A 112,168-nucleotide genomic window follows, 5' to 3' on the forward strand; every position below is an offset into this window, starting at 1 on the left:
AATTGGCCGATCTGATGCGTACTGATGCAAACGGGCAGGGGATGGTGAACATCCTGGCCTCGGATAAGCTAATGGGGTCGCCGCGTCTCTATGCGACTTTCCTGTTGTGGCTGTTGAGTGAGCTGTTCGAGGAATTGCCCGAGGTCGGCGACCCCGACAAACCCAAGTTGGTGTTCTTCTTTGATGAGGCCCATTTGTTGTTCGAAGATGCGCCCAAGGTTTTGGTAGACAAAGTAGAGCAGGTCGCACGGCTGATCCGTTCCAAGGGTGTCGGCGTCTATTTCATTTCTCAAAACCCGGCGGATATTCCCGAAGATATTCTGGGGCAACTCGGCAACCGGGTGCAGCACGCGCTGCGTGCCTTTACCGCGCGGGATCGCAAGAACCTGCGTTTGGCGGCCGAAACCTATCGCGAAAACCCGGCCTTTGACACCGAAACCGCAATCCGAGAGGTTGGCGTGGGTGAGGCAGTCACGTCGATGCTGCAAAAGAAGGGCGTGCCAGGTATTGTTGAGCGGACGCTGATCCGTCCACCGGGAACACAACTTGGGCCAATCACCGCGTCCGAGCGTCAGGCGATCATGACAGCGTCACCGATGCAGGCCAAGTATGGTACATTGAAGGATCGGAAATCGGCCTTTGAAATTCTGCAGGCACGCGCCGATCAGGCCGCGCAGGCTGCTGCAAAAGCAGAAGAACAAGAAGAGACACAATCTGTTGCTGAACGCGAGTTCGCCACGGCCAGGCGCTATTCCGGTGGCCGGGTCGGGCGATCTTCCTCTCGCGTTAAACGGCAGAAAGATACCTTTGCTACAGCAATGAGCGAGGCCGTCATCAAAGAGCTAAAAGGTACAACCGGGCGCCGCATTGTTCGTGGAATTCTGGGCGGGTTGTTCCGCGCTAGGTAAGCCCAAGGCGCCGCACAGCGGTTTCGTTGCGCGGCGCTATTTAGGTTACTTCAGACGACGCTGACCTTCCTGCCGGCAGTAGCCGTCAGCCTCGGCCACAGACATCTTGGTCGCGGGGTAGTCGATGGCACGATCCCAGATGACGCGATCCGGGCGGTACAACTGGCACGTCACCACACCCTTTGAGGTCTGGACCTGAACTGGATCGGTTTCCAGATCTTCGGGTGACGGGATACATGCGGCCAGGCTGGCAACAACTGTCAGCATTAGGATTTTTGGGATAAACGAAGTTTTCATGTGTCGTCTTCTTACTCTCGAGAGGTGACCTGTAGTATCAGCGTCAACTGATTAATTAACCGTGAAGGCGATCTGGCGCAGGTCCGGAAACTGCCCAACGATAATTCGGTCTATTAAGGTTCGGTTCATGAATCAAGAAACCGCGCCGATTTTGAGGCGCGGTTCCGAATATTCCCCTGAAAGTGATCTATTTCTCGGGGATCAAGCCCCTTGGACTGAATCTGAGAACAATCAGTAGGATCAACCCCATGGTCAGCAGGCGCATATGCGCGGCGCTTTCGATCAGATGTGCCTTAAGCGCGCTGCCATCAGGCAATCCAGCGGTGATCAGGTTCATCAGCCACAGCCCGATAGGTTCGACCTGAACCCACAGGAACCAGATCACGAACGCGCCCAGTACCGCACCAAAATTGTTACCTGATCCACCGACGATCACCATTACCCAGACCAGGAATGTAAACCGCAATGGCTGATACGCGCTGGGGGTCAACTGGCCGTCCAGCGTTGTCATCATAGCACCTGCAATTCCGCAGATGGCCGAGCCCAGCACAAAGATCTGCAAATGGCGGCGGGTCACGTCCTTGCCCATCGCCTCGGCCGCGACCTCGTTGTCACGAATGGCGCGCATCATGCGGCCCCACGGGCTGTTCAGCGCCTTTTGCGCCATCCAGAGCAGGACCAGCAGAACGATCAGGAACAGAAACGAATAGCCCAGTTTAACCGCCAGCGTCGAAGCCGTGACTGTATCCAGCCCCAACCATTCGGCGCGAGCGACAAAGCCAGGGTCACTCTGCAGATCGACCTCGTACCCAACGACCGGCGCAGGGCGCGGGATGCCGTAGACGTTTTTGACGCCCCGGGCCAACCAGTCCTCGTTTTTCAAGATCGCGATGATGATCTCGGCAATCCCCAGCGTTGCAATCGCCAAATAGTCCGAGCGCAGGCCCAGAGCAGTTTTACCAATCAGCCACGCTGCACCAGCCGCCAGCAGTCCACCTGCGGGCCAGGCCAGCAGAACAGGCAGATTCAGACCGCCGAGGTTGCCCGCAACAGCCGGTTCAATGGCCTCGACCGCCGCGGTGTTGGGGTCGAGAACAGCGCGGTAAACAAAGAAGCCGATGATGAGAATGGCAATGATCGACAAAGTCCGAACCCGACCTTTGGGCATCTTCTGCGCCACCAGAACTGTGGCCACAACGGTTGCAGCGCCCAGCAGCAGGGCCAGTACAATACCGAAACCTCCGGCAGACCAGGCGCCAGGTGTTGTCGGGGTCGAGACCAGCACAACGGCAAGCCCGCCCAACGCAACAAAGCCCATGACCCCGACGTTGAACAAACCGGCGAAACCCCATTGCAGGTTCACCCCAAGCGCCATGATGGCCGAGATCAGTCCCATGTTCAGGATCAATATCGCGGCGTTCCAGCTTTGCGTGAATCCGGTCAGCAGGATCAGGCCACCAACAACAGCGAAAAGCAGCGTATTTTTGACAGGCTCGGTCATACCGCTTTCCCTTTAAACAGACCCGTAGGTTTGAACAGAAGCACGATCAGCAAAATGACAAAACTTACGGCGAATTTGTAATCGGTGGACAGGAATTGCACCAATCCCGACGGCTCCAGGTTTTCCGGGGCAAGATAGGTCAGCACCTTTTTCCAGGCGTAAGTGATCGTGACTTCGGAAAAGGCGATGATGAACCCGCCGGCAATGGCACCCACAGGGCTGCCTAACCCGCCGACGATGGCCGAGGCGAAAATCGGCAGAAGCAGCTGGAAATAAACGAAAGGTTTAAAGCTCTTGTCCAGCCCGTACAGGACCCCGGCCGTGGTCGCGAGCGCCGCCACGATGATCCATGTAATCATCACCACCCGCTCGGGGTTGATACCGGACAGCAGGGCGAGATCTTCGTTATCCGAATACGCACGCATCGATTTGCCAGTGCGGGTTTTGTTGAGGAACCAGAACAACAGCACAACGGCAACAACTGCAACGATGACGGTAATGCCCTGAGATGTCTTGATCGCCAGCCCCTCATTCAGCCCGGTCATGGCCTTGAATTCACGTGCGGAGATCACAAACCGCTGACCGTCCGAAAACCTCTGATCGTCCGGGCCGATGATGAACCGCACCAGACCGTTCATGATGAACATCACGCCCATCGACACAATAACCAGAATGACCGGCTTGGCCTTTTGCTCGCGATAAAATCGATAGACCATTCGGTCGGTGATCAGCACCAGAACGATACAGCCCAATATGGCAAAGGGCAGGGCCAAAAGGGCGGTCGGCAGCGGACCAAAACTGACCCCAACGGCCTGCAGCCCCCAGGTGACCAGAACGGCGATCATCGCGCCAAAGGCCATCGTGTCGCCATGGGCAAAGTTGGAAAACCGCAGGATACCGTAGATCAGCGTGACCCCCAGCGCCCCCAGTGCCAGCTGGCTGCCATAAGCAATTGCAGGCACCAACACAAAATTCGCAAGCGCGACAAGCGCGTTCAGTATGTCCATCTCACCTTCTCATTCCGCCGGGTGCGGCCTTATGGCATACCCGCGCGCAAAGACACAATATTTCAACGGTTATGGACGGTCGAATTCCGAAGAAAAACTGCATATGGGCAGCGTTCCTTTCGGGCAATCAAGGCGCGCCTGACAGGATCATGTCCGTCAGACGCGTCGCTGGTTCAGCTTTGCTGTTCTTGCGATAGTAAATGTGGTCAATTTTTGAGCGTACAGACCCCGCGTTCGTTGCGCTGTTGCCCGCCAGAGGCGCGAACTTCAAGGTGGCCGGTCTCTGATGCAACCGTGTATCCCACACTTCCGTTGCTTAGAATTTGTAGAAATTCCTGCGCGCCGAGGCCGGGGATCACAAGGACTTCATGCTCTTGACCCTCGGCCAGCAGCAAGCCCTTGGATTGCCCTTCGATCTGTTTCAGCACGACCTGGTGGGCTGGTTCAATTGGATTGCACCCACCGGGGTTGCAGGTTTCGGTAATCTGGCACTCGTAAACAAATTCACCTTGCGCGGGGGCTTGCGACACGGCCTGCGCGGTCGCAGGCAGAACGATGGCGGCAAGCGCAGCCAGATATTTCATAATATGTCTCCTGAAGGGGGCAATTGCCCGAAATATTTGAGAATCCAATCAGGATTCCCGCTGTTCGCGCGTTCGTGATTAGGGGCGGATCGTGGCGGAAATTGAGCCGAGACAGGGCGGAATTCTGAAGGGATTAATTTTAACAATTCTTAGGGGAGTGGGGTAACCATCCGGGAATAAACCGTTTTATTGGAGGTTGTTTATCCGACCAGTGGCGCAAAGCTGCAAACGCCATCTTCTCGCCACGATTGGTTGCATGAAAGCACGCGTTTTAACCGTGTCAAAGAGGCGTTGACACGCGAACACAGCCTTTCACCTGGGATCAACTGAAAGTGAGGACCGTCGTGCAGCCCGTTGAAGTTATTGATCTAAATGATGATCTTGCCCTGTGCTCGAGGGCGCTGACTAATGGGAGGTACATCATGAAAATCTGTGCAGTAGTGATATTGAGCGCGGCTTTGCCAGCAATGGCGCTAGCCGCAACAAGCGACCCTCTGGACGGGGCGGATTTCGTTGTTAATTGCGTATCGGACAATACTGGCGGCGCGGTGACATTGGCGAGGTCCGGAACCACGGATAAGGGATTTATCGTCACTGATGACATCCGCGGAGAGGCCACGATCATTGCCGGTCTGAACTCGCTGACCTTTCTGCACATCATGGACAAGGACGTCGTGACCTTTGTCGTGGATTTTGAGGATCTGAACTACGACATGTCGATTAAAGGACCGCATGCCGCGCAGGATTTCGGGTCGTGTGGTGATCCGATCGGGTGAATGAGGCTGAATGTATTGGTGGTGAAGGTAGTACTAATGAGAATAAGTCCTATTTACCCCACCTCAGCTATTTATCGTAAAGTTACCGAAGCAATTTCAATACGACCAAATTTGATTAGCCAATTTATACGACTGCAGAAACAAGGACGAAGTTGGAGAGCGCTACAAAGACGTCCATTAGTTGTTTTCTCCGCAGTGGCCATGAAGTACCGACACGTCGACCATCCAACCTCTGGTTTGTGTTGTGATAGTGACGTCAGTTGGTTGACTCTTGTCCAACTCGATCTGCATGATCGCCATTTCTCTGTCGTCGGTGCGGCGTGCGACAAGTCGGCCATTTTTCGAAAGTTCCGGTTCGAACTCAAAGCCAGCTAACGGAAATTTGGAGTCCTTATCTGGCCCGACGGCAAAAGTGTTCAGTTGGTTGCCGATAGAAGAAAGTTCCATAGTAAAGCCGCCTTCTAGACACTCGACGGCATCACAGTCGTTCGAGATGCAATGCGCACGAACTTCACACATTTTTACCTGACAGTAAGTTTGGGGAACGATTTCGGCATATCCTACACCAGTTGCACCGAACCCAGCGACAGTTAAGAAAAGAAAGTGTTTCAGTCCTCGCTGAGGAAACACAGCACTCATCCCCCCAAGAAGCTCTTGCGAACTTCGGGATCGGCCAGCAATTCTTTACCCGTGCCACTATACGCATTCCGCCCCTGCACCAGGACATATCCCTTGTCCGCAATCTCCAAAGCCTGACGGGCGTTCTGTTCCACCATCAGGATTGGCAGGCCGGTGCGTGAGACCTCAATGATCCGGTCGAACAGTTCATCCATCACGATGGGTGAGACACCGGCAGTGGGTTCGTCCAACATCAGCACCTTGGGCTGGGTCATCAGCGCTCGGCCCACGGCAACCTGCTGGCGTTGACCGCCCGACAGCTCTCCGGCCGCCTGGTTGCGTTTGTCGCGCAGGATCGGGAAGAGGTCATAGACCTGCTCCATCGTCTGACTGATATCGTCGCGCCGGATGAAGGCACCCATTTCTAGGTTTTCCTCGACCGTCATGGACGTGAAGATATTCGAGGTCTGCGGCACAAAGCCCATCCCCCTGATCACCCGATCCTGTGGCGACAGTTTGGTGATGTCCTCGCCATCCAGCCGCACCGACCCGGCACGGACATCCAGCATTCCGAACACGGCCTTCATCGCGGTGGACTTACCGGCACCGTTGGGACCAACGATGACGGCGATTTCACCCTTATCCACGGCGATGGTACAGTCGTGCAGAATGTCGGGACCCTTGCCGTAGCCACCGGTCATGGTATCTCCGATCAGGAAGGGGCCGCCGCTGACCTTGTAGGTTTCTCCGCTGGTTGGATGCGCGGGGGTCATTGTGCCAATGCCCTTGGTATTGGCAATTGTTGCGTCCTTGTTGCCGTGATCGTCCTGATAGGGGTTGTCGCTTGCGCCCGCAGTCATGTCTGGGCCTCCAGCTTGTCTTTGTTCTTCAGGCCGGTGCCCAGATAAGCCTCGATCACGTGTTCGTTGGCCTTGATCTCGTCCAGAGTGCCCTCGGCCAGCACTTTGCCCTCGGCCATGCAGATCACCGGGTCGCAAATTTTGCCGATGAAATCCATGTCATGCTCGATGACGACAAAGGTATAGCCGCGCTCCTTGTTCAGACGCAGAATGGTGTCGGCTATGGTCATCAGCAAGGTGCGGTTCACACCCGCGCCAACCTCGTCCAGAAACACGATCTTGGCGTCGACCATCATGGTGCGACCAAGTTCCAGCAGTTTCTTTTGCCCGCCCGAAACCTGACCTGCCTTGTGGTCGGCCAGGTGTTCGATGGTCAGGAACTCCAACACCTCGTCCGCCTTGGCGCGCAGGGCGCGTTCCTCGTCGGCGATGCGTTTGCGGCCAAACCAAGTGTTCCACAGTGATTCACCCGATTGCGCGCCGGGCACCATCATCAGGTTCTCGCGGCAACTCATTGACGAAAACTCATGCGCGATCTGGAACGTGCGCAGCAGCCCTTTGTGAAACAGCTTATGCGGAGGCAGGCCAGTGATATCTTCGCCATCCATGAAAACCTTGCCGCTGGTCGGCGGCAACACACCCGCGATCACGTTGAACAGGGTTGTCTTGCCCGCACCGTTCGGTCCGATCAGGCCGGTGATCGAGCCCTTTTGGATTTCCAGCGAAGCACCGTCCACCGCGTGGAACCCGCTAAAATGCTTATGCACGTCCTCAACGACGATCATGGTTTTCCCTTGCCTTTTCCCCGAAAACAGAGGTGCAGCCTTTTGTCACTGAAACAGCCCGGACACAAGGCCCGGGCTGTTCGGTTTTGCTCTGTCAGATGAGGATTTAACGGTAGTTAACCGTCTTCATCTCACCATCGATGACTTCGATTTCGCGGTATGCACCGGCGCTTTCGCCGGGGCCGATCAGCTCAACGCCCGAGGCGCCGACATAGTCGATGTCTTGGCCCGCTGCGAGGAGCTCCAGACCCTTGGCCAGCTCACCCGGATAGATCTTTTCACCCGGTTCGTTGGCAACATCCATGATCTTGCCGCCATAGTCCGCCGGGTTGCTGGAACCCGCCGCCTGCATGGCCAGCAGGAACAGCGCCGCTGCGTCATAGGACTCGGGCACGAAGATGGACGAGCCGTCAAAACCCTCGGCTTCGGCCATGGCAAAGAACGAATCCGCAGCTTCGCTTTTCGATCCTGGGGCCTGACCATACGAGCCGTTCAGATCCGGACCGACGTTTTCAGGCAGCGAGTCACCGATCATGCCACCCGGCAGACCAAAGGTGTCAAATGCGCCGCTGTCCAGCGAGGACTGAATGATGCCCAGACCGCCCTGATCCAGATAGCCCGCAACGACCAGAATGTCGCCACCTGCCGATGCCAGCGCGCCGACTTCGGCCGAATAGTCGGCTTTGCCGTCTTCGTGCGCGGCAACGATGGTTACCTCACCGCCCAGCGCCTCGAACGAGGATTTGATCGCCTCGGACAGGCCCTTGCCGTAGTCGTTGTTGGTATAGGTCAGAGCGATCGAGTTGACGCCGCGCTCTTTCAGGATGTCGGCCATGATTTCGCCTTCGCGCGCATCCGATGGGGACGTGCGGAAGAACAGGCCGTTATCTTCCATAACTGACAGGCCCGGAGAGGTGGCCGAAGGTGAGATCATGACCATACCGTTCGGCACGGCGACGTTTTGCAGAATGGCACCGGTTACGCCCGAACAGTCTCCGCCAACAAGGCCGTTGATGCCTTCGGCAACCAGACGTTCCGCATTAGCGGTGGCCAGAGCATTGTCAGCGCAGCCCGTATCAGCACGTACGGGCGTTACGGTGGACCCGTCCAGCAGTTTGCCGGATTCCGAAACCTCTTTCATCGCCAGCTCAGCGCCGGACGCCATTGCTGGCGAAAGCGATTCAATCGGGCCGGTGAAACCGAACATAATGCCCAGTTTAACGTCTTCGGCCATGGCGGTGCCGGCCAACAGTGCGGTTGCTGCGGTTGCAGTAAGCAGCTTTTTCATGTGGTTACTCCCAAATTGGAACGTGTTCGTTCTGGGCACGACCCTAGGCAAGCTGTTCGGAAAAGAAAAGTCCTCACGCAATTGTGTGGTTGCCACCTGAAGTTCTGATTGTTTTGTTGGGTTTGTCCCGTTTCTGGCGGCTGGCATGCTGCAGGTGGAGAGCTGAATGTTGAGAGTTTTCACGATTCTGTTTCTTGTCTTTAAGGCGGCGCTGCTCAGTGCCGACGTACTGCAAACTTCTTCCGGCCCTGTGCGAGTGACGCCGATGGTCGAAGGATTGGATGCCCCGTGGGCAATTGGTATTTTGCCGAACCAGGGGGTTTTGATCACCGAACGGGATGGCAAACTGCTTTATGTTGCGGATGGGAAAGCCAAATCCGTCAAAGGTGTGCCCGACGTTTTGGCCAAAGGGCAGGGCGGTTTGTTGGACGTGACGGTCGCCCGTGATTTTAGCCAAACACGCGAGATATTCCTTACCTTTTCCAAACCACAGCGCGGCGGCGCCGGAACGGCCCTTGCGGTGGCCCGATTGTCTGAAGGCGGTGATCGGCTGACCAACCTGCGTGTGATCTTCGAGGCTGTCCCGGGTGGTTCATCAGGGCGTCACTACGGTTCCCGCGTGGTGGAAGCTAAGGACGGAACTTTGTTCGTCACAATCGGCGACAGGGGGGAACGCCCCAAGGCGCAAGACAGGTCCAATCATAATGGCACGGTGATCCGCGTGAACCGTGACGGATCGGTTCCCGGTGACAATCCCTTTGTTCAGGCAAGCGGTGTGCGGCCTGAGATCTGGTCCTATGGCCATCGCAATCCGCAAGGGGCCGGTTTGGACGCAAGGGGCCGCCTTTGGATATCGGAACACGGGGCAAAAGGTGGGGATGAGGTCAATCTGGTTCAGCCAGGGTCGAACTACGGTTGGCCAGTCATCTCCTATGGCGTGCATTATTCCGGCGACAAAATAGGAGAAGGCACCGCGAAGCCGGGTATGGAACAACCAGAGCATTATTGGGACCCTTCCATCGCCCCTTCGGGTCTGATGGTTTATTCCGGCAAGCATTGGTCGGACTGGAAAGGGGATATCTTCGTTGGGTCGCTCAAATTCGACTATATCGCGCGGCTGGCGGGATCGCCGCTGCGCGAGGTTGAACAGATCAAGGGCCCTGAAACGAATCGGGTGCGCGACATAGTCGAGGCCCCTGACGGGTCAATCTGGTTCATTTCCGTGGGTGAAGGGGCCGTCTATCGTATGACCCCTGAGTAACTTACACCGACAACCGGTCGCCCTGCGCTCCACGCTCGCGATAAGGCGTGGTATTGTAATGCGCCCGGTAGCATTTTGAGAAATGGCTGGGCGAGGCAAACCCGCAGGCCAGCGCCACATTGATCACACTCATATCGGTTTGCATCAACAAGTTGCGCGCTTTGTGCAGGCGCAGCTCCATGTAATACCGTTTAGGCGAACGGCTCAGGTAGCGGCGGAACAGACGTTCCAACTGCCGCGTCGACATGCCGACATCCTTGGCCAGAATCGAGGGTGAGATCGGTTCCTCGATGTTCTTTTCCATCATCAGGATGACCTGGCTCAGTTTCGGGTGGCGCACGCCAATCCGAGTTGGTGTCGATAGACGCTGGGTGTCTTGGTCGGTGCGGATCGAGGAATAGATCATCTGATCCGCAACGGCATTCGCCAAATCCTCGCCGAAGTCGTCAGCAATGATTTTAAGCAGCAGGTCGATGGAAGACGTGCCACCTGCAGTCGTCATCCGGTTGCCGTCGACGATAAAGACGGACTTGGTCAGTTCAACCTCGTCGAATTCCTCGACAAAGCTGTCGGAGTTTTCCCAGTGAATGGTTGCGCGTTTGCCATCCAACAGCCCGGCCTTGGCCAAAGTATATGCCGCTGTACATAGGCCACCGATGCGCAAGCCGCGCCTTGCCTCGCGGCGCACCCAGTTCAACACCTTCTTGGTGGTCGCCGCCTGAACGTCGACCCCACCGCAGATCATGACAACATCGTCGCGCTGCAGCTCAACCAGGTCTGAATCCAGCGCAAAGGTAGTTCCGGCCGAACAGCTGACTGTTTCGCCACCTTCACCCATCAATGTCCACGTATACAGCGTTTTGTCCGCCATACGGTTGGCTATACGCAGGCTGTCCAGTGCCGAAGCAAACGACAGCAGAGAAAATTTGTCCAAAAGGACAAATACGAAATTGCGGGAGTTGGCCGCAGTGTCTTCCACCGTGACAACTTGGCGTTGCTCTTGCATGGCGAGGTGTCCTTGATTCGGCGCCCGGCGACTTTTTGTCCGACGTCAGATTTGGCAGCCACCTTGATCAAAGCTTGTTTGCTGCGTCAAGAGGGCCAAATCGTATATGGTCAGTCTTCAATGCATTTTGTATAGAAGCAACCTGAATACTTCAGCGGAGATCAAAGCTATGACTGAATGGCAAAAAACGAACTGGCGCAACAAGCCCCGGGTTCAAATGCCAGACTATACCGACGCGGCCGCGCTGGCCAAGGTCGAGGCGCAGCTTTCACAGTATCCCCCGCTGGTCTTTGCGGGCGAAGCACGGCGTCTAAAGCAACATTTGGGTGCCGCCGGTCGCGGCGAGGCCTTCCTGCTACAGGGCGGGGATTGTGCAGAAAGCTTTGAACAATTCAGCGCGGATGCGATCCGTGATACGTTCAAGGTGATGCTGCAGATGGCAATGGTTCTGACCTATGGCGCCAAGGTGCCGGTGGTTAAAGTGGGCCGCATGGCCGGCCAATTCGCCAAACCGCGCAGCGCCCCGACCGAGGTGGTGGATGGCGTTGAGCTGCCCAGCTACCGTGGTGACATCATCAACGAACTGGCCTTCACACCCGAAGCACGGATTCCGAATCCGGGTAAGATGCTGCAGGCCTACACTCAGGCGGCTGCGACCCTGAACCTTTTGCGCGCTTTCTCGACCGGTGGTTTCGCCGATATGAGCATGGTGCATTCCTGGACTTTGGGCTTCACCGATGTACAGGACGTGCAGAAATACTCGGAAATCGCCGACCGTATTCAGGACACTATCGACTTCATGGGCGCGGCGGGGATCACGGCGGACACCACGCATGAGTTCTCGACCGTTGAGTTCTACACCAGCCATGAAAGCCTGCTGCTGGAATATGAAGAGGCGCTGACCCGTCTTGATTCCACCTCTGGCAACTGGCTGGCCGGTTCGGGCCATATGATCTGGATCGGTGACCGCACCCGTCAGCCGGACGGGGCGCATGTAGAATTCTGCCGCGGCGTCCTGAACCCGATTGGTCTGAAATGTGGTCCCTCGACCACGGCAGAAGACCTCAAGGTTCTGATGTCCAAGTTGAACCCGGAAAACGAGGAAGGTCGCTTGACCCTGATCGCGCGCTTTGGTGCGGGCAAGGCGGGTGAGCATCTGCCGCGTCTGGTCAAGGCCGTCAAGGAAGAGGGCGCCAAGGTCACATGGGTCTGCGACCCGATGCACGGCAACACGATCAAATCGGCGACGGGCTACAAAACCCGTCCGTTTGATTCAGTCCTGCGCGAGGTGCGCGACTTCTTTGGTGTGCATCAGGCCGAAGGCACCATCCCTGGGGGCGTGCATTTTGAGATGACCGGTTTGGACGTGACCGAATGCACCGGTGGGGTGCGTGCCGTGACCGAGGAGGACCTCTCGGATCGTTACCACACTGCGTGCGACCCGCGACTGAACGCAACGCAATCGCTGGAACTGGCCTTTTTGGTTGCGGAAGAACTGACCAACCTGCGCCGCGATCGCAACAAACGTGAAGCCAGCTAAGACTTGCTGTCTTTAAGGTTAAAAGGCGGGCTGCACTGGCCCGCCTTTTTTGTCAGTCGTCCCGTGACGCAACCAGTCGTAGATGTGATCCGGGTTTCTTGAATTCTGCTTGCTCTTCCGCAAACCCGGCCGAGATTTGCTGCGCCGGTTGTTGCGGTGCCTGAACGTCTGAAACAGCCCGCACTCTGGTGTCGGGGATTGAGAAACGGCGAGGCGTCGCGCCAATTGCACCGTCGGACATCATGACACCCAACACGCGGCTGACATCGCCAAGATCGCTTTTCAGGGGCAACAGGATCATACGTGCCTGCAACTGGCTGCGGCCCAGTTTACCGGCGGCGACCAATCCAAGCTCGGCAATTGCCGGCTGGGCAAAGACCTGCTCTAATACGTCCGATATCTGGCCACGAGCGCTGGGTTCGAAAAACGCGGTTAACGGCATGCCGCGCACTTCCATGCCTGCCAGCTGTGTTAGATGGCTTCCAGCCAGGCGAAACCGGGCCAGACCGGGCGCGATACGTTCCAGAATGAAAGTGTATTCCAGAACGTTCTCAAGCCCGCGCGGATCGATCTGCGCACGTTTGGGGACACCGTCGCCGGTTAACAGCGCGGTCCAGTATGCCTCGACCTGTCGGATGGGCGAGAGGCTGCGCCCGCTGTCAAAACGATCCATTGCGACGATCTTTCCAGAGTTCGATCTGAACCTGTTACCGAAAAACGTTTTCATTTACATCACCCTAGTGTCAATCGCCCGTCATTTATCTAAAATTCCAGATATCGGGACCCTTCAGGTCCGATCATCCCTGACCAAAGCCAAATTGACACGAGTTGAGTCAATTTTGGAGGAATTCTTTAACGAATGGTTAACTTCTAGACGAAGGCCGAAAACCAGCAAACTCTTGCCCTGCGCCCGCCGATGGCATTAGGTGCGACAACCGAGCAGACAAGGACAGCCAACATGATCAGATCCATGACCGGATTCGCCGCAGGCAAAGGGGCGTATGGACCGCATAGCTGGACGTGGGACCTGCGCAGCGTGAACGGCAAGGGTCTGGACATACGGTTGCGCATGCCCGAGTGGCTGACCGGGCTTGAAACTGCCTTGCGCGGCCAGCTGTCCAAATCACTGAGCCGGGGAAATGTCACCTTGTCCTTACGGTTAAGCCGCGAAGAAACTGCCCCTGATCTGGTTCTGAATGAAGACGCCATGGGCGCGGCACTTGCTGCGCTGGCCCGTACGCAGGAAATGGCGGCAGAAAGCGGCGTCGCGCTGGCACCTTCGACCGCGGCGGACCTGATAGGGCTGAGAGGAATGTTGGAGGCTGGCAGTGAAGTGGACGACCCCGCGCCTCTGGTCAAGGATTTGACGAACGAATTTGCCGACCTGTTGGCAGCTTTCGTCGGCATGCGCCAGACAGAAGGCAAGGCTCTGGCAGACATTCTGGACGGGCAGCTTGCTCAGGTCGCCGACTTAACGGCGCAAGCGGCCGAGCTTGCAGAACAACGCAAGGACAAGACCGCCGAGGCATTGCGCGAAAATCTGGCCCGTGTGCTGGACAATGCGCAAGGGGCTGACCCGGACCGGGTCGCGCAGGAATTGGCGCTGATCGCGGTCAAATCCGATATCACCGAAGAAATTGACCGCCTGAAAACGCATGTGAACGCCGCACGCGATCTGCTGTCGCAGGATGGGGCCGTGGGGCGCAAGCTGGATTTCCTGATGCAGGAGTTTAATCGTGAGGCCAACACGCTGTGTTCAAAGGCGCAAAGCGCCGAGCTGACCTCGGTTGGGCTTGAGCTGAAGGCGGTAATAGATCAGATGCGCGAGCAGGTGCAAAATGTTGAATAACGATGGGAACAACTGACATGGCAGATCGCCGCGGCCTACTTATCATCCTGTCTTCGCCTTCCGGGGCGGGGAAATCCACTTTGGCCCGCAGGCTTATGGCTTGGGATGAAGGTCTGGAGTTCTCGGTGTCGGCCACAACCCGCGCACCTCGTCCGGGCGAAGAACACGGACGGGAATATTACTTTCTGTCAGAGGATGAATTCAGACAGCAGGTTGCCAAGGGTCAGATGCTGGAACATGCGCACGTGTTTGGGAATTTCTATGGCTCTCCGGCAGGCCCGGTGCAGGACTCGATAAATGCGGGCCGCGATGTTCTTTTTGACGTGGATTGGCAGGGTGAGGTTCAGATCCGCAATTCGGATCTGGGTAAGCACGCATTGTCGATTTTCATCCTGCCACCCTCGATCCCCGAATTGCGCCGCCGCCTGGAAACCCGCGGGCAGGACAGCGAGGACGTGATCGCCAAGCGGATGCTCAAAAGCTGGGATGAAATCAGCCACTGGGGCTATTACGACTATGTGCTGGTCAACGATGACCTGGATACAACCGAGGAAAAGCTGAAAACCATCGTCAGCGCAGAGCGTATGCGCCGTATCCAACAACCAAGACTGCAAGACCACGTACGTACCTTACAGAACGAATTTGAAGGTTTGTCATGACCATCTATGCCTTGGGCGAACACGCACCACAGATCCACGACGATACTTGGGTTGCACCCGATGCCAACTTGATTGGCAAAGTAGTGCTGGAAGAAGGGGCCTCGGTTTGGTTCGGCTGCACCATCCGCGCTGATCATGAAGAGATTCGCGTGGGCGAAGGCAGCAATGTGCAGGAAGATTGCATCATGCATATCGACGCCGGTTATCCTCTGACCATCGGTAAGAATTGTACCATCGGCCACAAGGTGATGCTGCATGGGTGTACGATCGGGGAAAACACGCTGATCGGCATGGGAGCCATCGTGTTGAACGGGGCAAAGATTGGTAAGAATTGTCTGATCGGGGCAGGGGCCTTGATCACTGAAGGCAAGGAAATCCCCGACAACTCGCTGGTCATGGGAACGCCGGGCAAGGTCGTGCGGGAACTGGACGAAGCCGCGGCGCAGAAAATCAACCTCAGCGCGTTACATTATCAACAGAATATGCGCCGGTTCCGTGACGAGATGAAGCCTGTGTCCTAACTTGCCGGGAAGGGTCTGAAGAATGTCAGACGACCTGCTTGCCGAATTTGTCTCGGCCATTCCGATGCCGGCTTTGATGGTCGACCAGACCGAACGGATCATTGCCGCCAATGACGATGCCAAAACCCTGCTGACGCAGAATATCGTCGGTCGGCATTTCGCGACGATTTTGCGGCAACCTGGGGTGATTGACGCAATTGAACAGTGCCTGCATACCAATGGTCCGGCAAAGGCGCGCCACCTGTCCAATGACGGAGCGCAGGACACCACGTTCGAGGTCGAATGCCGTTATCTGAACGGTGTAGGGGCGGTGTCCGGCGGTGCCATGCTGGCGACTTTCCAAGATGTCTCGCATGTCGAGCAGGCCAGCCAGATGCGGCGGGATTTCGTGGCGAATGTCAGTCATGAGTTGCGCACACCGCTGACAGCGTTGATGGGCTTCATCGAAACGTTGCGTGGTTCGGCGCGTGATGACGCCACCGCGCGCGCGCGGTTTCTTGAGATCATGGCCGACGAAGCCAATCGTATGAACCGATTGGTGGGGGATCTGCTGTCACTGAACCGTGTCGAAGGCGAAGAACGTGTGCGGCCCAAAGATCAGCTTGAATTGACGGGGCTGTTGCAATCAACGCTGAACTCACTGCGCCCGCTGGCCGAGAGTGCCAACGTCAAGGTGAGCTTGAACGCGCCAGAAGGGCCTGTCTCGCTGATCGGGGATGGCGACCAGCTGCGTCAGGTCTTCACCAACCTGATCGAGAACGCCATCAAATACGGTGGCAGTGGTGGCAGCGTCGACATTCGGGTGGAATCATCCGAACGCGATTCCGTCATGCGTGGCCCGGCTGTCAGGGTATTGGTCAGTGACAAGGGGCCCGGCATTGACGCGATACACCTGCCCCGCCTAACCGAGCGATTCTACCGCGCCGACAGCCACAGATCGCGACAACTGGGCGGAACTGGGCTGGGCCTTGCGATTGTAAAACACATAATCAACCGCCATCGCGGGCGTTTGCGGATGCAAAGTGAAGTTGGAAAGGGTTCAACCTTTACCGTAATATTGCCGCGATAGCAAAAGCTTGCCAGCCGTGGTCTGCCTGCCATGTAAAAAGCGCATTGCAGCTTTGCGTTCCAACGGCCTGTTTTCATGCGATCTGTCATAAAGCTGTTACATACCTGTCACAAAAGGCTTACGCGCGACTTTTAGACGTTGGCGCAAGATCATCATGGGGATGATCACAAACTGATATGATCAAGGAGACTGGAATGTCCTTTGTAAAACTGTCGGCTTCGGCGCTTGCTATCGCTGCCGTATCGGCCACCGCTGCTGCTGCGCGTGACCAGGTTCAGGTTGCGGGTTCTTCGACCGTGCTGCCCTATGCTTCGATCGTTGCAGAAGCCTTCGGTGAAAACTTTGACTTCCCGACACCAGTAGTCGAGTCGGGTGGTTCGTCTGCGGGCCTCAAGCGGTTCTGCGAAGGTGTTGGCGAAAACACCATCGACGTGGCAAACGCATCGCGCGCGATCCGTGAAAAAGAGATCAAAGCCTGTGCCGAAAACGGTGTGACCGACATCATCGAAGTGCAGATCGGTTATGATGGCATCGTGTTCGCCTCGGACATTAACGGCAACACGTTCGAGTTCACGCCGGAAGATTGGTACAAAGCCCTGTCCGCGCAGATCGTTGTGGACGGCGAGCTGGTCGACAACCCGAACAAAACCTGGGCCGACGTGAACCCGGATTTCCCGGCGCAACCCATCGCAGCCTTCATCCCGGGCACCAAGCACGGCACTCGTGAAGTGTTCGAAGATAAGGTGATCCTGGCCGGTTGTGAGCATCTGGGCGACTTTGACGTCTACAAAGCGGCCAACGGCGACGACAAAAAGGCGGCTGAGAAAGCCTGTATCGCTCTGCGCACCGACGGCGTTTCGGTCGACATCGACGGCGACTATACCGAGACCCTGGCGCGCATCGATAGCAATAAGGACGGCATCGGCGTCTTTGGTCTGGCGTTCTACGAAAACAACACTGACAAGCTGCAGGTTGCGACCATGTCAGACGTTGTTCCGTCGACCGAATCCATCGCATCGGGCGAATACCCGGTGTCGCGCCCGCTGTTCTTCTACGTGAAGAAAGCGCATATCGGCGTGGTTCCCGGCCTGAAAGAATATGCTGAGTTCTTTGTCGCGGATGAGATTGCAGGCCCCGATGGCCCGCTGGCCGAGTACGGCCTGGTCTCTGACCCGGAGCTGGGCAAGGTTCAGGAAACTGTTGCAAACGAAGCCGTTCTGGGCGGTGGTTCCTAATCCATATCGAAAACCGAACCGGGGCGTTTTCTTCACGCCCCGGTTCTTTTTGACTCCACTCACTGCCATCCTCACGGAGTTCTCATGGCGTTATCCTGGCTGTTGCTAATCCTGCTTGCGCTGGCAGTGATCGGATATTTCACGGGCCGTTCCCGAGCCCTGGCTAGCGCGGGGGGTAACGCCCGCGAACTGCATTCGTTGCCGTCTTATTACGGCTACAATGTTGCCTTTACGGCGCTTGTGCCGGCCTTGGGCGTACTGATCATCTGGCTTTTGGTGCAGCCAATGATCATCGACAACGCAATATCCGGTTTGATCCCTGACAACGCGATCGCCGAAGGGTCGGATCGCGGCCTTGTTATGAGCGAGGTGCGCCGCGTGGCTGACGGCCTGAACGGTGCTGTTGCCGCTGGCACGATGACCGAGGCACAAGCGCAGAACGCGAATGCGGATATTGATACACTGACCGCGGCCCTGAAGGACGCGGGCCAGGTTCTGACGCAAGATATCACCCAGCCAATCTTGATGGCCGCTCAGAAATACCGCAGCATGACCAGCAGCGGGTCTGTGGCGATGCAGGTCGTAGTGCTGGCGCTGGCCTTGTTGGGTGCGGCCTTTGCTTATGTTCGCACGAATAAGGAATTCCGCGCGCGCAACGTGGTCGAGCAAGGTGTTCTGGCCTTGCTGCTACTGGCTGCGTCGATTGCTATTCTGACCACCGTAGGCATCGTCTTGTCGATGTTCTTCGAGACGCTGAACTTCTTCCAACTACACTCGTGGAAAGACTTTTTCTTCGGCAGCACCTGGGCCCCGAATTTCCGCGGTGGGAGTGAGTTGTCGATCCTGCCGCTTTTGTGGGGTACGCTCTATATCTCGGTGATTGCGCTGTTGGTGGCGGTGCCGATTGGCCTGTTTGCGGCTGTGTATCTGTCAGAATACGCCTCGACCGTGACGCGGTCGGTCGCGAAACCTTTGCTGGAAATCCTCGCGGGTATTCCAACTATCGTTTACGGCCTGTTTGCCTTGCTGACCGTGGGGCCTGCGCTGGTGTCCCTGTTCGGAAATGGCGGCGCGTTGGGGCTGGGGTGGATGGCAAGTTCCAATGCCGTTCTGACCGCTGGTTTGGTGATGGGCATCATGCTGATCCCGTTTGTCTCATCGCTGTCTGATGACATCATCAACGCGGTGCCACAGTCGATCCGGGATGGCTCGCTTGGACTGGGCGCGACGAAATCTGAAACCGTGCGTCAGGTGGTTCTGCCCGCCGCGCTGCCGGGGATCGTGGGCGCGATCCTGTTGGCCGCCAGCCGCGCCATTGGTGAGACGATGATCGTGGTGATGGCCGCCGGTGCAATCGCCAAATTCTCGGGCAACCCGTTCGAGGCAATGACCACCATTACAACCCGGATCGTCAGCCAGCTGACCGGCGACACCGACTTTGCCAGCCCCGAGACTCTGGTGGCCTTCGCACTGGGTCTGACACTGTTCATCATTACGCTGGGGCTGAACATCTTTGCCCTCTACATCGTACGCAAATACCGGGAGCAGTACGAATGACCGATATTTCCCAAACACCTGGCGCTGCTCCTGCGGCGAAACCCAAGGGCGGTTCGCTGTTTGAAAAGGACGCGCGCACCAAGCGGCGCAATGCGGCTGAAAGTCGGTTCAAGATGTACGGTGTCGCCGCAATCGGTATCGGGTTGCTGATGCTGGTCGTGTTGGTCACGAATATTGTGACCGCTGGGACAGGGGCCTTCCAGCAGACCTATCTTGAACTGAATGTCGAGCTAAAGGCCGACAAGCTTGATAAGAAGGGCAACCGCAATATTGAGGACATCAAGAAGGTTTCGACCTTCGGTTACGCGCCCCTTATTGCATCGGCTCTGGAAGCCGAAGTTCAAGAGCTGGGCATTCAGACCGATCTGAAACCCAAGGCAATGGGTAAAATCCTGTCCAAGGCAGCGCAAGCCGAGCTGCGCAATTACGTCATCGCCAACCCAGATGAGATCGGCAAAACGGTCAGCTTCCGCTTTTTGACCAACAGCCGCGTCGATGGCTATTTGAAGGGCCGCGTCACACGTGAGTCGATTGCCAACGATAAGAGCATCACGGTCGAACAACTTGATTTCGTTGACCAGTTGCGGGATGCGGGCGTGCTGTACAAAGCCTTCAACCCTGATTTCATCTTTGGCTCGGACGCATCTGATCAGCGGCCCGAGGCTGCGGGGATTGGTGTATCCATGCTGGGCTCGCTGTTCATGATGTTCGTGGTGCTGGCTCTGGCGCTGCCGATCGGCGTCGCTGCCTCAATCTACCTTGAGGAATTCGCGCCGCAGAACCGATTGACGGATATCATCGAGGTCAACATTTCGAACCTGGCCGCCGTTCCGTCAATCGTATTCGGTATTCTGGGTCTGGCCGTGTTCATCAACTATATGCACCTGCCGACATCCGCTCCGCTGGTGGGTGGTCTGGTGCTGACGCTGATGACTTTACCAACAATTATCATATCGACCCGCGCGTCGTTGAAGGCGGTTCCGCCATCGATCCGTGATGCAGCGTTGGGGGTAGGGGCCTCGAAAATGCAGGCGGTGTTCCATCACGTTCTGCCTCTGGCCGCGCCCGGCATCTTGACTGGCACGATCATCGGCCTGGCGCAGGCGCTGGGGGAAACTGCACCGCTGCTGCTGATCGGAATGGTAGGCTTTATTGCCTCGAACCCGCCGGATGGCATCGTCGCTGGCTTCCTGTCGCCAAACTCGGCCATGCCGGCGCAGATCTATGAATGGTCCAAGCGCGCCGACCCGGCCTTTTATGAACGCGCATGGGGGGGCATTATCATTCTGTTGATCTTCCTTGTGACAATGAACACCATCGCGGTACTTCTGCGCCGCCGCTTTGAACGCCGCTGGTAAAAGGGGCCCAAGATGAACCAGATGACAAGTGTGGAGAGAAACGTGGACTCCAAAAACATCAAGATCGCCGCGAATAACGTTCAGGTCCATTACGGCGATACGCACGCCATCAAAGACGTGAATGTTGAGATCGAGGACAAAACCGTCACGGCATTCATCGGGCCGTCGGGCTGCGGCAAGTCCACTTTTCTGCGGTGCTTGAACCGGATGAACGACACGATCGACATTTGCCGGGTGCAGGGCGATATCCTGCTGGATGGCGAGGATATCTATGACAAGCGCGTCGACCCAGTACAACTGCGTGCAAAAGTGGGCATGGTGTTTCAGAAACCCAATCCGTTCCCCAAGTCGATCTATGACAATGTGGCCTACGGTCCGCGCATTCACGGTCTTGCGAAAAACAAGGCGGAACTGGATGAAATCGTGGAAAAATCCCTGCGCCGCGGTGCGATCTGGGACGAGGTCAAGGACCGCCTGGACGCCCCTGGCACCGGTCTGTCCGGCGGTCAGCAACAGCGCCTGTGCATCGCCCGCGCTGTGGCGACGGAGCCCGAGGTTCTTCTGATGGATGAGCCATGCTCGGCCCTGGACCCGATTGCAACAGCACAGGTCGAAGAACTGATCGACGACCTGCGCGCGCGCTATTCTGTGGTGATCGTGACACACTCGATGCAGCAGGCCGCGCGGGTCAGCCAGAAGACCGCATTCTTCCATCTGGGCAATCTGGTGGAATTTGGGGAAACCGGGCAAATCTTTACCAATCCCGTCGATCCCCGCACGGAAAGCTACATCACCGGCCGGATCGGCTGAACACAGGTATTCAGATATGAGCGAACAACATATTGCATCCGCCTTCGACCGCGACCTAGAAGCCATTCAGGCCCATATCATGAAGATGGGCGGTCTGGTCGAAGCCGCCATCATGAACTCGGCCCGGTCCCTTGAAACACGCGACGAGGAACTGGCTCAGCAAGTTCGTCAAGGTGACAAGGCCATCGACGCTCTGGAAGAGTTGATCAACGAAGAAACCGCCCGCCTGATCGCGCTGCGTGCGCCGACCGCCAGCGATTTACGTCTGGTGCTGTCAGTTCTGAAGGTATCTGCCAACCTGGAACGCATCGGCGACTATTCCAAAAACATCGCCAAGCGCACCACGGTTCTGGCCAGTGGGGGGGATATCAACGGCAGCGCGGCTGCCTTGCGTCGTATGGCACGCGAGGTTGAACGCATGCTGCGCGACGCACTGGACGCATATATTCAGCGTGATGCCGAACTGGCCGCCGAGGTGATCGACCGCGATGAAGAGGTCGACCAGATGTATAACGGTCTGTTCCGCGAATTGCTGACCTTCATGGCCGAGGATCCGCGCAATATCTCGTCCTGTATGCACCTGCATTTCATCGCCAAGAACATCGAGCGTATGGGTGACCACGTCACCGCGATTGCCGAACAGGTCGTGTATTTCGTCACCGGCGAGCGCCCGACCGAGGCGCGCCCGAAAGCCGATATAACCTCTCAATCCGCCTAGGAGTTCAGACGAATGTCCGCTGATCAACCAACCGTTCTGGTGGTCGAGGATGAACCGGCCCAGCGTGAAGTGCTGGCCTATAACCTCGAAGCTGAAGGGTTCCGCGTATCCAAGGCCGCCAATGGCGACGAAGCCATGCTGTTGGTCGATGAGGAACAGCCTGACATCATCGTATTGGATTGGATGATGCCGAATCTCAGCGGGATTGAGGTCTGTCGCCGTCTTAAAATGCGCCCTGATACACGCGCAATTCCGATCATCATGCTGTCGGCGCGTACGGAAGAGATCGACAAGGTGCGCGGTCTGGAAACCGGCGCAGATGATTACGTGGTCAAACCGTATTCGGTGGTAGAACTAATGGCGCGGGTGCGCACGCAACTGCGCCGGGTCCGCCCGGCAACTGTTGGTATACGTCTTGAATTTGACGACATCATTCTGGACGCGGAAACGCACAAGGTGAGCCGTAACAGCAAACCATTAAAGCTTGGCCCAACCGAGTTTCGCCTGCTGAGCACATTCATGGAAAAACCCGGCCGCGTCTGGAGCCGCGAGCAACTGCTTGACCGGGTTTGGGGCCGCGATATCTATGTCGATACGCGCACCGTAGACGTCCATATCGGTCGGTTGCGAAAAGCACTGACGCAGCATGGCGGTAAGGACCCGGTTCGAACCGTTCGCGGCGCCGGTTACGCTCTGGGTTGAAGATCGGGGCAGGGGTATGAGTTTTGCTCATAGTCAGATGCCAAACTCTTACTGTCTTTTGCTGAAAGGCCGGGTTAGTTTGCCGCGAAGCTGATTGAGCGGAGAAGCACCATGAACGCCCCTGACACCAAGCCAACTCTGCGCGCCAAAGATGCGCCTGATATGGGTAAATTCACATGGGATGATCCTTTTCGTTTGTCCGATCAACTGACGGAAGACGAACGTATGATCGCCGCCAGCGCCAACGCTTATGCGCAGGAAAAGCTGCAACCAAGGGTGACCAAGGCCTATCAGAACGAAGAAACCGACCCCGAGATTTTCCGCGAAATGGGTGAAATGGGCCTGCTGGGCACCACGATCCCCGAGGAATACGGCGGACTGGGGGCAGGGTACGTGTCCTACGGTCTGGTCGCGCGCGAAGTCGAGCGTGTAGATTCGGGCTATCGCTCGATGATGTCGGTGCAAAGCTCATTGGTGATGTACCCAATTTATGCCTATGGCAGCGAAGAACAGCGCCGGAAATACCTGCCGAAACTGGCCAGCGGTGAATGGATCGGGTGTTTCGGTCTGACCGAGGCTGATGCAGGATCGGATCCGGCCGGTATGAAAACCCGGGCCGAGAAAATAGACGGCGGATACCGTTTGACCGGCAGCAAGATGTGGATCTCGAACTCTCCGATTGCGGATGTGTTTGTGATTTGGGCCAAGTCAGACGCCCATGACGGAAAGATCCGTGGCTTTGTCTTGGACAAAGGTCTTAAGGGACTGAGCGCTCCGAAAATTCAGAACAAGCTGAGCCTACGGGCGTCGATCACCGGCGAAATCGTTTTAAACGGCGTCGAGGTCGACGAAAACGCGCTGTTGCCGCATGTACAGGGGCTGAAAGGTCCGTTTGGTTGTTTGAATCGTGCACGCTATGGCATCAGCTGGGGCGTAATGGGGGCGGCTGAAAACTGCTGGCACGCCGCGCGCGAATACGGGTTGGATCGAAAACAATTCAATCGTCCGCTGGCGCAGACGCAGCTGTTTCAACGCAAGCTGGCAGACATGCAGACCGAAATCTCATTGGGCTTGCAGGCAAGCCTGCGCGTTGGCCGTCTGATGGACGAAGCGAATGCCGCACCCGAGATGATTTCGATCGTCAAGCGCAACAACTGCGGCAAAGCGCTGGATATCGCGCGGATGTCGCGGGATATGCACGGCGGTAACGGTATCTCGCTGGAGTTCCATGTCATTCGCCACATGGTCAATCTTGAGACTGTGAATACCTATGAAGGGACCCATGATGTGCATGCGCTGATCCTGGGGCGGGCTCAAACCGGGTTGCAGGCATTCTATTAAGGTTAGCGTGTAATTGGTATTATGGTAAAAAGATGATATGCCTGATATGCAAATTACACCATTTTAACAATGGATTACGACGGTTCACTGAACCGTCGTTTGAATAAGCTGAATGGAACTGCGCGGAAAAACTGTGGTTGTCACCGGTGCCGCTCAGGGTATTGGCAAAGGTCTGGCTGAGCGGTTCGCCAAAGACGGTGCCACTGTTGTCTGTTCAGATATCGACCAGCGCGGCGCAAAATCCGTGGCCTCACAAATCGGAGGTCACGGACTGGCATGCGATGTGTCGAGCGAAGACGATATCAAAACTCTGATCAACACTGTTGAAAACGAAATTGGACCCATTGATCTTTTCTGTGCCAATGCCGGTATTCTGACACTTGGCGGTCTGGATGTTCATGACCAGGATTGGGATCGCATCTGGAAGATCAATGTCATGTCCCACGTCTGGACCGCGCGCCATATGGTGCCGCGTATGGTTGCGCGTGGCGGTGGTTATATCATGATCACGGCGTCTGCGGCTGGATTGCTAAATCAACCCGGCGCTGCACCGTATGCCGTCACAAAGCATGCGGCAGTCGGATTTGCCGAGTGGCTGTCAATTACATACGGCCAGAAAGGTTTGCGTGTGTCCGTTCTATGCCCACAGGCGGTTCGCTCCGAAATGACGCGCGGGCATGAAACTTCGGTCGCTGCAATAGACGGCATGTTAGAGCCTGAAGAAGTGGCTGATGCCTGTCTTTCAGCTATTCAGTCCGAGCAATTTCTGGTCCTGCCGCATCCCGAAGTTCGGGATTACATGCAACTTAAAGCTGGTGACTACGATCGCTGGCTGTCCGGAATGCAAAAGCTAAATCAGCGGTTTATCAAAGACACCTAAGGTTTGTGCCGCGCCTTGCGCATCAGACCTTCCTGCGCCACCGAAGCGACCAGTGTGCCATCTTGGGCATAAATGGACCCACGATTGAAATTGCGCCCCTGCCCGCTCCAGGGAGAATCCATTGCGTATAGATGCCAGTTTTCGAAATGTATCGGCGCGTGGAACCACAAAGCGTGATCCAGGCTTGCTCCGTTGACGTCTCCGGCAAACCAACTAAGCCCATGCGGGCGCAGGCCGGACGTCATCAGGTACATGTCAGACGCATAAGCCAGAATCAGATGTTGCGTCACCGGATCAGTTCCGGCGGCAGCTTTCATGCGAAACCAGATCTGGTTTCGGTCGTCTGATTTTTCGGGGGAAAATAGATTTTGGTGATCCACTTCGCGCACCTCGATTGGACGTTCTCGCAGCAGTTCGTCGCGTAATTTTTCGGGAACCTGGTCCACGTATCTTTGGCGCAATTCCTCGCGGGCCGGATAAGCTTCGGGTGCTTTGGTCTGCGGCATGGCGTGCTGGTGATCCCATCCTTCGTCCTGAACATGAAACGAGGCTGACATGTTGAGGATTTGCTTGCCATGCTGGATCGCAACGACGCGACGTGTGGTCATGGAGCCTCCATCTCGTGCTCTATCGACTTGATATATTACAGGAATTGACGGATCGCCGGCACGGATGAAATAGGCATGCAGCGAATGGCACAGTCGATCTTCGACGGTTCGATAGGCCGCTGCCAGAGCCTGCGCAATTACCTGTCCACCGAATATGCGGGTTGGTGTTTCACCACCCGATCCGGTGCCACGAAACAGGTCGACCTCAAGCCTTTCGATGTCCAAAAGGTCAAGAAGAATACGTTCTGCTTCGGTCATGTTGCGGTCTCCGGGTGTTTTAAGTCTTGGGTATCAGCGGTCAGAACGTCATTCAATCAATGCCCCGAGGACAAGCGCCTTTAGCTCTGCCCGCGATGGGTATGAACTGGAGGGTGACAACTGGGTGAAGAAGACTGTGGTCAGGTCGTTGACCCGGTCGATCCAAAAGTATGTCGACGCCATTCCGCCCCAGCCAAAATCCCCCAATGAGCCTGGCACACGGGTTCGACCGGGGTTTATCACCACAGCACCGCCCAAGCCGAATCCGGTACCCTCCATTGGCTGTTCTGCGAAACTTTGCGGACCCATCGCGGCGATGTCGCCTGGCAAATGGTTGCGCATCATGTAGTCCACAGTTTTGGGACCTAAAATGCGGTGTCCCGCGCCCTGCCCGCGATTTCGCAACATCTCCGCAAACCGTGAATAGTCGTCGATCGTGCCAACCAAGCCGCCGCCACCCGAAAACGTCGTAGCGTTTTCGAACGGAGACCCTTTGGCCTGATCAACCAGCCGCAGGGTCTCGGCACCGGTTTGTGCCGAATTCAAGGCCATCGCGTCCCCGGCCAACGGAGTGTACAGCGACGCAAACCGATCCCCTGCCCCTTTTGGCACTGAAAATCCGGTGTCCTTCATTTCAAGCGGTTCAAGAACTTCCGTCGCGAAAAACTGATCCAGGGTTTGGCCCGAAACAACCTCGATCACGCGGCCAATAACGTCGATGCCCACGGAGTATTCCCAGCGAGCCCCCGGTTGGAACGCCAGAGGCAGAGCAGCGAGGTCGCAAACGCGGTCGGCCAAAAGACCCTGATCTGGTTTGAACATAAGGTCCTGTTCATCCATCGCTTGTGGCAGCACTCCGGGGTTGAAGGGATAGCTGAACCCACTTGTATGCGTCAGGAGTTGATGCAGCGTCGGCGTAGGTGCGTCTTCGGTTTGATCTAGCCGCGCGGCCCCCGGAATCAGTGCCTGCATTTTGGAAAATTCTGGCAGAAATTCTGATAGTTGCGCATCGAGGTGAAACAAACCCCGCTCGGCCAGCATCATCAGAGCGACAGTGGTGATCGGTTTGGTCATTGAATAAATGCGCACAACTGTATCGCGCTGAAAATCCAGATCATCTTCAACGCTTCTTTTGCCGCAGGCGTTGAAAAACACCTCGGAGCCCTTGTGTTTCACCAACAGGGAACTGCCCGCGTATTTTCGCTCTTCGACATAACGCTGCATCCAGTCGGCAATGCGGCTCAGGCGGTTCGTGTCGAAGTTTGTCATTGATGAATAACCCTTTGGTACATGGGTGCGATCTTGCGGGCTTACGTGCTGAATTGACAGGGAAATCGACCACACGGACTGCAAGCCTGTTACACTAAGGTCGTAGCGGATTCGCTTGTCACGAGTTGGTTCATTTCCAGTGTTCAAATTCTCGGAGGAGCAACATGGCGCAACATATAGATTTCGTTTATGATTTTTGCAGTCCCAACGCATTTTTGGCGTTTAAGACCTTGCCGGACTTGGCAGGCGAACACGGTGTGCAGGTGAACAATGTGCCGGTCCTGCTGTCGACGGTTTTCAAGGTGACCAACAACCAAAGCCCGTTTCAGGCCTTTTCGGAAAACCGTCAGAAATCGGCCTATCTGACTCATGATCTGCATCGATTTGCTCGCACGCGGGGCCTGAGCTTTCACATGAGTCCTCATTTTCCGATTAACACCAAATTTGCCATGCGTGGGGCTGTGTTTGCGTCCGGAAAACCCTGGGAAGACAAATATATGAACGCTGTTTTCGATGCGATTTGGGTGCATGGTCAGAAGGTCGATGAACTGGGTGTTCTGTCGGAAATCATGCAAGAGAACGATCTGCCAGCGCGTAAAATACGCGAGGCGATGACCAGCGTCGACATCAAGCAACAATTGAAAGACCAGACCAAGGCTGCCGTAAAACGCGGTGTGTTCGGCGTTCCCAGCATGTTTGCGGGGTCCGAGATGTTCTTTGGCAAAAATAGCCTTGGAAATCTTGGGTTGGAGCTGTCAAAGACGCCTTAACCTTCTATCGCGACCAGCCCGTGGCGTGCGAACATCGGAACATACGACCCAAGGATCGTCGCCCGTTTCGGATCGGATGCATTCCCGTCCTGCGCGCGTTTGAAGACCCCCTGCAAAATCGCGGCCATACGAAAGAAGTTGAAGGCCAGATAAAACCCGAAATTGTCGATCCCGGAAAGGCCACGACGCTGGCAATACTGATCGATAAATGCCTGATCTGAGGGCAGGCCTAGACTTGCCCGATCAATTCCTGCCAGACCCCTGCCCTCGGCACCCGGCGGCATCTGCCACTGCATGATCACTGCCGCCAAATCTGCATACGGATGCCCGATCGTCGACAATTCCCAATCCAGAACCCCGATGCACTGTGTGCCGTCTTTCTCAAACATCAGATTGTCGATACGGTAATCACCATGCACAAGCGTTCTTTGGCCGTCATCTGCGGGTATCGAACCTTCAAGGGCGGTCATCAGCGCATCTATCTCGGGGATATTTGCGGTCTCAGAGGCGCGATACTGTTTGATCCAGCGCGCAATCTGGCGTTCAAAGTAGTTTCCGGGCGGGCCATAGTCAGATAGTCCGGCGGCATCGATATCCACCTCGTGGAGGGCGGCCAGTACACGGTTCATTTCATCCAGCACGGCGCTGCGAGTGGCATCGGTTTCCCCGCTCAATGTAGGTTCTAGAAATACGCGCCCTTCCAGATGCTCCATAACATAAAAATCCGACCCGATGACATCGCCATCCTCGCACAGCAGGTACATTTTCGGGACCGGTACGGCACTGTTGGCCAACGCGCTTTGAACACGGAATTCCCTATCCACCGCATGGGCAGATTTCAATAACGCACCCGGAGGCTTGCGACGCAGAACATAAGACTGATCGGGGGTCTTCAGCAAAAAGGTCGGGTTGGATTGTCCTATCGCAAACTTTCTCGCCTGCAACGGCCCACAAAAGCCCGGAAGATGCGACTTGAGGTACGCATCCACAGCCGTCAGATCCAAACTCGTACTGTCCATCTACGCCTGAATCCTCACAAAGCTTCGGCAAATATGTTCCCGGCCGTCTCGACGTTGATCCCACCGGACACCGGGATCACTGCACCGGTGACATAGCTGCCGCCACGACCGCATAGGAATAGCATACAGCCGGCAATATCCTCATCACGCCCAACCCGACCCAAAGGAACCGAGTTACCAACCCTTTCGCGTGTCTCTTCATCGGCCGTGGCAAAGGCAGTCATCTTCGAGACGAACGGCCCCGGTGCCAGCGCGTTGACCGTGATGTGGTAGGGCGAAAACTCCTTGGCCATGATCTTGGTCAGGTGCAGCACTGCCGCTTTCGAAGCCGAGTAGCTATAGGCCCCATCGCCCATCGGCACCTCACCCATGACCGAACCGACATTGACCACTCGCGCCGGGTCGTCAACTAAGCCAGACTGCATCAGCATCGGCAACAGTTTTTGGGTCAGCTCGAACAAGCCCGCGACATTGACCGACATAACTTTATCCCAGGCCTCATGTGGGAATTGTCCCATCGGCGCACCCCAGGTTACGCCTGCATTATTCATCAGGATATCAAGGCGATCTGTTCGCTTGTTAACCTCGGATACAAGCGCCGCGATTCCATCTTTGGTTGCAACATCACCGCCGAACCCTTCGGCATGACCGGGCGCATCCAAAGCGTTCAGCTCAGCCGCAACGGCTTCGCAGGCGTCTGCCTTGCGGGATGCGATCAGAACACGCGCCCCTGCCCGCACCAAAGCCTCGGCCGCCATTCGCCCGATGCCTGTTGCGCCGCCGGTGACAAGCGCGGTTTTGCCTAGCAATGAGAATAGCGTGTCAGGGGTCATGGTCTGCTCCTCAGTACAGTAGTTGTCGACACGTTGGAGAAATGGTTGATTTCTTGACAACTCATTGGTCCGCGCCAAAGCTCCTCATATCCGAATAACAGGGATAACGGGATTAATATGCAAGCTTTACTCAGCGTCGCGCCGGGCGGGCCAGATACACTAGAGCTGACCAGCCTGCCTGATCCGGTACCGGGTAAAGGCGAATTGCTGATCGGGGTTAGGGCCGCAGGCGTTAATTTCCCCGACACACTGATCATTCAGGACCTCTATCAGATCAAGCCACCCCGCCCCTTTGCGCCGGGCGGTGAAATCGCCGGGGACGTTCTGGCCATTGGCGAAGGTGTGACCGGGTTCAACGTTGGAGACCGTGTTCTGGCGCTGACCGGGCATGGCGGGTTTTCAACACATCTAACAATCCCCGCTGCAACCGCCATTAAATTCCCAGGCTCGATGCCATACGAGGATGCGGCCTGCTTTGTCTTTACCTACGGCACGTCTTATCACGCGTTGAAAGACCGCGCTGCCCTGCAGCCCGGGGAAACCCTGTTGGTGCTGGGCGCTGCCGGGGGGGTCGGGTCTGCTGCGATCGAGTTGGGCAAGGCCATGGGCGCACGTGTGATCGCCGCAGTCTCCTCGTCCGACAAAGCGGATTTTTGCCGAGATTTGGGGGCGGATGAAACGCTTATCTATTCCCTTGAGATGAACAAAGAGGCACAAAAAGAATTCTCATCGGGAATCAAAGATTTGGCAGGGCCGTTAGGTGTAAATGTCGTTTATGATGCTGTGGGTGGAGATTATGCGGAACCTGCGCTGCGTAGTATGGCCTGGGCCGGGCGATATCTTGTGATCGGTTTCCCGGCGGGCATTCCCAAAATACCTCTGAACCTGCCATTGCTGAAAAGCTGCCAAATTGTAGGGGTTTTTTGGGGCGCATCGGTGCTGCGCGATCCTGTAGGCCATTCAAAAAATGTGAGTGATTTGTTCAAGTTATACGTCGATGCTCGTATAAAACCGCGGATCAGCGCCAAGTATCCGTTCGACCTTGCCTCCAAAGCTCTGACTCATCTGGCCAACCGTTCTGCCCTTGGTAAAATCGTGGTGACAATGCCTGCAAGGGCTGAACATGATTGACGGTTTCTTTAATCGCTCGCCCTATACGCGCGTTGGCCGGTGGACATTCCCACCTGTTCGCGTTTAAGAAACTGGTATGGGAACAGTGAAATAATGCACAAAGCTCTGATTTTGAATGGCCCGAACCTGAACCTTTTGGGCACCCGACAACCCGAGGTTTATGGAAGCACCACGCTGGAGATGGTTGAGAATCTGTGCGTAAGCCACGGATCTTCCATCGGTCTGGACGTGTCGTGCTTTCAGTCAAACCACGAAGGTGCCCTGATTGATGCCATCCACGCGGCCAAGGGGGATCAGGACGGCATTGTTCTGAATGCAGGTGCTTATACGCATACCTCAATCGCCCTGATGGATGCGATTGCGTCCGTTGAACTTCCAATGATCGAGGTCCACCTGTCCAACATCCATGCCCGCGAAGAATTCCGGCACGTGTCCTATATCTCGAAGGTGGCGATCGGCCAGATTTGTGGCTTTGGCCCGCAAGGCTATGTGATGGCTCTGGACGGATTGGCGGCGCATCTGAAAGGCGGGTCGACTGCATGAAGCTGAGCGAATACCTGCACTTTCTCAGCTATACCAAAACTTTGGAAGAGCTTTGGGACGCCCATTGCCGTCAGATGGCCGAATACGGGTTTGATCGGCTGATCTATGGCTACACCCAATACCGCACCGAGACATCGCTGGGTGATCCAGAGGATTTCGTGATTCTGACCAATCATGGAAAGTCCTATCTGGATGGATTCCTTCGTGGTGGCCTGTATTTTCATGCTCCGATGTTGAAATGGGCGCTAAGCAACGAAGGTGCCGCCAGTTGGAATATCGCCCAGGATTTGGTGTCCAACCGCGGATTAACGCAGCAAGAACTGGACGTTCTGGAATTCAATCGAAAGCACGGCGTTGCGTTCGGATATACGGTCAGTTTCACCTCGGTTTCGATGCGTTCCAAGGGGGCGATTTCCCTTTCCGCCGGAAATGCGACCAGCCAGGACGAAGTGGATGCGATGTGGGATGAGCATGGTGACGATATCCTGCTGATGAACAATGTTGCGCATCTTAAAATCCTCACCCTGCCCTATAACGCGCCGAACCGAGCGCTGACCAAGCGCCAGCGTGAAGCGTTGCAATGGGTCGGTGACGGCAAGACCACCCAGGACATTGCCCTATTGATGGGGCTGACATCGGCTACGGTCGAAAAACATTTGCGATTGGCGCGCGAGGCGTTGTCGGTGGAAACCACCGCTCAGGCCGTTCTGAAGGCGTCACTACAGAATCAGATGTTCGTTATGGAGGTCTAAGGTCCGAGAATTGACGCTTAGGAGCGTCAATTTACCCTAGGTAAGGAAATCATGACTTTCCAATCTGGGGGGCTGGTTGCAAAGTGAGAGTGTTCCGTGAGTGGTGGCTTTAGCCAGGGAACATTTGGTTGGATCTTTGTAATACCAAGGCTCTCCAATCGCTCTGACATAAAGGCGCCTATTTGTCCGCGTCAGTTTGTCGGAATTTTGAGGGGCCTCGACCATCCCCATCATGCGGGGCCCCTCATACCTTTTCAGAAAGGTTCAGGACGCGAGTGCGTCCTTTTTTATTGGCTAATGGCTTGAGTGGCCTAAACAAACCGGCCACGACTAGCGCGACCGGTTTCTTTGGCTCCCCGAACTCTGCAGAGTTCGGGAGTGCTTTTTTAGCCTTGTGCGGCTTTGGCAACTTCTGCTGCGAAGTCTTCTTTTTCGACAACGATGCCTTCGCCAACTTCCAGACGGACAAAGCCGGTGATGGTTGCGCCTGCCTCTTTCGCCGCTGCTTCAACGGTCAGGTCAGGGTTCACAACGAAAGACTGGTTCAGCAATGTGGATTCCGCGACGAATTTCTTCATGCGACCAACGATCATCTTTTCGATCACCTGCTCCGGCTTGCCGGATTCGCGGGCAATGTCCATCTGAACCTGCTTTTCTTTTTCAACAACAGCCGGGTCCATGTCTGCCTCGGACAGGGCCGCCGGGTTCACGGCTGCGATGTGCATTGCAACTTGTTTGCCGATGGCTTCATCGCCGCCAGACAGAGCAACCAGAACACCGATTTTGCCCATGCCGTTGGTGGCCGCATTGTGGACATAGGACACAACAGTGTCGCCCGACAGCTTGGCCATACGACGGACCGACATGTTCTCACCAATGGTGGCGATTTTGTCGGTCAGGGTGTCCGCAACATTCTTGCCACCCAGATCAGCAGCCAGCAGCGCCTCGACATTGTCGACGCCTTCTGCGGCATACGCGATCTTGCCAACCATTTCCTGGAACTCGGCGTTTTTCGCGACAAAGTCGGTTTCCGAGTTCACTTCGACAGCAACACCGTTGCCACCGTTGACGTGAACAGCGACCAGACCTTCTGCAGCGGTACGGCCCGATTTCTTGGCCGCCTTGGCCAGGCCCTTGGTGCGCAGCCAGTCAACGGCTTCGTCCATGTTACCTTCGGTTTCGGTCAGCGCTTTTTTCGCGTCCATCATGCCTGCGCCGGTCGAGTCGCGCAGTTCTTTAACCATTGCTGCTGTGATTGCCATCTCTTGGCTCTCCTCAATTCAAACGGAATTGGGGCAGGTCTACCCTGCCCCATATGTCATTTAGGTGACGGGCAGCTTACGCTTCGGCTTTGGCTTCCGGCGCGGCTTCTTCTGCGGGTGCTTCTTCCGCAACGGCTTCTTCAACCGGAGCTTCTTCGAACGCACCCAGATCAACGCCTGCTGCACCCATCTGCGCGGTCATACCGTCCAGAGCGGCCCGTGCGGCCAGATCGCAGTACAGCGCAATCGCGCGCGCCGCGTCGTCGTTGCCGGGAATGATGTAATCAACACCGTCGGGCGAGCAGTTGGTGTCGACAACGGCCACAACCGGGATACCCAGTTTGTTGGCTTCGGCGATGGCCAGTGCTTCTTTTTTGACGTCGATGACGAACAGCAGATCAGGGACGCCGCCCATTTCGCGGATGCCGCCCAGCGAAGCCTGCAGCTTGCCCTGGTCACGTTCCATGCCCAGACGCTCTTTCTTGGTCAGGCCCTCGGCACCCGATTCCATGGCTTCGTCGATCTGGTTCAGACGGTTGATCGACTGAGAAACGGTTTTCCAGTTGGTCAGCGTGCCACCCAGCCAGCGGTGGTTCATGTAGTACTGAGCCGACTTTTCAGCTGCTTCAGCGACGGGCTGAGCTGCCTGACGCTTGGTGCCGACAAACAGAACGCGGCCACCTTTTGCGACGGTGTCACGAACGGCTTGCAGAGCCTGATCCAGCATCGGAACGGTCTGAGTCAGGTCCATGATGTGGATACCATTGCGCGAGCCGTAGATGAACGGGCCCATGCGGGGATTCCAACGCTGTGTCTGGTGACCAAAGTGAACGCCAGCTTCCAGCAGCTGACGCATGGTGAACTCGGGAAGAGCCATGCTATTTTCCTTTTCCGGTTTACGCCTGGGCGGGGGTGAAAGAAGCAGATGCTCCAACCGGCGGTCTTAATGAGGATGTCTCCCTCAAAAAGCCCAAACCCCGCCTGCGGGTTTGAATGGCGCGCGTATACGGCAGGTTTTCGGCTAGCGCAAGGGCTTTTCGCCCTTATTTTTCAAGCCCTGCCAGTGCGTGCGCGTGGCGCACGGCCTCTTCACAATATGCGGCCAGCGCCTTGCGGCTTTCGAAATCGCTAACCTTGGCCGGTGCATGATAAATCAATTCAACCGCACCCTGCCCGCGCGCACCCAGCGTTTTCAAAAGGTGTGGGGCGAAATCCATATCTCCCCACCAGCCATAAAACCGGTCGGGTTGCCCTTTGGGCGCGTGATACACAACCGAGACTGGCTGCACATACATGAAATCTCGCAATTCATCTGCGAAGAACGCGGCGAAAAGAGTTGTTTTAAAAGGTAAAACACGCTGCCCGTCGGTCGACGTCCCTTCGGGGAAAAACAGCAGCTTATGACCAGCTTTCAAGCGAGTTTCGAATATTCTTGTCTGTTCTCTTGCTTTCTTGCGGTCCCGCTCGATGAACACGGTTCCTGTTGCACGGGCAAGCCAGCCGATACCGGGCCATTTGGCCACCTCGGCCTTGGACACGAAATAGACGCGCTTGCGCGCATTCAAGGCGAAAATGTCCAGCCATGACGTGTGATTTGCAACCACAGCGCCGCGCTGTTGCATCAATTCGCCCGAGGTTCGAAACCGTATCCCGAGGATCCGAAACGCATTGCGGCAGACAAATTGCGAAATAAACGGCGTTACGGGGCGGCGCACGCCGTACAACGGACGCTCGATCAAGCGCACCACCAATAGAACTAGCAAACCTCCAAACACCAATACGGCCAGTGGTAATCCGCGGAGAAAAACCAACATCCACCCCACCAACCCCAGTTTGATGGGGTCTGGTTCATCCTCGCTGTTCCAAAGCGGTTCGTTCACCAATTTATGCCCCGCCATAGATGCGTTTCTGCCGCTCGTTCATGCGGGCCGTATCGAGGATCAGGCAAACATCAGTGGTGTTGAATGAATGGTCGATGAACGCGCCTTCTCCCACGAAACCCCCTAGGCGAAGATAGGCCTTGATCAATGCCGGAACCTGAACCATCGCAGCTCGGCGATCCAGATCGGCGGGCGCAACAAGATCCATGGAGTTAAATACTTCTGGTTGTGCCCTCACCCTCAAATCAGGCGGCGCGAGATGGTTGTGATGCAGCATCGACAAGGGCTGCGCCAATTCCTGAACATCCGTTCCGTGAAAGCTGGCGACACCGAACAGAACTTCGATCTCACGCTCATTTACATAGGCCGCCAATCCGTTCCACAGATGATACATCGCAGTGCCCCCGCGATAGTCACGGTGGACGCATGAACGGCCGAGCTCCAACAGCTTGCGACCGCTTTGCTTCAAAACAGTCAGATCGTATTCATCTTCGGAATAAAACTGCCCCAGTTCTGCAGCACGTTCGCCCGGTAATAGCCTGTAAACGCCAACAACTTCGCTTGTCAGGTCGTCTATCGCCAGCATGTGATCAAAATACGGATCGAACTTGTCGCGCTCCAGTCCGGCGTCATGATCCACCATCTCTCCGCCACCGCCCAGTTCGCGAACAAACACGTCATAGCGCAGCCGTTGGGCAGCGCGCAGTTCGTCCTCGGTCTGTGCAAGTTTGACGGTAAAGGAAGGGCCTGCGTCCGGCATTGATGGTTCCGTTCTTGTTTGCGCGCTGATACCGCAGTTTCCGTAGGGATGGCAACAAGAGCGGATTTGCGGGGCCGTTAACCTTTCCTAAACCAGTTTCACAGATCAAAGACCGGCATCAGGGCGATGCGCGTTCCGTCAATCACCACTTTCCCCTGCTCGCGAAAGTTCACGGTGATCTTGCCCCCGATGTTGGACTGCACCTGTCCAACGCCCCAATCGGGGTAATCGGGGTGGCGGACGTACATGCCCGGTGCAAGAATAGCATTAAGGTCTGTCATGCGAGGGCTCCGGTCCGGCGGCAGATGCAGCAGGAGGTACGCATGAGCGACACCACAGTCAACCTGGCCGAGTTGATCGGGTCCCGGATCTGTCACGATTTGATCAGCCCCATCGGGGCGATCACCAACGGTCTGGAGCTGCTTGAGATGGTTGGCGCAGTCCAGGGGCCTGAGATGGAACTTATCTCGGGCAGTGTTGGCAGTGCCGGGGCGCGGATTCGGTTTTTCCGCGTGGCGTTTGGTTCAGCCAGCGATCAGCCTTTGGGCCGAACCGAGGTCTCGGAACTGTTAAAGGATGTCGAACGCGCAGGCCGCGTGCGCGTCAACTGGCACCTGACCGAGGCGGTGCCGCGTAATCAGGTCAAACTGGCATTTCTGGCGTTGATGTGCTGCGAAAACGCCATGCCTTTTGGGGGCGAAGTGACCATCGATCAAAATGTTGAAAGCTGGACGGTCACAGGATCAGCCGACAAGCTGAATGTGGATAATGACCTTTGGAAGAATCTGCCGACAGGGCGATACCCCAATAAAGTCACGCCCGCACAGGTGCAGTTTGCTCTTTTGCCAAAGACTGCCACGTCGGTGGGGCGGCGGGTTGCGGCGGAAACCACCTCAACCCGCGTTGTGATCCGGTTTTAAGACCGGGTCGTTCCATTCCCGCGCACAAGATACTGAAAGCTGGTCAGCTGCGCCGCACCCACCGGGCCACGCGCATGCATCTTACCGGTCGCAATGCCGATCTCAGCGCCCATACCAAACTCACCCCCATCGGCAAATTGGGTTGAGGCATTGTGCATCAGGATTGCACTGTCGAGCCGTTCAAAGAATCGTGCAGCGGCGGTCTCGTCCTCGGTCATGATGCAGTCGGTATGGTCCGAGCCATTGAGGCGGATATGTGCGATGGCTTCGTCAATATCAGCGACCGGTCTCGCCGCTATGATACTGTCGAGGAATTCTTTGCCCCAGTCATCGGCCGTCGCAGCCACGGTGCCATTCTGGGCCAGCGCGCCTTCGGCGTGAACCTCAACACCTGCGGCCATTAGAGCGGCGATAACGTCGCGTCCCAGTGTTTCCACCACATCCTGATGAATCAACAGGCATTCGGCTGCGCCGCAGATTCCGGTCCGCCGGGTTTTAGCGTTCATCACCACGTTCAGCGTTTTCTGCGGATCGGCGGCTTTGTCGATGTAGATATGCACGATGCCTTCAAGATGTGCGAAAACAGGTACACGCGCCTCGCGCTGCACTAGCCCCACCAGGCCTTTACCCCCGCGCGGGACGATAACATCGACATAATCCGTCAGGGTGAGCAATTCCTGAACCGCAGCGCGGTCTCGCGTCGGCACCAGTTGGATGGAATCCTCGGGCAGGTTTGCGGCCTTTAGCCCTTGGACCAGACAAGCGTGGATGGCGCCCGAAGAATGAAAGCTCTCGGACCCGCCACGAAGGATCACCGCGTTGCCCGATTTCAGGCACAGCGCGCCAGCATCTGCTGTCACATTGGGGCGGCTTTCATAGATCACACCGATCACACCCAAAGGCGTACGCACACGCTGGATATGCAGACCCGAGGGCATGTCCCATTCGGTTAACACCTCGCCCACAGGATCAGCCTGATCCGCGACCGTGCGCAGCCCGTCAACCATGCCCTGAATGCGCGCCTCGTCCAGCATCAGGCGATCCATCATTGCCGAGCTCAGACCTTTTTCACGACCGAATTCCAGGTCTTTCTTGTTGGCCTCGATGATGTCGGCACGGTTGGCCCAAACCGCATCAGCGGCGGCGATCAGGGCTGCATGTTTCCGTTCGGCGCTGGCAAAAGCCAATTCGGCCGAGGCTTTCTTGGCGCGTTTTCCAAGATCGGCCATCAGTGTGGGGATGCTGTCGAAATCCTTCATCTCAGGTGCCTTTCGGTCGGTCTTTTGGTGTTCTAACATCGCTCGGCTACCGCGCCAAATCGTCTCGATGGATCAGCACGGCCCTGCCCGGATAACCCAGAGTTGCCTCGATTTCCGAGGACTTTCGCCCCTTGATCGCGTCTGCTTCTTGCGCGGTATAGCGGCTGAGGCCCTGTGCCAAGCGTCGCGCTTCTGGGTCCAGAATGGCCACAGGATCGCCACGGCCAAAGTCTCCGGTCACTTCGACGATCCCGGCAGGCAACAGGCTTTTACCGTTGCCAAGTGCCCGGGCTGCGCCGGCGTCCACCACGATTTCACCACGCGGTTTCATCGCCGAGATCCACCGTTTCCGGGCCGCATGTGGGTCCAGGGTCGCGGTGAACCAAGTGCAATTCGCACCGTTTTCAAGTAATTTCAGAGGGTTCAGCGGCGATCCTTCAGTAATCGCCATATCACACCCGGCGGCTGTCGCCATCTTTGCAGCCAGCAGCTTTGTCTTCATTCCGCCTTTGGACAGGCCTGACCCTGCGTCACCCGCCATCTGTTCGATCTTAGGCGTAATTTCTTCGATCACGTCGTAACGCGTGGCCGAGGCGTCCTCATTCGGGTTGCCGGTATAGAAACCGTCCACGTCAGATAGCAGTATCAACTGATCCGCGCCCACCGTGACAGCGATCTGTGCGGCCAAGCGATCATTGTCGCCATAGCGGATTTCATCCGTTGCGACCGTATCGTTTTCGTTGACGATAGGCACGACACCCAAACCCAGCAAAGTTTCAAGTGTCGCGCGTGAGTTCAGATAGCGGCGGCGGTCAGCGCTGTCCTCCAACGTCACCAAGACCTGCGCGGTAGTGATCTTATGCGGCGTTAACGCCTCCTCGTACGCGCGAGCCAGCCGGATCTGACCTACAGCAGCGGCAGCCTGAGATTTCTCCAGCGGCAAAGCCTCCATCGGCAAGCCCAAGACCCCGCGACCCAACGCGATAGACCCGGATGACACCAAAATGACGTCCGTTCCCTGCCCCTTTAGCCAAGCTACGTCCTGCGCCAAGGAGTGCAGCCAGTCCGAGCGCAAAAGGCCCGTGTCCCGATCCACCAGCAAGGCGGACCCGATCTTGACCACCAGACGCTTGGCTGAGGTCAGGGTTGCCACGTCTTCGCCTCCTCAACGGGCTTTTGCCGCAGGCGGTTTTCGTCAATCTGGGTACGCAATGCGCGCAGAACCTCGGTCACGCCCAGATGCGCAACACCGGACATTGTCATGACGGGGCCGCCGACGGCCTCTTCCAGCTCGGCCTTAGCCGCTTCGCGTTCTTCGTCATCCAGTGCGTCGACCTTGTTCAGCACCGTAATGCGAGGTTTCTCAGCCAGTTCGCCGCCATAAGCCTCAAGCTCGTGAATAATGGTCCGATAGTCATCAGCCACGGTCTCAGACGTTCCATCGACCAGATGCAGCAGAACGGCGCAGCGTTCCACGTGACCCAGAAAACGATCTCCGATCCCACGGCCTTCGTGGGCGCCTTCGATCAGGCCGGGAATGTCAGCCACGACAAACTCGACGTTATCAACGCCGACCACACCCAGGTTCGGGTGCAGCGTGGTAAAGGGATAATCCGCAATTTTCGGACGGGCGTTGGATGTTGCGGCCAGAAAGGTCGACTTTCCAGCATTGGGCATGCCCAGCAAGCCCACATCGGCGATCAGTTTCAGCCGCAGCCAGATGGTGCGGTCGATCCCCGCCTGCCCCGGATTGGCCCGGCGCGGGGCTTGGTTGGTGGCAGATTTGAAGTGCAGGTTGCCGAAGCCGCCATTGCCGCCTTTGGCCAGCAAAACCCGCTGACCGACCTCAGTCAGATCGCAGATGACGGTTTCTTCGTCTTCGTCCAGAATCTCGGTACCAACCGGCACCCGCAAGACAATGTCGTCGCCGTCCTTGCCGGTGCGCTGCTGACCCCGACCGGGTTGACCGTTCTTGGCAAAGAAATGCTGCTGATAGCGGAAGTCGATGAGGGTGTTCAACCCGTCAACGACCTCGGCCCAGACAGATCCGCCCTTACCGCCATCACCGCCATCGGGACCGCCGTATTCGATGTACTTTTCGCGCCGAAAGCTGACGCAGCCGCCACCTCCGGCCCCGGACCGGATGTAGACCTTTGCAAGATCGAGAAATTTCATGTGTGTCCCCTACTGCAAAGGCCCCATCGGCCACAAGTCAGAGTTTCTTAGTATACGTCCAGGTGGGCACATTCGCATCACGCGCCACCGAATAGGTTTCGGCATCACCCAGATATTCAAACCCGCAATGGGTCAACACCCGCGCCGAGGCCGGATTGTCCTGAAAAACGCTGGCAAACATGGTGGCGTTTTCCAACGGGTTGGCATTGACCAGCGCTTCGACCGCCATCGAGGCAACACCCGTGTTCCAATAGACCGGCGCGACCCAATAGCCCACCTCGGACTGGTTGCGATCCAGACGCGTCAGCGAGATCAGGCCGATCAGCTCGGGGCCGCCATCTTTGGTGGCGTCCATTGCCCAGACGTCTTCATCGCGTACTTCGGACATCGCGCGCGTCACAAAAGCTTCGGTCGAACCCGGTGGCAGCGGATGTGGAATTGCTGTGGTCATGCGCGCCACGCGCTCATCACCTGCATAATGTTCAATGAGACCCAAATCCGACCGGCGCAATGGTCGCAGATCGAACCGCTCGGTTTCAATGACCGGCTGGTTTATTATTGCCTCAAGCTTCATGAGTGCGTTCCTCCTCCGAACAACACGAATAACACGGACGCAACGGTGAGACTGGCTAACGTCCACATCAGATATTTTTCAATTGGCCGTCCTTCAACCGCGTGGGCAATTCTATCGCCCGCAAATGTCCAAATTGGATGAAGAATGACCTGACAAAACAACAAACAGAGAGCAATCGTTACTGTGGCCTCAATACTGGGCGTCCCTGCCGCCACAAACCCGGTAAACCCTGCAATGATCATCGCCCAAGCCTTTGGATTTAAGGGATGAACGATCAAACCAGCCAAGAACCCGGGTGCTTTGCCATCAGCCTGCTGACGCGACAGGCGTGTGTTGGCGATCTTCCAGGCTAGCCACATGATATAGGCTGCTGACACGTATTTCAGCACTGTAAATACGCCCGGAGCCTGATCGGCCAGTTGCAGCAGGCCAAAGCCCACAGGCCAGATGATCAATTGCTTCCCTACAATGACGCCCCCGACAAACGGAAGTGCCGCCCGAAAACCATAGCGCGCACCAGTTCCCAACAGGACCATATTGGCCGGTCCTGGGGTGCCGACCTGACTGGCGGCGAAAATCAGGAAACTTGTGGTTGCGACGGGCATAGGTGCGTTCAATCAAAACTACGTTAAAACGAGAAAGGGGACCGGCATTTTCTGCCGGTCCCCCAAGAATTTTCAAACCTTATGGGTTTCGGCTTACTCTGCGGCCTCCGCCACTGGCAGGACCGAAATAAAGGTGCGGTTTTTGAGGCCTTTGTGGAACTTCACAGCGCCGTCGACAGTTGCAAAGATTGTATGATCTTTGCCCATGCCTACGCCTTCGCCCGGCCAGAACTTGGTGCCGCGCTGACGCACGATGATGTTGCCTGCGATGGCGGCCTGGCCACCATACAGTTTCACGCCAAGGCGGCGACCAGCTGAGTCGCGACCGTTACGGGAGGAACCGCCAGCTTTTTTATGTGCCATTCTCTCTCTCCTTAGCCTTTAGCCAGTTCTTTGGCCTGCTCAACCCATTCGGGTTTCACTTTGATGGTGTCGATAGCAGCAATCTGCTCGTCCGACAAGGCGGCCAGAGCGGCAAAGCTCTCGATACCGGCGTCGGCCAGCTTTTTGGCGGCGGCGGGACCGACACCGTTCAGGGCTGTCAGATCATCAGCGGCAGCAGCAGCGGCAGGTGCCTCTGCTTTGGCTTCAGCTTTCTTGGCAGGCTTTTTCGCCGCCGGAGCAGCTTCGCCAGCAGGTGCCGAACCAGTTGCAGCTTTGATGCCCGATTTGTCAGCGCCCGATGCCAGGATGTCAGTGATTTTGACCAGAGTCAGTTTCTGACGGTGGCCAACGGTACGCTTCGAGCTGTGCTTACGACGACGCTTGACGAAGTTGATGACCTTGTCACCTTTGATCTGTTCGATCACTTCGGCCTGAACGCCTGCGCCTTCAACGAAGGGTGCGCCAACAACCGGTGCGTCACCGCCCAGCATCAGAACATCGTTGAATTGAACTTTTTCACCTGCGTCGGCAGCCAGCTTTTCAACACGGAGCACATCGCCCGCCTGAACCTTGTACTGCTTGCCGCCAGTCTTGAGGACCGCAAACATGCGTCTTTCCTTTTCTAAACCGCGTTCTGTGGTCCCCGTTTGGGTGTTTTGGCTTTCGCCACCTCGAACAGCGCGCCCTTTTTCCGGGCTGTGTGACGACCCGTGGGAAAAGCCCTTTGGGTCAATAATAACGAGACCCGGCGCGGAAGAACCGGCCGGGATGCGCGCTTATCCAAAGATTGCGGGGGAAAGTCAACATCAAATGCGACGCTAAAGGTCCGATCCTTTCAGCACCTGAGCGACCGCCTGACCCAGCTGATAATAGATCGTGTCGAACATCCGGTTAAAGCTTTCAAACAGGGCCGTGTTGATCGCTTTGCCCGTTTCAGTGCGTGAAAAGGCGATGTTCTCGCGCATTTGACTGTCGGTCAGTGGTTTGTAGGCTAGCAGAAAGAAGGAATACAGCCACGTTCGGGTGTCTTCGGTCATGCTGTCTTTTTCCTCAAGCAGCTGTGCCAAAAGCTCCCCGTCGTCTCCGCCAACCCCCAGGCTCATCCCACGGAAAAAATTGTAATCTGCACTGATGGAGTTATGCACATTCTCGTCAATCAGGTTGTTGACCTGAATATACTCGTCGACCAGCCGATATAGCTCCGTGCTGCGATCTCCGTTTCTGTAGACGTCCTGTGCCATTTCTTCGATGGCTTCATCTGCCAAGGCGACACGGGCGGATAATTCCAGCGAGGTGATAGCCTGCCCTAAATCGCTTTCGAAAAACAGGATGGCGCGGTCCATCTGGCTTTCGGTCAGGGTTTCCGCGAACACACTTTCGACCTGATCACGCATTCTGTCCGCGTCGTAAATCCGGTCTACCTGATCCAGAAAGACCGGGCCGCCATTGTTGTTCAGAAAGGTTTGCTGAAGGTCCTGCCCAAGTGAACTGCCTTCGTCCCGCAGGATGTCGATGACCGCGTCCACTTGCAGGGCCTGCATAAGTTGTTCGACCTTTTCCTCGGCCTGCAAAGGCGTGGTCCAAACGAACAACGCCAGGAACGTCGCGATAAAACGCATCAGATATCCTGTGCCGGGTGCAAGTCCGCCATCCGAGTGGCAAGAATTTCGAATTTCATGGCCATGATTTCATATTGAACGGCATTCAGCAGTTCATAGACCTCTTGCATAAGCGGCTGTTCTAGCGCATCGGCATAAGCGTTCACATCGGCATCGGAAAAATTCTGATACGTATAGGCAGCCCCGGCCAGGGCCGATAACTGCAACGCCTGTCGCATGCTTGTTTCGTTCTGGCGCATCATGAGGCGCAGTTGATCAGCATCCAACTGAAGATCAATTACCCCCGAAGCACTGGCGGCCAACAGAAACCGCAGTTGAATCTCTTGCAGGGCTCGCAAGGCTGTCCCGCTTGAATCAATGGCCCTATTCATGCGTTTGAGGCTTTCAACACGATGCGAACCGTCCTTGATCAACTCGGCCACGATCTCTTGACCCTGCTGCTGCTTGGCCTCGTCATCATCCAGCATATGCGAGGCGTTTTCCGCTTCGACCAGACGCTGCCCCAGGTCCGAGGCGTAAAATTCCACTGCATGAAGCAGCGCCTCGTCTCTGAGTGTCTGCTCCAGAATCGACACGGCGGTTTCATGCATGTCTTCAGTGTCGAATACTTCTTCGGTCAGTCGGGCCCAATCGGAGCCGAAACCATCCGGGTCTATGCCCAGCATCTGCGGCGCCGACGCAGAAGAGAGCGCGATACTTTCCAGCGCCACGTCAAAACCAGTTGTAGTCAGAAACGCTTCGATCCTGTCTCGCCCGGCGGCAAAGGACGACACAGGCGCCATGGCCAGTGCCAGAAGCAACAAGAATAGGGTCTGAGCGGAGCGGCGAAGAGAATAAGTCATACTTCAAAGCCTAGGCGTTTTGTGCCGTCTGGCAATGGAAAATCCCGTCATAGTGAATTTCGGGAATTTTCTGCTTGCACCCCCGCGCGTTCCTCACTAAATCCCCCCCTCACAGACCCCCGCGGAGAGGTGCCGGAGTGGTCGAACGGGGCGGTCTCGAAAACCGTTGTGGGTGCAAGCCCACCCAGGGTTCGAATCCCTGTCTCTCCGCCACTATCTTTTTGAAATGGAAAGCTAATAATAGAAATTCAGGGTGTAGTGTGCTTTCTGCCCTAGTCGACAGGTACGGCCATAGGTGTCCTACTGCGCCCCATTTTAGGACTTCCGGCCATGCCAATTACGGCCCTTTGGCGCAGACTATGACACATTGACACCCTTCCAAGCCGCAATCAGGCAAACGAAATAGAGATCCTGCGTCTGCGGGATCCCTTTTGAATGTTGCGGGGTTAAAGGCTTCAGCGAAAGCCGTTGTCGCTGTTCTGCCTTAACCTGAGCGACTTTTTCCTGTGTCAGATATCTCAGGTAGTAACGGCCTGTGGCAATTCGTTTGTGACCGCTGCAGTAAGACATGCCTCGCGTAGAGCGGTCTGAGTTGTCACTCTTTACGAAGGATCCGATATAGACACCAAAATCCTGTCAAGCTCGCTGTGAACTGGCTCCCATCCCGTGGCTAGTTTAAGAGCGCTGACATCCGCACAGATCTTTGCGATGTCACCAATACGTCTGGGCGTGTAGACCGGTGTGATCGAAGGCGCATGGCGGGCGTTACTTATTTAACTCCCCTTCCCGACCAATATTAGTTAAGGGAACCTTGGCAACCGCCAGAAATGTCCTGAAAGCTAATTTGCCAGACAGTTCATAAAACTACGTTTAGGTGCGTGAAACGCTCTGCCCCAAGCCGCAGGATACGCACCAATCAGACAAACTTCATTCAGCCATCAGACGCGAAATTGAAGGTGGAGAACAAAAGCTCCGAAATTTAGGACACTGAAAATCTTTCGCGTTAAATAGCGGTTGCTCCCATTGTTGACGAGATCACCGCAGGGAAAAATGCGACACTTCACATATGTTCACTGGGCTTTTCTTTTTGCTGAAAAAGCTGCTGAACCACGATAGCGCATTGATTTATAGGCGATAATTGAAATGATTAGGCAAATCCTAATGTTTAGTGAGGAAGTCAATTCTTAGGACGGCAACGCAGCCCGTATATACCTGAATGGAATTTCGCGATGCTCAGGGGAGGCGCAATTGTCTGGCAAAGAAAATATCGCGATTGACGTGCGGGACGCGGTAAAACGTTATGGCGATTTTACGGCACTCAAGAAGATCTCGCTGTCGATCATGGACAATGAGTTCTTTACCCTTCTGGGTCCGTCTGGCTGCGGCAAGACAACTCTCCTCAGAATGATCGCCGGGTTTGAGGCCGTAACCGAAGGTGCGATCTACCTATACGGAGATGAAATCGAGAACCTGCCTCCCAACAAGCGCCCGGTGAACACAGTTTTCCAAAACTATGCTTTGTTTCCGCATATGACCATTTTGGACAATGTTGCATTCGGCTTGGAAATGCGCGGGGCCTCGAAATCCGAAGCGCGTAAGAAAGCGGGTGAGATGCTGGAATTGGTACAGCTCTCTCAATTCTCGGCCCGCAAGCCCAGCCAGTTGTCAGGTGGCCAGCAACAGCGTGTTGCGCTGGCACGTGCCCTGGCGCCTCAGCCCAAGGTTTTGTTGTTAGACGAACCCCTGTCTGCACTGGATTTGAAGCTCCGCAAAGCAATGCAGCTTGAGCTGAAGCATCTGCAACGTGAAACCGGGATCACCTTTATCTTCGTGACCCACGACCAAGAAGAAGCGTTGACCATGTCCGATCGCATCGCGGTTATGTCCGCTGGCGAACTGCAGCAACTGGGGTCTCCGACGGACATATACGAGCGTCCGCACAACATGTTTGTGGCTGATTTTATTGGCGAGACCAACCTATTGGAGGTTTCCGTTGACGATATCTCGAATGGCCGTGCGACCTGCCACCTTGGCGGTGGGCATGAGTTGACCTGCAACTCGGTTGAGGGGGTCGGCGTCGGCTCCAAGGTTCACATGTCAATCCGGCCAGAGCGGTTGTTTATGTCGGACAGCCCTGCCGAAACCGAAAGCCTGAAAGGGCGGATCAAGGAAAACATCTTTGTCGGCACAGATATCACAACCATCGTGGACTTGCAGGATGGCCCAGATTTTGTCGTACGCACCTCAAACTCAGACCGCGGCAATAAGCGGATTTTTGAGCCGGGCACCGAAATGTATGTCAACATGGAGCTGGGGGCTGGTCGCCTCCTGGTCGACTAATGGCGGCGGGTGCGGCAAGCGGCGGCAGCGCAACGACAGATACTTATAAAGAGGCGCGAACCTGGCTTCTGCTGCCCGCATGGGTGACACTGGCCATTCTGGTTCTGGCGCCGGTCATCATGATGCTGATCTACTCTTTCCTGACAAAAGAGTTCCGGGGCGGCGTCATTTGGGAATTCTCGCTGGCGGCTTATGATCAGTTCTTCTTTGATCGAGGATTGTTCGGTGACGACCCCCCTAAGATAGAATGGACCTATATCACGATTTTCTGGCGCTCGATTTGGCAGGCAGGTGCTGCTACATTGCTCAGCCTCGTTATTGGCTTTCCAACGGCCTATTTCATCGCCACCCGATCCGAAAGCATGCGTCCGGTTTGGGTGTTCCTGATTACCATCCCCTATTGGGTGAACCTGTTGATCAGGACTGTGTCAATGAAATTCCTTCTGCGCGATCAGGGGCCGTTGAACGACTTTCTGATGAATATCGGCCTGATCGACAGCCCCCTACATATCGTTAACACCAATTTTGCGGTGCAGCTCGGCCTGTTCTATTCATACCTGCCCTTCATGGTGTTGCCGATCTATGCTGCAGTCGAGCGGTACAACTTTGCCCTGTCCGAAGCCGCGGCCGACCTATACGCGTCGAAATGGACCACACTGCGCCGCGTGCTGCTTCCTGCTGTCAAACCAGGCGTGTTTGCGGGTTGTATTTTGGTGTTTGTTCCGTCGATGGGGTCGTTTCTTGCACCCGACCTTCTGGGTGGCGCCAAAAACTTTATGATCGGCTCGCTGATTGAGGAGCAGTTCAAAGGCAACGCCGGCAACTGGCCGTTTGGCGCGGCCGCGTCGATGATCCTGCTGACAATGGTTTTGATCATCCTGATGTTCTCGGCCCGTCAGCAGGCCAAAGCCGACAAGGCGGGGGGCTGACCAATGGCAAGCAAGCAATTCGACATCAAGTCTTACACTGGCTTCAAGGGGATCACCCTGCTGTGTCTGGTCATTCTCTATGCGCCGCTGGTTGTGGTCACGATCTACAGCTTCAACGCATCCCAATCACTGACCAACTGGGAAGGCGTTTCGCTCCGTTGGTATGCGGATGTTTTCACCGGGCCTGAAAGCGGTAAGTTCAAGACGGCTGCCAGGAACAGCTTTATCATTGCGATCATTGCCTCAACCACGGCAACCGCAATTGCAACGTTGGCCGCAACTGGCATGGTTCGAGGTGGCAAGTTCCGCTTTCGCACATTGTCCTTTGGGTTGATCAGCCTGCCGCTGATGGTGCCCGAGATCGTTCTGGCCGTCGCGACCCTGATCTTCTTCAATTCGATCGGATTCGAACGCGGGCTACTTACCATCCTACTTGCCCATATCGCCTTTTGTATTCCGTTTGCCTATCTGCCGATCTCGGCCCGTATGCAGGGGATTGAGGACAGTTATGAGCAGGCCGCACTGGATCTCTATGCTACTAAACGGCAAGCATTCACTAAGATCCTCCTCCCGTTGATGATGCCCGGCATCATATCAGGTTTTCTGCTGGCCTTCATCGTCAGCCTGGATGACTTCATCATCACCAACTTTGTGAAAGGTGCCGGGGTCGAGACTTTGCCAACGGCGATCTTTGGCTCGGTCAAACAAGGGATCAAACCGAATATCATGGCGATTTCGACCATGTTGCTGAGTGTGTCCATCCTCATGGTCACGATCAGCTATTTCGTCAGCAAGTCTGACAACACAAAATAACCAACAGATGGAGAGACACATGAAACATATGATGAGAAGCGGCGTTGCTGCCATTGCTTTGGCTATTGGCGCGAACGCTGCCGCCGCCGATGGTGAACTGGTTCTGTACCATTGGTTTGAGTACATCCCGCAAGAGCTGCTGGACAAGTTCACCGAAGAAACCGGCATCAATGTCACCATGGACACCTACGACTCGAACGAGGCGATGCTGGCCTCGCTCAAGGCCGGTGGTATCGGAACCTATGACGTATCGGTTCCGGGCGATTACATGGTGTCGATCATGGCCGGCGAAGGCATGTTGGACACAATCGCCGACGGTGAATTGAAGAACAAGGGCAACATCGCTGAGGAATGGGCCGATCCCGGTTTTGATCCCGGTCGGCAGTCCTCGATCCCGTATCAGTGGGGCTCGACCAGTTTTGCAGTCAGCCGTGATGCGTTTGACGGCGATATTCAAACCACCGATATTCTGTTCAATCCGCCAGCTGAGCTGCAAGGTCGTATCAACATGTTGGACAGCCAGGGCGAAGTGATGGCCATGGCCGCGTTGCATATGGGTATCCCGCAATGTTCCACTGACCGCGAGCAGTTGAAGGCGCTGAATGCCATGCTGCAAGAAGCTAAGCAGCACTGGGCGTCGTTCAATTCGGATACCGCGAAAGAGGTTCTGGTTTCCGGTGACGCAGCAGTAGGCCAGATTTATGACGGGTTCTCTGCCAAGGCGCGCGAGGAAGGCGCCAATGTGGAATACGCCTTTCCGACACAAGGTTACATCGCCTGGATGGACAATGTCGTTCTGCTAAAAGACGCCCCCAACCGCGAGAACGCGCTGATATTCATGGATTTTCTGCTGGAGCCCGAGAATATCGCAGCTGTGTCCAACTTTGCGCAGTACAACGCCGGTGTGAACGGTGTGGGTGAATTCCTAGACCCGAAGCTGGCTGAACAACCCGAAAAGAACCCTCATGCCAATGCAGGCTCGGGCGTGTTCATCGAAGTATGTGATGAGGAAACCCAGGCGGTCTATGACCAGATCTGGACCAACTTGAAGAAGTAATTCAGGCCCTATTCCTGACGCGAAAGCCCCCGTTTTTTTCGGGGGCTTTTTCGGTTACAGTAAGGGGGTGTTGTTTAGCGGCTGATGTCTTCGAGGATGCGATCCATCATCGCGTCGCACGCGTTCAGCTGTTCGATTTCAAGGTATTCATCCGGCTTGTGTCCCTGACGTTCCATGGAACCCGGCCCGCAGACAACAGTTGGAATCCCCAACTCGCTGAAAAACCCGGCCTCGGTGCCAAAGGCGACTTTGGTGGTGGCGTTACTTTGCGCAAGTTTCTGGGCGTAAGCGATGACACCCTCGGTCTCGACAACATCCAGTCCGGGATAGGCGTTATACTGTTCGACCTCAATGCGCGCCTCCGAGCACAGGGCCTGATACCGGGCCCCTACCCTGACCGCTGCGTCTTGTATCTGTGACAGAATATCCTTGCCATGATCCAAAGCAAGATGACGGTATTCAAAAGTCAACTCAGCGCGGTCGGGCACAATATTCAGGGCTCTGCCGCCCGACAGTATACCCACGTGGAAGGTCGTATAGGGCACCGAGTAAGCCGGGTCGCTGTTACCACTCTTGGCGTAAACGTCTTGTAGCGCACGCAACTCGGCCACAAAATCGGTTGCAAGATGCAGTGCATTGACAAATTTAGGGGCCAGCGCGGAATGCCCGCTTTGCCCGTGGCAAACAGCGCGCAGCGCAGCTTTGCCTTTGTGCCCGATAGCGACCTGCATTTCTGTCGGTTCGCCGACGAAACACGCGCGGGGCTGACCCAGCATTGGGGCGAGCCGATCCAGCATGTGTTGAATACCGACGCATCCCACCTCTTCGTCATAGGACAACGCGATCTTAAGGGGTTCTCGCAGGTCAACCCCAGCAGTCCGGTCTGCCAAAGCCATAACCGACGCCACATAACCCTTCATATCAGTGGTGCCACGACCGTAGACACGGTTACCTTCTTGCGTCAGGCAAAAAGGGTCTTTGGTCCAGCTTTGGCCTTCGACTGGGACAACATCCGTATGCGCAGACAGCAGAACTCCGTCACCGTCAGGGCCTTTTTCCGCGTAGAGCCCAGTTTTGTCGCCGCCGGGATCGGTGATGCGATGAACCGCAAAGCCGCGCGCCTCTAGAAACTCTTCGACATAAGCGGCAAGTTCGAGGTTCGAGTTCTTGCTGACCGTATCGAAGCCAACCAGTTTATCGAGAATACCCAGTGTAGACGTCATGCGACTTGAACCTGCTTTTCGGATTGCCGACCGGTTTGACCCCCTCTGCGTTGGGGATTGTAGATTAGCCTATACGACAGGCAGAATACTTAAATCTGGGAATGACGAAGCAGAGGTTAGGAGATTTCTAAGGACCTGCGATCACTCTTTCTCTGGGATGCACAAACCCGGGAGGGTTCCCGATTTTACGGCGTGCGCACAATGATCGACAAAGGTTTTCAGAGTGTTTGTTTCATTCTCGGCCCGGGCGCGCAGCAGACCAAGGCGCATGGGGCGCACCTCTCCAGCCAAAGGCACAAAAATCAGTTTCTTTCCGTCCGGTGACAAGCTGTTCAAGGGGCGAATATTTGCAATGGAAAAGCCGAATCCGTTGGCAACCAGTGAACGCATCACCGACATATCTGCGGTGCGTTCCGCGATATTGGGCTTTATATTGGCCTCGCGGAAAAACGACAAGAAGTACTCACCGCTGAATGGAAGGTCCAACAGAACCATCGGGCTGTCCTGCAGGTCTGGAATCGTTAATTCGACCTGCTTCGCCAAGGGATGGTCTTCTCCCAAAACCACATAGGGCGGGAGCGCGTGCAGAGGTTGGAATTCAAGATCAGTGGGAATGTCCAGGTCGTATGTCAGTGCAATGTCCAGTTCGGCCCGGCGCAATTGGCTAAAGATGTCAGCCTGATTCAATTCACGTTGTTCAATTTGTACATTAGGGTAGCTGTCCTCGAATTCGCGCCGCAAGCCCGGCAAGACGATCTGAGCGAAAGTCACAAGACACCCTACGGACAGAATGCCCTGAACCTTACCCGTGATTTCCCCAGCAAGCGTGGCCAGCAGTTCGGCTTCACGCAGAACGAATTCGGTTCGTTCCATGATCTTGTGTCCCGCCTTCGTCAGCGACAGACCGCGCGCATGTTCGCGCACAAACAACGTAACGCCGAATTCGACCTCAAGCTGAGTTATCGCCGCCGAAATCGACGGCGACGACACGTTCAGCTTGTCGCTGGCCGCAGCGATACTGCCCGCCTTCCCGACCGCAACAAAATACTCAAGCTGTCGCAGCGTGTATCTGAAAGGCAATGGTACATCTCCGCTTGGCCGTGGATTAAGCCTTGTACTTGATCCACGTGGTCTTCAAAGCAGTATACTTTTCAAGTGAGTGCAATGACAAATCGCGTCCAAAACCTGACTGTTTCATGCCTCCGAATGGTGTCATGGCTGACAATGCGTCCACCGTGTTGACCGAGACGGTTCCCGCCATCAGCTTGTCAGACACCCGGCAAGCGCGTGACAGGTTGTCAGTCCAGACTGACGCGGCCAACCCATAGATCGAGTCATTTGCCATCGTGACCGCCTGCTCTTCGGTGTCAAACGGGATCACCGACAAGACGGGGCCGAAAATCTCATCCCGAGCCAATGGGTTGTCATGGGTCACGTCGTCAAAGATGGTCGGTTGAACAAAACAACCTTTACCGTCCACGGTGACACGTTCACCCCCTGTCACCAGATTGGCCGTGTTCTTACCTTCGTCCACAAAGCGCATGATGCCTTGTGTTTGCTTCTCATCGACGATCGCTCCCATCTTCGATGCCGGGTCTAGCGGGTCGCCAGGCTGCATTGCTTGCGCGCGGGCTATCAGCTTTTCAACAAACGCATCCTTGATCGAGCGCTCCACATAAAGCCGAGAGTTGGCCGAACACACTTCGCCCTGATTGAAAAAGATGCCAAAGGCAGCCATGTCCGCGGCGGCTTCCAGATCATCGCAGTCGGCGAAGACCAGATTGGGGCTTTTGCCGCCCGTTTCCGGCCAGACCTGTTTCAGGTTCGACTGGCCCGAATATTGCATGAACATTTTACCAATTGCGGTAGAACCAGTGAAGGCCAGGCAGTCGACATCCATATGCAGGCCAAGTGCCCTGCCCGCAGTCACCCCAAAACCGGGAACAACGTTGAAGACGCCATCCGGAACACCGGCTTCAGCCGCCAGCTCTGCCAGGCGAAGTGCTGACAGGGGCGATTGTTCTGCGGGTTTAAGCACAACCGAGTTTCCCGCAGCCAGCGCTGCAGCGGCTTTCCAAGTCGCCATGTCCAGCGGAAAGTTCCAAGGGGTCACGGCACCAACAACGCCCAGCGGCACGCGACTGACCAACGCCAGATCGCCAGGGCCGGTTGGGGCCACTTCATCATAGACCTTGTCGATGGCCTCGGCGTACCACTGAAAGAAATGTGCCGAGCCCGGCGCGTCGATAGTCGCCGCATCGGTTACCAGCTTGCCCATATCAAGGCTGTCCAGCAGCGCCATCTCCTCCAGATTTTCCCGGATCAAGTCAGCCAGATTCAGCATCACCGCCTTACGGTCACCCGGAGCCATACGCGACCAGCGGCCATCCTCAAAGGCAACACGACCTGCGGAAACGGCACGATTGACGTCTTCTTCGTCACATTCGGCGACCGGTGTCAGAACCGCACCTGTGGCCGGGTTTATACTGTCAAAAGTCTTGCCTGACACGGCATCGGTGAATTTACCGTCGATAAAGGCTTGATCCCGGAACGACAGACCGGCGGCGAGGCTTTTCCAATCCGCGTGGGTATTGTCCAACATTTTGTTTCTCCCTGATTATTCGTCGCCGGGGACGCCATAAGACGGTGCCTCGCGCGGGTCGAGCGCACGCTGGACATAGGCGTCAAGTTGCGGCTTATAGATGTCCCAGACGGTCGCGATGGCCTCAATGGGGCAATCCTCGGTCCAGTCACAGCGAAGATCGGCGACGGGCCAACTGACTTTGTCGACAATCTTCATGCCTGCGGAATGCACCGGGCCAGCCTCGCCCCCTGCGGCCAATCCGGCGCGCATGGCGGCGATCAGACGGTCGCCGATATGGCCCGAGGCCGACAGAAAGCCATCGACGATGGCCTGCGGGACCCCGTCATTGGCCAAAAGGTTGCCGCCCGAGGCGACATTTTCAGCCTGTGCTTGCGTCCAGATTCCAAGGCTGTTGGGACCGGAATGGATCGCCGTGCGCCCGGCGATATCCACCGCCAGAACCTGCCGGTATTCGATGAATTTTGCCTTTGCGGTCATGGCCTCGATTGCTTGAGGTGCTGTCTTGCCCTGCTCCATCAGGTCCAGCGTCAACGGACCGAGGCTTGGGTCTGTAACGTTCTGCGATGCAACCGCGCCAACACCTGCCCGCGCAAAAGAACAGCGCGCAGCCACGGCGGGTGACGATGACGAAATCGCCAGACCGAACATGCCGGTTTCATCGCAGCGGGCGACCAGTGAAAAAGTCATTCGGATCTCCTGAAAATAGAAAGTCCGGACCGCGCCTGTTTGGAGGAGAACAAGTGGCGCGGTCCGGCTAAGGTGGTTGATCTGGTGGATCAATCGGGAATAACGGCGGTTCCGTCGATTTCAACTAACCAGTCGGGACGCGCCAGTGCCTGAACGACCAGCCCCGTCGAAACAGGATGAACACCTTTGATGTACTCGCCCATAGTGCGGTAAACAGCCTCACGGTGGCGCACATCGGTGATGTAGACGACCACCTTGACCAGATGCTCCATCGAGCCGCCGGCTTCTTCGATCAACTGTTTGATGTTCTGCATCACTTTGTGGGTCTGTTCGACCGGATCATGACTGTCGATATTTACCGCATCATCCAGATTTTGCGGGCACTGACCACGCAAGTAAACCGTTTTGCCGCCCTGTGTCACAACGGCCTGACACAGGTCGTTATCCAGGTTTTGCTCAGGATAGGTTTCTTTGGTGTTGAATTTGCGAATGCGTGTATGGGCCATTTCGAAGTCCTGACTACTTATTCCGCCGCGGCGGAGGCGATGATCGCAGCTTCGCCGTCGTATTCGGCATAAGCGCGTTGAATAGCGATCTGATCGGCGATGTATTTCGCGTCGTGCCAGACACCCCAAATGAAGGTTGAACCGCGTCGCGATTGCCATGGCAGGCCCAGAAAATAGATGTCCGGCTCGACAGACACACCTCGCTGATGGATCGGTGCGCCTTTGGCGTCAAAGGCGTCGGCCTTGATCCAACTGAAATCCTGACGGAAGCCTGTCGCCCAGATAATTGTCGTGATGCCTTCCTTAGCAAAATCGACTGAAGTCAGGGGATTGGTTAGGCTATCGGGATCAGCAAACCGCTCTCGTGCCTCTGGCTCTTCGGGCAAATCAATACCAGTACGAGCGATATAGGCGTCCGCCATGTCCAGCATTTCAAGGTAGTTGGCATCGCCCGCAGCGACGTTGCCTTGGAGATCATCGGCAAAGCTGAGAATACCGTTCTCGAAGCTTTTAGTCATCCCGGTAAGGGTCACCCCTTCATTTCCCAAGCGGCGGAAATCCATCGTGTGGCCGCCATGCGCGCCGCTGACCGAGATCGTGACGTGTTCAGTACCTGGTTTCTGTGCAGCCATATCCCAGAGTCCCAGAACGCCCAGCCACCAAACGTTATCGCGGCTACGATAGCGACGCGGGGGCCGGTCATGCGGACCAACAGACAGGAACACCTTGCGACCGGCGCGATTTAACTCATCCGCAATCTGAGCACCGGACGAGCCGGCGCCCACAACCATCACCGCCCCTTCGGGCAGTTGCTCGGGGTTTTTGTAGTAAAAGGAATGAAGTTGCTCGACGCCGGCCGTTTCCGGCACAATGGGCGGAATAACCGGGTGCTGGAAAGCGCCTGTTGCGGCGACAATGCGCTTGGCATGGATTTCACCGGCGGTTGTCTTAACACGGAACCCACCTTCGCCGGGCAACCGTTCGGCGTTCAGTGCCTCAACACCCTCGCGGATTGGGGCGTTCACCATTTCTGCGTATTCAACCAGGTATTCGGCGACACGGTCCTTTGGCACAAACGCATCCGGGTCATCCCCGTTAAACTGGAGGCTGGGAAAACGGTCATGCCAGCATGGTCCATTCGCAACCAATGCATCCCAACGGCCGGTGCGCCACGCCTCGGCAGTTCGGTTCTTTTCCAGAATGATATGGGGCACATCGTTGTTTCCAAGGTGCTCGCTTAGCGCGATACCCGCCTGCCCGCCGCCAACAACCAGCGTATCCGTTTTCTCAATGGACATGTGTCGGTTCCCTATTACTGCGTCTCGAATTGACCTGAAATGGTCGTTGTACGCGTGCATCTTGCGCTGCCTGGACGGACGAACGACCACAACGGGCCGAAGACCTTGCACTTTCAAAACAGAAGACATCAGAGCGGAGCCATCGCATCGACCAACACCGAACAAGGGTCGCTTTGGCGTTCCGTTTCCTGTGCCACTCCAGCACGTTTTGCACGTTTCCGGGTAAAGGTTTCACAAGTTGGGAACAGACGAAATTACTGTCTAACTTACTCTTAATTAGGCTTTGACTAACCCGCCGGGAATTGCCCTTGTTTCCCAGCCGGTTGTCCGCTTTCCGACAGATACGGCGCGATCAGATAGTATAGTTCACCCTGCGAAGAGATATGACATTTCCGGTAGAGTTGCTTACGCAAAACCTTGACGGTCTGAGGGCTGATACCCAGTGTCAGTCCAATAGAAATCGATGAATGACCCTGCAGGATTAACAACGCCACCTGCGCCTGCCTTGGACTTAATCCGATATCTTGTTCAACAGACAAACGCTGACGCAGTTGCGCGACGATATCTTCCGGCTTTTTTTCATTCGAGGGCTTCAGATCAGGCCAATTCCTTCTCACCAGCGCATTGACGATCGGCGCGACATTTTTTGCGATGGCAAAATCCCTGCTGGAAAAACGCGATGCGGTGGTTGCGTCCCTGCCGAGACAAACGGTGATCGAACTCATGGGGTTGAGACCGGCGTAAAAGGCCAGCTCGTCCGTCAACGTCGTGTTTGTGTAATAGGATTTAAAGTACTCGTTCCGTTGAAACTGATCCGGGGCAACATCGGTCAATCTGTAAAGACCGTCCGCCGCGCGGCTTTGATGCAGGCCATAAAACGGATCCAACAGATAAGCGCCTTTGACATAGTGGCTGTCGATCCGTTCAAAAACGCGGCTGTCGCGGGCATGGGTCATTAGTACCATCGGGCTGCTGCGCCAAAAAAATGCGATGATTGCGAAGTTGTCGAAGGAACAGGTTGCATCCAGCCACCTGTAGAGCGCATCGCCGAACCCTTCTGATCCTATTGCCATTATAGCGGCTGATAGAGCGTCTGGTGCTTCAACAGTTGACATTTCGAATACCCCCCTGGGGGTATATACCCCTCAAATCAGCCTAAGTAACCTTTGATATGAATATAGGTGGTATGCTGTCGCCAACACGTTGGTGGTTCCTAACAAGCCTCACCGGATCAGCGGAATTGCATCGCGAAAACAAAGGGGTTGATCATGGCCAAAGATACACTCGACATTCTTGCACAGGACGAACACCTGATTCAGTCCTTCGCTGATCTAAACGCACTTAAGCAACAAGGCGCGCGCACCGTGATCTCGCGCGCAAAGGGCGCATATGTTTACGACAGCGATGGCAATGAACTGATCGACGGCATCGGCGGGTTGTGGTGTGTCAATATCGGCCACGGCAATGATGAAATGATTGAGGCGATTTCCAATCAGCTGAAAACGCTGGACTATTATTCCACCTTTTACAACTTCACGCACCCGGCAGCAGCAGCACTGGCTGATAAGATTGCGCAACTTGCACCGGGTCATTTGAACGCCGTGTATTTTGGCAATTCCGGTTCCGTCGCCAATGACAGTGCCATTCGGATGCTGCATCACTACAATATCCGCAAAGGGAAGCCGGAAAAGAAACTGGTTCTGTCAAGACACGGGGCCTATCACGGCTCGACCCATCTGGCGATGGCGATGACCACGCCCGGTTATTCCGAAGGCTGGCACGCGGCCAGTGAATTGGTGCATCATCTGCGCTCGCCCCATTACTGGCGCGAAGGCGGTGATATGACCGAGGCCGAGTTCCTCGACGCCCTGATCGACGATCTGACGCAAAGCATTGAGCGTATTGGTGCCGAGAACATCTGTGCCTTCATCGCCGAACCGATCCAGGGCGCGGGTGGTGTCGTGACCGCGCCAGCTGGTTACCACAAGCGCGCGTGGCAGGTCTGTCAAGCCAACGACATCAAATACGTTGCTGATGAGGTCGTTACCGCCTTTGGTCGCCTTGGGCATTTCTTTGCATCAGAAGACGTGTTTGACATGGTGCCCGACGTCATCACCACGGCCAAAGGTCTGACCTCAGGCTATCAGCCGCTGTCTGCTACGATCGTTTCCGACGATATTCATGAGGTCATCTCAGGCCCCGACGGAATGTTCCTGCACGGCATGACCTATTCGGGCCATCCAGCAGCTGCGGCAGCGGGTCTGACCAATATCGCAATTATGGAGCGTGAAGAAATTCCTAAGCGTGTGCAGACAACCGGGAAGCAGTTTGAAAACAACCTGCGCGGCCTGACCGATATCGAAATGGTCGGCGAAGTGCGTGGCAGCCATTTCATGATGGGGGTCGAATTCGTCAAGGATCGCGACACAAAGGAAGGCCATCCGGCAGAGGTGCAAGTTGGTCTGAAAGTCGCACGCGCTTGTCAGAAACGCGGTCTGATTGCTCGTCAGCTCGGCAACGTTCTCATCTTGTCTCCGACGCTGATCATGGACGAGCCGATGATTGACCGTATCGAAGCCATCCTGCGAGACGCCATCACCGAAGTCGCCGCTGGTCTGTAATCCCGCTTTTGGGGCGACACGGCCCCTTCATCATCTTAGCCATCCATAAGGAGCCAGCTATGCGCGATCCACGCTATGACATCCTGTTTGAACCGACGAAAATCGGTCCTCTAACAGCCAAGAACCGGTTCTATCAGGTGCCTCACTGCAACGGTGGTGGATATCGCGACCCATCGGCGGCGGCTGCGATGCGAGGCATCAAGGCTGAGGGTGGCTGGGGCGTGATCTTCACCGAACAGTGCGAAATGCACCATACATCTGAAATCACCCCATTTATCGAGCTGCGCCTTTGGGAAGACAAAGACATCCCCCAATTGCGCAAGATGTCCGAGCGCATGAAAACCCATGGTGCCCTGGCTGGCATTCAGCTTGCCTATTCAGGCATCAACGGTCCCAACCTTTATACCAAAGAGGTGCCACTGGCCCCTTCTGCCATGCCGATCCGGACCTTTACCAATGATCCGGTGCAGGCACGCGCATTGGACAAGCAGGACATCAAGGATTTGCGCCGGTGGTTCGTGAATGCCGCAAAACGCTCGAAAGAAGCAGGTTTCGACGTGATCTGCCTGTATGGCGCGCATGGGTTTGGTATCTTCCAACACTTCCTCAGCAGGGCAACCAACCAGCGCAGCGACGAATATGGTGGCTCACTGGAAAACCGCGCCCGTTTCAGCCAGGAGGTTATCGCCGATATGCGCGACGCCGTGGGCGATACGATGGCGATCACGCTTCGGGTGTCGTTGGACGAGACCATTGGCGATCTGGGTTTCTCGAATGCCGAGGTGCGTGACTACATCGAAATGAACAAAGACCTGCCCGACCTCTGGGATCTTGCGCAGGGTACTTGGGAGGATTGCTCCGGCCCTTCGCGGTTCAAAGAAGAGGCTGCCCAGGAACAACTGGTGCGTGGCATTCATGAATTGACCGAAAAACCGATCGTTGGGGTCGGACGGTTCACTTCGCCCGATGTTATGGCCAAGATGATCAAGTCTGGCACACTGGATTTCATCGGCTGCGCCCGACCGTCGATCGCTGACCCGTTTCTGCCGAAAAAGATCGAAGAGGGCCGGATCGAGGACATCCGAGAGTGTATCGGGTGTAACATCTGCATCACTGGCGATATGACCATGTCAATCAGCCGCTGCACCCAAAACCCGACCTTCATGGAAGAATGGCGCAAAGGCTGGCACCCGGAGAAGATGAACGACAAGGGGGATAGCTCGAACGTGCTTGTCGTAGGTTCTGGCCCCGCCGGGCTTGAGGCTGCCTGGGCTCTTTGTCGCCGGGGGTATGACGTCGCCGTGGCCGAGGCGCGTGATGTGATCGGCGGTCGCGTGGCCCGCGAACGTCTGCTTCCGGGGCTGTCGGCTTGGGGCCGTGTCGTGGACTATCGCGACTATCAACTTAGCCAACGTCCGAACGTGGAAATCTATCGCGAAAGCGAGTTGGGTGCCGAGAGCATTCTGGAGTTCGGTTTTGAAAATGTCTGCATCGCCACGGGATCCACATGGCGCAAGGACGGGGTCTCGCGTCAGCACGTCGTGCCAATGCCGATTGCCGAAGGCGCCAAGGTTTATACACCGGACGATCTGATGGGTGGCACAATCCCATCGGGCCGCGTGGTGGTGTATGACGATGACCACTATTACATGGGCGGCGTTCTTGCCGAACTTCTAGCCAAGAACGGTGCGCAGGTGACACTGGTTACTCCGTCGGCTTATGTCAGTGACTGGACGAACAACACGCTCGAGCAAATCGCAATCCACCCGCGACTGGTGGATGCAGGTGTCGAGATCGTCCTCAACCAGGGTGTCACCGAAGTCCACCCGGATCACGTGGTCTCGAACTGCGTCTACACTGACCGAACCTGGAAGATTGAGGCGGATGCGGTTGTGGTGGTGGCGTCACGCCTTGAAAACAACGCCGTTTTCAATGACCTGAAAGCCCGCGAGGTCGAATGGGCGGATGCAGGTATCAAGTCGGTCAAGTTGATTGGGGATGCCAACGCACCGGGCCCAATCGCCTGGGCAACCTATGCCGGCCACCGCTATGCGCGTGAGCTTGACGGTAAAGACATTGGTGACGACCTGCCATTCCGCCGCGAAATCACGGAGCTTGCGGTGGACTGAGGTCGTGACCGCGTAACGGGCGGTAAAGTGCTTACTTCGCCGCCCGTAACATCTCAACACCAACTGCCATCTGCGATGCTTCAACGGTTACAACCGTATTCGGTGTGCCCCAATGGTCGCCTTCTCCGGTCGGTGACAAATTACTCGCTGTTTTTCTCAAACTCGTAATAGCCTGTTTGCCTGCTTTATCTTTAAAACTGATAGCCGTATGCAATGGCCGCGAATGACTGCCCTCCCCGCCGTGCTTGACTATTTTTGCCGTCACAAAGCCCTTGTTGTATCGATCCAAGGACTTCCGTTTGATGTCGAAATAGATCTCGCAAACCGTTGTGAGTGTAAGCCCACCCAGGGTTCGATTTCCTGTCTCTTCGCCATGACACCCTTGGCCACGGTACTCTCAGACCAATGATGCGATACGGTTTGTCCCACGCCCGGCTGCGATTGGTTTTTAACTGTTTGACATCAAAACTCTTTTCCTTTGCGCATCCCTGACAAGAGCTGCAAGCCGGTAAAAACCGTGCGCCATCTTGGTATACGGCATCAAAACAAAGAACGTCAGGACCGATCCAAGATGGACGGCAAGCAGCGCTGGCATCATGGTTGTTGATCCGAGGGCATAAAGACCGAGCCCACTCAACCCCACAAACCCAAGCAACAGGGTAAAGGCGATATCCCCTCCCCACGCCATCGGGTCACCGAGATCGCGGTCGGATTTTTGTTTGAGATACACCATAGCGCCACACCCCACTGTCAGCGAAACACCACCGGGAATCCCAAGCAGTTTAGGCAATGACCAGAACCCATAGGGCGCATGCATGCCAAAGCCGTAGTGCATCACTGTTGCGATCGAAGTTGACGCAAAGCACAACAGGAAGCCATACATTATAGCTTGGTGAATGTGTCGCCGCGCTTGGCTGAAACGGTCTTCGTCCTCAAAATTGCAGCCCTCTGCGTGCCCAGCAGCAAGATCCTGCATCTTTCCTGCGCGCTTGAAAGCAGCTGTCACGTCCGCAATTTGAACAGGTTTGCCGCAGATTTCGACCCAATAGCGCCTTAGGCTTATGGCCAAACTAAAGAGCGGCAGCAGGAAGGCAGGCGCAAAGATCGCGACCATCGCATTATGCGACAGGACGGCATAGAACCCCTCGCCTCCGCTCGATCCAATGGCGCGAATGGCCAAGAACAGCATGGCATATCCAATTACTAGCGCCAGGGCTATGGTGCCACCATGGGTGTGTAACCGACGCGCCAGAGGTTGCGGCCAGGCGAAGCATTCCCAGCTGTTCCGCCGCACCTCGGCCAAAGCTTTGGGCAGGTTCAGGTCGAACTCATGCGGAGCTGTGTACTGACAAGCGTAATAGCAACCCCGGCAGTTGTGGCACAGGTTAGCCAGCTGCGTGATATCCCCATCGGAAAACGCGCGTTCGGCATGCAAAGAAGGAAAAACCGAGCAATAGCCTTCGCAATACCGGCAGGCGTTGCAAATTTCGGCCTGACGACGGGCCTCATGAATCAGTTCAGTTTGCATAAGCGGCGGCCTCACGTCCTGCGATGCGTCCAAAAACGGTGCCTATGGTCATGCCAAAGCCAGCCAGATAACCCTGTCCAAGGATCGATCCGGCCATGGTTTCTCCGGCGGCCCAAAGGTTTTTGATCTTTCCGTCAGGGGTCGAACACTGAGCGGTATCGTCTACCTTGAACCCCAGATAGGTGAAGGTCACGCCAGTGCGTAGCGAATAACCATAGAACGGTGGCTCGGTGATCGGGCGGGCCCAGTTGGTCTTGGGCGGTGTCAGGCCAGAGGTTGTAACACCATCCAATTCAGTTGGGTGAAAGCCCGTTGTGTCACCACAAGCTGCGTTGAATTTGCTGACAGTCCCGGTCAGCTTGTCGGCTGGCAGGTCCATCATCCCGGCCAATTCTTCCAACGTATCCGCCTTATACGGCGGGAACACTGACGGCATAAACAAATTCAGCGATTTGGCATCGATAATCACATAGCCCACCTGATCCGGTTGGGCTGCTACAAGTCGTCCCCAGATCGCATAGCGCTTTGGCCAGACGTCCTCACCCTCGTCATAAAACCGTTCGGCATCTTTGTTCACAACGATGGAAAACGGCACGCAATCAAGACGAGTGACAATCCCGCCATCGAATTTCGGCGAGCGTCCGTCGATGGCAACGGCGTGACATTGAGTCGGATCTCCAACGCTCTCGACGCCTTGATCCAGAAGGTCTGCCAACACCACACCCCGGTTATAGGGCGTTCCCCGGATCAAAAAGTTCTTTGCTGGCTCACCCCAGGCACGCGTAAGCCAATCGGTATCGGCCTGAAACCCGCCCGAGGCGACAATCACTGCTTTGGGTGTAATGCGATGCGACTGGCCTTCAAAAGTGTAATCGACCCACTCGATCCGGTTACCGTTCAGTTCCAGATGTGTAACTGCAGCCTCATAAAGCACATCAACGCCCAGACTAGCCGCAGTGCGGTAGTAGGCATTCACCAACGACTTGCCACCCCCCATGAAGAATGCGTTAGTCCGTGCCAAAGACAGCGTTCCTGACAATGATGGCTGAAAGCGAACCCCATGTTCCTGCATCCACGTTAGGCACTCTTCTGAAGAACGGATTGCCAGCCTGGCCAGATGCTCATCGGTCTTTCCGCCGGTGACTTTCATCAAATCCGAGAGATATTCGTCTTCGCTGTATTCTTCGATAAGTGGACCAAGAGGAGATCTGTGCATGCAGCGGAAATTACGCGTGTGGCGAGAGTTTCCTCCGCGATACGGTTTTGGTGCCGTTTCAAGGATCAGAACTCGGGCGCCTGCCTCGGCAGCGGTCATCGCGGCACAGAGGGCAGCATTGCCGCCGCCAATCACAGCGATATCGTAAGCTTCATTTTGGGGAGGCATGTCCTGACTACCTACTGGCTTTCGTCAATTGTGCGGTCGCGTTCCTGCAACGCACGTATCCGCATCCGTTGCGCCGCCTGAATATGCGCACGCATTTCCGTCTCGGCCGCAGCACCATCACGGGCCTTCAACGCGATCATGATGCGTCGATGCTCGGCCACTGCCGCCTCAGCCCTGTCACCATCCAACAGTTGCGATGGCCCAAGGATCAACAGCGCCTTTTGAAGCGACAGCATGGATTTCGTTAAAAACCGGTTCTTGGCCGCGTCAAGCAAAGTGGCGTGAAAAACTCTGTTAATCCGTGCCGTATCTGTACCGGTGCCCGCTTCGGCCAGCCGGTCTGTCAGCACGTCCAGCTCATCCAGCTCGACTTCTGACGCCGCGCGAGCTGCCAGCCGGGCTGCGGTACCTTCCAACACCGCGCGCATTTCATAGAGCTCCATGATCTCGGCGTAATCCAGACTTCGAACGGTCGCGCCCTGCCGGGGAACATGGGTGACAAGGCCATCGGCCTCAAGTTGCCGGATCGCCTCACGCACGGGGGTACGGCTGACGCCTAATCGTTCGGACAACTCGACCTCGCGCAGGCGTTCGCCCGGCAAAAGCGAGCCTTCGCGAATTTCTTCCAGCAAACGCCTATAGGCGGAATTTCCTTGCGGACCGGGCTGGAAAGGGTCGTCCTGAATTGTCATTGCGGGCTCTCTTGTCATTGTGTGTTCTGATGTATACAAATGGATACAAAGTGAGTCAACAACGCCGGAATTCTTCCCTTGTCCGACCAGTTAAAGACATCTTCACTGTTGTTAAGACGGGCCGTAACACTCGGCCTTGCAGTATTGGGAACGGGAGTATTCTGGGCATTGAGCTTGCCGTTGCCCTTTCTATTCGGCCCAATGAGCGCTTGTCTGATTGCTGCCTTGGCTCATGCCCCCATGGCGGGTTTCGGTCAGGTCTCAGTCGCGGCTCGCACAATATTGGGTGTGGCGGTTGGGGCGTCTATTACACCGGCCCTGTTTGTTGAATTGCCAAAGATGGCAGCATCGATCGCGCTGATCCCGTTCTTCATCCTTTTGATCGCGCTGGTTGGGGTGCCATTCTTTCGAAATGTCTGGGGCTTTGACACCACAACCGCTTTCTACGCGGCTATGCCCGGTGGATTGCAGGACATGATCATCTTCGGTTCCGAAGCCGGGGCAAACCCGCGTACCCTATCCCTGATCCATGGCACGCGCGTGCTGATCATCGTGACGCTGGCCCCTTTGTTTTTAACCGTGTTTTACGACGCACAACTCACCAACCCAATCGGAGAGCCTGCCCGCGACCTGCCCTTGCATGAACTGGCGCTTATGGTTCTGGCGGCCTTTGTCGGCTGGAAAGGCGGCGAACGGATCGGCCTGTTCGGCGCGTCCATACTGGGACCAATGATACTGACTGCGGCGTTGTCTCTGGGGGACTTCATTCATACCCGCCCGCCGCGCGAGGCCATCCTTGCGGCGCAGTTCTTTATCGGCTGCGGGATCGGTGTGAAATTTGTTGGCGTCACATGGGTTGAATTGCGCAGGGTTGTGGCAGCGGGCTTTGCCTATGTCGTCGTGCTAGCCATACTTGCGGCCGCCTTTACTGCTGTCGTCACCACACTGGGCTTGGGTCAGCCGGTTGAGGCATTTCTTGCTTTCGCACCCGGCGGACAGGCTGAAATGACGGTTCTAGCCATCGTTTCGGGGGCAGATCTTGGCTTTGTGATCACCCACCACCTGACGCGGATCGTTCTGGTGATCATTGGGGCGCCCATCGCGGCCAATCTTATCTTGCGTTGGTCCAAATCTCGGGATTGATCATGTGAATCGGAGCATTCTCGGCATAGGCGTTAACCTGATCGAAGATGTCGGCAAATTGCAGGTCGAACTCATCTTCGGTGACGAAACCGATATGCGGGGTTGCGATCAGGTTGGGATGCGACAGCAACGGATCATTCGGATCTGTAAGGGGCTCTGTATCAAAGACATCAATTGCGGCCTTACCAGGACGACCCGCGTTTAACGCGTCAAGCAACGCACCGGGAACAATTAGCCCTGCACGGGATGTATTCACAAACAGCGCGTCTGATTGCATCTGCGCGAAATCTGACGCCGTGACTATCCCATGCGTGTCTGGTTTCAGGCGCACATGGATCGAGACGACGTCACTGTTGGCAAAGAACGCGTCGCGGTCGGGCGCGACCTGTACTCCATCTGCTTGCGCCCGTGCCCGGCCTTCGTCCGAAGACCACCAGACGACGTTCATACCGAACGCCTCGGCATAACCAGCGACGGCGCGGGCAATACGGCCATAGCCATAAAGGCCCAATTGCCGCCCCCTCAGTGTTTTGCCTACTCCGGCCTGCCAATGCCCCGCCTTGGCCGAGGCTATCTGTGCAGGTAAATCGCGCATTCCGGCCATGATCAGCGCCCAGGTGAGTTCGGCAGCGGCATATGAGGGCGTCCCGCCATGCATGTTCGAACACAGCAGTACGCCGTGGTCCGAGCATGCCTGCACATCGACATGGGGGTACACGCTGCGCTGGCTGATAAGTTTCAGGTTGGGCAGTTTTTCAATCAAGGCGCGACTGATTTTGGTGCGTTCGCGAAACAGCACCAGCGCCTGAGCCTGATGCAAGCGCGCGGCCAGTTCGTCGGTGTCTTCGACATGATCGGTCCAGACCTTCACGTCATGTTTGGAAAGCTTCCCAAAACAGGGCAGACCCTGCAGCGTATCAAACCAATCATCCAGAATGTGAACCTTCATCGGCTTTCTAAACCCTGCCCTGTTGTCAGCTTTCTTGGTGTCGGCACAAAATGCTGCGCGTCGAGTGCGGCAAGCGCATTTCGAACGCGTTCGCTTTGATCAAGTAAATGGTTGAACTGCTCATCGCATCCGGCGATCGGTGTTGGGTATTCCGCCATGTCCCGTCTTAGGGCCGCCTGCGCCAACCTGAGTTCCTGACGCGCAATATCAAGGCATTCAGAATAGTCATCCATCGCGGCATCCTTAAATTGTATACCGTAGTATACCTAATTATGATCCCTATTTCAACTCCCGTTCCATACAGATTCCGGCACATAGACATGTCCATCCGCCAACTTCCGCGCGGTCCGCACCAGACCTGCTGAGTTGACTTTGAACTCCTGGCCATTTGAAAAGTCCACCAACACGTCGATGTTGCCTGATGCATGTTCCAGCACAACATCAGCCGGGCTTGCCTCGGGTCGATCCAACAGACTGTCGGCGACTGTTCCGGGTGTCAAAGCGCAAGACGCCATACATTGTGCGCCGGTAACAGCCATGGTCGGATGAGTCTTCCACGGCATGAAATACCGAATTGCTAGGGTTCCACCTTTCTTTGCGGGCGCGACAAGGCCAAATTTGGGTGTCACTGATTTTGACACGTCCCCCATGCCCATCAATTTTCCGGCTTCGATCCGAACCGCCTCCATCCGGTCAAAGAAACCGCGGTTGGCATCCAACTCATCAACGCTTTCATACCCTGTCAGGCCGAAATCTGAGGCCCGCGCGATGGCCATTGGCATGGCAACATCCATACAGGTCACCTCAATCCCCTGCACTGCATCGCGCAGGTTTCCGGTGGGCAAAAATGCACCAGTGGCTGATCCTACAACCCCCATGAAACTAAGTTGTATCGGCGCTGATTGCCCGGGTACTCCGGCGATTTCTGCATCGCCTTCATAGACCAGCTCACCCCCCGGCGTCTGCACTTTGGCTACAACACGGGCACCTGTGTTGACTGCGCGAATGCGAACCTCCGTCACATCACCTTTTGGCTGGAACAAACCCATTTCGATTGCAGCCGGAGCGACGCCGGACAGGATGTTGCCGCAGGTGGGTTTGAAATCGACAAACTTCTCTTCAACCGATACCTGCGCGAAGAAATAGTCGATATCGGCCCAGTCATCGTCGCTGACAGACAGCATTGCAACCTTTGTGGTCACCGCTGTGCCACCACCGATCCCGTCGATGTTGATTGATTGCCCTGCCCCAAGGGCCGCGACCAGAACGTCAGCCAACCTGTCCCGATCTTCGGGCAGATCAGAGCGGCGGAAATAAGGCCCCCGCGAAGTGCCGCCACGCATGAAAATATACGGGATTGCTGTCTGGGTCATAGCGAACCGTCCTTTACAAACCGTGTGAGATTTTTTGTGAATTCAGCCCCGTGCTGCGTGTTGTTCATCAGGTCGGGCATCATTGGACCGCTTACTTCAGTGGCCATGGCAAGCTGACCATGTCTTGCAGTAGACCCGGCGGGAAATCCCGGTTCAGAGCACCTGCCATGAAGCACATGAAGCCAATGCCGCAGGCGGTCAGGATCAGAGTTAACCGCCAGTCCGCCCCGGAACGAATGCGAAAGAAGGCGATCAGGAACCCAAGTAAGGCGAGGATGAAACCAACAACCCACGTGGCCGCGATCAGACTGGCGAACCATGCCAACGTAGACCAGAGGCCGTGAGGCGCGCTCGCGTCCTCGCCGGCGATCTCTTTGTCGGCAAAGATTGGATCACCCTCGGGCCGCCGCATCATCTGGATCAGCAATACAACACAACAGAACAAAGACACGCTGCCGATCACCAGCGGGATGATCTTGTCGGTCATGTTGTAGTCGGGGATCATATTGGCGTTCACCAAAGCGACGATCAGATAGGCCATGATCACCAGCAGGAAGATCAGCGGCGCACGTTTGGTGCCTGCTTGAACGTCACCCTCTGCCATGATCAACTTGGCTTGTCGAATACCTAGAATGATCGAAACAACCGTAACCACGATCAGCACGATGACAATTGGGCTGAACACGTACTCCATCCCCTCACCAAAGCTTTTGCGGAACCGGAAAGAGGCGATCTGGAACGCCTGATTGGTGAACTTCTCAACCGGGTTTGACAGGACAAAACCGATCAGGAAAGCCGGGCGCGACCAGTCGAAACGGCGCAGGAAGATGCCAATCAGACCGATGACAAACAAGGCCAGAAGATCTTCGAAATTCTGACCAGACTGAAAGGCCGCAAAGCTGATCAGCATGAACAGGAACGGCGCCAGATAGGTGAAGCGGATGGTTGTCAGTTTGGCGATACCGCCCGAAGCGGCGATACACAGAATGGTTCCAACGACGTTGGCCAACGCCAACAGCCAGACGATGGAATAGGTAATGTTGAGATTGTCCTTGAGCATGCTCGGGCCAACCTCAATGTCGCCAGACCCCAACAATGCAACTGCACCGATGAAAATCGCCATCGATCCCGAACCGGGAATACCAAACAGCAGAGTAGGAACAAGCCCACCACCCTCTTTCGCGTTGTTCGAGCTTTCCGGGCCAATGACCCCGCGCACTTCGCCCTTGCCAAAGTTGCTCTTGTCCTTGGTGGTTTGCACCGAGTGGCCATAGGCGATCCAGTCGACGACCGAACCTCCGAGGCCGGGGATGACACCGACAACCACACCGATGATCGAACACCGGACCGACAGCCAGATATTCGCAGCCCAATCCTTTACACCATCCAGCCATCCAGCCCCCAGCGAGGCCCCCTTGGCGATAGATCGATCCTGTCGCAGCAAGGAGACGATTTCGGGGACGGCAAAAATACCCAAGCCCACGATGACCAGTTTCAGACCGTCTGTCAGATAAGGAATGTCGTAAGTCGCCATCCGCAGCGATCCGCCCGCATCGGCCTCACCGATGGTGCCGACCATCAGGCCCAAACCCGCGGCAGCGATACCTTTCAGTGGAATGCGCCCCGCCAGAATAGCGACCATCGACAGGCCGAGAATGGTGATCATCAGCATCTCGGGCAGACCGAAGGCCAGCACGATTGGTCGCGCGATCAGAATGAACATGGTCAGGAAGGTCGCGCCAACGAGCCCGCCAAACAACGAAGACGAAAAGGCCGCTGACAAGGCCCGCGCTGCCTCGCCCTTTTTCGCCATGGGGAACCCGTCCAGCACCGTGGCCTGCGAAGCAGAGCTGCCGGGAATACCCATCAAGACAGATGCGAACGTGTCCGAAGTGGGCACAACTGCGACCATCCCGATCATCAGCGCCAGCCCCAGGATCGGGTCCATGCCGAACATGAATGGCAGCAACAGGGAAAGACCGGCTATTCCACCGAGGCCAGGAAAAACCCCTACGGCCAGCCCCATGACAACACCCAATATTAGGTATCCCAGAACGATGGGTTGCAGGATCAGACCCCACGCCTCTCCAAGCGCAGGAAGAGCGGTGGCGAAAACCTCCATAGCGGCCGCCTTTCATAAATTGTATTGTGTATGGAAAAGCGCGCGCCCTTCGTTACAGGCGCGCGCTGCGGCTTATCGGCTTAGTTCAGCTCGACGCCATAGGCTTCTTTCAGCCAATTCAGGACATATTCCTTGGCATTGTCGTCGACATTGGTTGCCGTCTGCAGTGCCGACTTAGAACCGTCACCGACGAAAACCGGATATTTCCCAACGCGCTTGGACGAGATATCGGCAAAATCCCCGCGCTCGGTCACAGCCTGAAATGCGGCGGTATAAGCATCGACCACTTCCTGCGGTGTGTCGCCCGGCAGAAAGGCCAGTTTCTGTACCGGGAAACCAGCAACGAAGAAGGCTTTCCATGCGTCCCAGGCCTCGCCGCTGGTTTCACAACCATCAGTGGCCTCGCAAACCTCTTTAAAGGTCGGAATGTCCGGGAAGGTCGGGTCGCGGACGATGTTACCGTCAGCGTCCAGTGCGCCCCATGTCATCATTGGCACGGCCTGACCGGCCTCGACCAGCGGTGCCGAACCGCCCAGATACCCGGACGACGTCTGGTAGTCGATATTGGCTTCACCGCGCTCAAACATCAGTCGGCCGTCGCCGCGCCCCTTGATGCCGAATACCGGCTCAACATTCATACCCAACATTTGCCATGCCAAAAGCGGCACGAGGTCCAGCCGGGTCGCGCCCTGCGAACCGTAAATGAAGTTGGTATCTTTCAGTGCATTTGCGGAACCATCAAACTTGGCGCCGTCCTCGGCGTTCAGATAAGCGACACCGCCGGTGCCGGACGCCATCACCGGAATCCAATCATTGTATTCATAGCGGACGCGCGGATCGCTCAGCAGATACGGGAATTGTGTCGAACCCGAGGTGCCGAACAGCAAAGTTCCATCATCGTGCGCCTGTTCCTGGAACCAGTTGGCACCTTTGGTCGAACCTGCGCCTGGCATGAACTTAACAACCACGGTTGGCTGTCCTGGCAGAGCCTCGGACAGAAGTGGTGCAAAGAAATTGGCCCATTTGGCCGAACCGCCCGTTTCCGAGAACGGGATGACCCATTCGATAGTCTTGCCTGAGAAGTCGACCTCGGCTGCGGCGGGTGCCGTGAGACCGGCGGAGGCAATCAGCCCCACGACGGCGCGACGGGTGAATTTGGAAATGGCCATTGGTTCCTCCCTGTTGACCAGACAACCATGCCAGCGACTGTCGCGCCACCATGATCGTAAATAGAACTGTGGGGTTGATTCCCCCTCCCATCTGGCAATCATGGAGTGCCAACCTTGCGCGAAACTTGCAGGAGACCCGATGCGGATCGTCATCGTCGAGGATAATGAACCCCTTGCCAACGCAATTGCCTATCGTCTGCGAGACCGCGGACATGCAGCAGATGTACTGACCGACGGCGACGCAGCGGACCTGTATCTTGAACAGGAAAGCGCGGACTTGATCGTTCTGGACATCAACCTGCCAGGTCGGTCCGGATTGGAAATCCTGAAGTCGCTGCGCAACCGTGGAGACAGTGCGCCCGTAATTCTGCTGACAGCACGCACTGAGACAAGCGACCGGGTGTCTGGTTTGGACATGGGGGCCGATGATTATCTGGTCAAACCCTTCGAAATGGACGAGTTGGAGGCACGCATTCGGGCGCTTTCACGCCGCAAACAGCTTGATTACGGAGCGCGGGAAAGCATCGGCAGCCTAGAGTTCGACCGCACTGCTCGTCAGGTCAGCGTTAAGGGTGAGGTGATGGATATTCCGCGACGGGAAATAGCGGTGCTGGAATGCCTGTTGGAGCGTCGGGGCAGGATCGTTCCCAAAAGCCAACTAACTGATTACGTCTATGGTGTAGGGGCGGATGTCGAGGTTTCGGCTGTTGAACCTCATGTGTCGCGACTGCGAAAGCGCCTTCAAAACCTAGGTATAAAGATTAAGACAGCCCGCGGTCTGGGGTATCTGCTTGAGGTGCAGAAGTGATTAACCACGGCTCGCTCAGGCTAAGGCTGTTCATTCTTATCCTGACACCTTTGGTGCTGCTTGCAGTGCTGCTTGGGTTTTGGCGTTTTATGGTTGCCCAGAAGACCGCTCAGGAGCTTTTTGACGACAGTCTACTCTCAGCTGGCCTGGCAATTTCGCGTGATGTGGCGATTTCGGGCGGTGATGCGTTGTCGCCCACCACACGCAGTCTGATCCGCGACGCATCGGGCGGTGAGATCTTCTATCATGTGACTGGCCCCGGCGGCATTTACGTGACGGGTTATGCCTACCCTCCGGCATCCGCGAACTCGTCGGTGCAAGAGGTGTACAAGCCACAGTTTTTCGAAGCGATCTACCGCGATGAACCGGTGCGCGTTTTAAAGATGACAGAACGTGTGACCTTGGAAAATCTTGTTGGTGATGCGACGGTCACGGTTTGGCAACGGATGGCGGATCGCAACGCATTTGCCAATGAACTGTCCATTCGCGCCGGAATTGTCATGGGCATCCTGCTGGCCACCTTGGCTGTTGTGGTATGGTTCGGCGTGGCGCGTGGCCTGAGACCATTGCTGGATTTGCAGGACGCAATCGACCTTCGTTCGCCAGATGACTTAAGTGAGATTAAGCGTCCTGTCCCGGACGAAGTGCAAGGTGTTGTGAAGACCTTGAACCGGCTCTTTGGGCAGGTCGAACACAGCATCAACGCCCATCAGGTTTTCATATCCGAAGCAGCTCATCAGTTGCGGAATCCGGCGGCCGCAGTCCAGTCGATGGCCGAGGCGCTTCGGGATGCGAAAACGGATGAAGACCGAGAAAAACGCATCCACGAGCTTGTGTCAGCCGCAAAGAACTCGGCAACGGTGGCCGAACAACTGTTGTCACTTGAAAGGCTCAGGCAACCGACGCACCAGGATCAAATGGATGAGATTGATTTCCGCTTGGTTGTGGAAGAAGCCTGTGCCGAGATGGGTGTTCACATCCTGGCGAAGGGTATCGAGTTTGACGTTACGATGCCCGAGGCGGCGATCATGGTGTCCGGTGATCGGGTGTTTTTAACTGAGGCCCTGAAGAACCTTTTGGACAACGCAGTAAAGCACGGCGGCACCAAGTTGAGCCGAATTTCTGTTGTGCTGCAGCGTGACGAAGGCGCGGTCAGTGTAACCGTAGCGGATGACGGAGCGGGCCTTTCGCCCGATCAAAGCGAAGCGGCCTTCAGTCGGTTTTCGCAACTGGACTATTCCGAAGGCAGCGGGTTGGGGTTGTCAATCGTTTCAGCCGTGGCTCAACGGCATGGGGGATCGGTGTCGATCAACCAAGTCGAAAAAGGAGCAAGCATCACGCTTGAGCTTCCAATCGCCCTTTAAAACGGACGAATCCGTATGCTGAGCCGTGAAACCGCGCATCTAAATGTATGGCGGCGTGTTATTGCCGCTCGCTCTTCGCGGATAGGCATAGCATGGCTCAATCCACGGATTTGAAAAGAATTTCCGGGATTTCCCCTTTGAACTCGGGTAATTTTGACCCATCTCGGCGACACATTTTCCAAAGGAGAGACACATGTCGCGTACTATCATATTGGCCGTGGTCATCATTGCCGCTGGCGCAGGAATTTATTTTTACACGACCCAACCAGACCCCACACCCGCCGAACAATTGCAATCGGCGGCAGAGGACGCTTCTGAGGCTGTTAGCGAAGCGGCAAGCTCTGTGACCGAGCAAGCCAGTGAGGCCGCGTCCTCCATCTCGGAACAGGCCTCAGATGCGGCTGAACAAGCAGGGCAAACAGCCACGGATCTGGCTGATCAGGCCAGTGATCAAGTTGCCGCCTTGGCAACTCAGGGCCAGGATCTACTAAATTCATGGATTGAAGACGGCACACTGACCCTTGATAATTTTGACTATGACACGTTGGTCGCCTCGGTTCAGGAAAGCGATCTGGCGCAGAACCTTAAAACACAAGCCATCCAAATTCTGGACGATATCAAAGCATCGCCTGAAACGATCGCGACAAAGATCCAAGAACTCAGCAATCTGCTGTCAGGACAGTGAAACTTGGCGGGCTGCCATTCGGGGCAGCCCGTCCTCTTTTGGCGTAATCATTATTCCAATCACGTCATCTTGCGTGTCGATTGGTCTTCCACATTGCATTTGATTGGTTGCGATCCAGCAGAACGCAACTCAAATTCTTTAATGCTGCGCCGCTCATTCGGAAGGAACGTCCATGACTACCTTGCCCGCGACCATGTTCGCAACCGTTCTGACACAAGACGGATATTCCGGTGAAGCCACTGGCCCTTATATCGACAGCGCCGGGGATTGGTTGGCCGAGGTGGAACTGCCCGTACCCGAGCCCGGTCCCGGACAAGTTCTGATCAAACTACGTGCGGCCTCGGTCAATCCGTCCGACATCCACTTCATCAAAGGTGAATATGGGCAGCCGCGCGTCAAAGGTGCCCCGGCTGGATTCGAAGGGTGTGGAGATGTCGTCGCAACCGGTTCTGGTGCCGAAGCATTGCGCGGTCAGCGGGTTTCCTTTGTCACTGCGGGTTCCGGCGCGTGGGCAGAATACGTACTGGCCCCGGCGATAATGTGCATTTCGCTGCGCCCCGAGATTTCCGACGAGGATGGTGCAGCTCAGATCGTGAATCCTCTTACAGCAATGGCAATGGTCGACATCGCGCGCACAACTGGAGAGGCGTTTGTCGTTTCGGCAGCGACCAGTCAGTTGGGCAAACTGATGTGTGGCCTCGGACGCGATCTCGGCTTGAAACCGATTGCCTTGGTCCGCCGGGCAGAAACCGTGGGCACCCTAATGGAACTTGGCGCATCGGACGTGTTAGTGACCACCGATCCAGATGTTGTTATAAAATTCGCTAACCTTAGCAAGGGTTTGAAACCCCGTGTTTTTCTAGATGCGGTGGCCGACCAACTGTCCGAGCAGATTTTCTGTTCTATGCCCAACCATGCCCGCTGGATCTGCTACGGAAAGCTCAGCCCCGACCTACCGACTTTAACACAGGCTGGTCAGCTCATCTTTTTGGGAAAACAGATTGAAGGGTTCTGGTTGACCAATTGGATTACATCCACGCCACCCGCTGATCAGGCGCGGGTTGTGGCGGAAGTTCAGGCCCGTTTCGCTGACGGACGATGGAAAACCGACATTTCAAAACGGCTCACCTTAAAAGATGTGGTGTCAAGCTTGGCGAACGCTCTGACAAAGAGAGACGGAAAGGTAATCATCACTCCTTAGCGAAACGACGCTCTGGTTAAGGGAATCTCCTCGGTTCGTTTTGCGTGTCGTTCTTGCTGTGACAGTGGGCGTGATTGGCCAGAACGGTGCCGTTGATCGGTGTGCTAAAGTTCGTTTGCCAACTTCGGGAACAATCAATTTATCTCTAAAAAACTATTTATTACCAATAAGGTATACAACTTATTTGAGCCAATATGATTTGGGCGGTCGCTTGTACCTTTTAGGTGGAATTTCAGAGGCACTGCCACAGCTTGCACCATCACGAAACTGTTATAATTTTACAGCATGGCCACGACTCGAATCGACAATCTGGTAAGGCTCAAAAACTCTGAGGTGATTGCTCAGGGTAATCGGCAGTTTGTCTACATGCACCCGGGTACGTCAGACGCGCTTCTAAAAATACCGCAGCCTGACACAATGGATGGTCAGGATGGTCTATTAGGGGATACTTGGTTCGATCGAACGTTTCGGCGATCTACTGTATTCAAAGGTTTCCTGCGCGAGTTTCACGAATCCTTTGACCTTATGGTGCGTTACCAGCACAGGGATGAGGCTATTCCTGTTTGCGAGGTCCGGGGTGTTGTGCAAACCGATATCGGCCTTGCCCTCGTCTATGAACGAATTTCCGAACCCGACGGGCAGTTGTCGCCCAGCCTGAAGGAATTGGCCAAAAGCGGACGCATTACGCGAGAACACTTAAATTCTCTGCACAAACACTTCGATATGTTGATCGAAGAACAGGTCCTTATCAGCAACAAGAATACCGGCAATATTGTCTATCAAACGTTTTCTGACGGGTCTGGCCGCTGGGTGTGGATAGACAGTTTTGGTAGCAAGCAGATGATCCCCGTTCGCCGCTGGTTTCGGTCTTTGAACCGGCGCAAGATCAATCAGATCAGAGAGAAATTTACGACCGTTGCCGAGAACGCTTTGCTCTCGAAGTCAGAGCGTTAGTCAACAAACCTCTCTTTGGCCAAAGAAACTACTCACTGGGTATCGGTCAAATATTGATTGCCCAAAAGAAAACGGTCGCAATTTCTTGCGACCGTTTGAAATTTGTATATTGCAGCGATTAACGCTTGGAGAACTGGAACGAACGACGCGCTTTGCGCTTACCGTATTTCTTACGTTCCACAACGCGGCTATCGCGGGTCAGGAAGCCAGCGGCTTTCAGTGCGCCACGCAGCGACGGATCGTACAGTTGCAGCGCTTTCGAGATGCCGTGCTTGACCGCACCGGCCTGACCGGTCAGGCCACCGCCTTTGACGGTTGCGACAACGTCGAACTCACCTTCTACACCAGCAACCTGGAACGGCTGGCGCAGGATCAGCTGCAGAACGGGACGAGCAAAGTACTTGTCCTGATCCTTGCCGTTTACGGTGACCTTGCCGGAACCCGGCTTGATCCAAACGCGGGCAACAGCGTCTTTACGCTTACCGGTGGCGTAGGAGCGGCCCAGCTCGTCACGCACGGGTTCACGCACGATGACTTCTTCGGCCACGGTTTCAACGCCTGCGACGGCGCTCAGCTCTTCGAGAGTATTGATCTGATCAGCCATCGGTCATTAGCTCCGGGTGTTTTTCTTGTTCATGGACTTAACGTCCAGAACTTCGGGCGCTTGCGCCTCGTGGGGATGCTCGGCACCGGCGTAAACGCGCAGGTTGGTCATAACCTGACGCGACAGGCGGTTGCCCGGCAGCATACGCTTGACCGCTTGGGTCACGACGCGCTCGGGGTGTGCACCCTCGAGGATCTGCTGCTTGGTGCGCGACTTGATGCCGCCCGGGTGGCCAGTGTGCCAGTAGAAGTTTTCTTCGCGCTTCTTACCTGTCATCTGGATTTTGTCAGCGTTGATCACGATGACGTTGTCGCCCATGTCCATATTCGGGGTGAACGACGCTTTGTGCTTGCCACGCAGGCGCATGGCGACGATCGAGGCAAGACGGCCCAGAACAACGCCCTCGGCGTCGATCAGGATCCATTTCTTGTCGATGTCTGCAGGTGTTGCAGAAAAGGTTTTCATGGCAGGATAGTCCTGTTTGATGTGAAAGACCGCCCCAAATCAGAGCGGCCCGAATTCGATGGAGCGTATTTAGAGGCCCCCGCAGCGCAGGTCAACAACACTAAACTCTTTTAAATATAGTAAAATCAATGAGTTATAAAATAGGTACTATTTTACCCCATAATTAAGCCCATTTATCCCTGCCCCGCCTCGCCCGCTATACTGAATAAGCAATTCGATTCAAGGAGCGTGACTACTATGGAGTGGCAACAAACCATCGCTGACTATGGCGCATCCTGGCAAGAGACGGGCCCGGATAAGCGCCTTGTGCTTTTGACAAAGTGCTTTGCTGAAAACGGTCGCTATGTCGACCCGACCGCCGAAGTGAATGGCCGCGTGAACCTGTGCGATCATATTGGCGAAGTTCTACTAAGTTCTGGTGGACGTGTTGAACTGACCAGCGAACCGTCCAACCATCACGATGTTGTCCATTTTACTTGGCACATGATCGGTCCGGATGGCGGTATCGTTGTGTCAGGCCACGATTTTGTTCGTTTGGATGCCGAGGGTAAAATATCCGATTTGGCGGGTTTCTTTGGTGATCCGGCCCCACTGAATTGAACGATCAAACACTGATCTGTTCCGGCGGATTGTCCAGCAGACGCCGCAACCTGTGCATCGCATCTTCAAACCGTTCCAGGGACACATGCCCGTTCATGGCGATACGAACCGCATTCGGGGCTCGTCCGTCCCGCAAAGCGAACTCATCGGCAGACCGGAGCTGTATCCCCTCTCGTTCAGCCGCACGGCTGAAGGCTGCGGCGCGCCAACCCGAAGGCAAGTTCAGCCACACAAAAGGCACATCCGGCGCCCAGTTCAAATCGAACCCGCCCAAGGCGTTGACCGCAACGCGAACATATTCACCCATTCGAACCCGCACGTCCCTTGCAATCTGCAGCGTACGAGGATCAGACAGCAGCAACCTGGTCAATTCCGCCAACGGCTGCGCCAAACCAAAGTACCCGTATTCCGCCGAACGCCGCAGGTCGACGCTCCGCTCACGCGGGGCAATGGCAAACCCAACACGCAGCGCAGGTGTCAGAGTTTTCGAGATTGAAGATACATGCCACCCCCGTTCCGGTGCCAAAGCACGAAAGCTGGGTTCACGAGCGTCGCCCATGCGATAACAATCATCCTCGATGATCTGAAGGTCAAAGCGCCGGGCCACGTCGACAATTTCTTTCCGACGTTCAAGCGGTGTATGCGCGCCGGTCGGATTCTGTACCTCTGGTGAAACGCAGATGGCTTGTGCTGGTGTCTGGCGCAGGACATGTTCCATCGCGGACGGATCGACGCCCCACTTATCCATTTTCACGCCAACCACATCAGCGCGCATCAATTCCCCGGCCCGGCGGAACCCGGCATAGGAAAGGTCTTCGACCAGAACGACCGGTTTTGGCCCCCGCAGGATTGTTTGAAACACAAGGCACAGCCCATTTTGCCCCCCATGCGTCAGCACAATATCGTCATGCGACAATGCACCCAAAGGTAGGTCAGACAGCCACTCCACCACCGCCTGCCGCATGGGTTGATAGGCGTCGCGGGTCGGGTAGTTCAAAAATAGACCCGGATCAGCCTGGGCCACTTTTTGCAGGCACTCCCGGATTAGCGAGACCTGCCCAACATCCGCCAATCGTGGGCTGAACAGGCTGACATTGGCGTTGTACTTGTTGTCTTGCAAATGCAGCTGACGGGCCCAGACATCATCCAGGATTGGCGATTTGGGCGGGGCGACAAATGTACCACGTCCGACCTCGGCGTGTAACAATCCCTCATCCGTCAAAATCGTGTAAGCCCGCGCAACTGTGCCCGGCGTGATTTGTAACCGATACGCCAATTCACGCACTGGGGGCAGCTTTGTCCCGACCTCCAGCAATTTGTTATCAATCGCTTTTCTGATTGTATCAGCGACCAGAGTATATTTCGGCCCCTTGGATTTTGGCAGCGAATCCGGCCAAATTGTATCCATTACAATTCTTCCTTTGATTTTGGCACAATCCTGAATGTATCAAGCACATATACCGAACACTTTAACTTTGTGTCAATACAATTTGAAAGGATACCCTGATGACACGCTCGATGCACAACCCCGCCCTCTTGCTGCTGAACGACAGCCCCCGGCTGCCGCTGATCGCCGCGCTGGCCGTGCGGTTTGCGGCGACGGTCACGAAATGGGAACGTCAACGCCGTAGCCGGCTCAATCTGTCCAAGCTGGATGACAGGCTTCTTAAGGATGTCGGTCTGACAAGATATCAGGCTCGTCAGGAATTCACCCGCCCATTCTGGCAGGGTTGAGTTTTCCCCAGTCCCTTGATGGGACCTCTTCCTGGCCGGGCTTCGCCCGGCCTTTTTTATCCGAAGGCCGCCGCGGCCGATCCTTCGGGAGGTAATGAATAGGTCATCGTGGCGCGCGCGACGGGTCTGTCCGACCCTTCTGAAAACATAAGCACATCCCCAACAGCCAGACTGCGGCCCAGCTTTAGCAGTCGACATCGGGCAATAATATCTTTGCCGCCCTCGGGTTTTCTTAAAAAATCTAAGGAGCTGTTCGTGGTAACGGCCAAGGATTGGCGTCCCTTGCGCGCCAGGATCATCGCATAGACACTAACATCCGCCAACCCGAACATGGATGGCCCTGAAACTGTACCGCCAGGGCGCAGATGGCGATCTTCGACAACCAATCGCATCTCGATCGAGTCCTCATCCAGCTTTTCCACGACGAAATCCCGATGTACCTGTGGGAAGATTTGCCGCAGGTATTCCATCAGGTCTTCCCGGCTCATGGCCAATGACATGCTTCCCCTCCTCGACTTGCCGACCTAGAGTTGGCCCAACATCGCTACGGAGGGCAAGATGGCAATTTTGGAACGTAACGACACAGGCGCAGTCGCCACACTGACAATGAACGCGCCCGATCGTCTGAACGCCCTGAGCGACGAAATGCTGGCTGCCCTGCAATCCGAGTTCGACAGCCTGCGCGATGACAGCGCGATTCGGGCGGTTATCCTGCGCGGTGAAGGCAAAGCGTTCTGTGCGGGTCATGATCTGAAACAGATGACAGCCGGACGTCAGGCCGAGGACGGCGGCAAAGCTTATTTCCAGGGCTTGTTCGCCAGATGCACCCAGATGATGCTGTCAATCCGGTCCCTGCCCCAACCGGTCATCGCACAGGTCCACGGTATCGCCACCGCTGCGGGATGCCAGTTGGTCGCCACCTGCGATCTGGCCGTCGCGGCTGAAGGTACGCGGTTTGGCGTGAACGGTGTGAATATCGGTTTGTTCTGCTCGACACCGATGGTTGCCCTCAGCCGGAACATCTCGCGCAAGCGCGCGTTCGAGATGCTGACGACTGGCGACTTTATCTCGGCCGAAACCGCAGCCGAGCTGGGTCTGATCAATCGCGTCGTGCCCGAAATGCTGTTGGAGCATGAAACCGTGTCGCTTGCCGATCAGCTTGCGGCCAAATTGGGTTCGGCTGTGAAAATCGGCAAACAGGCCTTCTACAAGCAGCTGGAAATGCCTCTGGAGCAGGCCTATGACTATACCGGAGACGTAATGGCGCAGAATATGCTGCATCGCGATACTGAAGAAGGCATATCCGCATTTATCGAAAAAAGGCCGCCGAACTGGCACCAATAAAGCGATTATTGTCAACAATTTTTACGATTGTTCGTAATTTTGCACTTCCCAAAAGGGCGACACTGTGGCAATGCTGGGACAGGGCTATGGCTCTAGATACACTTTTTGGGTCGCCGTGGGCGGAAGGTCCCTCCAAGCTGGTTTCTCTCACCGGCGTCGACATTCCCGCAGCGGCGACCCCAAAATTCCCATAAATTCTTAAACTAAGCGGCCTGTGTTGCGTTGCACGGTTCACTGTCCTATGTGGCAGCGCATGACACAAAAACTGCATATCGTGGGCGGCGGCATGGCCGGGTCCGAGGCCGCCTGGCAGGCGGCGGAAATGGGCGTAGATGTGGTGATCCACGAAATGCGACCCAAAGTAGGCACCTTTGCGCACCAAACTGGCAATCTGGCCGAGATGGTGTGTTCGAACTCATTCCGCTCAGACGATGATGAACAGAACGCCGTTGGCTTGCTGCATTGGGAAATGCGCGCCGCGAACGGCCTGATCATGACAACGGCGGACGCGCACCGGCTGCCCGCGGGTGGTGCGCTTGCTGTAGACCGCGATCCTTTTGCCGAGGCGGTTACCGCCAAACTGCAGGCCCATCCGCGTATCGAGGTTACAGGGGAAGAAGTCACTGCCCTGCCCGATGACGGCCACTGGATCTTTGCCACTGGTCCTTTGACATCGGCAACATTGGGTGACTCCATCCGAACCGAAACGGGTGCAGAGTCCCTGGCATTTTTCGACGCCATTGCCCCGATTGTCTATGCCGACAGCATCGATATGAGCAAAGCCTGGATGCAATCGCGCTATGACAAAGGCGAGACCGAGGAAGAACGCACCGCCTATCTGAACTGCCCAATGGACCGCGATCAGTATGAGGCATTTATCGACGCTCTGCTGGCCGCTGACAAAACTGAGTTTCACGAAGGCGAAACGGCGGGGTATTTCGACGGCTGCCTTCCGATCGAGGTGATGTCAGAGCGTGGTCGCGAAACGCTGCGCCACGGCCCGATGAAGCCGGTCGGCCTTACTAATCCTCATCAGCCTGACGTCAAACCGCATGCGGTGGTGCAACTGCGCCGCGACAATGCCCTTGGCACGCTGTTCAATATCGTCGGCTTTCAAACCAAGATGAAATATGGCGCGCAGACCGAAGTGTTCCGTATGATCCCCGGTCTGGAAAACGCCAGCTTTGCGCGGTTGGGCGGTATTCACCGCAATACGTTTATCAACTCTCCGACGCTTTTGGATGCGCAGATGCGGTTGAAATCGAAACCAAATATCCGTTTTGCGGGGCAGATCACCGGGGTCGAGGGTTATGTCGAAAGCGCGGCGATGGGCCTGTTGGCCGGTCGTCTGGCCGCGGCCGAGATTCTGGGCCGGACCCTGCCCGAGGTTCCGCAGGACAGCGCCATGGGCGCCCTGATCCACCACATCACCGGCGGGGCCGAGGCCAAGACTTTTCAGCCCATGAACGTCAATTTCGGCTTATTCCGACCAGTCGACGGGCTAAAAGGCGGTCGGCGCGGTCGCAAGGACCGCTACAAAGCTTATACGGATCGCGCCAAGGCCGAGTGGACTAACTGGCTGGAGCAGTGTTGACTGGACGCTGTTGGCTCATGCAGCGTAGTATCCGTGTATGAGCGATAAGTACCTCAAAGACGTCTATAATCTGGACACCCCGCAAGAGACGCATGCGCACTATCAAAAATGGGCGTCCTCCTATGATGCCGAGGTTGGCGCGCATGGCTATGCGACCCCCGGGCGGGTGGCCGAGGCGTTATGGTCAAGACTGCCCGAGCCGCAAACACCGATCCTGGATTATGGCTGTGGCACCGGATTGTCCGGTGTAGCCTTGCGTGCGGCGGGTTTCGAAGTGATTGACGGCGTTGATCCAACTCCGAAGATGCTAGAAGGCGCTCTGGCCAAGGGGGTCTATAGAAGTCTTTCAACCTTTGAGATCACCAATCCCGATCCGTTGGATCAAGGAGCCTACAAGGCGATCACCGCAATCGGTGTCATTGGGGTTGGCGCAGCACCGCCCGAGGTTTTCGATATGCTGATGCGCGCGCTTCCCGAAGGTGGCCTGCTTGGCTTTTCCTTTAATGATCATGCGCTTGAGGACGTCTCTTACACTTCACGCTTGAATGATTGGCTTGATATGGGGGCAGCTCGTTTGCTGTTTCGGGAATACGGTCCACACCTACCAGGAATGGACCTTAAGTCAGACGTATATATCGTTGAAAAAGCGTGATATTTAAAACCCGATTTGCGCCATCTCCCACAGGTCCGTTGCATCTGGGACATGCGTATTCAGCGATGCTCGCCCATGATCTGGCCGGGTCTGAAGACGGTCAATTCCTGCTGCGGATCGAGGATATCGACCAATCTCGATCGCGCCCCCACTGGGAAGAACAAATTTATGATGACCTGCGGTGGCTTGAGCTGTGGTGGCCTGAACCCATAATGCGTCAGTCCGACCGGTTGGCAGTATATGACAGAGCATTGGATGACTTGTGGTCGCGGGGCCTGCTTTATCCCTGCACCTGCAACCGCAAAGATATCGCCGCTGCGGCCAGTGCCCCACAAGAAGGTGCACCGTTGCACGGGCCTGATGGGATCATCTACCCTGGGACGTGCCGTGGCAAACGTCGAGACACACAACGTCCCACGGACATTCCTTTGAGATTGGATATGGCCGCTGCAGGCCGCGTGCTTACGGGTTCGGCCCAACCCGGTGCAAAAGTCGGCGCATTTCACGAATCCGGCGCGGGACCAAATGGAGAGACGGGCACCATCCCGTTTTCTTTAGGCGAGCTGACAGACACAATCGGCGACGTTGTCCTGTCGCGACGCGATATGGGAACGTCCTATCACTTGTCAGTGGTCTTGGACGACGCCGCACAGGGTATTACCCATGTTGTACGCGGCCAGGACTTGTTCGAAGCGACCCGTATTCATGTTGTGCTGCAAGCGTTGCTGGGTCTACCGACACCACAGTACTTTCATCACCGGTTGATCCGCGACGATGTTGGAAAACGTTTGGCCAAGCGTGACGACGCACGGGCGATCTCGAAATACCGGGCCGAGGGGGCGTCGCCAGCAGATATCCGGGCGATGGTTGGACTGTGAACCGGTCACTCCATGGGTGACATCAGCTCGACCTCGTCGCCGCCTCGTACCGCGGTATAGAAACAGGTCCGGCGATTTGTATGGCACGCAGCACCGGTTTGACGCACTAGAACCAGCATACAATCGCGGTCACAATCAAAGCGGAAATCCACCAATTCCTGCACATGGCCCGAGGTTTCGCCCTTGATCCAAAACGACTGACGCGACCGCGACCAATATGTGACGCGCCCGGTTTCCAACGTCTTCTCAATGGCTTGAATATTCATCCAGGCCATCATCAACACTTCACCCGAGCTTGCATCCTGAGCGATGGCAGGGATCAGCCCGGCCTCATTAAACTTCAGCGAGGACGGATCAAACGCGACGGTGGCAGACATGAGAAAAACCTTTTGCATCCCGGTAGATGCTCACTATGTATGGGGAACAGACAACGAGGGAAAGCCATGTCCGGCGAGAACGACCTGATAAAGCTCTATTCCGGCCGCATTCTGGCGCTGGCTGCGGATATTCCGCATCTGGACCGGCTCGAGAATCCTGATGCTACGGTGAAAAAACGCTCACCCCTGTGCGGATCGACGGTGACCGTTGATGTGAAGATACAGGACGGCAAGATCTCGGAGTTCGGGCAGGACGTCAAAGCCTGTGCCTTGGGCCAGGCTTCGGCCTCAGTCGTGGGCAGTGCCATCATTGGGGCGACTCGGGCGCAGGTGGAAACTGCACGCGATCAATTGGCCGCCATGTTGAAGAAAGACGGGCCCGTACCTGATGCACCATTTGATGAGCTCGAAGTTCTGATCCCTGCGCGGGACTACAAGAACCGCCACGCATCGATACTGCTGGCCCTTGAGGCCACCGCCGAAGCGATGCGGCAAGCTGAACAGGCAAATTGCGCATAACATTGGAATTTTTGCGGGCAATCCGGTTTAATCACCCCGCATGATGTCGGGGGGATTGGATGGAAAAATTGCTTGAACACTTTGTTACACTCTGGGTCGTAATTGACCCGATTGGCACAATCCCTGTTTTCATAGCCGTCACAGCGGGCCTGACTGCAGCGGCCCGTCGCAAAACAGCCCTGCTCGCCGCGCTGGTCAGCGCTGGTGTCCTTCTGTTCTTTTTGATTTTCGGCCAATTGCTGATCGAGGCGCTGGATATCGGGCTGAATTCGTTTCAGGTCGCTGGTGGTATCATCCTGTTCCTTTTCGCGCTGACAATGATCTTTGGCGAAAGCAAACAAGTCGTCGAACAGCATGAAGCTGAAGAGGAAATGGAGATTTCCGCCAACAAACCCAATCCGGCGATTTTCCCGTTGGCAGTACCGTCCTTGGCGTCACCCGGTGCAATGCTGGCGATTGTCATTCTCACCGACAATAACCGTTACAGCGCCGCGGATCAGGGTATTACGGCGCTGGTCATGCTGTCCGTTATTCTGATTTCGTTTGTTCTGATGCTGCTGGCGGACCCGATAATCCGTGTCATCCGTTCTTCGGGTGCTGCGATTATCAGCCGGGTCATGGGAATGATCTTGGCTTCGGTCGCAGTGAATTCCGTTCTGTCCGCGCTTCTTGAGATCATGAAAACCGGGCAGTTATAAGAAAAAACCGCCGCACCTTCCGGGCGGAAAGGGCGGCGGCAGGTTGTGCGTGTCTCGCGTGGGGTCCGGATAGCCGCACGGGGCCGAGGCAGGCCCCTCAAGGGAATTGGGACAGGCAGGTCACCCTTGACTGAAATGGGGATGACAGCGCGGTATGATCGGCACGAGATCGCAGGCAGAAAGGCTTAGAATGCTCCGGGCAGGTGCAGGGCAACCATCAACATGACCACCAAAGACACGGCCCCCACAGCATCTTGCAAAATCGTCGATTGCGAGCGGCTCAGGGCGGTCTTGATCTGGGTCAGCATGGTCTCACCTCCGGTCGAGATTTAATCCTTTGTTGACCTTTTGTTCTCATATTTTGATGAGTCGGTAAAGAACTTTTTGAGAACATTTGTGAACTTAGTGGAACAAAATTTCTAACCTACTGAAATCAAACGGATTGCCTGATCCTGTTTCATAAGCCACAGCAGAACACGTGCCGCCTGCCCCCGGTCCGATTTCAAACGGGGATCAGCAGACAGAAACGCACGGGCATCAGTCTGCGCCGTTGCCATCAACCCTGCCTGACGTTCCAGGTCTGCGATCCGAAATTTCGGCAACCCGGATTGCGCTGTCCCGATCAAATCACCCGCGCCACGCATTTGCAGATCAGTTTCTGAAATACGAAACCCGTCTTCGGTTTCGCGTAGCACTTCTAATCGTTTCCGCCCGCTTTCACTGAGCGGAGGCTGATACATCAGCAGGCAGGTTGAATCCGCCTCACCACGCCCAACGCGTCCGCGCAACTGGTGCAGTTGCGCAAGCCCAAAAATCTCAGCGCGCTCTATGACCATGATCGAGGCGTTTGGGACATTTACCCCAACCTCGATCACGGTTGTGGCGACAAGTATCTTGGTTTGCCCATCCTGAAATGCCTTCATGGCAGCATCTTTATCGACCGATGGCATCTGGCCATGCACCAACCCGACCACTCCTTCGCCCAGAATGGCGCGCAAGCGTTTGAAACGCTCTTCGGCCGCCGTCAGGTCTGAAACTTCGGATTCGTCGACCAACGGGCACACCCAGTAACACTGGCGCCCTTCATCAATCGCGCGATGTAGGTGCGAAACGACATCGTCCATACGATCTGTGCTGATGATGGCCGTCTTGATAGGTTTTCGTCCCGGCGGTTTTTCGTCCAGCACCGAAACATCCATATCGCCATATTGCGCCAAGGCCAGACTGCGAGGGATCGGAGTGGCGGTCATCACCAGCACATCCGCGCCCTGCCCTTTTTCCGATAACTCCATTCGTTGCCGAACACCGAACCGGTGCTGTTCATCGACAATCGCAAGCCGGAGCGCCCTAAATTCAACATCGCTTTGAAATACCGCGTGAGTTCCGACCAGGATTTGAATATCGCCATTCTTCAGCGCCGCCAGCTTTGCACGTCGTTCCGCGCCCTTGTCCCGGCCAGTGAGGATTTCCAGCACGACCCCAGCCTCTTCGGCCAACGGGCGCAATCCCTCCAGATGTTGCCGGGCCAGAATTTCGGTAGGCGCCATCATGACGCCCTGGCCTTTGGCCTCGACCGCGATGAGCAAGGCCATAAAGGCCACCAGCGTCTTGCCCGCACCCACGTCGCCCTGCAATAACCGGTTCATACGCGCGTCCGAAGCCATATCGCCAGCGATGTCGTCAATGGCCCGCAACTGCGCTTTGGTAGGTTGATATGGCAGGCCGGCAAGAACCTTGGCCTGCAAAGCACCCGTTCCGGCACTGACCAGACCCCGCGCTTTCCGCTCTCGCTGACGGGCCAAGGCCAACGTCAATTGATGCGCAAACAACTCATCATAGGCCAGACGTTCCCGTGCCGGAGCATGAGCAGCCACATCATCTGCCCCCTGCGGGTTATGCGCAGCTGCAATTGCAGTGGCCCAGGCTGACCACCCTTGCTTAGCCACCAGGGTGGGATCGATCCATTCAGCCAATTCCGGGGCCCGCGCCAACGCGCTGCGGGCAGCCTTATAGGCCGTTTTCTGTGTGATCCCCTGTGTCAGATGATACACCGGTTCAAAATCCGGAATTTCCTGCGCCTCTTCCACAGGCACCATATGATCCGGGTGGACCATCTGCGCCATGCCATCGAACAGTTCGAGCTTGCCCGAAATCACCCGCCGTGAACCTTCCGGCAAAATACGCTTCAGGTAGTCACCGCGCGCGTGAAAGAACACCAACTGGAAATCTGCCTGGCTATCCTCGACATGCACCCGGTAAGCGCCGCCCTTATTGCGGGCGGGCCGGTGCGTACCAACAGTCACTTCAACTGTCAGTGTGGTCGGCAGGTCAACACCCTGAATCGTATCGCGCCGACGGCGGTCAATGACGGCATATGGCAGGCTGAACAGCACATCGCGCGGCGACTCCGTCCCCGCTTGGGTCAAGACCTGAGCTGTCTTCGGCCCAACCCCATCCAAAGTTTCCAACCCCGCGAACAGCGGAAACAGGCTTTCCGGGCGCCCGCTCATGCAGTTCCGATCAGCTGCAACCAGCCATCCTCATCCAATGTTTCAATACCCAGTTCGGCAGCTTTCTTTGCCTTGGAGCCAGCACCGGGGCCGGCAACCAGAATATCGGTTTTCTTGCTGACCGAACCCGAGACTTTAGCCCCTAATGCCTCGGCGCGGGCCTTGGCCTCAGCGCGAGTCATCTTTTCCAGCGTGCCCGTGAAGACGACTGTTTTGCCTGCGACCGGACTGCCGGCTGTGTCGGGGCGTTTCGCCTCTTGTATGTCCAGCTGGGCGACCAGCGCATCAATGCTGGCGCGCTCGGCCTTTTGCGCGAAGGCTGATATGAGGGCGCGGGCCATAACCTCGCCGACGCCATCCACGCCCAACAAGTCGTCCCATTCGGGGCCTTCGAACCCCGCCGCAGAGGTAATGGCGCGTTCAAAGTCACCCCAGTTTCCATAATGTGTCGCGATCAGGTTCGACGCGGCCTCACCCAAATGGCGGATGCCGAGTGCAAACAGTAGCCGACCAAAGGGAATTTTTCGTTTCTCATCGATGGCCTCCCACAGGTTACCCGCACTTTGCGCCCCCCAGCCTTTGCGATTGGCCAGTTTGTTCAGGTTTGCCGCATCGCGTGTCTGCAGGGTGAAAATATCGACCGGCGTTCTAACTGGCAGATCCGGGTCATCGTAAAACATCTCGATCTGCTTGGCGCCCAAACCTTCGATGTCGAAGGCCTTGCGAGAAACGAAGTGCTTCAGCTTTTCAACCGCCTGTGCCGGACAAATTACACCCCCGGTACAGCGGCGCACTGCGTCGCCCTCTTCGCGGACCGCGTCGCTGTTGCATTGGGGGCAGGTCTTTGGGAACTGAAACGGCTCTGCCCCTTCGGGTCGTTTCGAGATATCGACATCGGCCAGTTTCGGGATCACATCACCAGCGCGGTATACCTGCACCCAATCACCGACCCGAATATCCTTGCCGTCGCGGATAGTACCACCTTTGGCGTCACGACCCGCAATATAATCTTCGTTGTGCAAGGTGGCATTCGACACGACCACACCACCCACCGTGACCGGGTGCAACCGGGCAACCGGGCTGAGCGCCCCAGTGCGGCCAACCTGAATGTCGATCGCTTCAAGTCGGGTCCAGGCCAGTTCTGCAGGAAACTTGTGCGCAATCGCCCAGCGGGGGGTTGTGGAGCGGAAACCCAGACGCCCCTGCAAGGACAGATCGTTCACTTTGTAGACGACGCCGTCGATATCATAACCCAAGGTGGATCGTTGGGCCTCGATCTCGCGGTAATGCGCCAGCATCTGATCCGTCGTTTCACACAGCTGGGTCAGGGAATTGGTGGCGAAACCAAGACCGCGCAACCGGTCAATTGCCTTCATTTGGGTTTCTGCCAACGGTTCGGACAGCTCACCCCAGGCATAGGCAAAGAACCGCAATGGACGGGATCGCGTGACGGACGAATCCAATTGCCGTAAGGAACCCGCAGCCGCGTTTCGTGGATTGGCGAAAGGCTTTTCTCCTGCCTCTTCCTGCCGCGCATTTAGCTTTTCAAAGTCTTCATGAGACATGTAGACCTCGCCCCGAACTTCCAAAATGTCGGGCGCATTTTCCAAGGTTTGGGGAATATCTGAAATAGTCCGGGCATTTGCCGTGACATTTTCACCAACTTCGCCGTCTCCGCGGGTGGCCGCCTGAACCAATTTGCCCTTCTCATACCGCAAGGAAAGCGACAGACCGTCAATTTTAGGTTCAGCCGTGTAAGACAAAGGTTTAGATGCTTCCAACCCGAGGTACTTTCGGATTGAGCGGTCAAAATCCTGCACGTCTTCGTCGTCGAACGCATTGCCCAGCGACATCATGCGAACAGCATGGGTAACTTTCGAAAAACCGTCAGACGGGCGAGCGCCGACTTGATCCGAGGGGCTGTCGGCGCGCTTTAGTTGCGGAAACCGCGTTTCGATTTCAGCATTTCGACGCTTGAGCGCATCATATTCGGCGTCCGAAATCTCGGGGGCGTCTTCGCCGTAATACAGCGTGTTTGCCCGCGCCAACTGTTCGGCCAATTGCGCCAACTCAGCGCGCGCGGCCTGTTCGGTCAGGTCAGATACCGGAATCAATTTGCTCATGGCCTCGCCCTGTCACTTAGTCTTGGACTTCAGTGATAGGGCGAGGTCATGGTCAGGTCCAGACGTGCTGTTCAGTGAGTGAAAGCGGTCGCCCCGGACCACGGGCGACCATGTTCAAATCAGGCCCCAACCGCCATCCGCGTTTCGTCAACACTGTTGCTTTGCGGATCACGCAGGACATAGCCCCTGCCCCAAACTGTCTCGATGTAATTTTCACCACTGGTGGCGTTGCTGAGTTTTTTACGCAGCTTGCAGATGAAAACGTCGATGATTTTCAGCTCGGGCTCGTCCATGCCGCCATAGAGGTGGTTCAGGAACATCTCTTTAGTCAACGTGGTGCCCTTACGTAGGCTCAGCAGCTCAAGCATCTGATATTCCTTACCGGTCAGATGAACAGCTTTGCCTTCCACTTCGACCGTTTTGGCATCGAGGTTAACCGCAACGCGACCGGTCTGGATGATGGATTGCGAATGCCCTTTTGAGCGGCGGATGATGGCATGGATTCGGGCCACCAACTCCTCTCGATGGAAGGGCTTGGTCATATAATCGTCGGCACCGAACCCAAATCCTTTTATTTTGCTTTCCGTGTCGTCTGCGCCTGACAGGATCAGGATCGGTGTTTCCACCCGAGCGATGCGCAGTTGCCGCAGGACTTCATGCCCATTCATGTCCGGCAAATTCAAGTCCAGCAGGATCAGATCGTAGTCATAAAGCTTTGCAAGATCGATACCTTCCTCACCCAAATCCGTTGCATAGACGTTGAGGTTTGCGTGTGTCAGCATCAATTCAATGCTTTTGGACGTAGTCGGATCATCCTCGACAAGAAGTATACGCATTTACTGCTCCAATTCGGGTCAATTTACCAATTCAAATTGAGCCTGCTCAAAAATGGTTAATCTGACGTTACCGTTGAATCATTTATTCCCTTTCACCCTTAGGTTGTCGATATTTTTTTAACGCAGTCACTTTCAAAGCGTCCGTTCCGTGTTCAGCAACAGCGGCAACCCAGGCGTTAAATTCCTCATCACTAAGGCCGTATCGCTTTTTAGCGTCTGACAGTGTGATCAGCCCATAAACCACCCCCCGCACGACGATTGCCTTGCGCGATGCGACCCAGCGTGTCGTATCCCTTGGCGGCAGATCGGCGCGCGATAAAACCGTTCCATCCGGTAGGGTTATGGATCTTGGACCCTCAACTTTGTGCAAAAACATTTTATGACCCTCTTCGTGCTGCGACAAAGCTGACACCACCCTACTTAATGCTGAGTGAAACCGCCCCTTGAGAGTGTGTAGAATTTTCCTATATTCTGCCGGTCTTTCTTAACCCGCACTGGAATCATCATGGCCCTCGCTGCCGAGACCCAACTCAATTCGCTTGGCTTTGCCAAACCGCCCTCGGAAACGCGGGTGGTTGTTGCCATGTCCGGTGGCGTAGACAGCTCTGTCGTGGCGGCCCACCTGGCCGACCAGGGCTATGACGTGGTTGGTGTAACGCTACAGCTTTACGATCATGGTGCAGCGCTGGCCAAGAAAGGTGCTTGCTGTGCGGGGATCGATATCCATGACGCGCGCCGTGTGGCCGAGGAACGCGGATTTCCGCACTATGTTCTGGATTACGAGAACATCTTCAAAGACGCGGTGATCGACGAGTTTGCTGACAGCTATCTGGCAGGTGCTACTCCGGTGCCCTGCATCCGCTGCAACGAACGGGTCAAATTCAAGGATTTGCTGGAGACCGCCAAGGATCTTGAGGCCGACTGCATGGCCACCGGTCACTATATCCAGCGCAAAATGGGTCCCAATGGGCCAGAGTTGCATAGCGCCGAGGACGCGAACCGCGATCAGTCCTATTTCCTGTTCTCGACCACACCCGAGCAGTTGGATTTCCTGCGTTTCCCTCTGGGCCACCTGCCCTCGAAGGACGCCACCCGCGAGATGGCAGCGCAATACGGGCTGGCCGTGGCGGACAAGCCGGACAGTCAGGACATCTGCTTCGTGCCCAACGGCAATTATGCCAGCGTCATCGAAAAACTGCGCCCCGGTGCGGCAGAACCCGGTGAGATCGTGCATGCGGACGGTCGCGTTCTGGCGCAGCATAACGGTGTGATCCACTATACCATCGGACAACGCCGCGGTCTGGGCATCGGTGGCCTTAGCGAGCCATTGTATGTCGTAAAACTGGACGTGGATGCGAAACAAGTCGTTGTTGGCCCCAAAGAGATGCTGGCCACCCGAACCATTCCTGTGCGCGAAATCAACTGGCTTGGGGATGAACCCTTCACCTCACGAGATGAATGGCATGTTCTGGTCAAGGTCCGCTCGACCCGCCCCCCGCGCGAGGCGATCGTAAGACCTTTGTCCAATACCACGGCAGAGGTTGAGCTGTTGACGCCCGAAGAAGGTGTCTCACCCGGTCAGGCCTGTGTGTTCTACGCGTCGGAAGGCAGCCGTATCTTTGGCGGCGGCTGGATCTGGCGCGGGTACTAAATCGCGTCCGTCCACGAGTTGCTAAGGATATAGAGCCCGGCGCAAATCATCACATAGGGAACCAACCGTTCCAACCGCCGGGCCAGCGTGCCGCTCATGAACGGCGCTTTGGCCCCTAACAGCGCAACGGTTGCCAGACCAAGTGCCGCCAACACGGCCCCGATAACACCAGCCGTTCTGAACGTGGGGGCCGAGTCGGCCAGCAGAGGCGCAAGGACGGCGAACGTATCCATCGACAGGCTGATGAACAGCAGCGTGACCATGATCACCGACGCCCCGGTATCCAGATTTGCGTGCGTTTCAGTCTCGGTTCCCCGCCTTTGCCGGATCAAGGCTAAGATGCCCAAACTCAGAGGTATCAGACCCAGATACCCGGCCCAGTGCGGTACGACATCCTCAACCCCCAACGCCAGCAAAAGCGCTGCGCTGATCACGACCCCCTGCGCAAGCAGAAAGCCAAAGACCGCGCGTTTGGCCCCCGACACCAGCGATAGCGCCAGCAGCGCCGCCAGATTGTCCAGATTGGTCAGAATCTGAGCTATAAAGGCAGACAGTCCGAACAGCACGAAATCCAGCATTACGGAGTCATCCGATCAAGAACGGCTCGGGCGGCCCTCAAACCGGGGGCCTCACCTCCGCGCCCCAGACGTTCCATCGTGAGGGTCATGGCATCGCGCTGCGCATCGGGGGCAGCCGCGACCTGTTTCAACGCCTCTGCTATCTTTTCAGGCTGGCAATCATCCAGCAAACACTCGGGGACCGCTCGGGTCTCGGACACCAGATTGACTAGCGTTACAGTATCCAGCTTGACCATCCGCTTGGCAATCAGAGTGGTCAGCCAGTTCAGATTATACGCTATCACCATAGGCGTCGATTGCGCGGCCAGTTCCAACGAAACCGTCCCCGAAGCGGCCAGCGACAACTCTGCCGCCGCAAGCGCGACCTGCTTTTGTGCTTGTGCCTGATCCGAAGGCATCTCGCGCGGATCGACGACAACAGGGTTTCCGGGCCAGCTTTGCATATGCTCGGTGACGGTATCCACCATATGCGCAACCGCGGGCACCACAATACGTGCGCACGGCCGTTCATTCAGATAAAGGCGCAGCGCCTCACCAAAGATCGGAGCCAGACGCTCAATCTCGCCTCCACGCGAACCAGGAAGCGCCAGTATGATCGGTGCGTCGCCCAGATCGTAGGTCGCGCGAAAATCCTGGATATCCTGATCCGAAGCTATCGGTTCGCTGGCCACCGGATGACCAACGAAATCACACTCCATCCCCGCACGTTCCATATAGGGCGGTTCAAATGGTAACAACGCCAGAACTTGGTCGATCACCTTGGCCATCTTGTCCGCACGCCCGGGGCGCCATGCCCAGACACTGGGGGCGACGTAATGCACCGTTCTGATATCACTCTGCGCTTTTACCTGCTTGGCGACGCGCAGTGAAAAATCCGGGCTGTCGATGGTAATCAATACATCGGGCTGCGTATCCAGAACGGCCTGAGCGGTCTCAGAAATCCGGCGTTTCAGGTGGAAGAACTTGGGCAAAACCTCAACCAGCCCCATCACCGACAGTTCGGCCATTGGAAAGCGGCTGTCCAAACCCTGTGCCTGCATCAGCGGTCCGCCAACGCCATCGAACTGGATATCGGGTACGAGACTGCGCAATCCTTCCATCAAGGCGCCGCCCAAACGGTCGCCCGAAGGTTCACCGGCGACCAGGAAGACGCGCATCAGATCGCCCGCTCACGCACATACAGAAACAGGCCCAGACGGTTGCATTCGTCGATCACACGATCCTGTTGCAACACGATCACGCCACCTTTTTCGATGACAATACCCGCCAGCCCAGCTGCCACCGCACCAGAAACGGTCCCAGGGCCAATGGTCGGCAAGTCAGCACGTCGGTCCTGATCGGGTTTCGGCGCTTTGAACAAAACGCCACCCCCCGCATCCGGTCGTTGGGTCAAGGATTGCAGCATCCAATCTGTGCCGTAGATGCTTTCGACCGCAAGCGCCTGCCCTTTGGACACCGCACAAGCCTGACCGATATCCGCAGCTCCCATGGCCCGCAGAATACCCGCTGCCCTGTCTGCATCGGACAGTTCAGCCTCGGATGGCTGCGTTTCGGTAAGGCACCCTAGTTCCGGCAGTAACGCCGGGGCAATTTCGTGAGCGGCACGAACGGTCAGTCCAGAGTTTTCGAATATGCCGATCACGGCGCGCAATGCCCCGTCATCCCCGGACATCATCGCCTGTTGCAGTACTGGAACCAGAGGCATCGTGGCCGCATCAATCCGCGATGGATCGATAGCGGGACGGCGCACCGCGCCAGCCATGCAGATCTGGGTCACGCCGCGCGCTTTCAAATCTGCAAGGAAGCTTCCCAGCTGTTCCAATGGAAAGACGATATCCGCGATCAGAGCGTCAGGCGTAAAACCTTCCATCGCGCAAATCAGCGGACGGTCGGAAAGACGGGCAACCACTTCGCCCGGCAATGCGCCTGTTCCAGCAATCAATGCCAGCATTAGTTTATTTCCTCGGTGTCAGGAACGAGCGATCCGATTGCCCGGTCACGAAATCCACGATCCGCTGCACATATTCGCTTTCGTTGTCCACACCTACCCGGTGCGCGCGTTCCATGAACGTGCCATCGCCAGTCGACAATTCGCGGAACGCAGCACGCAGGGCCGAGATATCCTCGCGCGAGACACCGCGCCGTTTCAAGCCAACCAGGTTCAGTCCGTCTAACTCACCCCGAGGCGCCTGAACCAGGCCATATGGGATCACGTCATTGGGCACCATAGTCAGTGCGCCGATGATCGCGCCACGGCCCACGCGCACCCATTGATGCAGGCCGGAAATTCCGCCCACGATCACATCATCCTCGATGACACAATGACCTGCCGCGCCGGAATGGTTCACCATGATCACACGATCTCCGATCTGAACGTCATGCGCCACGTGCACACCTGCCATCAAAAGACAATCGTCGCCGATCCGGGTCACACCGCCGCCGCCCTCGGTTCCGGTATTCACCGTCACATGTTCACGAATGCGGTTACGCTTGCCGATCTCAAGCCGCGTATCCTCACCCCCGAATTTCAGGTCCTGCGGAATTTCTCCGATCACCGAGAAATTGAAGATCACGGTCTCATCACCGATCTGGGTGTCGCCGGTCACCACGACATGGGACTTCAATTCGACCCGGTCGCCCAGCTTAACCTGACTGCCGACAAAGCAGAATGGTCCGATGGAGCAGCTTTCACCGATCTGCGCACCGTCTTCGATGATTGCGCTTGGGTGGATGCCGCTCATGTTGTCTTTTCCATGTCCCAGTCGACATAGGCCGAAAATTCGGCTTCGGCTGCGACTTCGCCATCAACCGTCGCCCGGCCGCTGAACTTGAAGATCTTACCACCCTTCTTACCGCGCACGGTTTCCACGTGCATTTCAAGCACATCGCCAGGGATCACTTTGCGGCGGAATTTGCACTTGTCGATGTTCATGAAATAGATCAGCAATTCGCTGTCGATCACGTCCATACCGACACCCAGCATCACACCTGCAGTTTGCGCCATCGCTTCAACAATGGTCACGCCGGGCATGATCGGCGTTCCGGGAAAATGGCCCTGAAAATGTGGTTCGTTCATTGTGACATTCTTGATGCCAATGGCCGATTGATAACCCGAGATATCAACCACCTTGTCGACCAGCAGAAACGGATAGCGGTGCGGCAAAATCCGTTGGATCAACTGGATGTCGGCGCTTTTGGTTTCCGTGCTCATGGTGTTGTAGTCCCATTCTGGATTTCTGTTTGCGGCGTGGTTAGCAATACCGCGCCCTAAGGGCAAGCAAACCTATTCACTGGCCCCATTTTCAACGGCGCTGCCGTCGCCGATCGCCGCATTGATCCGCGCAATGGCGGCATCGGTGATATCGGTTCGATCCGAACTGAGGAAAACGCTGGATCGTTCAATAATGATCGAAGCGCCGGATTCGCGTAGCAGGTCAATCAAAACCGGCCGTGCAAGTTCCAGAAACATCTGCCGAGCCTCTTCACTGCGTCGTGCCAACACGTCCAGTTTTGCGCGCTGCCCCTCCCGATGAGACTGAACCTTTTCGTCAAAGGCATCGGCCAGGGGGCGAAATTCTTCAGCCGTCATGGTCGCACGCTGTTCCGTCAGAACCTTTTCCTCTCGGCTCAGCTCGGCCACGATCCGTTCGTTTTCTTCCCCTAATAGAACGCCTTCGGCCTCGATCTCTCGCAGGACACGTTGACCAAAGGCAGATTCAGCAAACAAACGCTCGCTGGACAACGTCACCACGCTGCTTTGCGGAACCCCCAATTGTTGGGCCGCTACTGGCTCCGAAAAGACAAGGGTCAGAAATACACACAGGGCCCATAAAGGGCCCTGCAGTTTCATGAACACAGTTTTCAACATTCAGGATCAGAACCGAGCCTGAACCGTCAGGTCGAAGTTCTGCTCTTTGTCAAAGTCTTCCTTTTTCAACGCTTTCGAGAAGTTGAAGCGCAGCGGACCAAACGGCGTTTCCCACAGAACCGACACACCTATTACGTGGCGGATCGAGCCGTCTTCGCCGACGATATTGGCACCGGTCGTATTGACGTCGTTAAGATTGTACAAGTTACCAAAGTCGTAGAACACGCCGCCACGCAGGCCGAATTCTTCGGGCAGACCCAGCGGGAAATCCGACTCCAAACGCGCAACCCAATAGTAATTGCCCCCGATCGCGTCATCCTGTCCGTTGGACAAGTCGCGCGGACCAAGACCCGCGGGCTCGAACCCGCGGAAGATGCTGGGTCCCAAAACAAAGCGGTCGATAGTGCGGCTGAAATCATCACCTCTCCAGTGCAGCGCACCGACTTCCATCGACGCACGCAGAACAACTTCTTCGTTCCAGACACGTGTCTGGGCGACACCACGGGCCGTCGTCTTGAAGTATTCGTTGTCGCCGCCCAGTCCTGCAGCATCGATACCGGCCTCAAACAGGACGCCTGCATTCGGGTTCAGACCTCCGATCCGGCTGTCATAAACGTACGAGAGACCCAGAGAACTGGTGGTACGCTCACCCTGATCGATTTCCGACGAAATGACTGCACCGTTAGTTTCGTCACCTTGCTGGGTCATTTCGCTGTTTTGCCAACCATAGCGCAGACGCAGGGATGACAACTCGCCAATCGCATAGCTCAACTGAGGCCGGAAGAAGAGTGTCTCGGTGTCATAGCTGGCAAAGCTTGAATTGGTCGTCGACAGGCCCAATCCCAAGTCAAACCGAAGTTTGCGCCCTAGCAGGTAAGGTTCCGAGAAGTTCAACGTGTACTGTTCGGCATCCTGGGCAGTCGACAAATTGACGCCAATTGTTTGCCCGCGTCCCAGGAAGTTAGATTCCTGAAGGCCAATCGCAACCCCGAAACCATCAGAAACCGAGTAGCTACCACCCAGGCTTAGCGAACCCGTCGGCTGTTCCTCTACATCCACATCCACAATCACCTGGCTGGGCGAAGACCCTTCGCGCGGTTCGACATCGGCCGCAGCAAAGAAACCCAAGGCCCGGATACGTTCGGCGGCCTGACGGATCTCACGCGGGTTAAAGGGGTCGCCTTCCACCGTATCGAATTGACGACGGATCACGCGGTCAAGCGTGGTTGTGTTGCCTTCGATATCGATCCGCTCGACAAAAATCCTTGGGCCTTTGGTCAGAACAAACTGCACATCCAGAGTCAGGTCACGTGCGTTGCGCGTCACGCGCGGCTCCACACGCAGGAAATCGACGCCCTGCTTGATGCCGAGACGTTCCATCCGCGCAATCGAGTTTTCGATCAGCATCGGAGTGTAAGTCACTCCCGGTCGAATTTTCAGTGCATCCTGATACGGAGCAGGATCCACACCCGGAATTTCGCTGACAGTGCTGATCTGCCCAAATGAGAATTTTTGACCTTCGGTGATGTTCATCACCAAGAAGAAAGCGTCGCGCTCGCGAGTGAATTCCACATTTGCGCTGTTCACGCGGAAATCGACATAACCACGCGACAAGTAGAAATCCCGAATGACCTGTTTGTCGAATTCGATCCGGTCAGCAATGAAAGTATCGCTGCTGACAAACGTCCGCAGGATATTCGCCTGTTTCGATTCCAGAACCCTGCGCAGGCGCCGGTCAGAATAAGCTCGGTTGCCGACAAAACTCACACGCTCGACTTCGATCGTGGTCCCTTCTGCGACCTCGAAAACCAGATCGACACGGTTGTCACTGCGGCGAATGATGCGGGGAATGACCGTTGCAGACACCCGTCCCTGAGACGAGTAGATCTCGGCGATCAGGTCGGCGTCAGCCTCCGCGACTTGCGGTGTAAAGACGCGGCGTGGCTCTGATGAGATCGCTTCAAGCAGCACGTCATCTTTTACGCGGCTGTTACCTTCAACGCTGATCTGATTGATTGTCGGATATTCTTCAACTTCGATCACCAGCGTGCTGCCACGCGGCGTCAATTCGACTGTCTCAAAAACACCACTGTCAAGCAAACGCTGATAGGCATCGTTCAATTCGCCCGCTGTGACCGACTGGCCCGGCTCGATTCCTGTACGTTCAATAATGGTGGAGGTTTCGATACGTCGGTTGCCTTCGACATCGAACGAATTAAAGACGAAATTTTGCGCCCACGCGGCCTGCGGAAACGGTACAAAACCTACCAATGTAAGAAGGAATATTAACGTTAGTGACCGCCACAAAATCTTGTTTTTCGGCTTCTGCCCACCGCAGGATGTGCCCGCGCCTCGCCTATCAGTCATATTTTTCACTACCCAATATTTTTGGACTTTAAAGCTGATTAGCGAGAATATTTAGCCTTGTCAAAAGACCAAAACAGAAAGCGGCCCGTGGGCCGCCTTGTGTAGTTTCAATAACAGGTCTTAAGAATCACATAGTGATCAAATAGGCCCAACCGCCCATTGCCACGGCGGTCACACCGAAGAACAGAAATGTATCCCAGTTCAACACGAACAAGCACCCAAAGCTTTTGGCGGATTTACGCAGGGCCTTTGTCATAACTACCTCTGACACGGTTCAATTACCGGCTATTAAGCTAAGCTGGAATTGAGGCGGAATTGGGGCATTTTCTTGTGATCAATGCCACAATCAGCAGAACAGATCGTTCGTAACCGAAAAGACCATAAGTCCAAGGATCAACGATACGCCAACCCCCATTAGCACGCGCAGTACACCGTCGCTGGGTGGTTTGCCTGCAATAGCCTCATACGCATAGAATACCAGATGGCCCCCATCCAATGCCGGAATGGGAAAAAGGTTCAGCAAGCCTACTGCGGTCGACAGAACTGCAATAAAGAAAATGAAATTCTGAGCACCCTGACTGGCCATAGCGCCCGAAGTTTCCGCAATGCCGATGGGACCGGAAATGTTGCAGGTGCTGATCGCCCCCGTCACCATATGCCAGACGCCCGACAAAGAGCCGTCAACAATGCGAATGGTCTGCTGCACACCGCCGGAAAGAGATGCCAGAAGGCCCGCGGGTTCCGTCGCTGGTTCCAAAGCCATTCCACCCACAATCCCGATGCGCCAATGGGTCACAAAGCCACCTTCCGGCTGCGGCTCATCCGTGCGACGCGGGGCCAGGGCAAATTCAAGCTCGGCCCCGTCGCGCCAAACGTTCAGCAACAGAACCTTGCCGTCCGATCCCTCTACATGTTCTTTGAGCTGCTCAAAGGCAAAGATAGGATCGCCGTTGACGGCCGTGATAACGTCGCCCGACTTCAGATCGATATCCATGGCTGCACTGCGTGGAACGACCTGTTGGATCAGCGCCGGGAACAACCAGGGGCCGGATACATCCAGTGTCTGCCCATCGCGGATCACCGTGTAATCCAACTCCGGTTCAACAGGCAGTGCATCCGTAAAATCAGACCAGGCCCCCTGCTGATCAAAATCAGGAACGGGAAGACCCGCAATTGCGACGATTTCATCCCCGTCCTGCAATTCTTGCACCGAACCAGGCAACGAGCGCAATTCGCCGACTGTAAGAGGATCGCGCGTAACGCCCTGAGACATGAAAATCAGGCCAAACACAACAATGGACATCACAAAGTTGAACACCGGCCCTGCGGCAACGGTAGCTGCCCGCGCCCACAAGGGCGCGCCGTGCATGGTGCGGCGTAGCTCTTCGGGGGTTTGCTCGGTGATTTCCTGCATCGCGCCTTCGTCCTTGCCGGATGCGGCGTTGGCATCCCCAAGGAATTTGACATACCCGCCGAAAGGCAAGGCTGCGATCTGCCAACGTGTTCCGCGTTTGTCGATACGGCTCCACAATACCGGGCCAAACCCGACCGAGAACACCTCGGCATGGATACCGGACCAACGCCCGACGATATAATGGCCGTATTCATGTACCGCGACGATGACGGACAGGGCGATTACAAAGGCAACGATGGTATAAAGCAAGTTGCCGAATTGAGGGATCAGAGAGATTACGTCCAAGTTTCTATCCTGCTTTCTGCATCACGGCTTCTTCTGCCCACTTACGTGCCAGATGGTCCGTTTGCAGTACGTTATCAAGGGTTAAAGAGGCATCAAGAAGGCCGTCTGACGTCTCAAATCTGTCCAATACACTTTCAACGATCTGGGTCATCTCTGGAAAACTGACCCGGCGTGCGATGAACAGGTCCAGCGCCCGCTCTTTCGCGGCGTTGAACACCGCACCTGACAGACCGCCGCGCTGCATCACGTTACGGGCGAGGCGCAGCGCTGGATAGCGGGTCTCGTCCGGGTCCTGAAAGCGCAACTGACCCAGTTTCGCCAGGTTCAGACGTTCGACCGGTAGCTTGCGCCGATCCGGCCAGTGCAGCGCATAGCCAATTGCATGGCGCATATCCGGTGCGCCCATATGAGCCATGACCGCGCCGTCATTGAACCCAACCAGCGAATGCACGATGGATTCGGGATGCACCAACACTTCGATCTGATCAGGGGAAACACCAAAGAATTCCCGTGTTTCAATCACTTCGAGCGCTTTATTGAACATCGAAGCGCTGTCTATGGTGATCCGCTGACCCATATCCCAGTTCGGATGGCTCGAGGCTTGCTCGACCGTGGCATTGACCAGATCGCTCAGCGGCCAATCGCGGAACGCGCCGCCGCTGGCGGTGATAATGATCCGCTCAACGGCATCCATATCCTCGCCCACCAGCGCCTGGAACACGGCAGAGTGTTCGCTGTCCACCGGCAAAAGTCGGGCATTGTGTTTTCGCGCCGTTTCCAACACCAACGGTCCGGCACAAACGAGCGTTTCCTTGTTTGCCAGGGCTAGGGTCGCACCTTGTTTCAATGCCTCAAGGCCCGGTGGCAATCCGGCCGCACCAACGATGGCCGACATGACCCAATCCGCTGGCCTCGCTGCCGCTTCGGTCAGCGCAACCTGTCCGGCCGCTGCCTCGACACCGCTGCCGGATAGTGCAGCACGCAGGTCCTCGAGCTGATCCTCATGCGCGGTCACGGCCAAATCAGCCTGCAGTCGGCGTGCATCGTCGGCCAGCTTTTCGATATTTGCACCGCCGGTCAATGCCACCACGTCATAGGCCGACGGATTCCGGTCAATCAGGTCGATTGTGTTCTGTCCGACCGATCCGGTCGCGCCGAAAATGGAAACTCTGCGCATTACATGCCCCCGGGGGAGTAAATCAAACCCGCGATCAGAACGAACAAGGCCGCCCCCATCATCCCGTCAAACCGGTCGAGAAATCCGCCATGTCCCGGGATCAGGTTCGAACTGTCCTTGACCCCGAATTTCCGTTTGGTCGCACTTTCGACGATATCTCCGGCTTGACTGGCCATCGAGGCCAAAACCGAAATCACAACAAACATGAACCCAAATCCGGCATAGATCGCAAAAACAGCCCCCACGATGGCTGCTGCGGCCCAGCCTCCGGCAGTGCCCGACCATGTTTTCTTGGGGCTGACCTTGGGCCAGAACTTAGGGCCCCCAAAGGTTTTGCCAACAAAATACCCGGCGACATCCGTCGCTACGACCACCGAAATCAGCCAAACCATCCAGCCAAAACCCATCGTCTCGCGGATAGAGATAAAGCCCAGACCAGATGCCGCAATCCAGACGGCAAATAGCGCATAAATCGTTTTCGAACGACCGACCTGCCCCGCCCCAACCAAAGCCGGAGCCACCAGAACCGGAAGCTTAAAAAGCGGCGGCACGTGGTAGCTGATCAATACGGCCACTCCGGTCAGAATGCCAAGCTGAACGCGCACGCCGACCTTGTCCGGGTCGATCATCCGCACCAGCTCCCAGGTCATCAAACCGCAGGCAATTGCGATGAATGCTTCGAACCAAAGGCCGCCCAGCCAAACCTCGACCGAACCGATGGCAATTAAAACGGCTGCGGACAGAATCCGGGCGCTTAGGTCAGACCATCGGCCGTCGCTCATACCCGCACTGCCCCAAACCGGCGCTCGCGAGAGCCAAAGTTGCGGCACAGCCGTTCCAGCTCGGCCGCTGTGAAATCCGGCCAGAGCGTGTCGATGAATTCATATTCGGAATAGGCCGATTGCCACAGCAGGAAATTCGATATCCGCGCCTCACCACTGGTCCGGATAACCAGATCGGGATCAGGAAGAACATGCGTGTCCAGATACTTGGGCAGAGTTTCTTCATCAACTTCTTCGGGGCGCAACCGTCCTTCGGCTACGTCCAGCGCAAGACGTTTGGTGGCCCGCGCAACCTCATCCCGACCGCCGTAATTCAGGGCGACCGTCAGGTGTACCAGATCGTTGTTCTTGGTTTCTTCTTCCAGCGCGTCCATCAAGGCAATCAGCTTGGCGTCCAATCGAACGCGATCCCCAATGAACCGAACACGGATACCATTTTCCTTCAGAGTCCGGGTTTCTTTGATGATGTAGCGCCGAAATAGGCTCATCAGCCCGGCAACCTCAGCCTGCGTGCGTTTCCAATTCTCAGTCGAAAAGGCAAAAACCGTCAGGTATTTGATTCCAAGTTCCGGGCAGGCCTCAACCACCTCTCGCACGCGCCGCGCCCCGGCGTGGTGTCCGAACAGTCTTGGCCGACCACGCGCCTGCGCCCAGCGACCATTTCCGTCCATGATAATAGCGACATGGCGCGGCCCAAGCGCGGGCGAAGTATCAGGGGTGTTGAGCATTCCCTGTCTCAGACCTGCATGATCTCGGCCTGCTTGGTCTCAAGCGCGGCGTCTACAGATTTGATCATCTCATCGGTCAGGTCCTGAACCTCGGATTCCCAGAATTTCTGATCATCCTCGGACATACCGTCCGCTTTGGCTTTTTTGACTTGATCCATCCCGTCGCGGCGCACATTCCGGATCGAGACACGGGCGTGTTCAGCATATTGCCCGGCAACTTTGCCCAATTCGCGGCGGCGTTCTTCGTTCAGTTCCGGGATCGGCAGCATGATGATCGTACCGTTCAGCTGTGGATTGATCCCCAGCCCGCTTTCGCGGATCGCCTTTTCAACCTTGCCCACCAGACCCTTGTCCCAGACGTTGACGGTCACCATGCGCGGTTCGGGTACATTCACCGTCCCAACCTGATTGATCGGAGTCATCGAGCCATAGGCATCCACCATCACCGGCTCAAGCATCGAGGCCGACGCCCGCCCGGTCCGAAGCGAGGCGAATTCGGTTCTGAGGTTGGCCATGGCGCCTTCCATGCGCCGTTTCAGATCATCGGTATCCAGTTCGAAATCGTCAGACATGCTGCTCACTCCCCGTATTCAGGTGCTGTTTGCATGGCTTCTAAGCCATCGCAATTGGGATGTATAGCAATGATGCTGTGGAAATGCGCCATTGACCAGAGGTGTCTTAAGCATTTTTTCGGTTGATTAAATAGCAAACAGACCAGCCGACATCCTAGTCGGCGGGTCTGAAGGAAGCTTTTCCGATCAGGCGTTTACGTCAACGACGACGCGGCCTTTGACCTGACCTTTCAGAATATCGGCTCCCAGTTGCGGCAGATCGTTAAGGGTTGCTGGCTGAACCATTGCCTCAAGCTTATCCATCGGCAGATCGGTGGCGATACGTTGCCACGCCCGGACGCGATTTTCATAAGGCTGCATTACGCTGTCGATGCCCAGCAGATTTACGCCGCGCAGAAGGAATGGAATGACCGTCGCAGGCAAAGCAGCACCACCCGCCAACCCCACAGCCGCGACCGAGGCGCCGTATTTCATCTGCCCCAGGACGCGCGCCAGCATCTCTCCTCCGACCGCATCAACGCAGCCAGCCCAGCTTTCGCTTTCCAGAGGCCGCTTGGTGGTTTCGTTCAGCTCTTCCCGCGGGACGATTGTGCTTGCCCCCAGAGATTTCAAGTAATCCCCCGCCTCGGGTCGACCGGTAACAGCCGCCACTTCGTAGCCAAGATTGGACAGAATGGCCGTGGCCACAGATCCGACCCCACCTGCGGCCCCGGTTACCAAAACCGGCCCGTGATCGGGTGTCATTCCGTGATCCTCAAGCGCCATCACAGCCAGCATCGCAGTAAATCCGGCCGTGCCTACAGCCATTGCCTGGCGCGCATCCAAGCCATCGGGCAAGGGCACCAACCAATCGGCCAGCGCATTGGCTTTCTGGGAATACCCGCCCCAATGCGCCTCACCCACGCGCCAGCCGGTTAAAACTACCTTGTCACCGGGCTTATAGCGGTCATCTGATGACGCTTCGACGGTCCCGGCATAGTCAATGCCCGGTACATGTGGGTAGTTGCGCACCAGCCCGCCACCCTTTGGCGACGTACACAAACCATCCTTGTAATTCACCGTCGAATACTCGACCGCCACGGTCACGTCACCATTTGGCAAATCATCCAGAGACAACTGCTTGACCGAGGGGCTGGCCAAGCCGCTCTCTTCATCCTTTTCCATCACCAATGCGTTGAACATCCGATTTCCTTTCGTTTTCCTAGCGCCAGGCCGTTCTACGCCTGGCTGAATGAGTTCGGGTGCGCCGTGTAGCGACGAGGGCGACGCCCAAACCCTCCCTTAGATCCAGAAACGCTCCTGCACTGTGGCGCGGCGCATGCCGTCTGGTGTTTCAACCTCGACAATCGTTCCTGCTTCCCAGTGGCTTAATCGCAGCATGCCGATTGAGACATTCGTCCCGAAATCCGGGGACCACGCGGCTGAGGTCACCTGCCCCACACGCCTTCCACCTGCGAACACAGACCACGGTCGGTCGCAGGGCGGTACTGCGTCGCCCTCAATCGCAATTGGACGAATCTGCTGTACCGGGCCTTCCTTAGCCACACGCAACAATGCATCCCGACCGATACACCCAATCGCGGTGTGAGTATTACAGAACTTGCCCAAACCACATTCGTGCGGCGTGTTGTCGTCGGTCATGTCATTGCCATAAGACAGCAAACCACCTTCGATCCGCTCGATCAGGTTGGGACAGCCTGCCCGTACCTGTAGGTCCTCACCCGCCGCAAAAAGGGCGTTCCACAATGGCATGCCTATCTCAGTGCCTTCGAGATAGATCTCGAACCCACCCTGTTTCGAATAACCCGACCGAGCCACGGCCAGGTCACGCCCTTCGAATTCGAACATATCGAATTTGAAAAACCGGATATCCCGCACGCGATCCCCGAATACGCGCACCATCAGGTCATCCGCCTTGGGCCCTTGAACCGCCAAGGGCGACACGTCGGGTTCATCCACCAGAACATCCAGCCGATAACCGTTGGCGACCCCTTTGACCCAAAAAAGCAGGTCACTGTCAGCAATGGAAATCCACCAACGATCATCGGACAACTTCACCGCCACAGGATCGTTCAGCATCCCACCGGTTTCATCGACGATGGGCACGTAAAAGCACTGCCCCGGCAGCATCCCCCGAAGATCACGCGGCGTCAGCATTTGCATCAATTTGCCCGCATCCGGGCCGCGCAGCTCAACCTGCCGTTCACAGGAAACATCCCAGACCTGAACGTGGGATTTCAAATGCCTGTAATCTGCCTCGACGCTTTCGAAAACTGTGGGCAATAACATGCGGTTATAGACCGTGTATGCTTTAACTCCCGCAGCCTCGACACCGTCTGAGAAGGGCGTGCGCCGCAACCGGCGGGATAAGGAAATTTGCGGCATTCAAACCTCCTTTGGCATAAACACCAAATCGCTAACAGGAGCGGCTGATCCGGTCTCGGTCAGCATTTGGTGCAATTGCCCGCGATGATGGGTCTGATGGTTGAACATATGTATGACGCATTGCGCGTAAGGCAATGTAAAGTCATCTTTTTTTGCCGCCGAGAGCCACGTGAATTCACCAGTCAGAAGGTCCTCTTCAAGCGATCCAGCCCAATTGGAGATGCGGGCGTCGACTGTTTTGCACAGCGGCAACCACTCGGCCAGATCAGCGCACAAAGACACACTTTCCGGGATGCCGCCACCTGGACCATCGCCCTGATCAAAACGCGAAATCCAAATCCAGTTACCCCACAAAAGATGGTTAGCAGTCCCCATGATCGAGCCAAAAAAAGCGCCGCGATCTTTCGCTAACTCCTCGGGCGTCAGGTCTTGAAGAAAAGCGGACAACTGGCTGTTCTGCCATTGATTATACCGCGCCATTTCCTGTGCATAGGCCCCGGTGATCATTATTTTGGTCCATGCCAGTCAATCGGGCAAATCTCGGCCGATTTACCGCCGAAATCCCAGACGCGGCCGTAATCACGCACCTTGGATTTGGTTCCACGCGCTACGATGATATCCGGTCCCATCCAGTATTTCGAGTTCGAAACCATCACCGGATGCTCGGGGTCTTTACCCGCCAACATCTCAATCTCGCCCTGAATCTTGCGACCGATTACGATACGGCGCTTGTTGCCATCGCGTTCGATCTGGACAGGGGCCCGCTCGGCCCCGATGATCTCGCTGACCAGCATGGTGAACAGACCAGTTGTACCGCCCGCCTGCCCGCTGAAGATTTGCAGCAGACCGTTATAGGCCTTGCCGCTAGCGCGTTCATCGACATAGGCCGCGACTTTCCACTGGCCCTCGCCCATGCGACCGGGAATATCGACCAGTAGACCAACGTTCAAACCCGACAGGTCCTCGCCCTCGTAATGGCCTTCATCGATGATGACCCCCATCCACGCGTGGCAATGCCCTTCGGTCGGAGGATGCGCCCCCAGTGATACAACGCAAGGGCAAAACACATCGCACGAGCAGTTGAGGATCAACTCTCCCTTGATGACCCAATCAGTCGGACTCATCTCACGCCGCTTGGGATTTGGCATACGACTGTCGATACGTTGGCTGATAGGCAACCTGTCGGCTTCAGGTTTTCTGTTCTTAGCCATATACTTATCCTCCGAAAATAAAGGGATAGATCAACAGGAGAATTCCCCCTGCAACTAGAGCAAACCCCATTGGTCGCGTCACTGCGTGACCGATCTGAGGCAATTTTTCCAAAACCATGAACAGAGTCGCCAACCCCATCCAAAGCAAGCTCATGACGCCTCCAACGAAACCCAGCGCCATAAAGCCCCAACAACATCCGACGCAAAAAGCACCCAGCCCCAGGCCCATGCGCAACCCGCCTGTGAAACCGGTTTTCCAATGAACTAGAAAATAGGTCACGGGCGCGTGGCAAACTCCGTGGCAGACCTCTTTCGCGCGGGTGAACTGAAAAGCGCCAACTGCGATCATCAAACCACCGGCCACAAAGCTGGATTTGGCGATGCCCAGCATGTCGACAACGCCACCGAACAGTAAAACCAGCTGAACCCCCGTGATCAGCGCCGCGAACCCGACCCAGACGATGAAATACCCCGCCAGAACGCCCAGCCAACCAGCTCGTGTGCCATTTGCGCTGTGGATCAGGTCATCATAGCTGCGCAAGGTCGGCACAAGGGTCGGCAACATCATTGCGGCCATCATGATGGCCCACATCCAGAACAGCGGGCTAAATTCGGCCATCGGCATGTACATATCCATGCGCGGATCCATGGCGGCCATCGCTTGCCCCATTGGGCCGGGGCGCCCGATCCAATCCAGATCCATTCCGCGGCTCATGGTGAACATCATCCACCAGGCCCACAGAATCAGGCTGTAAAACCCAAGCCACAAACCGCTGCGTAGAACTGCGCGACTCATGCGTCCCTCCCGACTCAGTCCTTGCAATTCAAATGTCAGACTTTTAAATGTCAGACAAATAAAATCTTACCAACGGTCCCCGGAATATGAAAATCGACCCACGAAAACCCGCCGATTTGTCTGCGCAAATCGCGCAGGCCATCCGTGATGCCATCATCTCGGGTGAATTGATCGTGGATGAGCGTTTGCCGTCCGAGGCAGAACTGTCCGATCAGTTTCAGGTCTCACGCCCCACGGTGCGCGAGGCATTGAAACGTCTAGCCGCGCAATCCTTGATCCGAACGCAGCGGGGCGCCAGCGGGGGGGCTTTTGTTAATCGGATCAGCTTTGAGGACGCGTATTCGCAGCAAATCACGACCTCAACACTGTTGTTGTCGATGAATGCGGTCAGCTTTGATACTGCCTGCGAGGCCCGATTTTCGTTGGAACGCGCCTGCGCGCCCTTGTCTGCGCAACGCCGTACTTCGGATCAACTGGCCACCATGCGGGCCGAGATTTTCCGTCAGGCACAGCCTGGGCTTTCGGATGAGGCCTTTTGCGCTTCAGACGTCACATTCCATCGGGCCTTGGTAGATGGTGCCGACAACCCGGTGCTCTCTTACCAGTTGGCCGGCGCTGTCGAGGCCATGCAGCCCTTGATGAACATGATCACCTTCACCGCCCGATCGCGTGAACAAATCATCTCCTTGCACAATCAGATTGCCGATGCGCTGGAAGAAAGGGATGCGGCAAAGGTAGATGCAAAACTAGTTGAGCTAGAAGAATACACCCGTAAGCTGGCCCAGGATGTCGCCCAGCAACATCGTAAACCTGCTTGATGAGGGACAGATGACAACAGCTCTGAACGTAATTGCCGCCCTCTTGACCATAGGTTTTGGCCTCTTCGGTTTTCTGGCGCCCGCGTTCACTGCGGCCTCATTGGATTTGACACCAACCGACAGCAACATGGGTCTTAGCGAGATGCGTGCATCAGTCGGTGGGCTATTTGTCGTAACCGGCGCGGTGGTGCTGTGGCTGAACAATCCCATGGCCTATGCCATGTTGGGCGTTGTTTATGCGGGCGCGGCGCTTGGGAGGTTTGTCTCGGTCATTTTTGACAATCCGCCACTCATCAAAGCCATGACATTCGGAGGAATCGAATTGGCCCTGGCGCTGTGGTTGATCTTGGCGAACATCAACAGGGCTGCGTAAGCATCTGTTTTTAAAGCAAGCGTAGATTGGAATTCCTGGTTTGCATCCACGCGCGCGCTCACCTATATAGGATATGTCTTTCGGGACTATGGACATAAACGCGCTCGTAATAAGCGGATCGGACCCGGGGGCGGTACCCGGCGGCTCCACCAACCATCCTTCGTTTGAGGATTTTGGGGCCGAAATAGGATCGACGAACGTCTAAAGGGGTTAGCTTTGTCTCGGCTGTCTGCCACCGTTACCGGCGAAAATAGTACAATTGCAAACGACAATCGTGCTCCGGTTGCAGTTGCTGCGTAAGCAGTAACAAGACCGAAACTTAAGTCCTTGCGCCTAGCCGCGTAAGGCGGGGTTCGCAGGTACCTGGCAACAGAAACCTGCATTTTCTCCCTAATGTCTGCGGTTTATCTCTGATCTTGTTCACGTTCAGAGTTTATTCACCCTTTGGTCTCATGCTGACCCCGACAGAAAAAGGAGAGTCGGGATGTCCCATACAGATGTCGTCAAAGGATGGTATTCCGAGGTTTGGGAAAACGGGAACCTTGATGCGATAGATCAGTACTTTAGCGCTGATACGATGGCCGAAGGGTTGATCCCCGAAATGCAAGTCGGCGCGGATGATTTCCGCGATCTGGTCATGGCATTTCGTCACGTTCTTGGGGACATCAAGGTTGAAATTCCAAAGATCGTCGAAGATGGGGACTGGGTTTCTGCCATTTTGCATGTCAGCACGACGCGGGCCGACAATGGCGCTCCACTAAAGGCCACGGGCAGTGTGTTCGCGCGGGTCAAGGACGGTCGCATGGTCGAGGCTTATAACCAATTCGACTTCATCTCTTTGTTCGAACAACTCGGGCAGTTTCCGCAAGACACTTTGCCTGTCTGCATGACAGGTCAAAGGCTAGATTGGGCGTAACACGGTTCAGGCAATCTTGACCCCTTTGGCGCTTAGCCGTAAGCAAAGATCATGGGGTAAGATTGCGAACGCCCCGTGAGGCGCCAGCCCAAGTTTCGCATGTATCCGCCCAAAACAGGAGACATGCTATGCCTGCGCCCAATTCAATTACACCTAAACAGCTGATGCGCCTAATCGGAACGCCACAGGCTCCGGTTTTGGTCGACATATGTCTCGATGAGGATTTCACAGCTGACCCCAATCTAATCCCCGGCTCATTGCGTCATTCCGCCAAAGATATCGACGGGATCGCCGAAAAGATTGGCGACCGTGCGGCTGTCATCATTTGCCAAAAGGGCAAAAAGCTCAGCCAAGGGGTTGTCTCTTGGCTGCGCAGCAAAGGTTGTGTGGCGGAATACCTGGAAGGTGGTATGTTTGGCTGGCGGGAAATGCCCGACGCGCCGCGGGTTCCAGCCTCGGCCGTACCATGGCACGAGGGAGGTCGATCCGTCTGGGTCACGCGTCACCGGCCCAAAATCGATCGGATCGCATGCCCCTGGCTGATCCGCCGCTTTGTCGACCCGGACGCGCAGTTTCTATTCGTGGCACCGTCCGAGGTGCAAGCCACCGCCGAGGCCTTTGACGCAACGCCGTTCGATATAGAGGATACGTTTTGGTCCCACAGACAGGATCGCTGCACATTTGACACCATGCTGGACGAATTTCAGCTGCGCATGCCGGCGCTTGACCGATTAGCCACGGTCGTTCGGGCCGCCGACACCAATCGCCATGATCTCGCCCCCGAAGCCGCCGGGCTATTGGCAATCTCTGTCGGCTTGTCACGCCAGTACCGCGACGATCACCAAAACCTCGAGGCAGGGCTGCACTTGTATGACGCACTGTACCGCTGGGCGCGGGACGGGTTTGACGAGGGGCACGACTGGCCAACGGATCGCAAATCATGACGCCATCCCTTTCAGACCTTGTCCGGGTGTTTGGCCGCATCGGGTTGCTGTCGTTCGGAGGGCCGGCCGCGCAAATCTCACTGATGCACCAGGAACTGGTCGAGAGACGCCCGTGGCTGGACGAACAGGCTTATCTGCGCGCCTTGTCCCTGTGCATGCTTCTGCCCGGCCCCGAGGCCATGCAACTGGCCACTTA

Annotated in this window: 119 protein-coding genes, 1 tRNA gene and 1 other RNA gene (2 of these 121 running past the window's edge); 49 read left to right on the forward strand and 72 right to left on the reverse strand. The window is 56.1% G+C overall.

All coding sequences use genetic code 11. The features are described from left to right. A protein-coding gene (locus tag ACR0LY_RS03120) for a helicase HerA-like domain-containing protein (protein ID WP_170348737.1) crosses the window boundary here: on the forward strand, positions 1–908 show its 3' portion. 634 nt of this gene lie to the left of the window's left edge; 908 of the gene's 1,542 nt are visible here — the last part of the coding sequence; its start codon lies off the left edge, out of view; its stop codon occupies positions 906–908. A 45-nt stretch (positions 909–953) separates the two neighbouring features. On the opposite strand, the gene ACR0LY_RS03125 is transcribed toward ACR0LY_RS03120, so the two are convergent. The 4 genes from ACR0LY_RS03125 to ACR0LY_RS03140 form a co-directional block, all read right to left on the reverse strand. Continuing rightward, positions 954–1,205: a hypothetical protein gene (locus ACR0LY_RS03125; protein ID WP_170348736.1), complete on the reverse strand. Its 252-nt coding sequence runs from the start codon at positions 1,203–1,205 to the stop codon at positions 954–956. Positions 1,206–1,392: 187 nt separating this feature from the next. Beyond that, on the reverse strand, positions 1,393–2,706 hold the full coding sequence (locus tag ACR0LY_RS03130; RefSeq protein ID WP_170348735.1) for a branched-chain amino acid ABC transporter permease: 1,314 nt from the start codon (positions 2,704–2,706) through the stop codon (positions 1,393–1,395). Continuing rightward, positions 2,703–3,713, reverse strand: a complete 1,011-nt coding sequence (locus ACR0LY_RS03135) for a branched-chain amino acid ABC transporter permease (RefSeq protein ID WP_170348734.1) — start codon at positions 3,711–3,713, stop codon at positions 2,703–2,705. Before ACR0LY_RS03135 ends, ACR0LY_RS03130 begins: the two co-directional genes overlap by 4 nt. Before the next feature lie 206 nt (positions 3,714–3,919). Continuing rightward, positions 3,920–4,297 carry a hypothetical protein gene (locus tag ACR0LY_RS03140; RefSeq protein ID WP_170348733.1) on the reverse strand — a complete coding sequence of 126 codons (378 nt, stop codon included), beginning with the start codon at positions 4,295–4,297 and terminating at the stop codon, positions 3,920–3,922. Positions 4,298–4,719: 422 nt separating this feature from the next. Between ACR0LY_RS03140 and ACR0LY_RS03145 the strand changes: the two genes are divergently transcribed. Next, a complete protein-coding gene (locus ACR0LY_RS03145) occupies positions 4,720–5,073 on the forward strand; it encodes a hypothetical protein (protein ID WP_170348732.1) in 354 nt (117 codons plus the stop codon). Between the two features lie 177 nt (positions 5,074–5,250). Here ACR0LY_RS03145 and ACR0LY_RS03150 read toward each other — a convergent pair whose 3' ends face one another. The 4 genes from ACR0LY_RS03150 to ACR0LY_RS03165 all read right to left on the reverse strand — a co-directional run bounded on the left by ACR0LY_RS03150 (position 5,251) and on the right by ACR0LY_RS03165 (position 8,624). Further along, positions 5,251–5,712, reverse strand: coding sequence for a hypothetical protein (locus ACR0LY_RS03150; RefSeq protein WP_170348731.1), 462 nt, complete (start codon positions 5,710–5,712; stop codon positions 5,251–5,253). After that, the gene (locus ACR0LY_RS03155; protein ID WP_170348730.1) at positions 5,709–6,551 is read right to left on the reverse strand and encodes an ABC transporter ATP-binding protein; all 843 of its coding nucleotides are present in this window, start codon (positions 6,549–6,551) and stop codon (positions 5,709–5,711) included. Before ACR0LY_RS03155 ends, ACR0LY_RS03150 begins: the two co-directional genes overlap by 4 nt. Beyond that, entirely contained in the window at positions 6,548–7,336 is a 789-nt protein-coding gene (locus ACR0LY_RS03160; protein WP_170348729.1) for an ABC transporter ATP-binding protein, read from the reverse strand. The genes ACR0LY_RS03155 and ACR0LY_RS03160 overlap by 4 nt, the downstream gene beginning before the upstream one ends. Positions 7,337–7,442: 106 nt before the next feature. Then, positions 7,443–8,624 carry an ABC transporter substrate-binding protein gene (locus tag ACR0LY_RS03165; protein WP_170348728.1) on the reverse strand — a complete coding sequence of 394 codons (1,182 nt, stop codon included), beginning with the start codon at positions 8,622–8,624 and terminating at the stop codon, positions 7,443–7,445. 166 nt (positions 8,625–8,790) lie between these two features. On the opposite strand from ACR0LY_RS03165, the gene ACR0LY_RS03170 reads away from it, so the two are divergent. After that, entirely contained in the window at positions 8,791–9,885 is a 1,095-nt protein-coding gene (locus tag ACR0LY_RS03170) for a PQQ-dependent sugar dehydrogenase (RefSeq protein ID WP_170348727.1), read from the forward strand. A 1-nt stretch (position 9,886) separates the two neighbouring features. Here the strand turns inward: ACR0LY_RS03170 and ACR0LY_RS03175 are convergent, their stop codons facing one another. Next, positions 9,887–10,891 carry a GlxA family transcriptional regulator gene (locus ACR0LY_RS03175; RefSeq protein WP_170348726.1) on the reverse strand — a complete coding sequence of 335 codons (1,005 nt, stop codon included), beginning with the start codon at positions 10,889–10,891 and terminating at the stop codon, positions 9,887–9,889. A 169-nt stretch (positions 10,892–11,060) separates the two neighbouring features. On the opposite strand from ACR0LY_RS03175, the gene ACR0LY_RS03180 reads away from it, so the two are divergent. Next, positions 11,061–12,431 (forward strand): class II 3-deoxy-7-phosphoheptulonate synthase, encoded by a 1,371-nt coding sequence (locus ACR0LY_RS03180; RefSeq protein ID WP_170348725.1) that lies wholly within the window; start codon positions 11,061–11,063, stop codon positions 12,429–12,431. 52 nt (positions 12,432–12,483) lie between these two features. Here the strand turns inward: ACR0LY_RS03180 and ACR0LY_RS03185 are convergent, their stop codons facing one another. Then, positions 12,484–13,104: a PAS domain-containing protein gene (locus ACR0LY_RS03185; protein ID WP_170348724.1), complete on the reverse strand. Its 621-nt coding sequence runs from the start codon at positions 13,102–13,104 to the stop codon at positions 12,484–12,486. A 285-nt stretch (positions 13,105–13,389) separates the two neighbouring features. On the opposite strand from ACR0LY_RS03185, the gene ACR0LY_RS03190 reads away from it, so the two are divergent. The 12 genes from ACR0LY_RS03190 to ACR0LY_RS03245 all read left to right on the forward strand — a co-directional run bounded on the left by ACR0LY_RS03190 (position 13,390) and on the right by ACR0LY_RS03245 (position 25,130). Next, the gene (locus ACR0LY_RS03190; protein ID WP_170348723.1) at positions 13,390–14,280 is read left to right on the forward strand and encodes a YicC/YloC family endoribonuclease; all 891 of its coding nucleotides are present in this window, start codon (positions 13,390–13,392) and stop codon (positions 14,278–14,280) included. 17 nt (positions 14,281–14,297) lie between these two features. After that, positions 14,298–14,939: a guanylate kinase gene (gene gmk, locus ACR0LY_RS03195; protein ID WP_170348722.1), complete on the forward strand. Its 642-nt coding sequence runs from the start codon at positions 14,298–14,300 to the stop codon at positions 14,937–14,939. Beyond that, positions 14,936–15,460, forward strand: coding sequence for a gamma carbonic anhydrase family protein (locus ACR0LY_RS03200; RefSeq protein WP_170348721.1), 525 nt, complete (start codon positions 14,936–14,938; stop codon positions 15,458–15,460). Before gmk ends, ACR0LY_RS03200 begins: the two co-directional genes overlap by 4 nt. 22 nt (positions 15,461–15,482) lie before the next feature. Further along, positions 15,483–16,529: a sensor histidine kinase gene (locus ACR0LY_RS03205; protein ID WP_170348720.1), complete on the forward strand. Its 1,047-nt coding sequence runs from the start codon at positions 15,483–15,485 to the stop codon at positions 16,527–16,529. A gap of 194 nt (positions 16,530–16,723) precedes the next feature. Then, positions 16,724–17,764 (forward strand): substrate-binding domain-containing protein, encoded by a 1,041-nt coding sequence (locus tag ACR0LY_RS03210; RefSeq protein WP_170348719.1) that lies wholly within the window; start codon positions 16,724–16,726, stop codon positions 17,762–17,764. An 84-nt stretch (positions 17,765–17,848) separates the two neighbouring features. Then, positions 17,849–19,321, forward strand: coding sequence for a phosphate ABC transporter permease subunit PstC (gene pstC, locus ACR0LY_RS03215; protein ID WP_170348718.1), 1,473 nt, complete (start codon positions 17,849–17,851; stop codon positions 19,319–19,321). Continuing rightward, positions 19,318–20,679, forward strand: coding sequence for a phosphate ABC transporter permease PstA (gene pstA / locus ACR0LY_RS03220; protein ID WP_170348717.1), 1,362 nt, complete (start codon positions 19,318–19,320; stop codon positions 20,677–20,679). Before pstC ends, pstA begins: the two co-directional genes overlap by 4 nt. 12 nt (positions 20,680–20,691) lie before the next feature. Next, positions 20,692–21,489, forward strand: coding sequence for a phosphate ABC transporter ATP-binding protein PstB (gene pstB, locus ACR0LY_RS03225; protein ID WP_170348716.1), 798 nt, complete (start codon positions 20,692–20,694; stop codon positions 21,487–21,489). Between the two features lie 16 nt (positions 21,490–21,505). After that, on the forward strand, positions 21,506–22,207 hold the full coding sequence (gene phoU, locus ACR0LY_RS03230; RefSeq protein WP_058281268.1) for a phosphate signaling complex protein PhoU: 702 nt from the start codon (positions 21,506–21,508) through the stop codon (positions 22,205–22,207). A 12-nt stretch (positions 22,208–22,219) separates the two neighbouring features. Next, complete coding sequence (gene phoB, locus ACR0LY_RS03235) at positions 22,220–22,909, forward strand: phosphate regulon transcriptional regulator PhoB (protein ID WP_170348715.1); 690 nt, start codon at positions 22,220–22,222, stop codon at positions 22,907–22,909. Between the two features lie 111 nt (positions 22,910–23,020). Then, positions 23,021–24,250: an acyl-CoA dehydrogenase gene (locus ACR0LY_RS03240; RefSeq protein WP_170348714.1), complete on the forward strand. Its 1,230-nt coding sequence runs from the start codon at positions 23,021–23,023 to the stop codon at positions 24,248–24,250. 112 nt (positions 24,251–24,362) lie between these two features. Further along, entirely contained in the window at positions 24,363–25,130 is a 768-nt protein-coding gene (locus ACR0LY_RS03245; RefSeq protein ID WP_170348713.1) for an SDR family oxidoreductase, read from the forward strand. Here the strand turns inward: ACR0LY_RS03245 and ACR0LY_RS03250 are convergent. Together ACR0LY_RS03250 and ACR0LY_RS03255 are read right to left on the reverse strand one after the other, a co-directional pair. Then, entirely contained in the window at positions 25,127–25,996 is an 870-nt protein-coding gene (locus tag ACR0LY_RS03250; RefSeq protein ID WP_170348712.1) for an acyl-CoA thioesterase, read from the reverse strand. The genes ACR0LY_RS03245 and ACR0LY_RS03250 overlap by 4 nt on opposite strands. A 48-nt stretch (positions 25,997–26,044) precedes the next feature. Continuing rightward, positions 26,045–27,265: a serine hydrolase domain-containing protein gene (locus ACR0LY_RS03255; protein WP_170348711.1), complete on the reverse strand. Its 1,221-nt coding sequence runs from the start codon at positions 27,263–27,265 to the stop codon at positions 26,045–26,047. A gap of 164 nt (positions 27,266–27,429) precedes the next feature. Between ACR0LY_RS03255 and ACR0LY_RS03260 the strand changes: the two genes are divergently transcribed. Further along, positions 27,430–28,035 carry a 2-hydroxychromene-2-carboxylate isomerase gene (locus ACR0LY_RS03260; RefSeq protein WP_170348710.1) on the forward strand — a complete coding sequence of 202 codons (606 nt, stop codon included), beginning with the start codon at positions 27,430–27,432 and terminating at the stop codon, positions 28,033–28,035. On the opposite strand, the gene ACR0LY_RS03265 is transcribed toward ACR0LY_RS03260, so the two are convergent. Beyond that, positions 28,032–29,054 carry a phosphotransferase family protein gene (locus ACR0LY_RS03265; protein WP_170348709.1) on the reverse strand — a complete coding sequence of 341 codons (1,023 nt, stop codon included), beginning with the start codon at positions 29,052–29,054 and terminating at the stop codon, positions 28,032–28,034. The two genes, ACR0LY_RS03260 and ACR0LY_RS03265, sit on opposite strands and share 4 nt — an antisense overlap. A gap of 14 nt (positions 29,055–29,068) precedes the next feature. Beyond that, positions 29,069–29,887 carry an SDR family oxidoreductase gene (locus ACR0LY_RS03270; RefSeq protein ID WP_170348708.1) on the reverse strand — a complete coding sequence of 273 codons (819 nt, stop codon included), beginning with the start codon at positions 29,885–29,887 and terminating at the stop codon, positions 29,069–29,071. Positions 29,888–30,004: 117 nt separating this feature from the next. Between ACR0LY_RS03270 and ACR0LY_RS03275 the strand changes: the two genes are divergently transcribed. From ACR0LY_RS03275 to ACR0LY_RS03285, 3 genes are all read left to right on the forward strand, one after another. Next, positions 30,005–31,018: an NADPH:quinone oxidoreductase family protein gene (locus tag ACR0LY_RS03275; RefSeq protein ID WP_170348707.1), complete on the forward strand. Its 1,014-nt coding sequence runs from the start codon at positions 30,005–30,007 to the stop codon at positions 31,016–31,018. Between the two features lie 93 nt (positions 31,019–31,111). Then, the gene (gene aroQ, locus ACR0LY_RS03280; protein ID WP_170348706.1) at positions 31,112–31,561 is read left to right on the forward strand and encodes a type II 3-dehydroquinate dehydratase; all 450 of its coding nucleotides are present in this window, start codon (positions 31,112–31,114) and stop codon (positions 31,559–31,561) included. Further along, positions 31,558–32,313, forward strand: coding sequence for a helix-turn-helix transcriptional regulator (locus ACR0LY_RS03285; RefSeq protein WP_170348705.1), 756 nt, complete (start codon positions 31,558–31,560; stop codon positions 32,311–32,313). Before aroQ ends, ACR0LY_RS03285 begins: the two co-directional genes overlap by 4 nt. A gap of 386 nt (positions 32,314–32,699) precedes the next feature. Here ACR0LY_RS03285 and tsf read toward each other — a convergent pair whose 3' ends face one another. The 5 genes from tsf to ACR0LY_RS03310 form a co-directional block, all read right to left on the reverse strand. Further along, on the reverse strand, positions 32,700–33,575 hold the full coding sequence (gene tsf, locus ACR0LY_RS03290) for a translation elongation factor Ts (protein ID WP_170348704.1): 876 nt from the start codon (positions 33,573–33,575) through the stop codon (positions 32,700–32,702). A gap of 76 nt (positions 33,576–33,651) precedes the next feature. After that, on the reverse strand, positions 33,652–34,452 hold the full coding sequence (gene rpsB / locus ACR0LY_RS03295; RefSeq protein ID WP_170348703.1) for a 30S ribosomal protein S2: 801 nt from the start codon (positions 34,450–34,452) through the stop codon (positions 33,652–33,654). Positions 34,453–34,618: 166 nt separating this feature from the next. Next, complete coding sequence (gene olsA, locus ACR0LY_RS03300) at positions 34,619–35,473, reverse strand: lyso-ornithine lipid O-acyltransferase (RefSeq protein WP_170348702.1); 855 nt, start codon at positions 35,471–35,473, stop codon at positions 34,619–34,621. Further along, positions 35,460–36,215, reverse strand: a complete 756-nt coding sequence (olsB, locus tag ACR0LY_RS03305; protein WP_170348701.1) for an L-ornithine N(alpha)-acyltransferase — start codon at positions 36,213–36,215, stop codon at positions 35,460–35,462. Before olsB ends, olsA begins: the two co-directional genes overlap by 14 nt. Before the next feature lie 98 nt (positions 36,216–36,313). After that, positions 36,314–36,496 (reverse strand): DUF3553 domain-containing protein, encoded by a 183-nt coding sequence (locus ACR0LY_RS03310; RefSeq protein WP_170348700.1) that lies wholly within the window; start codon positions 36,494–36,496, stop codon positions 36,314–36,316. A 42-nt stretch (positions 36,497–36,538) separates the two neighbouring features. On the opposite strand from ACR0LY_RS03310, the gene ACR0LY_RS03315 reads away from it, so the two are divergent. Then, on the forward strand, positions 36,539–37,135 hold the full coding sequence (locus tag ACR0LY_RS03315) for a histidine phosphotransferase family protein (RefSeq protein WP_254440172.1): 597 nt from the start codon (positions 36,539–36,541) through the stop codon (positions 37,133–37,135). On the opposite strand, the gene ACR0LY_RS03320 is transcribed toward ACR0LY_RS03315, so the two are convergent. The 9 genes from ACR0LY_RS03320 to ACR0LY_RS03360 all read right to left on the reverse strand — a co-directional run bounded on the left by ACR0LY_RS03320 (position 37,132) and on the right by ACR0LY_RS03360 (position 44,593). Then, positions 37,132–38,394, reverse strand: a complete 1,263-nt coding sequence (locus tag ACR0LY_RS03320; RefSeq protein WP_170348698.1) for a glutamate-5-semialdehyde dehydrogenase — start codon at positions 38,392–38,394, stop codon at positions 37,132–37,134. The two genes, ACR0LY_RS03315 and ACR0LY_RS03320, sit on opposite strands and share 4 nt — an antisense overlap. A gap of 46 nt (positions 38,395–38,440) precedes the next feature. Further along, the gene (gene proB, locus ACR0LY_RS03325) at positions 38,441–39,547 is read right to left on the reverse strand and encodes a glutamate 5-kinase (protein WP_170348697.1); all 1,107 of its coding nucleotides are present in this window, start codon (positions 39,545–39,547) and stop codon (positions 38,441–38,443) included. Beyond that, the gene (gene obgE / locus ACR0LY_RS03330; protein ID WP_170348696.1) at positions 39,535–40,569 is read right to left on the reverse strand and encodes a GTPase ObgE; all 1,035 of its coding nucleotides are present in this window, start codon (positions 40,567–40,569) and stop codon (positions 39,535–39,537) included. The genes proB and obgE overlap by 13 nt, the downstream gene beginning before the upstream one ends. A gap of 37 nt (positions 40,570–40,606) precedes the next feature. Then, a complete protein-coding gene (locus tag ACR0LY_RS03335; protein ID WP_170348695.1) occupies positions 40,607–41,143 on the reverse strand; it encodes a GNAT family N-acetyltransferase in 537 nt (178 codons plus the stop codon). Beyond that, positions 41,140–41,748: a LysE family translocator gene (locus ACR0LY_RS03340; RefSeq protein ID WP_170348694.1), complete on the reverse strand. Its 609-nt coding sequence runs from the start codon at positions 41,746–41,748 to the stop codon at positions 41,140–41,142. Before ACR0LY_RS03340 ends, ACR0LY_RS03335 begins: the two co-directional genes overlap by 4 nt. 93 nt (positions 41,749–41,841) lie before the next feature. Next, positions 41,842–42,111 (reverse strand): 50S ribosomal protein L27, encoded by a 270-nt coding sequence (rpmA, locus tag ACR0LY_RS03345; RefSeq protein ID WP_010440093.1) that lies wholly within the window; start codon positions 42,109–42,111, stop codon positions 41,842–41,844. Between the two features lie 11 nt (positions 42,112–42,122). Beyond that, a complete protein-coding gene (locus ACR0LY_RS03350; protein WP_170348693.1) occupies positions 42,123–42,740 on the reverse strand; it encodes a 50S ribosomal protein L21 in 618 nt (205 codons plus the stop codon). Between the two features lie 210 nt (positions 42,741–42,950). Continuing rightward, positions 42,951–43,751 (reverse strand): DUF2059 domain-containing protein, encoded by an 801-nt coding sequence (locus tag ACR0LY_RS03355; protein WP_170348692.1) that lies wholly within the window; start codon positions 43,749–43,751, stop codon positions 42,951–42,953. Next, positions 43,751–44,593, reverse strand: a complete 843-nt coding sequence (locus ACR0LY_RS03360; RefSeq protein WP_170348691.1) for a DUF2059 domain-containing protein — start codon at positions 44,591–44,593, stop codon at positions 43,751–43,753. The genes ACR0LY_RS03355 and ACR0LY_RS03360 overlap by 1 nt, the downstream gene beginning before the upstream one ends. A 123-nt stretch (positions 44,594–44,716) precedes the next feature. Between ACR0LY_RS03360 and ACR0LY_RS03365 the strand changes: the two genes are divergently transcribed. The 5 genes from ACR0LY_RS03365 to ACR0LY_RS03385 all read left to right on the forward strand — a co-directional run bounded on the left by ACR0LY_RS03365 (position 44,717) and on the right by ACR0LY_RS03385 (position 49,732). Next, positions 44,717–44,806 (forward strand) — tRNA-Ser (locus ACR0LY_RS03365). Positions 44,807–45,841: 1,035 nt separating this feature from the next. Beyond that, positions 45,842–46,933 (forward strand): ABC transporter ATP-binding protein, encoded by a 1,092-nt coding sequence (locus ACR0LY_RS03370; protein ID WP_170348690.1) that lies wholly within the window; start codon positions 45,842–45,844, stop codon positions 46,931–46,933. After that, the gene (locus ACR0LY_RS03375) at positions 46,933–47,862 is read left to right on the forward strand and encodes an ABC transporter permease (RefSeq protein ID WP_170348689.1); all 930 of its coding nucleotides are present in this window, start codon (positions 46,933–46,935) and stop codon (positions 47,860–47,862) included. Before ACR0LY_RS03370 ends, ACR0LY_RS03375 begins: the two co-directional genes overlap by 1 nt. Positions 47,863–47,865: 3 nt before the next feature. Then, positions 47,866–48,675 carry an ABC transporter permease gene (locus ACR0LY_RS03380; protein WP_170348688.1) on the forward strand — a complete coding sequence of 270 codons (810 nt, stop codon included), beginning with the start codon at positions 47,866–47,868 and terminating at the stop codon, positions 48,673–48,675. Positions 48,676–48,694: 19 nt separating this feature from the next. Then, the gene (locus ACR0LY_RS03385) at positions 48,695–49,732 is read left to right on the forward strand and encodes an extracellular solute-binding protein (RefSeq protein ID WP_170348687.1); all 1,038 of its coding nucleotides are present in this window, start codon (positions 48,695–48,697) and stop codon (positions 49,730–49,732) included. A gap of 74 nt (positions 49,733–49,806) precedes the next feature. Here ACR0LY_RS03385 and argE read toward each other — a convergent pair whose 3' ends face one another. The 7 genes from argE to ACR0LY_RS03420 all read right to left on the reverse strand — a co-directional run bounded on the left by argE (position 49,807) and on the right by ACR0LY_RS03420 (position 57,124). Next, complete coding sequence (argE, locus tag ACR0LY_RS03390; RefSeq protein WP_170348686.1) at positions 49,807–50,955, reverse strand: acetylornithine deacetylase; 1,149 nt, start codon at positions 50,953–50,955, stop codon at positions 49,807–49,809. 141 nt (positions 50,956–51,096) lie between these two features. Next, on the reverse strand, positions 51,097–52,035 hold the full coding sequence (locus ACR0LY_RS03395; protein ID WP_170348685.1) for a LysR substrate-binding domain-containing protein: 939 nt from the start codon (positions 52,033–52,035) through the stop codon (positions 51,097–51,099). A 25-nt stretch (positions 52,036–52,060) separates the two neighbouring features. After that, positions 52,061–53,557 (reverse strand): aldehyde dehydrogenase, encoded by a 1,497-nt coding sequence (locus ACR0LY_RS03400; protein WP_170348684.1) that lies wholly within the window; start codon positions 53,555–53,557, stop codon positions 52,061–52,063. Between the two features lie 15 nt (positions 53,558–53,572). Continuing rightward, complete coding sequence (locus tag ACR0LY_RS03405) at positions 53,573–54,247, reverse strand: DUF1028 domain-containing protein (protein WP_170348683.1); 675 nt, start codon at positions 54,245–54,247, stop codon at positions 53,573–53,575. Between the two features lie 89 nt (positions 54,248–54,336). Then, entirely contained in the window at positions 54,337–54,753 is a 417-nt protein-coding gene (locus ACR0LY_RS03410; protein WP_170330089.1) for a RidA family protein, read from the reverse strand. 17 nt (positions 54,754–54,770) lie between these two features. Continuing rightward, positions 54,771–56,051, reverse strand: a complete 1,281-nt coding sequence (locus ACR0LY_RS03415) for a flavin-containing monooxygenase (RefSeq protein WP_170348682.1) — start codon at positions 56,049–56,051, stop codon at positions 54,771–54,773. A 287-nt stretch (positions 56,052–56,338) separates the two neighbouring features. Then, positions 56,339–57,124, reverse strand: coding sequence for a helix-turn-helix transcriptional regulator (locus tag ACR0LY_RS03420; protein WP_480567089.1), 786 nt, complete (start codon positions 57,122–57,124; stop codon positions 56,339–56,341). Between the two features lie 195 nt (positions 57,125–57,319). On the opposite strand from ACR0LY_RS03420, the gene ACR0LY_RS03425 reads away from it, so the two are divergent. Beyond that, the gene (locus ACR0LY_RS03425) at positions 57,320–58,672 is read left to right on the forward strand and encodes an aminotransferase class III-fold pyridoxal phosphate-dependent enzyme (protein WP_170348680.1); all 1,353 of its coding nucleotides are present in this window, start codon (positions 57,320–57,322) and stop codon (positions 58,670–58,672) included. A 59-nt stretch (positions 58,673–58,731) separates the two neighbouring features. Further along, a complete protein-coding gene (locus ACR0LY_RS03430) occupies positions 58,732–60,801 on the forward strand; it encodes an oxidoreductase (protein ID WP_170348679.1) in 2,070 nt (689 codons plus the stop codon). 31 nt (positions 60,802–60,832) lie between these two features. Here ACR0LY_RS03430 and ACR0LY_RS03435 read toward each other — a convergent pair whose 3' ends face one another. The 4 genes from ACR0LY_RS03435 to ACR0LY_RS03450 form a co-directional block, all read right to left on the reverse strand. Continuing rightward, a complete protein-coding gene (locus ACR0LY_RS03435; protein ID WP_170348678.1) occupies positions 60,833–61,090 on the reverse strand; it encodes a hypothetical protein in 258 nt (85 codons plus the stop codon). Positions 61,091–61,249: 159 nt separating this feature from the next. Next, a complete protein-coding gene (gene tcuB / locus ACR0LY_RS03440) occupies positions 61,250–62,329 on the reverse strand; it encodes a tricarballylate utilization 4Fe-4S protein TcuB (protein WP_170348677.1) in 1,080 nt (359 codons plus the stop codon). Beyond that, on the reverse strand, positions 62,319–63,713 hold the full coding sequence (gene tcuA, locus ACR0LY_RS03445; protein ID WP_170348676.1) for an FAD-dependent tricarballylate dehydrogenase TcuA: 1,395 nt from the start codon (positions 63,711–63,713) through the stop codon (positions 62,319–62,321). Before tcuA ends, tcuB begins: the two co-directional genes overlap by 11 nt. 11 nt (positions 63,714–63,724) lie before the next feature. Further along, positions 63,725–64,405, reverse strand: coding sequence for a GntR family transcriptional regulator (locus ACR0LY_RS03450; protein ID WP_170348675.1), 681 nt, complete (start codon positions 64,403–64,405; stop codon positions 63,725–63,727). Positions 64,406–64,630: 225 nt separating this feature from the next. Between ACR0LY_RS03450 and ACR0LY_RS03455 the strand changes: the two genes are divergently transcribed. Continuing rightward, the gene (locus tag ACR0LY_RS03455; RefSeq protein WP_480640544.1) at positions 64,631–65,548 is read left to right on the forward strand and encodes an AbrB family transcriptional regulator; all 918 of its coding nucleotides are present in this window, start codon (positions 64,631–64,633) and stop codon (positions 65,546–65,548) included. Here the strand turns inward: ACR0LY_RS03455 and ACR0LY_RS03460 are convergent. The 5 genes from ACR0LY_RS03460 to ACR0LY_RS03480 form a co-directional block, all read right to left on the reverse strand. Continuing rightward, positions 65,517–66,497 carry a D-2-hydroxyacid dehydrogenase family protein gene (locus ACR0LY_RS03460; RefSeq protein ID WP_170348674.1) on the reverse strand — a complete coding sequence of 327 codons (981 nt, stop codon included), beginning with the start codon at positions 66,495–66,497 and terminating at the stop codon, positions 65,517–65,519. The two genes, ACR0LY_RS03455 and ACR0LY_RS03460, sit on opposite strands and share 32 nt — an antisense overlap. Next, positions 66,494–66,730 (reverse strand): hypothetical protein, encoded by a 237-nt coding sequence (locus ACR0LY_RS03465; protein WP_170348673.1) that lies wholly within the window; start codon positions 66,728–66,730, stop codon positions 66,494–66,496. Before ACR0LY_RS03465 ends, ACR0LY_RS03460 begins: the two co-directional genes overlap by 4 nt. 51 nt (positions 66,731–66,781) lie before the next feature. Beyond that, on the reverse strand, positions 66,782–67,870 hold the full coding sequence (locus ACR0LY_RS03470) for a 4-oxalomesaconate tautomerase (protein ID WP_170348672.1): 1,089 nt from the start codon (positions 67,868–67,870) through the stop codon (positions 66,782–66,784). Between the two features lie 91 nt (positions 67,871–67,961). After that, positions 67,962–69,992: a tripartite tricarboxylate transporter permease gene (locus ACR0LY_RS03475; protein ID WP_170348671.1), complete on the reverse strand. Its 2,031-nt coding sequence runs from the start codon at positions 69,990–69,992 to the stop codon at positions 67,962–67,964. A gap of 80 nt (positions 69,993–70,072) precedes the next feature. Then, a complete protein-coding gene (locus ACR0LY_RS03480; RefSeq protein WP_170348670.1) occupies positions 70,073–71,161 on the reverse strand; it encodes a type 2 periplasmic-binding domain-containing protein in 1,089 nt (362 codons plus the stop codon). Positions 71,162–71,300: 139 nt separating this feature from the next. Here ACR0LY_RS03480 and ACR0LY_RS03485 point away from each other — a divergent pair, with 139 nt between their 5' ends. From ACR0LY_RS03485 to ACR0LY_RS03505, 5 genes are all read left to right on the forward strand, one after another. After that, positions 71,301–71,969 carry a response regulator transcription factor gene (locus ACR0LY_RS03485; RefSeq protein WP_170348669.1) on the forward strand — a complete coding sequence of 223 codons (669 nt, stop codon included), beginning with the start codon at positions 71,301–71,303 and terminating at the stop codon, positions 71,967–71,969. Continuing rightward, a complete protein-coding gene (locus tag ACR0LY_RS03490; RefSeq protein WP_368040130.1) occupies positions 71,966–73,333 on the forward strand; it encodes a sensor histidine kinase in 1,368 nt (455 codons plus the stop codon). Before ACR0LY_RS03485 ends, ACR0LY_RS03490 begins: the two co-directional genes overlap by 4 nt. 193 nt (positions 73,334–73,526) lie before the next feature. Continuing rightward, the gene (locus ACR0LY_RS03495; protein WP_170348668.1) at positions 73,527–74,018 is read left to right on the forward strand and encodes a hypothetical protein; all 492 of its coding nucleotides are present in this window, start codon (positions 73,527–73,529) and stop codon (positions 74,016–74,018) included. Between the two features lie 172 nt (positions 74,019–74,190). Beyond that, positions 74,191–75,219, forward strand: coding sequence for an alcohol dehydrogenase catalytic domain-containing protein (locus ACR0LY_RS03500; RefSeq protein WP_170348667.1), 1,029 nt, complete (start codon positions 74,191–74,193; stop codon positions 75,217–75,219). A 285-nt stretch (positions 75,220–75,504) separates the two neighbouring features. Then, positions 75,505–76,173: a YrbL family protein gene (locus ACR0LY_RS03505; RefSeq protein WP_302477180.1), complete on the forward strand. Its 669-nt coding sequence runs from the start codon at positions 75,505–75,507 to the stop codon at positions 76,171–76,173. Between the two features lie 118 nt (positions 76,174–76,291). On the opposite strand, the gene rpsI is transcribed toward ACR0LY_RS03505, so the two are convergent. Next, entirely contained in the window at positions 76,292–76,777 is a 486-nt protein-coding gene (gene rpsI, locus ACR0LY_RS03510; protein WP_039535473.1) for a 30S ribosomal protein S9, read from the reverse strand. A 6-nt stretch (positions 76,778–76,783) separates the two neighbouring features. Beyond that, positions 76,784–77,242 (reverse strand): 50S ribosomal protein L13, encoded by a 459-nt coding sequence (gene rplM / locus ACR0LY_RS03515; protein ID WP_170348665.1) that lies wholly within the window; start codon positions 77,240–77,242, stop codon positions 76,784–76,786. Positions 77,243–77,479: 237 nt separating this feature from the next. On the opposite strand from rplM, the gene ACR0LY_RS03520 reads away from it, so the two are divergent. Next, complete coding sequence (locus ACR0LY_RS03520) at positions 77,480–77,842, forward strand: nuclear transport factor 2 family protein (protein WP_170348664.1); 363 nt, start codon at positions 77,480–77,482, stop codon at positions 77,840–77,842. Between the two features lie 4 nt (positions 77,843–77,846). On the opposite strand, the gene ACR0LY_RS03525 is transcribed toward ACR0LY_RS03520, so the two are convergent. Further along, positions 77,847–79,250: an aminotransferase-like domain-containing protein gene (locus ACR0LY_RS03525; protein WP_170348663.1), complete on the reverse strand. Its 1,404-nt coding sequence runs from the start codon at positions 79,248–79,250 to the stop codon at positions 77,847–77,849. Between the two features lie 98 nt (positions 79,251–79,348). On the opposite strand from ACR0LY_RS03525, the gene ACR0LY_RS03530 reads away from it, so the two are divergent. Continuing rightward, the gene (locus ACR0LY_RS03530) at positions 79,349–79,576 is read left to right on the forward strand and encodes a DUF1127 domain-containing protein (RefSeq protein WP_170348662.1); all 228 of its coding nucleotides are present in this window, start codon (positions 79,349–79,351) and stop codon (positions 79,574–79,576) included. 56 nt (positions 79,577–79,632) lie between these two features. On the opposite strand, the gene ACR0LY_RS03535 is transcribed toward ACR0LY_RS03530, so the two are convergent. Beyond that, positions 79,633–80,076, reverse strand: coding sequence for a PaaI family thioesterase (locus ACR0LY_RS03535; RefSeq protein ID WP_170348661.1), 444 nt, complete (start codon positions 80,074–80,076; stop codon positions 79,633–79,635). Positions 80,077–80,134: 58 nt separating this feature from the next. On the opposite strand from ACR0LY_RS03535, the gene ACR0LY_RS03540 reads away from it, so the two are divergent. From ACR0LY_RS03540 to gluQRS, 4 genes are all read left to right on the forward strand, one after another. Beyond that, the gene (locus ACR0LY_RS03540; RefSeq protein WP_170348660.1) at positions 80,135–80,920 is read left to right on the forward strand and encodes an enoyl-CoA hydratase; all 786 of its coding nucleotides are present in this window, start codon (positions 80,135–80,137) and stop codon (positions 80,918–80,920) included. A 253-nt stretch (positions 80,921–81,173) separates the two neighbouring features. After that, a complete protein-coding gene (gene trmFO, locus ACR0LY_RS03545) occupies positions 81,174–82,514 on the forward strand; it encodes a methylenetetrahydrofolate--tRNA-(uracil(54)-C(5))-methyltransferase (FADH(2)-oxidizing) TrmFO (RefSeq protein ID WP_170348659.1) in 1,341 nt (446 codons plus the stop codon). A gap of 37 nt (positions 82,515–82,551) precedes the next feature. Next, the gene (locus tag ACR0LY_RS03550) at positions 82,552–83,166 is read left to right on the forward strand and encodes a class I SAM-dependent DNA methyltransferase (RefSeq protein WP_170348658.1); all 615 of its coding nucleotides are present in this window, start codon (positions 82,552–82,554) and stop codon (positions 83,164–83,166) included. Then, complete coding sequence (gene gluQRS, locus ACR0LY_RS03555) at positions 83,163–84,044, forward strand: tRNA glutamyl-Q(34) synthetase GluQRS (protein ID WP_170348657.1); 882 nt, start codon at positions 83,163–83,165, stop codon at positions 84,042–84,044. Before ACR0LY_RS03550 ends, gluQRS begins: the two co-directional genes overlap by 4 nt. Before the next feature lie 5 nt (positions 84,045–84,049). Here the strand turns inward: gluQRS and hisI are convergent, their stop codons facing one another. Further along, positions 84,050–84,439 carry a phosphoribosyl-AMP cyclohydrolase gene (hisI, locus tag ACR0LY_RS03560; protein ID WP_170348656.1) on the reverse strand — a complete coding sequence of 130 codons (390 nt, stop codon included), beginning with the start codon at positions 84,437–84,439 and terminating at the stop codon, positions 84,050–84,052. 48 nt (positions 84,440–84,487) lie between these two features. Here hisI and ACR0LY_RS03565 point away from each other — a divergent pair, with 48 nt between their 5' ends. Further along, complete coding sequence (locus ACR0LY_RS03565) at positions 84,488–84,940, forward strand: iron-sulfur cluster assembly scaffold protein (protein WP_170348655.1); 453 nt, start codon at positions 84,488–84,490, stop codon at positions 84,938–84,940. Positions 84,941–84,999: 59 nt separating this feature from the next. Further along, positions 85,000–85,638 carry a MarC family protein gene (locus ACR0LY_RS03570; RefSeq protein ID WP_170348654.1) on the forward strand — a complete coding sequence of 213 codons (639 nt, stop codon included), beginning with the start codon at positions 85,000–85,002 and terminating at the stop codon, positions 85,636–85,638. 185 nt (positions 85,639–85,823) lie between these two features. On the opposite strand, the gene ACR0LY_RS03575 is transcribed toward ACR0LY_RS03570, so the two are convergent. The 5 genes from ACR0LY_RS03575 to sciP form a co-directional block, all read right to left on the reverse strand. Then, positions 85,824–85,946 (reverse strand): hypothetical protein, encoded by a 123-nt coding sequence (locus ACR0LY_RS03575; RefSeq protein WP_264187059.1) that lies wholly within the window; start codon positions 85,944–85,946, stop codon positions 85,824–85,826. A 111-nt stretch (positions 85,947–86,057) separates the two neighbouring features. Then, a complete protein-coding gene (gene recG, locus ACR0LY_RS03580; RefSeq protein WP_170348653.1) occupies positions 86,058–88,148 on the reverse strand; it encodes an ATP-dependent DNA helicase RecG in 2,091 nt (696 codons plus the stop codon). After that, complete coding sequence (ligA, locus tag ACR0LY_RS03585; protein WP_170348652.1) at positions 88,145–90,271, reverse strand: NAD-dependent DNA ligase LigA; 2,127 nt, start codon at positions 90,269–90,271, stop codon at positions 88,145–88,147. The genes recG and ligA overlap by 4 nt, the downstream gene beginning before the upstream one ends. 119 nt (positions 90,272–90,390) lie before the next feature. Then, the gene (gene ctrA / locus ACR0LY_RS03590) at positions 90,391–91,107 is read right to left on the reverse strand and encodes a response regulator transcription factor CtrA (RefSeq protein WP_170348651.1); all 717 of its coding nucleotides are present in this window, start codon (positions 91,105–91,107) and stop codon (positions 90,391–90,393) included. Positions 91,108–91,189: 82 nt separating this feature from the next. Further along, on the reverse strand, positions 91,190–91,483 hold the full coding sequence (sciP, locus tag ACR0LY_RS03595; RefSeq protein WP_170348650.1) for a CtrA inhibitor SciP: 294 nt from the start codon (positions 91,481–91,483) through the stop codon (positions 91,190–91,192). A 129-nt stretch (positions 91,484–91,612) separates the two neighbouring features. On the opposite strand from sciP, the gene mnmA reads away from it, so the two are divergent. After that, on the forward strand, positions 91,613–92,758 hold the full coding sequence (mnmA, locus tag ACR0LY_RS03600; protein ID WP_170348649.1) for a tRNA 2-thiouridine(34) synthase MnmA: 1,146 nt from the start codon (positions 91,613–91,615) through the stop codon (positions 92,756–92,758). Here the strand turns inward: mnmA and ACR0LY_RS03605 are convergent. From ACR0LY_RS03605 to ACR0LY_RS03690, 18 genes are all read right to left on the reverse strand, one after another. Next, positions 92,755–93,336 (reverse strand): cadmium resistance transporter, encoded by a 582-nt coding sequence (locus ACR0LY_RS03605; protein ID WP_170348648.1) that lies wholly within the window; start codon positions 93,334–93,336, stop codon positions 92,755–92,757. The two genes, mnmA and ACR0LY_RS03605, sit on opposite strands and share 4 nt — an antisense overlap. Continuing rightward, complete coding sequence (lpxB, locus tag ACR0LY_RS03610) at positions 93,336–94,493, reverse strand: lipid-A-disaccharide synthase (RefSeq protein WP_170348647.1); 1,158 nt, start codon at positions 94,491–94,493, stop codon at positions 93,336–93,338. The genes ACR0LY_RS03605 and lpxB overlap by 1 nt, the downstream gene beginning before the upstream one ends. Next, complete coding sequence (locus tag ACR0LY_RS03615; RefSeq protein WP_170348646.1) at positions 94,493–95,287, reverse strand: LpxI family protein; 795 nt, start codon at positions 95,285–95,287, stop codon at positions 94,493–94,495. Before ACR0LY_RS03615 ends, lpxB begins: the two co-directional genes overlap by 1 nt. A gap of 4 nt (positions 95,288–95,291) precedes the next feature. Beyond that, positions 95,292–96,077 (reverse strand): acyl-ACP--UDP-N-acetylglucosamine O-acyltransferase, encoded by a 786-nt coding sequence (gene lpxA, locus ACR0LY_RS03620; protein ID WP_170348645.1) that lies wholly within the window; start codon positions 96,075–96,077, stop codon positions 95,292–95,294. Further along, positions 96,074–96,547, reverse strand: a complete 474-nt coding sequence (gene fabZ, locus ACR0LY_RS03625; protein WP_170348644.1) for a 3-hydroxyacyl-ACP dehydratase FabZ — start codon at positions 96,545–96,547, stop codon at positions 96,074–96,076. Before fabZ ends, lpxA begins: the two co-directional genes overlap by 4 nt. 72 nt (positions 96,548–96,619) lie before the next feature. Then, the gene (locus ACR0LY_RS03630) at positions 96,620–97,186 is read right to left on the reverse strand and encodes an OmpH/Skp family outer membrane protein (RefSeq protein ID WP_170349401.1); all 567 of its coding nucleotides are present in this window, start codon (positions 97,184–97,186) and stop codon (positions 96,620–96,622) included. Between the two features lie 24 nt (positions 97,187–97,210). Then, on the reverse strand, positions 97,211–99,571 hold the full coding sequence (gene bamA, locus ACR0LY_RS03635) for an outer membrane protein assembly factor BamA (RefSeq protein ID WP_170348643.1): 2,361 nt from the start codon (positions 99,569–99,571) through the stop codon (positions 97,211–97,213). A gap of 127 nt (positions 99,572–99,698) precedes the next feature. Beyond that, positions 99,699–99,827 carry a hypothetical protein gene (locus ACR0LY_RS03640; protein ID WP_302477179.1) on the reverse strand — a complete coding sequence of 43 codons (129 nt, stop codon included), beginning with the start codon at positions 99,825–99,827 and terminating at the stop codon, positions 99,699–99,701. Positions 99,828–99,917: 90 nt separating this feature from the next. Continuing rightward, positions 99,918–101,270 carry an RIP metalloprotease RseP gene (gene rseP / locus ACR0LY_RS03645; RefSeq protein ID WP_170348642.1) on the reverse strand — a complete coding sequence of 451 codons (1,353 nt, stop codon included), beginning with the start codon at positions 101,268–101,270 and terminating at the stop codon, positions 99,918–99,920. A 4-nt stretch (positions 101,271–101,274) separates the two neighbouring features. Beyond that, entirely contained in the window at positions 101,275–102,447 is a 1,173-nt protein-coding gene (dxr, locus tag ACR0LY_RS03650; RefSeq protein ID WP_170348641.1) for a 1-deoxy-D-xylulose-5-phosphate reductoisomerase, read from the reverse strand. After that, positions 102,447–103,229 (reverse strand): phosphatidate cytidylyltransferase, encoded by a 783-nt coding sequence (locus ACR0LY_RS03655; protein ID WP_170348640.1) that lies wholly within the window; start codon positions 103,227–103,229, stop codon positions 102,447–102,449. Before ACR0LY_RS03655 ends, dxr begins: the two co-directional genes overlap by 1 nt. After that, on the reverse strand, positions 103,226–103,957 hold the full coding sequence (locus ACR0LY_RS03660; RefSeq protein ID WP_170348639.1) for an isoprenyl transferase: 732 nt from the start codon (positions 103,955–103,957) through the stop codon (positions 103,226–103,228). The genes ACR0LY_RS03655 and ACR0LY_RS03660 overlap by 4 nt, the downstream gene beginning before the upstream one ends. Positions 103,958–103,965: 8 nt before the next feature. Then, on the reverse strand, positions 103,966–104,529 hold the full coding sequence (gene frr, locus ACR0LY_RS03665; RefSeq protein ID WP_170348638.1) for a ribosome recycling factor: 564 nt from the start codon (positions 104,527–104,529) through the stop codon (positions 103,966–103,968). 186 nt (positions 104,530–104,715) lie between these two features. After that, entirely contained in the window at positions 104,716–105,711 is a 996-nt protein-coding gene (acuI, locus tag ACR0LY_RS03670; RefSeq protein ID WP_170348637.1) for an acryloyl-CoA reductase, read from the reverse strand. Positions 105,712–105,810: 99 nt separating this feature from the next. Further along, entirely contained in the window at positions 105,811–106,914 is a 1,104-nt protein-coding gene (locus ACR0LY_RS03675) for a dimethylsulfoniopropionate demethylase (RefSeq protein ID WP_170348636.1), read from the reverse strand. Next, the gene (locus ACR0LY_RS03680) at positions 106,915–107,421 is read right to left on the reverse strand and encodes a DinB family protein (RefSeq protein WP_170348635.1); all 507 of its coding nucleotides are present in this window, start codon (positions 107,419–107,421) and stop codon (positions 106,915–106,917) included. Beyond that, complete coding sequence (locus tag ACR0LY_RS03685) at positions 107,421–108,125, reverse strand: DUF1326 domain-containing protein (protein WP_170348634.1); 705 nt, start codon at positions 108,123–108,125, stop codon at positions 107,421–107,423. Before ACR0LY_RS03685 ends, ACR0LY_RS03680 begins: the two co-directional genes overlap by 1 nt. A gap of 4 nt (positions 108,126–108,129) precedes the next feature. Beyond that, positions 108,130–108,921 (reverse strand): DUF2182 domain-containing protein, encoded by a 792-nt coding sequence (locus ACR0LY_RS03690; RefSeq protein WP_170348633.1) that lies wholly within the window; start codon positions 108,919–108,921, stop codon positions 108,130–108,132. Positions 108,922–109,007: 86 nt separating this feature from the next. On the opposite strand from ACR0LY_RS03690, the gene ACR0LY_RS03695 reads away from it, so the two are divergent. From ACR0LY_RS03695 to chrA, 6 genes are all read left to right on the forward strand, one after another. Beyond that, positions 109,008–109,739: a FadR/GntR family transcriptional regulator gene (locus ACR0LY_RS03695; RefSeq protein WP_170348632.1), complete on the forward strand. Its 732-nt coding sequence runs from the start codon at positions 109,008–109,010 to the stop codon at positions 109,737–109,739. 10 nt (positions 109,740–109,749) lie between these two features. Next, positions 109,750–110,112: a DUF4345 family protein gene (locus ACR0LY_RS03700; RefSeq protein WP_170348631.1), complete on the forward strand. Its 363-nt coding sequence runs from the start codon at positions 109,750–109,752 to the stop codon at positions 110,110–110,112. A gap of 36 nt (positions 110,113–110,148) precedes the next feature. Next, positions 110,149–110,496, forward strand: a transfer-messenger RNA (tmRNA) gene (gene ssrA / locus ACR0LY_RS03705). A 100-nt stretch (positions 110,497–110,596) separates the two neighbouring features. Further along, complete coding sequence (locus tag ACR0LY_RS03710; protein ID WP_170348630.1) at positions 110,597–111,028, forward strand: ester cyclase; 432 nt, start codon at positions 110,597–110,599, stop codon at positions 111,026–111,028. Between the two features lie 128 nt (positions 111,029–111,156). Next, on the forward strand, positions 111,157–111,972 hold the full coding sequence (locus ACR0LY_RS03715) for a chromate resistance protein ChrB domain-containing protein (RefSeq protein WP_170348629.1): 816 nt from the start codon (positions 111,157–111,159) through the stop codon (positions 111,970–111,972). Further along, on the forward strand, positions 111,969–112,168 hold the beginning of the coding sequence (gene chrA / locus ACR0LY_RS03720; RefSeq protein WP_170348628.1) for a chromate efflux transporter. Its footprint extends 1,054 nt past the window's final position; the window shows 200 of its 1,254 coding nt (coding positions 1–200); the start codon lies at positions 111,969–111,971; the stop codon falls past the right edge of the window. Before ACR0LY_RS03715 ends, chrA begins: the two co-directional genes overlap by 4 nt.

It is taken from the genome of Ruegeria sp. BC5 (genome assembly GCF_056539205.1).

Coding starts and splice junctions, on each gene's coding strand:
- ACR0LY_RS03250 (WP_170348712.1), bottom strand. CDS start 25,996: ATGACCGAAGCAGAACGTATTCTTCTTGACCTTTTGGACATCGAAAGG.
- ACR0LY_RS03525 (WP_170348663.1), bottom strand. CDS start 79,250: ATGGATACAATTTGGCCGGATTCGCTGCCAAAATCCAAGGGGCCGAAA.
- ACR0LY_RS03550 (WP_170348658.1), top strand. CDS start 82,552: ATGAGCGATAAGTACCTCAAAGACGTCTATAATCTGGACACCCCGCAA.
- ACR0LY_RS03380 (WP_170348688.1), top strand. CDS start 47,866: ATGGCAAGCAAGCAATTCGACATCAAGTCTTACACTGGCTTCAAGGGG.
- ACR0LY_RS03700 (WP_170348631.1), top strand. CDS start 109,750: ATGACAACAGCTCTGAACGTAATTGCCGCCCTCTTGACCATAGGTTTT.
- ACR0LY_RS03350 (WP_170348693.1), bottom strand. CDS start 42,740: ATGTTTGCGGTCCTCAAGACTGGCGGCAAGCAGTACAAGGTTCAGGCG.
- ACR0LY_RS03360 (WP_170348691.1), bottom strand. CDS start 44,593: ATGACTTATTCTCTTCGCCGCTCCGCTCAGACCCTATTCTTGTTGCTT.
- ACR0LY_RS03375 (WP_170348689.1), top strand. CDS start 46,933: ATGGCGGCGGGTGCGGCAAGCGGCGGCAGCGCAACGACAGATACTTAT.
- sciP (WP_170348650.1), bottom strand. CDS start 91,483: ATGTTTTTGCACAAAGTTGAGGGTCCAAGATCCATAACCCTACCGGAT.
- phoU (WP_058281268.1), top strand. CDS start 21,506: ATGAGCGAACAACATATTGCATCCGCCTTCGACCGCGACCTAGAAGCC.
- ACR0LY_RS03335 (WP_170348695.1), bottom strand. CDS start 41,143: ATGAAGCTTGAGGCAATAATAAACCAGCCGGTCATTGAAACCGAGCGG.
- ACR0LY_RS03485 (WP_170348669.1), top strand. CDS start 71,301: ATGCGGATCGTCATCGTCGAGGATAATGAACCCCTTGCCAACGCAATT.
- ACR0LY_RS03150 (WP_170348731.1), bottom strand. CDS start 5,712: ATGAGTGCTGTGTTTCCTCAGCGAGGACTGAAACACTTTCTTTTCTTA.
- obgE (WP_170348696.1), bottom strand. CDS start 40,569: ATGAAATTTCTCGATCTTGCAAAGGTCTACATCCGGTCCGGGGCCGGA.
- olsB (WP_170348701.1), bottom strand. CDS start 36,215: ATGCCGGACGCAGGCCCTTCCTTTACCGTCAAACTTGCACAGACCGAG.
- ACR0LY_RS03655 (WP_170348640.1), bottom strand. CDS start 103,229: ATGAGCGACGGCCGATGGTCTGACCTAAGCGCCCGGATTCTGTCCGCA.
- frr (WP_170348638.1), bottom strand. CDS start 104,529: ATGTCTGACGATTTCGAACTGGATACCGATGATCTGAAACGGCGCATG.
- ACR0LY_RS03695 (WP_170348632.1), top strand. CDS start 109,008: ATGAAAATCGACCCACGAAAACCCGCCGATTTGTCTGCGCAAATCGCG.
- ACR0LY_RS03630 (WP_170349401.1), bottom strand. CDS start 97,186: ATGAAACTGCAGGGCCCTTTATGGGCCCTGTGTGTATTTCTGACCCTT.
- ACR0LY_RS03640 (WP_302477179.1), bottom strand. CDS start 99,827: ATGACAAAGGCCCTGCGTAAATCCGCCAAAAGCTTTGGGTGCTTGTTC.
- tcuA (WP_170348676.1), bottom strand. CDS start 63,713: ATGCCTCCCCAAAATGAAGCTTACGATATCGCTGTGATTGGCGGCGGC.
- ACR0LY_RS03265 (WP_170348709.1), bottom strand. CDS start 29,054: ATGGACAGTACGAGTTTGGATCTGACGGCTGTGGATGCGTACCTCAAG.
- ACR0LY_RS03570 (WP_170348654.1), top strand. CDS start 85,000: ATGGAAAAATTGCTTGAACACTTTGTTACACTCTGGGTCGTAATTGAC.
- ACR0LY_RS03660 (WP_170348639.1), bottom strand. CDS start 103,957: ATGCTCAACACCCCTGATACTTCGCCCGCGCTTGGGCCGCGCCATGTC.
- olsA (WP_170348702.1), bottom strand. CDS start 35,473: ATGGCGGGGCATAAATTGGTGAACGAACCGCTTTGGAACAGCGAGGAT.
- ACR0LY_RS03140 (WP_170348733.1), bottom strand. CDS start 4,297: ATGAAATATCTGGCTGCGCTTGCCGCCATCGTTCTGCCTGCGACCGCG.
- recG (WP_170348653.1), bottom strand. CDS start 88,148: ATGAGCGGGCGCCCGGAAAGCCTGTTTCCGCTGTTCGCGGGGTTGGAA.
- ACR0LY_RS03535 (WP_170348661.1), bottom strand. CDS start 80,076: ATGTCATTGGCCATGAGCCGGGAAGACCTGATGGAATACCTGCGGCAA.
- ACR0LY_RS03320 (WP_170348698.1), bottom strand. CDS start 38,394: ATGAAGGATTTCGACAGCATCCCCACACTGATGGCCGATCTTGGAAAA.
- mnmA (WP_170348649.1), top strand. CDS start 91,613: ATGGCCCTCGCTGCCGAGACCCAACTCAATTCGCTTGGCTTTGCCAAA.
- ACR0LY_RS03460 (WP_170348674.1), bottom strand. CDS start 66,497: ATGAAGGTTCACATTCTGGATGATTGGTTTGATACGCTGCAGGGTCTG.
- ACR0LY_RS03415 (WP_170348682.1), bottom strand. CDS start 56,051: ATGTCCATTGAGAAAACGGATACGCTGGTTGTTGGCGGCGGGCAGGCG.
- ACR0LY_RS03495 (WP_170348668.1), top strand. CDS start 73,527: ATGTCGCGTACTATCATATTGGCCGTGGTCATCATTGCCGCTGGCGCA.
- dxr (WP_170348641.1), bottom strand. CDS start 102,447: ATGCGCAGAGTTTCCATTTTCGGCGCGACCGGATCGGTCGGACAGAAC.
- ACR0LY_RS03205 (WP_170348720.1), top strand. CDS start 15,483: ATGTCAGACGACCTGCTTGCCGAATTTGTCTCGGCCATTCCGATGCCG.
- trmFO (WP_170348659.1), top strand. CDS start 81,174: ATGACACAAAAACTGCATATCGTGGGCGGCGGCATGGCCGGGTCCGAG.
- acuI (WP_170348637.1), bottom strand. CDS start 105,711: ATGTTCAACGCATTGGTGATGGAAAAGGATGAAGAGAGCGGCTTGGCC.
- ACR0LY_RS03190 (WP_170348723.1), top strand. CDS start 13,390: ATGATCAGATCCATGACCGGATTCGCCGCAGGCAAAGGGGCGTATGGA.
- ACR0LY_RS03420 (WP_480567089.1), bottom strand. CDS start 57,124: ATGGCAATAGGATCAGAAGGGTTCGGCGATGCGCTCTACAGGTGGCTG.
- ACR0LY_RS03500 (WP_170348667.1), top strand. CDS start 74,191: ATGACTACCTTGCCCGCGACCATGTTCGCAACCGTTCTGACACAAGAC.
- ACR0LY_RS03165 (WP_170348728.1), bottom strand. CDS start 8,624: ATGAAAAAGCTGCTTACTGCAACCGCAGCAACCGCACTGTTGGCCGGC.
- tsf (WP_170348704.1), bottom strand. CDS start 33,575: ATGGCAATCACAGCAGCAATGGTTAAAGAACTGCGCGACTCGACCGGC.
- ACR0LY_RS03565 (WP_170348655.1), top strand. CDS start 84,488: ATGTCCGGCGAGAACGACCTGATAAAGCTCTATTCCGGCCGCATTCTG.
- ACR0LY_RS03185 (WP_170348724.1), bottom strand. CDS start 13,104: ATGGATCGTTTTGACAGCGGGCGCAGCCTCTCGCCCATCCGACAGGTC.
- aroQ (WP_170348706.1), top strand. CDS start 31,112: ATGCACAAAGCTCTGATTTTGAATGGCCCGAACCTGAACCTTTTGGGC.
- ACR0LY_RS03285 (WP_170348705.1), top strand. CDS start 31,558: ATGAAGCTGAGCGAATACCTGCACTTTCTCAGCTATACCAAAACTTTG.
- phoB (WP_170348715.1), top strand. CDS start 22,220: ATGTCCGCTGATCAACCAACCGTTCTGGTGGTCGAGGATGAACCGGCC.
- ACR0LY_RS03690 (WP_170348633.1), bottom strand. CDS start 108,921: ATGAGTCGCGCAGTTCTACGCAGCGGTTTGTGGCTTGGGTTTTACAGC.
- ACR0LY_RS03255 (WP_170348711.1), bottom strand. CDS start 27,265: ATGACAAACTTCGACACGAACCGCCTGAGCCGCATTGCCGACTGGATG.
- ACR0LY_RS03475 (WP_170348671.1), bottom strand. CDS start 69,992: ATGGAGGTTTTCGCCACCGCTCTTCCTGCGCTTGGAGAGGCGTGGGGT.
- ligA (WP_170348652.1), bottom strand. CDS start 90,271: ATGAGCAAATTGATTCCGGTATCTGACCTGACCGAACAGGCCGCGCGC.
- hisI (WP_170348656.1), bottom strand. CDS start 84,439: ATGCAAAAGGTTTTTCTCATGTCTGCCACCGTCGCGTTTGATCCGTCC.
- ACR0LY_RS03145 (WP_170348732.1), top strand. CDS start 4,720: ATGAAAATCTGTGCAGTAGTGATATTGAGCGCGGCTTTGCCAGCAATG.
- ACR0LY_RS03680 (WP_170348635.1), bottom strand. CDS start 107,421: ATGATCACCGGGGCCTATGCACAGGAAATGGCGCGGTATAATCAATGG.
- bamA (WP_170348643.1), bottom strand. CDS start 99,571: ATGACTGATAGGCGAGGCGCGGGCACATCCTGCGGTGGGCAGAAGCCG.
- pstB (WP_170348716.1), top strand. CDS start 20,692: ATGAACCAGATGACAAGTGTGGAGAGAAACGTGGACTCCAAAAACATC.
- ACR0LY_RS03520 (WP_170348664.1), top strand. CDS start 77,480: ATGGAGTGGCAACAAACCATCGCTGACTATGGCGCATCCTGGCAAGAG.
- pstC (WP_170348718.1), top strand. CDS start 17,849: ATGGCGTTATCCTGGCTGTTGCTAATCCTGCTTGCGCTGGCAGTGATC.
- ACR0LY_RS03540 (WP_170348660.1), top strand. CDS start 80,135: ATGGCAATTTTGGAACGTAACGACACAGGCGCAGTCGCCACACTGACA.
- ACR0LY_RS03135 (WP_170348734.1), bottom strand. CDS start 3,713: ATGGACATACTGAACGCGCTTGTCGCGCTTGCGAATTTTGTGTTGGTG.
- tcuB (WP_170348677.1), bottom strand. CDS start 62,329: ATGCAAACTGAACTGATTCATGAGGCCCGTCGTCAGGCCGAAATTTGC.
- ACR0LY_RS03710 (WP_170348630.1), top strand. CDS start 110,597: ATGTCCCATACAGATGTCGTCAAAGGATGGTATTCCGAGGTTTGGGAA.
- ACR0LY_RS03470 (WP_170348672.1), bottom strand. CDS start 67,870: ATGACCCAGACAGCAATCCCGTATATTTTCATGCGTGGCGGCACTTCG.
- ACR0LY_RS03170 (WP_170348727.1), top strand. CDS start 8,791: ATGTTGAGAGTTTTCACGATTCTGTTTCTTGTCTTTAAGGCGGCGCTG.
- ACR0LY_RS03385 (WP_170348687.1), top strand. CDS start 48,695: ATGAAACATATGATGAGAAGCGGCGTTGCTGCCATTGCTTTGGCTATT.
- ACR0LY_RS03340 (WP_170348694.1), bottom strand. CDS start 41,748: ATGCCCGTCGCAACCACAAGTTTCCTGATTTTCGCCGCCAGTCAGGTC.
- ctrA (WP_170348651.1), bottom strand. CDS start 91,107: ATGCGTATACTTCTTGTCGAGGATGATCCGACTACGTCCAAAAGCATT.
- ACR0LY_RS03270 (WP_170348708.1), bottom strand. CDS start 29,887: ATGACCCCTGACACGCTATTCTCATTGCTAGGCAAAACCGCGCTTGTC.
- ACR0LY_RS03465 (WP_170348673.1), bottom strand. CDS start 66,730: ATGGATGACTATTCTGAATGCCTTGATATTGCGCGTCAGGAACTCAGG.
- ACR0LY_RS03155 (WP_170348730.1), bottom strand. CDS start 6,551: ATGACTGCGGGCGCAAGCGACAACCCCTATCAGGACGATCACGGCAAC.
- ACR0LY_RS03175 (WP_170348726.1), bottom strand. CDS start 10,891: ATGCAAGAGCAACGCCAAGTTGTCACGGTGGAAGACACTGCGGCCAAC.
- ACR0LY_RS03210 (WP_170348719.1), top strand. CDS start 16,724: ATGTCCTTTGTAAAACTGTCGGCTTCGGCGCTTGCTATCGCTGCCGTA.
- ACR0LY_RS03425 (WP_170348680.1), top strand. CDS start 57,320: ATGGCCAAAGATACACTCGACATTCTTGCACAGGACGAACACCTGATT.
- ACR0LY_RS03160 (WP_170348729.1), bottom strand. CDS start 7,336: ATGATCGTCGTTGAGGACGTGCATAAGCATTTTAGCGGGTTCCACGCG.
- lpxA (WP_170348645.1), bottom strand. CDS start 96,077: ATGAGCGGCATCCACCCAAGCGCAATCATCGAAGACGGTGCGCAGATC.
- ACR0LY_RS03530 (WP_170348662.1), top strand. CDS start 79,349: ATGACACGCTCGATGCACAACCCCGCCCTCTTGCTGCTGAACGACAGC.
- ACR0LY_RS03125 (WP_170348736.1), bottom strand. CDS start 1,205: ATGAAAACTTCGTTTATCCCAAAAATCCTAATGCTGACAGTTGTTGCC.
- ACR0LY_RS03675 (WP_170348636.1), bottom strand. CDS start 106,914: ATGCCGCAAATTTCCTTATCCCGCCGGTTGCGGCGCACGCCCTTCTCA.
- ACR0LY_RS03405 (WP_170348683.1), bottom strand. CDS start 54,247: ATGACTTTTTCACTGGTCGCCCGCTGCGATGAAACCGGCATGTTCGGT.
- ACR0LY_RS03575 (WP_264187059.1), bottom strand. CDS start 85,946: ATGCTGACCCAGATCAAGACCGCCCTGAGCCGCTCGCAATCGACGATT.
- pstA (WP_170348717.1), top strand. CDS start 19,318: ATGACCGATATTTCCCAAACACCTGGCGCTGCTCCTGCGGCGAAACCC.
- ACR0LY_RS03275 (WP_170348707.1), top strand. CDS start 30,005: ATGCAAGCTTTACTCAGCGTCGCGCCGGGCGGGCCAGATACACTAGAG.
- ACR0LY_RS03430 (WP_170348679.1), top strand. CDS start 58,732: ATGCGCGATCCACGCTATGACATCCTGTTTGAACCGACGAAAATCGGT.
- ACR0LY_RS03260 (WP_170348710.1), top strand. CDS start 27,430: ATGGCGCAACATATAGATTTCGTTTATGATTTTTGCAGTCCCAACGCA.
- rpsI (WP_039535473.1), bottom strand. CDS start 76,777: ATGGCTGATCAGATCAATACTCTCGAAGAGCTGAGCGCCGTCGCAGGC.
- ACR0LY_RS03355 (WP_170348692.1), bottom strand. CDS start 43,751: ATGCGTTTTATCGCGACGTTCCTGGCGTTGTTCGTTTGGACCACGCCT.
- ACR0LY_RS03315 (WP_254440172.1), top strand. CDS start 36,539: ATGAGCGACACCACAGTCAACCTGGCCGAGTTGATCGGGTCCCGGATC.
- ACR0LY_RS03715 (WP_170348629.1), top strand. CDS start 111,157: ATGCCTGCGCCCAATTCAATTACACCTAAACAGCTGATGCGCCTAATC.
- ACR0LY_RS03200 (WP_170348721.1), top strand. CDS start 14,936: ATGACCATCTATGCCTTGGGCGAACACGCACCACAGATCCACGACGAT.
- argE (WP_170348686.1), bottom strand. CDS start 50,955: ATGACGTCTACACTGGGTATTCTCGATAAACTGGTTGGCTTCGATACG.
- fabZ (WP_170348644.1), bottom strand. CDS start 96,547: ATGAGCACGGAAACCAAAAGCGCCGACATCCAGTTGATCCAACGGATT.
- ACR0LY_RS03685 (WP_170348634.1), bottom strand. CDS start 108,125: ATGGCTAAGAACAGAAAACCTGAAGCCGACAGGTTGCCTATCAGCCAA.
- ACR0LY_RS03505 (WP_302477180.1), top strand. CDS start 75,505: ATGGCCACGACTCGAATCGACAATCTGGTAAGGCTCAAAAACTCTGAG.
- rplM (WP_170348665.1), bottom strand. CDS start 77,242: ATGAAAACCTTTTCTGCAACACCTGCAGACATCGACAAGAAATGGATC.
- ACR0LY_RS03180 (WP_170348725.1), top strand. CDS start 11,061: ATGACTGAATGGCAAAAAACGAACTGGCGCAACAAGCCCCGGGTTCAA.
- ACR0LY_RS03245 (WP_170348713.1), top strand. CDS start 24,363: ATGGAACTGCGCGGAAAAACTGTGGTTGTCACCGGTGCCGCTCAGGGT.
- ACR0LY_RS03240 (WP_170348714.1), top strand. CDS start 23,021: ATGAACGCCCCTGACACCAAGCCAACTCTGCGCGCCAAAGATGCGCCT.
- lpxB (WP_170348647.1), bottom strand. CDS start 94,493: ATGCGCGTCTTCCTGGTCGCCGGTGAACCTTCGGGCGACCGTTTGGGC.
- ACR0LY_RS03410 (WP_170330089.1), bottom strand. CDS start 54,753: ATGGCCCATACACGCATTCGCAAATTCAACACCAAAGAAACCTATCCT.
- rpmA (WP_010440093.1), bottom strand. CDS start 42,111: ATGGCACATAAAAAAGCTGGCGGTTCCTCCCGTAACGGTCGCGACTCA.
- ACR0LY_RS03130 (WP_170348735.1), bottom strand. CDS start 2,706: ATGACCGAGCCTGTCAAAAATACGCTGCTTTTCGCTGTTGTTGGTGGC.
- ACR0LY_RS03615 (WP_170348646.1), bottom strand. CDS start 95,287: ATGCTGGCATTGATTGCTGGAACAGGCGCATTGCCGGGCGAAGTGGTT.
- ACR0LY_RS03605 (WP_170348648.1), bottom strand. CDS start 93,336: ATGCTGGATTTCGTGCTGTTCGGACTGTCTGCCTTTATAGCTCAGATT.
- ACR0LY_RS03480 (WP_170348670.1), bottom strand. CDS start 71,161: ATGGCCATTTCCAAATTCACCCGTCGCGCCGTCGTGGGGCTGATTGCC.
- ACR0LY_RS03310 (WP_170348700.1), bottom strand. CDS start 36,496: ATGACAGACCTTAATGCTATTCTTGCACCGGGCATGTACGTCCGCCAC.
- gmk (WP_170348722.1), top strand. CDS start 14,298: ATGGCAGATCGCCGCGGCCTACTTATCATCCTGTCTTCGCCTTCCGGG.
- ACR0LY_RS03400 (WP_170348684.1), bottom strand. CDS start 53,557: ATGTTGGACAATACCCACGCGGATTGGAAAAGCCTCGCCGCCGGTCTG.
- rpsB (WP_170348703.1), bottom strand. CDS start 34,452: ATGGCTCTTCCCGAGTTCACCATGCGTCAGCTGCTGGAAGCTGGCGTT.
- ACR0LY_RS03450 (WP_170348675.1), bottom strand. CDS start 64,405: ATGACAATTCAGGACGACCCTTTCCAGCCCGGTCCGCAAGGAAATTCC.